This is a genomic window from Methylobacillus draconifructus (assembly GCF_045984355.1).
Taxonomy (GTDB): Bacteria; Pseudomonadota; Gammaproteobacteria; order Burkholderiales; family Methylophilaceae; genus Methylobacillus; species Methylobacillus flagellatus_A.
Genome location: NZ_JBJQII010000001.1, coordinates 341,848 through 457,190, shown reverse-complemented (window position 1 = coordinate 457,190; position 115,343 = coordinate 341,848). Strand labels below are relative to the sequence as shown.

Genomic DNA, 115,343 nt, shown 5'->3' with positions numbered 1-115,343 from the left:
TTCTTGATCAATTCCGCAGTAGGTTCGGAAATCTGCATGCCGTAATTGCGGCGGATGTAGTCGATGATGGCCTGGTCGAACTTGTCGCCGCCGACGCGCTCGGATTTCGCATAGACAATGCCGCCCAGCGAGATCACGCCGACCTCGGTGGTGCCGCCGCCGATGTCCACCACCATGGAGCCTGTGGCTTCCGCGACTGGCATGTTGGCGCCGATCGCCGCGGCCATCGGTTCCTCGATCAGGTAAACCTGGCGCGCGCCGGCCATCTCGGCGGATTCCTTGATCGCGCGGCGCTCCACCTGGGTGGAGCCGACGGGAACACAGATAATGATGCGGGGATTGGGGCTGAACAGGCGGGATTCGTGAATCTTGCGGATAAAGTACTTGAGCATCTGCTCGGTGATGGTGAAATCGGCAATCACGCCATCCTTCATCGGGCGGATCGCCGTGATGTTGGCCGGCGCGCGGCCCAGCATGCGCTTGGCTTCCAGGCCGACCGCCAGCAAGGTTTTCTTGCCGGTGGGGCCGCCTTCCTGGCGAATCGCCACCACGGATGGCTCGTCGAGGACGATACCCTTGCCACGTACGTAAATCAGGGTGTTTGCTGTGCCAAGGTCAATGGCGAGATCGTTAGAAAAGTAACTGTTTAAAAGACCGAACATTATTTGTATCCTGACGAGCTGCCGCAGGCTGTGTGGGCCTTATGTCGCGGCTGAAGATGTGCGTAAAATCAAGGTATAATACCTGATATCTCCTAGAAATTTAAGATTTGGATTGGATAAATGTCACTCAACACACATGACGTCAAAAGGATCGCGCACCTGGCGCGGATCGCCGTCAGCGAGGAAGAGGCCGAAGCGACCCTGGTCAAGCTTTCCGGAATTCTTGGCCTGATCGAGGAAATGCAGGCGGTGGATACCAGCGGGATCGCCCCCATGTCCCACTCCCAGGACGTGACCCAGCGCCTGCGCGAGGACGTGGTCACCGAAAGCGACCAGCGAGAATTGCTGCAATCCATCGCGCCTGCCGTCGAGAACGGCCTCTACCTCGTTCCCAAAGTCATCGAATAAGTCCTGTCATGATCAATCATAGTTTGAAGCACCTGGCCGGCATGCTGGCCAGCAGGGAGATTTCCAGTGTCGAGCTGACGCAGGAATACCTCAACCGCATCGCGCGTCTCAACCCCGAGATCAATGCCTATATCACAGTCAATCCCGAGTTGAGCCTGGCCCAGGCCAAGGCGGCCGACCAGCGTATCGCCCATGGCGACGCGGGTCCGTTGACCGGCATCCCGGTCGCGCAGAAAGACATTTTCTGTGCCAAGGGCTGGAAAACCACCTGCGGCTCCAAGATGCTGGAAACCTTTATTGCCCCTTACGACGCAGGCGTCGTCGAGCGCTTCAATGCCGCCGGCGCCGTCAACCTGGGCAAGACCAATATGGACGAGTTCGCGATGGGCTCCTCCAACGAGACTTCCTATTTCGGCAAGGTGCAGAACCCGTGGGACAGGACGCGGGTCCCGGGCGGCAGCTCGGGCGGCAGCGCAGCCGCAGTGGCGGCGCGCCTCTGCGCTGCGGCGACGGGTACGGATACCGGCGGCTCGATTCGCCAGCCCGCGTCATTGTGCGGCCTTTCGGGCCTTAAGCCCACCTACGGCCTGGCTTCCCGCTACGGCATGATCGCGTTTGCCTCCAGCCTGGACCAGGCCGGCCCCATGGCGCATTCGTCCGAGGACATGGCGCTGATGATGAATGTGATGACCGGTTTCGACGAGCGGGATTCCACCAGCCTGCAGCGCGAGAAGGAAGACTATACCCGCGAGCTGGGCAAGTCGCTGGCAGGCCTCAGGATAGGCTTGCCCAAGGAATATTTCGCCGAAGGCCTGGACGCCGGCGTGGCGAAGGTGATCGAGGCGGCGGTGGACGAATACCGCAAGCTGGGCGCGGAGATCGTCGAGGTCAGCCTGCCCAATACCATGCTGTCCATCCCTGTCTATTACGTGCTCGCACCGGCCGAGGCCTCCAGCAACCTGTCGCGCTATGACGGCGTGCGTTTCGGCCACCGTGCCGCCGAGTACGACGACCTCATGGACATGTACTGCAAGAGCCGCGCGGAAGGCTTTGGCGCGGAGGTGAAGCGCCGCATCCTGATCGGCACTTATGTGCTGAGCGCGGGCTACTACGATGCCTACTACCTCAAGGCGCAGCAGATCCGCCGGCTGATCGCCGAGGATTTTGCGCGCGCATTCGAGCAATGCGACCTGATCCTGGGCCCGACGGCGCCTTCCACCGCGTTCAAGTCCGGCGAGAAGGCGGATGATCCGGTCGCGATGTACCTGCAGGATATCTACACCATTGCCGTCAACCTCGCCGGGTTGCCGGGCATGAGCATCCCTGCCGGTTTTGCGCCTGCTGCAGACGGCAAGGAGCTGCCCGTGGGCCTGCAGATCATCGGCAACTATTTCGACGAAGCGCGCATGCTCAATGCCGGGCATGCCTATCAACAAGTCACAGACTGGCACATCCGCATGCCGGAAGGAATTGCATAATGAGTAGTTGGGAAGTCGTCATCGGGCTGGAGACGCACGTCCAGCTCAATACCAAGTCCAAGATATTCTCCGGCAGCAGCACTGCGTTCGGCGCAGAGCCCAATACCCAGGCCAACGTGGTCGATATCGCCCTGCCGGGCGTATTGCCGGTGTTGAACAAGGAAGCCGTGCAATGCGCGATCCGCTTCGGCCTTGCGGTGAATGCCGAGATTGCGCCGCGCTCGGTGTTTGCGCGCAAGAACTACTTCTACCCCGACCTGCCCAAGGGCTACCAGATCAGCCAGTATGAACTGCCGGTGGTCGGCAAGGGTTCGCTGACGGTCCAGGTCGGCGATAGCGAGAAAACCGTCAACATCACGCGTGCCCATCTTGAGGAAGACGCAGGCAAGTCCGTGCATGGCGCCAGCCCGGGCCAATCCGGTATCGACCTCAACCGTGCGGGGACGCCCTTGCTGGAAATTGTCACCGAACCGGACATGCGTTCCGCCGCCGAGGCCGTAGCCTACGCGCGCAAGCTGCACGAGCTGGTGCAGTGGATCAATATCTGCGACGGCAACATGCAGGAAGGCAGTTTCCGCTGCGACGTCAACGTTTCCGTGCGCCGCAGGGGCGAGGAAAAGCTCGGCACGCGCCGCGAGATCAAGAACCTCAATTCCTTCCGCTTCATGCAGCAGGCGATCGAATACGAAACCCGCTGGCAGATCGAAACGCTGGAAGATGGCGGCAAGATCGAGCAGGCAACGGTGCTTTTCAACCCCGATACCGGCGAGACCCGCGCCATGCGCAGCAAGGAAGAAGCCAACGACTACCGCTATTTTCCCGATCCCGACCTGTTGCCATTGGCGATCTCGGCGGAAGACATCGACGCCATCCGCGGTACCTTGCCCGAATTGCCATCCGCCATGAAGGCGCGCTTCGAGCGCGACCACGGCTTGTCGGCCTACGATGCCTCTGCACTGACCGCCTCGCGCGGCGTGGCGGATTACTTCACTGCGGCATTGGTTGAGTTCGGCGGCGAAGCCAAGCTGGTGGCCAACTGGGTGATGGGCGGCGTGAGCGCCAAGCTGAACGAAGAAGGCCGCGAGATTGCCGATGCGCCCGTATCGCCGGTCCTGCTTGCAGGCTTGCTGAAGCGGATTGCCGATAACACCATCTCCAGCAAGATCGCCAAGGATGTATTCGAGGCGATGTGGGCAGGCGAAGGCGACGCGGACGCCATCATCGAGCGCAAGGGCCTGAAGCAGGTGACCGATAGCGGCGCCATCGAGGCCATCGTGGACGAGGTGCTGGCCGCCAATGCCGCCATGGTGGAAGAATTCCGCGCCGGCAAGGAAAAGGCGTTCAACGCCTTGGTGGGCCAAACCATGAAGGCTTCCAAGGGCAAGGCGAACCCTGCCCAGGTCAATGAAATTCTCAAGCGCAAGCTCGCAGGCTAACGCAATCTAGGTTTAGTGTGCCGGGCTGGCGCCCTCGCCAGCCGGCACGCCTGTCTTCAATTCAATGAAACGCTTCTTGTCGTTGTCGAAGCGCAAGCGCATGGTCTCCATATGGTGTTTGCGCTCTGCGATTTGCTCATCTATCTTGTCGATGTCGAGCAGGGCGGCCTTGAAATCCTTTTTGAAATCTTTCGGCAGCGGCTGGCCGCGCTTGATGTAGCCGGCTTCTAGATTCTTGAGTTCCTGCAGGCGCGCCGTGACGCTGAGCTTGCGCTGTTCCAGTCCTTCCAGCATGGCCTGGTCCATTTGCAGATTGCGGTCTCGCGCGAGGTCGATTTCGTGTTCCGAGCTGTAGACCGCTTGCAAGGTCCTGTCTCGCCTTGTCTGTTCGCTCTCTTTGCCCGGGGTTTCCGATGCTGTGCTGTTTGCCGTGTCGGTTTGCGGCATGCCGCGCGGGCTGATATTGCTTTCCTTGCCCGAATATTGCGGTGGCAGGGTATCTCCATAATGGGTAGTGCCTTGCTCGTCCACCCACTTCATGATCTTGCCGCTGGGCTGCTTGGATTCCGTAGCTGCCCATACTGTGCTGGCGTTCAGCGTCAATAGCAGGTATGCCATGACATTCGCAGGCAGATGCAATCTGCGTATCATGCCTTTCCTCCCTTGTGGAATGATCGTGATTATTTTTTGCTAACTATCGCATGATTTTGCGCCGGATTATACCCTTTGCCAAAACATGGGAATTCTTCAGTCGGAGATCACGGCAGTGATCTGCTGCCACTGCGCAAGCTTGTGTTCCTTCTTGATCGAGGCATTGGCAGGGCTGGTGGAAGGCAGCCTGTGGTAATGCAGGTGGGCCGGAATTATTTGCCGCTTGAGCACATGGCGGCGAAACGCCTGCTCGGCCTTGCTGCCGTTGAAAAAAATGTGGCGGATGTGGGGAAATTGCGCGAACAGGGCGCTGAAATCATTGGCGACGATGGAGGCTTCCTCGATGTCGCCGTCCAGGCTGCTGATGCGTATGCACTCCTTGAGCACATCCCATATGCCGATATGCTGCTGGTTCAGCAGCCGCAGCCTTTCCTGGTATGCGGTCTCGGCTGGAATGTTGAAAATGTGGTTGATGAACGGCCAGAACAGGTTCTGCGGATGGGCGTAGTAAGCCTGCATTTCCAGTGACCGCTTGCCGGGCATGGAGCCCAGTATCAATACCTGGCAAGGTGGGGTGACGGCTGGAGGGAAGCTATGAACCAGCATGTGCCGCCGAGGCTTTACTTAGAGCGGTTAACAAACCCAGCGCAGCGGTCCTGGCTAGGCGCGCTGCCGCAGGCAGTACAAGTCGTACGGCAAGGCAGCGCAACAATGCCAGGAGAGTTTTGTTAGCTGCGCTTAATCTATTCAACACCATATGCGCTGCGGTATGCGGCAATGGCAGGGCGGTATGCTGCCAACTCGCTGCTTTGGTCCAGGTACTCGATCAGGTCACGCAGGTTGGCGATGCTGATCACGGGCAATTGGTGCTGCTGCTCGACTTCCTGCACGGCGGATAGCGCGCCCAGGCCGCGCTCCTGGCGGTCGAGCGCAATCGCGACGCCGCACGGCGTGGCGCCGCTGGCGGTGATGATATTGACCGATTCGCGCACCGAGGTGCCGGCCGAGATCACGTCGTCCACAATCAGCACCCTGCCTTGCAGGGAAGCGCCTACAATGGTGCCGCCTTCGCCATGATCCTTGGCTTCCTTGCGGTTGAAGGCATAAGGCATGTTGCGGCCTTGCCTTGCCAGGGCGATCACGATGCTGGCGGCCAGGGTGATGCCCTTGTAGGCCGGCCCGAACAGCATGTCGAACTGCACGCCGGAGCGCACGATGGCGGCGGCGTAGAACTCGCCCAGGCGCATCAGGCTTTCGCCGTCGTTGAACAGGCCCGCATTGAAGAAGTAGGGGCTGAGACGTCCGGCCTTGGTGGTGAACTCGCCGAAACGTAATACCTGCTTTTGGATGGCGAATTGGATAAAATCTTGCGTTGAATCTGACATGATGAGTGAAGAAAGGTTGTAGTGTTGCGTATTATATCCCTGAATCTCAATGGCATCCGTTCCGCTGCCAGCAAAGGCTTTTATCCGTGGATGCAGCAACAGCAGGCCGATATCGTCTGCTTGCAGGAGCTGAAGGCGCAGGAAGCCGACATGACGGCGGAAATGCTGCAACCCGAAGGTTATTACGGCTATTTCCATTACGCCGACAAGAAAGGATACAGCGGTGTGGGCATTTACTCGCGGCAGAAGGCCGATGCGGTGATCGTGGGCCTGGGCATTGCCGATATCGATAGCGAAGGCCGCTACCTGGAGGCGCGCTACGGCAAATTGAGCGTAGTGTCGCTTTACCTGCCTTCCGGTTCCAGCGGGGAAGAGCGGCAGGCATTCAAGTTCAGCGTCATGGAGCGATTCATGCCGCACCTCGAGTCATTGATCCGCGATGGCCGCGACGTCGTCATCTGCGGCGATTGGAATATCGCCCACCAGGAAGCCGACCTCAAGAATTGGCGCGGCAACCGCAAGAACTCTGGCTTCCTGCCGGAAGAGCGCGCCTGGCTCACGGATTTGTTCGGCCGCATCGGCTGGGTGGACGTTTACCGCTTGCTGCATCCGGATACTACCGATGCCTGCTATACATGGTGGAGCAACCGCGGGCAGGCGTGGGCGAAGAATGTCGGTTGGCGCATCGATTACCAGGTGGCGACGCCGGCATTGGCGGCCCGGGCGGTAGGCGCCTCGATATACAAGGATGCGCGCTTCAGCGACCATGCGCCGCTTACCGTCGATTACCAATAGTGTTTGGTAGGTCAGTCATTTGACAAGTCAGGATACACAATGATCAAGCAAGGCTGGGGGGCTGCCCTCAAGGCCGTGGTAAGCGGGCGCATGCTGGTGGCGCTGATGATGGGGTTCGCGTCGGGATTGCCCCTGCTCCTGACCGGTTCCACCATGCAGGCCTGGCTCAAGGAGTCAGGCGTCGATCTCGCCATGATAGGCGCTGCGGCGATGATAGGCCTGCCGTATACGCTCAAGTTCCTATGGGCGCCGCTGTTCGACCGTTACACCATCCCGCTGTTCGGGCGGCGGCGCGGCTGGCTGGCCCTGAGTCAATTGGCGTTGGTGCTCGCCTTGCTGGCCTTGAGTATGAGCGACCCGGCCAGCAGCTTGTGGGGCGTGGCGCTTGCTGCATTGCTGGTGACCTTTTTCTCGGCGTCGCAGGATATCGTCATCGATGCCTATCGCCGTGAAAGCCTGTCGGACCAGGAGCTGGGCCTGGGTTCCGCCATGTTCGTCAACGGCTACCGCGTCGGCATGCTGCTCGCGGGCGGCGGCGGCCTGATCCTCGCCGACCTGCTGACTTTCTCCAAGATGTACCAGCTGATGGCCCTGTTCATGGGCTTGTGCATCCTGGTGACGCTGTTCTCCCCCGAGCCCAGGGAAGCCGCAGGCAGCCCACGCACCTTGCGCGAAGCCGTGGTGGAGCCGTTCCTGGAATTCTTCAAGCGGCCAGAGGCCGTTACCATCCTGGCCTTCATCCTGCTCTACAAGCTGGGCGATACCCTGGCTTCTGCCATCAATGTGCCGTTCTATCTCGACCTGGGTTTCAGCAAGAGCGAGATCGGCGCTATCGCCAAACTGTTCGGCTTCTGGGCTACGCTGATAGGCGGCACCCTGGGCGGCATCTGGATATTGCGCATCGGCCTGTATCGTTCCCTCTGGCTGTTCGGCTTCCTGCAAATGGCATCGACTTTCGGCTTTGTGCTGCTGGCGCAGGTGGGATACAACCTGCCCATGCTGACCGGCGTCATCGCGGTGGAAAACTTTACCGGCGGCCTGGGCACCGCTGCTTTCGTCGGCTTCATGGGCGCCATGACCGACAGGCGATTCACGGCAACCCAGTATGCCTTGCTGTCCAGCCTCATGGGTGTGCCGCGCGTGATTCTCTCCACGCCGACGGGATGGATGGCGGGGGAAATGGGGTGGACCATGTTCTTCCTCTTGTGCACCGTGCTTGCCATACCCGGTTTGCTCATGATCCGGCGCTTCAGGGGCTGGGAGCCGCATGCCTGAACTCAGCCTCTTCGCTGCCTTGCTGGTTGGCCTGTTGGGCGGCGGGCATTGCGCGGGCATGTGCGGCGGTATCGTGGGTGCGGTAAGTATGAGCATGCCGGGCAGCCGCCCGCAATGGCGCTTGCTGCTGGCCTATAACCTCGGGCGCATCGGCAGCTACGGCGTCGCCGGGGCGATTGCCGGGGCCGTAGGGGCCAGCAGTTTCTTTTTGCAACACCTCCTGCCGGTCGGCAAGGTGCTGTATGCACTGGCGAATATCATATTGATTCTGCTGGGCCTGTACCTTGCCAATCTCTGGCATGGCGTGATTGCCTTGGAGCGTATCGGCGCGGTGTTGTGGAAGCGGCTGCAGCCGTTCAGCAAGCGTTGGCTGCCGGTACGCAATATTGCCCAGGCGGGCATGCTGGGCGCGATCTGGGGCTGGCTGCCTTGCGGACTCGTCTATAGCGTGCTGATTGCCGCTCTGGCGACAGGCAGTCCGGTGCAAGGCGGATTGCTGATGCTGGCTTTCGGAGTGGGAACATTGCCCACCCTGCTGGCGATGGGCATGGCTGCAGTGCGCCTAAAGGCGTGGTTGCAGCAGCTATGGATCCGGCGTATCAGTGGCCTGACCGTGTTGTTTTTTGGCGTGCTTGGCTTGGTGCGTCTCTGGTTTTGAATCTGTAACTCAGGATTGGGATTCAATAACTAATCGGCCAGCCAGCCTGTTCAAAACGGTAGATGGCCAGGCTGCCCAGCAGGTTGGGCATGAAGCTGACGGTATCGCCTTCGTTGATGACGATGCGGTCGGTGATGCGGATATTCATCTTGGCGCACAACGCCTCGAAGTCGTCGATGGTGCACAGGTGGAGGTTGGGCGTGTTGTACCATTGGTGCGGGATGTTGTCCGACACCGGCATATGTCCCGCCATGAGCTGGATGCGGTGGCGCCAGTAGCCGAAATTGGGGAAGGTGATGATGCCCTGCTTGCCCACGCGCAGCATTTCGCGCAGCACGCCCTCGGTGTTGACCATGGCCTGCAGGGTCTGGGATAGGATGACGTAGTCGAACGACAGGGAGTCAAAGCCCGCCAGTCCGGCTTCAAGGTCCATCTGGATCACATTCACGCCATGCCCGATGCAGGCGAGCACGTTATTGTCGTCCTTGTCCACGCCGTAGCCCTTGACTTCAAGCTTCTCGCGCAGGAAGGACAATAGGGAGCCGTTGCCGCAACCCAGGTCCAGTACCTTGGACTGGGGCTGTATCCATTTTGCGATTAACGCAAAGTCATGGCGGTTTTCTGCTTCTCTCACAATTTCCGTTGTACTCATGAGCTGGCTCCTGTATCGATTTTGGCGAGATAGGCGCGCAGAATCTGGTGGTAATGCGGGTCGGGCATCAGGAATGCATCGTGTCCGTGCGCGGCGGTGACTTCCGCATAGCTGACGCTCAATTCGTTGTCCAGCAGGGCCTTGACGATCTCGCGCGAACGGGCAGGCGAGAAGCGCCAGTCACTGGTGAACGACACGACCAGGAAGTCCGCCTTGGCCTTGGCGAGCGCCAGGCTGAGGTCGCCGCCATGCGCAAAGGCCGGGTCGAAGTAATCGAGCGCCTTGGTCATGCGAAGGTAGCTGTTGGCGTCGAACGCGGTGGCAAACTTGTCACCCTGGTAGCGCAGGTAGGATTCCATTTCGAACTCCACCTCGAAGTTGTACTTCAGGCTGCCATTGCGTAGCTTGCGGCCGAATTTCGCGCCCATGGCATCATCGGAAAGATAGGTGATGTGGCCGAGCATGCGTGCAATGCGCAGGCCGCGATTGGGCACCGCGTTGTGTTCGTAATAATCGCCGTTATGGAATTCCGGATCGGTCATGATGGCCTGGCGCGCGACCTCGTTGAAAGCCACGTTCTGCGCCGTGAGGTTGGGGGCGGAGGCGATTACCAGCGCATGGCGTACGCGCTCGGGGAAATCCAGCGTCCATTGCATGGCTTGCATCCCGCCCAGGCTGCCGCCGACGACGGCGGCCAGCTGCGTAATGCCGAGCTGGTCGAGCAGCAGGGCTTGCGACTTGACCCAGTCCTCTACCGTCAGCATGGGAAATTTCGAGCCCCATGGCTTGCCGGTGGCCGGGTTGATGCTGGCCGGGCCGGTGCTGCCGTGGCATCCGCCCAGGTTGTTGAGCGCAATGACGAAGAACTTGTTGGTATCCAGCGGCCGGCCGGGGCCGATGAGGTTATCCCACCAGCCGGGGTGCTTGTCGTCTTCCTTGTGCTTGCCTGCTGCATGATGGTTGCCTGACAGCGCGTGGCAGATCAGCACGGCATTGGATTTGCTGCTGTTCAGTGTGCCGTAGGTTTCGTAGACGATGTCGAATGCGGGTAGCGCTTCGCCGCTTTTCAGGGTGAGCGGTTGCTGGAAATGGGCGGTTTGCGGGGCGACGATGCCGACGGATGAAGAATCTTGCATGGATGGGATTATACTATGGCTTATGTCAGCCTATCATACCCCGCAAGCGGGTTCTGTGCTTGCCGCTTATCAGGGCATCTCGCCGCAAATCGGGAGGGAAGTTTACATCCATCCTTCTGCCGTGATCATTGGGGATGTGGCGTTGGGCGACCATGCCTCGGTATGGCCGGGCACCGTGGTTCGCGGCGACGTCAACCATATCCGCATCGGCGAGGGCAGCAATATCCAGGACGGCTCCATCCTGCATGTCAGCCATAAATCCAGCTGGGAGCCGGAGGGCTGCCCCTTGGTCGTGGGTTCCAATGTGACGGTGGGGCACAAGGTGATCCTGCATGGTTGCACGCTGGAGGACGAATGCCTGATCGGCATGGGCAGCATCGTCATGGACAAGGTTGTCGTACAGAAGCACGTATTGCTCGGCGCAGGCAGCTTGGTGCCGGAAGGCAAGGTGCTGGAAAGCGGATTCCTCTACCTGGGCAGCCCGGCGAAAAAGATCAGGCCGCTGACGGAAAAGGAAATCGCCCATTTCATGTATTCGGCCCAGCATTACATGCGCCTGAAGCAGCATTACCTGATGGCTGCCGGCAATGCGCTGTAGACAGCAGCTCTGCCGTCGCCTAAAGTAGCAAGCATCATGAATGCCTTCAATCTTCTGCTGATTCTGCGACTGTGGCGGCTGCCTGCCATTGCCCGGCGCGTCGGATCATTACATTGAGTTGTTGATCTTCAGATGGCGATGCGGGCCTTGTCCCGTTGTTGCTGTCTTTCCGTGATAAGGCCTGTGTTTTTAGATGATTGGTACAGGTTCTTCTGGTTTTCCTTATGCATCCGTTTCTTGCAAAATTCTTTTCCTCGCGGCAGCAGGCGTTGGGCGTGTTGTTTGCGCTGGTGTCGGCGATTGGCTTTTCCGCCAAGGCGATTTTCGTCAAGCTAGCCTATGTCGAGCCTGTCGATGCGGTGACGCTGCTGGCCTTGCGCATGGCATTTTCGGTGCCGTTCTTCATCGTTGCCATGTTTTACGGACAGGAAAAAGCAGCGGAGATGCAGCGGCGCGATTGGCTTGCGGTGCTGGTCCTGGGCTTCGTCGGATATTATCTTGCCAGCTTCCTGGACTTTCTCGGCCTGCAATACATCAGCGCCGGGCTGGAGCGCCTGATCCTGTTCCTCTACCCGACCATGGTGGTGCTCATCAGCGCGCTGGTGTTCCGCGAGCGTATCGGCAGGACGGTGATGGTTGCGCTCTTGCTGAGCTATGCCGGCATTGTGCTGGTGTTCGTGCATGATTTCAGCCTGAATGGCGATGGCCTGTTCCTGGGCGGCAGCCTGGTGTTTGCCAGCGCGTTCGCCTATGCGGTCTACCTGGTCGGAGCCGGGCATACCATTGCCCGCATCGGGGCCATGCGTTTCACGGCCTATGCAATGACGGTGGCTTGCCTGGCCTGCATAGTCCAGTTCCTGCTGACGCATCCATTGGATGCGTTGCGACAATCAGGCCGGGTTTACGTCTTGACGGTCAATATGGCGCTTTTTTCCACCGTGTTGCCGGCATTTGCCTTGGCGGCCGCCATGAAGCGGATAGGCTCGATGCAGACATCGATGATAGGCGCGCTTGGGCCGGTGGCGACGATTTACCTGGCATATGTCTTCCTCGGCGAGCAATTGTCGCTGATCCAGTTGTTGGGGTCGGCGCTGGTGCTGGTCGGGGTGATGATGATCAGCCTGCGCAAGCGCAAGGCTTGAAAAAGAGTTGTCAGGTTAGCTGGCCAAGCGTCACGCGGTCATGCCCGGCAAGGTCCTGCACGGTGTGTACATTGGCAAAATGGTGCCCGCTGAAAATCGATCGTACGGCTTCGCCTTGGTTGTAACCGTGCTCGATGATGAGCCAGCCTGAAGATTTCAAGTGCATAGGCGCATGGGCAATAATCCTGCGGATGTCGTCCAGGCCATCCATGCCCGATGCCAGTGCCGTGATGGGTTCGAAGCGCAGGTCGCCTTGCTGCAGGTGCGGATCGTCTGCTTCGACATAGGGCGGATTGCTGACGATGAGGTCGAAGCGCTGGCCTTGCACGGCGCTGAACCAGTCGCTGTGCAGCGCTGCGACATTGTGAGCGGATAATTGTCGGGCGTTCTCCCTGGCAATCGCGAGGGCGGCTTCCGAATAATCCAGTATTGTGACCTTGTCGTGCGGCCGTTCGAGCGCCAGCGTAATGCCGATCGCCCCCGTGCCGGTGCCCATGTCGAGAATCTCGCATGCCTGGTCAGGCGGGATGCGGTCAAGGGCGGTTTCCACCAAGATTTCGGTATCGGGCCGCGGGATCAGGGTGTCTGGCGTTACCGCGAAATCGCGGCCGTAGAATTCGCGCCGGCCCAGGATGTGGGCAACGGGCTCGCCCTGGATGCGCCGGGCAAGCAGGGATTCAAACCGGACGCGAAGCGCGTCTGTCACCGTGTCGTCGCCATGCGCAATCAGCCAGGCATGGTTTACACCGCCCAGGCTGTGCTGCATGAGGGCGCGGATTTCAATGCGCGCCTCAGTCTGGTCCAGGCCGCTGGCTTGCTGCAGGCGGTTGGCGGCGCAGGAGATGAGGCTCTTGAGCTTGGCCATGGCTGGGCTGGCTAGCGATGATGGCGCCAGAGAATGGCCACGATCACTATATTGGCGGCAAACACTCCGAACCCAAGCCAGCTGAAATGCGCGAGCAATTCCAGTATCTCGAAGGGCAGGTAAAGGCCTGCGCTTGCCATGCCGAGGATAACGGCCCAGTGCCGGCCCAGCCATAAGCCGTAGGCTTCCAGCAGGCGGACGGCGGCATAGAATATGGCGCCGAATGCCAAGGCCATCAGCCTGGGCTCGGTGATATTGCCGGCCCAGTGCAACAGGATGCGCGGGTAATGGTTGGCAGGGTTGAGGTGCAAGTGGCGAACCAGGGTTTCCGCATACGCCTGCCAGTCCGTGTTGATGAAGCGGAACAAGGCGAGCGATGCACCCAATACCAATACCCCCTTGCTGGCCTCAAACAGGGCAATAGTACGTAGACTGGCGGCCATGAAATCAGGCGTCCTCGCCCAGGGTGGCGAGCAGGTCGGCCTGGTGTTCTGCCGCCAGGGCATTGATCAGTTCGTCCATGTCGCCTTCGGTGATGGCGTCGATCTTGTACAGCGTCAGGTTGATGCGGTGGTCGGTGATGCGGCCTTGCGGATAGTTGTAGGTACGTATGCGCTCACTGCGGTCGCCGGAACCGATCAGGCTGCGGCGCTCGCTCGCGATCTTGCTTTGCTGTTCGTCCACTTGCTTGGCCTTGATGCGCGCGGCAAGCACTTGCATCGCCTGGGCCTTGTTGGAGTGCTGGCTGCGGCCGTCCTGGCATTCCACTACGATGCCGGTGGGGAAGTGGGTGATGCGGACTGCGGAATCGGTCTTGTTGATGTGCTGTCCGCCCGCGCCCGAGGCGCGGAAAGTGTCGATACGGATGTCCGCCGGGTTGATGGTGACGTCGCTGACCTCGTCCACTTCCGGCAATACCGCCACGGTACAGGCTGAGGTGTGGATGCGGCCCTGGGTCTCGGTTTCCGGTACACGTTGCACGCGGTGGCCGCCCGACTCGAACTTGAGCCTGGAGTATGCGCCGAGCCCCTCGATCTTGGCGATGATTTCCTTGTAGCCGCCCACTTCGGACTCGCTGGCGGATACGATCTCGACTTTCCAGCGCTGGCGTTCCGCGTAGCGTGAATACATGCGGAACAGGTCGCCCGCGAACAGGGCGGATTCATCGCCGCCGGTGCCGGCGCGGATTTCCAGGAAGATGTTGCGTTCGTCGTTGGGGTCCTTGGGCAGCAGGAGTTTTTGCAGCTCCTCGGCAATATCCTCAAGCCTCTGCTTGCCGGCTTCGAGCTCTTCCTGGGCGAACTCCTTCATCTCCGGGTCGGAGAGCATGGCTTGGGCTTCCTTGATGTCGTTGCCGGCTTGCTCGTAGGCGCGGAACTGCTCGACGATAGGCGTGATCTCGGCATGCTCGCGCGTGATCTTGCGGTAGTTGTCGATGTCGTTGGTCGCATCCTCGCTCGACAGCAGGCGGTTCAGTTCGTCCAGGCGCTCGCTCAAGGTGGCGAGCTTTTTAATCATTGAAGGTTTCATTGCTGGGAAAATTGGAACACTAAAGGTTGAATGTCAGGGTTGGATTAATGGTGAATCTGGTACAGCTGGCGCAGCATGGCTTCAAGTTGGTCGCGGTCTTCGCCGCTGACATTGTTGAGCGCGTGGCTGGGCCCGTGCAGCAGCTTGTTGGTAAGCGCGTTGCTCAATGCGTCCAGCACCTGCGCCGGGTCGTCCCCGCGGGCCAGCAGTTTGCGCGCTTTTTCCAGCTCGCTCAGGCGGTGGCGCTCTGCCTGCTCGCGCAATGCGCGGATGGTCGGCACCGCGCTGCGGGTTTTCAGCCACTGCATGAAATTGTCCACGCGCATGTCGATGATGGCCTCGGCTTCTGCGGCGGCTTCCTGCCTGTTCTCCAGGCCTTCCTGCACCACTTGCGCGAGGTCGTCCACGGTGTAAAGGAACACGTCGTCGAGTTCGCCCGCTTCCGGTTCGATATCGCGCGGGACCGCCAGGTCCACCATGAACATGGGCTTGTGCTTGCGGTTGCGGATCGCGCGTTCCACCATGCCCAGGCCCACGATGGGCAATTGGCTGGCGGTGGAAGTGATGACGATGTCGAATTCCGCCAGGCGGTCTGGCAGGTCGGCCAGCAGCATGCTGTTGCCGCCGATGCTGGCAGCGAGCTCCTGGCCGCGCTCCAGCGTGCGGTTGGCCACCGTCAGCGATAAAGGCCTATGGGCGGCAAAGTGCTCGGCGCAGAGCTCTATCATCTCGCCTGCGCCAATGAACAGCACGTGCTGGTTGTTGAGCGCGCCGAAAATGCGCTGCGCAAGACGGGTGCTGGCGGCGGCCAGCGAAACCGAATTGGCGCCGATATTGGTGTTAGTACGCACTTCCTTGGCAACCGAGAAGGTGCGCTGGAACAGCTTGTGCAGCAGGGTGCCCAGCGTGCCGGCGTTTTCTGCAATGCGGACTGCCTGCTTCATCTGGCCCAGGATCTGGGCTTCGCCCAGCACCATGGAGTCGAGTCCTGAGGCCACGCGGAAGGCGTGCTTGACGGCGTCTTCCTGGGGCAGGGTATACATGTAGGGAGCAATGGCCTGCGGTTGCAGCTGATGGTAACCCGCCAGCCATTCCAGGGCTTTTTGCGGGTTGTCGGTGTTGCAATAGAGTTCGGTGCGGTTGCAGGTAGACAGGATGGCGGCTTCGCGGATGCCGTAAGAGTTCAGGTCGCGCAGCGCGCCGCCGAGATGCTCGTTCTGGAAAGCGACGTTCTCACGTATGGAAACTGGTGCGGTCGTGTGATTAACGCCGACTGTAAATAAATGCATCCTGCAATTTTCCTGTATCGCGGCAACTTGAGCAACAATTTCAAGCAATTAAGCTGATGCATTGCATGCCCGGCAGGCCGCTATCATACTCTCATTTGACGGCATTGAATGAAGCTGTTCATTAGCGGGCGAAATATTGGTGCCCGAATTTTCCTGTCGCCATGGTGCTGAAGCGCCTCGTATCCTAAGTATAAACCTGATTCCAGTATGGATTTTGCAATAAGCGTTGCTGAGGCCGGGTGCGTTGACACATTTTCAGTTAAAATAAGCATTTTTTACGCTATACAACCTCAATATCATGGCCAAACCATTCAGAATTGCCCCTAGTATCCTTTCCGCCAACTTCGCCAAGCTGGGCCAGGAAATCACCGACGTGATCACTTCCGGCGCGGATATTGTCCACTTTGACGTGATGGACAACCATTATGTTCCCAACCTGACCATCGGCCCATTGGTCTGCGAGGCGATTCGCCCGGTGACCGACGCCATCATCGACGTGCACCTGATGGTGAAGCCGGTTGACCGCATCATCCCCGATTTCGCCAAGGCGGGCGCCAACATCATCACCTTCCACCCGGAAGCTTCCGACCATATCGACCGCAGCCTGTCCCTGATCCGCGACCAGGGCTGTAAGTCCGGCCTGGTGTTCAATCCGGCAACCCCGCTGTCCTACCTGGACTACGTCATGGATAAGGTCGACATGGTGTTGCTGATGTCCGTGAACCCCGGCTTCGGCGGCCAGAAGTTCATTCCCGGCACGCTGGACAAGCTGCGCGAAGCGAGGGCGCGTATCGATGCCTACACTGAGAAGACCGGCCGTGAAATCTGGCTGGAAATCGACGGCGGCGTGAACCCTGCCAATATTGCCGATATCGCCCGCGCTGGTGCCGATACGTTCGTGGCAGGCTCTGCCGTGTTCGGCGCAGGCAAGGATACCGATCCCAACCGTTACGACACTGTCATCAGCGCATTGCGCGCCGAGCTGGCCAAAGTATAGGCGGCATGCAGATGAACACCCGAATCCTGAGCTATCGCAGCAGCTGGCGATGGTGGCGCTGAAGTAGCTACCGCTACCCATGAAGATGCATAGGTGCCACTCAATTAGAAAATCATCAGGATTCGGGAGTTTTTATGCTGCAAACCATCAGTCAACAGGAGTTTGATGCCCTGGCGAGCCAGGGTTATAACCGTATTCCCCTGGTCATCGAGACATTCGCCGATCTCGATACTCCGCTTTCACTTTACCTGAAACTCGCTAACCAGCCCTATTCCTACCTGCTTGAGTCGGTGCAGGGCGGAGAACGCTTCGGCCGCTACTCCATCATCGGCCTGCCTGCCCATGTGCGCATAGAGGCGCGCGGCCAGGCGGTCAAGGTGCTGGACCGCGACACGGTGATCGAAGAGGCGCAGGATGTGAATCCGCTGGATTTCATCCAGGCCTACCAGGCCAGGTTCCGCATCCCTCCCTATCAGGGACTGCCGCGCTTTACCGGCGGCCTGGCGGGATACTTCGGCTACGACACCATCCGCTATATCGAGCGCCGCCTGGCGGGCAACGCCAAACAGGATGCGCTCGGCGTGCCGGATATTCTGCTCATGGTATCGGAAGAGATTGCGGTGGTGGACAACCTTTCCGGCAAGCTGTATTTCATCGTGTATGCCGACCCGGCAATTGCAGAAGCTTACTCCAAGGGCATACAGCGCCTCAATGCATTGGTGCAGCGCTTGCGCCAGCCGGTGGCTATTCCCCATGCCGCCGCCATGCCGGCCACCGAGGCGCATTCGGAGTTCGGCGAGGCGAGCTTCAAGGAGGCGGTGGCCAAGTCCAAGCAGTACATTTTTGATGGCGACATCATGCAGGTGGTGCTGTCTCAGCGCATGGCCAAGCCTTTCACGGCGCCGCCCTTGTCGCTCTACCGTGCCTTGCGCAGTCTCAATCCCTCGCCCTACATGTTCTATTACGACATGGGAGACCACCATGTCGTCGGCGCTTCCCCGGAAATCCTGGTGCGCCTGGAGGAAGACACGGTGACCTCGCGGCCGATTGCCGGCACGCGCCCTCGCGGCAAGACCCGCGAGGAAGATGTCGCGCTGGCGGAAGAGTTGCTGGCTGATCCCAAGGAAATTGCCGAGCACGTACAGCTGATGGACCTGGGGCGCAACGATGTCGGCCGTGTGGCGCAAGTGGGCAGCGTGGCGGTGACGGACAAGATGGTGATCGAGCGTTATTCGCACGTCATGCATATCGTCTCGAATGTCGAAGGCAGACTGAAGCCTGGCTTGCATGCCATCGACGTGCTCAAGGCGACTTTTCCCGCCGGCACGCTGAGCGGCGCGCCCAAGGTGCGCGCCATGGAAATCATCGATGAGTTGGAACCGAGCAAGCGTGGTATTTATGGCGGCGCCGTCGGCTACCTCGGCTTCAATGGCGACATGGACCTCGCCATTGCCATCCGCACCGGCGTGATCAAGGATGGCATGTTGTATTCCCAGGCCGGCGCCGGCATCGTCGCCGATTCCGTACCGGAAAACGAGTGGGTGGAAACCCAGAACAAGGCGCGTGCGGTATTGCGCGCAGCGGAGATCGTACAGGCAGGGCTCGATAACAAGGAGTAGGCATGGCGGCAGCAAACAGCCGGATTTTGCTCCGGCTTATCATTCTGGCACTCGGGTGTTTTGCTGTTGGCATGCTGGGCAAAGTGCTGCCGTTCTCCGTCTTGCAAGCTAACCTTGTCTGGTTGTCCGGAGGTGTGGCGGTAGCTGCCTTGCTCCGCTGGGGAATGGCGTATTGGCCTGCCATTCTGGGGGCGCAACTGGCACTGGCTCTCACGACTTACGACCCTGTTTCCGCCAATGCGCTCCTGATTGCCGCGCTGTCAATAGCCAGCACCATGACCTATGCCTTCGCCGCATGGATATTGCGGCTCAGCGGGTTCCATCACGCACTGGACCGGATTCGCGACATTCCCATCATGATCCTGGGCGTTGCCGTGGGGATGCTGGTATGTACCGTGGTTAACGTGGCCATCCTGCGCCAGGCACAATTGGTAAGTCTGGAAAGCGTGCTGCCGGCCTTGCTGTTTGGCTGGATCGTCAACGTGCTTGGTGTGTTGCTGCTGCTGCCTTTGTTGTTGAACGTCACCTGGGCGGAGATACAGAGTTTCTGGCAGCGGCGCGCGCGTTTCAGCTTGCTGGCTGTGGTCGCGGTGGCGGTGGAGTGGGCGATCTTCCAGTTGGCACCGGATTATGCAGATCAATACATGTGGTTTGCTTTCCTGGTCTTGCCGCTGGTGGTACTGGTCTCTATGCGCATGGGCATCACCGGCGCTTCCGTCGTTGTGCTGGCCTTGTCCATAGTGGCGATGGCATCGGCTCGGGTTGATTATCAGGTAGGACTGGAGCATCCTGGATACCAGCCGGTATGGGCGCTATGGGTGTTGATGAGTACGCTTTCCATCGTCGGCATGCTGATTGCCGCACTGCAATCCTCGCGCGAGGTGACCGAAAAGGCATTGCGCAACAGCGAGACCAAGTTCAGGGCGGTGATCGAGAATGCCCAGGACGGGATTGTCAGCATTGACGAACAAGGCAGGCTGGTGGAATTCAATCATGCGGCAGAGGTCATGTTCGGCTACCGCCGCGAAGACGTGCTGGGCAAGATGCTGGCGGATACCTTGATTCCGCCCGCGATGCGCGAGGCGCACAGGCAGGGCCACCAGCGCTACCTGACTTCTGGCGTCAGCAAGATGCTTGACCGCAGGCTGGAGTTGAGCGCCTTGCGTGCTGACGGCACCGAGTTCCCGGTCGAGCTGACCATCACCTCGCTCAAGGAGCAGGGCGTGCCGCTCTTGACGGGGTTCTTCCGCGATCTGACTGAGCGACGCAAGGTCGAGTCCGAGATCCGCAACCTGGCTTTCTACGACGCGCTGACCACTTTGCCGAACCGCCGCCTGCTGCTGGACAGGTTGCAACAGGCGATTGCGGCAAGCGTCAGGCATGGCAAGCATGGCGCGGTGTTGTTTATCGACCTGGATAATTTCAAGGCGCTCAATGATTCGCGCGGACATGATGTCGGCGACCTGTTGCTGGTGGAAGTGGCGCGCCGCCTGCGTCAGTGCGTCCGCAATGAGGATACGGTAGCCCGTCTCGGCGGCGACGAATTCGTGATCGTGCTGGAGGACCTGAGCCTCAACCTGGAGCAGGCTATCGCGCAAACCAGGCAGGTCGCGCAAAAGGTCTTGGAAATCATCAATCATCCGTACGAGTTGGGAGAGATCGAGCACCACAATTCATCCAGCATCGGCATTGTCCTGTTCAATGGCAATTTCGTTACCATGGAGGAACTGCTCAAACGGTCCGATACCGCCATGTACGAAGCCAAGGCGGCTGGACGCAATACCCTGCGTTTCTTCGATCCCGCCATGCAGGCGGCCCTGGAGAGACGGGTAGATATGGAGTTGCAGCTGCGCCTGGCGATCGTACAGAAGCAGCTCAGGCTGTTTTGCCAGGTGCAGGTGGATACCGAGCGCAAGGTCTTTAGTGCAGAAATCTTGTTGCGATGGCAACATCCGGAGCATGGGCTGCTTTCGCCCAAGGAGTTCGTCGGCATTGCCGAGGATAGCGGGCTGATCGTGTCGATAGGCCATTGGGTGCTATACAACGCCTGCCTGCAGCTCAAGGCCTGGGAGGGCCGTCCGGGGTTCGATGGCTTGCAGCTGGCGGTGAATGTGAGCGCGCGTCAGTTCCGCCAGGTTGATTTCGTCGATGAAGTCAGGAAAATCCTGCAAAGCACAGGGGCTGACCCAAGCCTGCTCAAGCTGGAGCTGACAGAGAGCGTGGTGCTGGACAATATAGCGGATGCGGTTGCCAAAATGAACGCCTTGCGGGAGCTCGGGGTGCGTTTCTCCATGGATGATTTTGGCACGGGATATTCTTCTTTGGCCTACTTAAAGCGCTTGCCGCTTAGCCAAGTCAAGATTGACCGGTCATTCGTGCGTGACATTGCCGAGGATGCCAGCGATGCGGCGATTGTGCAGGCGATACTTGCGATGAGCAATTCGCTTGGACTGAAGGTGATTGCAGAAGGCGTAGAGACCGAGGTGCAGTTTGAATTGCTGCAAAGCTATGGTTGCCAGTTCTTCCAGGGATATCTGTTTGCCAGGCCCATGCTGATCCAGGATTTTGAGCAACTGGCGCAGGAGAAGGACTTTTTTTTATGATGAATTGCGCCCACAATAACAGGTTCGCCCGGGTGCAAGATGAAGGATGCACATTATGCTGTTGATGCTCGATAACTATGATTCATTTACCTACAACCTCGTACAGTATCTTGGCGAGCTTGGACAGGATGTGCAGGTGTACCGCAACGATGAGATTGACTTGGCTGGCGTGGCTGCGCTCAACCCCAGGCATATCGTCATTTCGCCAGGCCCCTGCACGCCTAACGAGGCTGGCATTTCCGTGCCGCTGATCCACGAGTTCGCAGGCAAGATTCCCATACTGGGCGTTTGCCTGGGCCACCAGAGCATAGGCCAGGCATTCGGCGGCAAGATCGTTCACGCCAAGCAGCTCATGCACGGCAAGACTTCTGAAATCCACCATGCCGACCTTGGCGTGTTCAAGGGCTTGCCCAATCCCTACACGGCGACGCGCTATCACTCGCTGGTGATCGAGCGCGAGTCGATGCCGGATTGCCTGGAAATTACCGCCTGGACCGAAGACGGCGAGATCATGGGCGTGCGTCATAAGACATTGCCGATCGAGGGCGTGCAATTCCACCCCGAATCCATTCTTACCCAGTACGGACACGAGCTGCTGAACAATTTCCTGAAAGCGTATTGATGAGCATTACCCCCAAGATTGCCTTGCAAAGGCTGATCGACCATGCCGATTTCACGCATGAGGAAATGCTGGACGTGATGCAGCAGATCATGGGCGGCGCCTTCACCCCGATACAGATTGCCGGCTTCCTTGCCGGCTTGCGCGTCAAGGGCGAGACCGTCACGGAGATCGCGGCAGCGGCGCAAGTGATGCGCGAGCTTTCCAGCAAGGTGCAGGTAGAAGACGGCAGCCACTTGATCGATACCTGCGGTACCGGCGGCGCGCCCAACAAGGCGTTCAACGTCTCCACGGCGTCGGCCTTCGTGGCTGCCGGGGCGGGTGCGCGTATCGCCAAGCACGGCGGGCGCGCGGCTTCCTCCAAGAGCGGCTCCGCTGATGTGCTGGAGGCGCTCGGCGTCAATATCAGCCTGACGCCCGAGCAGGTGGCACGTTGCGTGAACGAGGCAGGGATAGGCTTCATGTTCGCTCCCAACCACCATGCGGCGATGAAATATGCAGCGCCGGTACGGCGCGAGCTCGGCGTGCGCACCATGTTCAATCTGCTGGGGCCGATGACCAATCCGGCAGGGGCCAAGCGCCAGGTGATGGGGGTGTTCCACCGCGACTTGGTCAGCCTGTTGGCGCATACGTTACAGAAGCTCGGCAGCGAGCATGTGATGGTGGTGCACAGCGCGGACGAGATGGATGAAATTTCCTTTTCCGCGGATACCTACGTTGCCGAGCTCAAGCATGGCGAGGTGAATGAATATACGCTCAATCCTGCCCAGTTCGGCATGCCTTTGCACGACATCGACAGCATCCATGTGGAAAACGCCCAGCAGTCCAGCGAGATTATCCTGGGCGTGCTGTCAGGTGTGCATGGCCCGGCGCGCGACATCGTCCTGTTGAACGCGGGCGCCGCCATTTACGTGTCGGGCATTGCAGGCGACTTGCAGGACGGCATAGCGCGGGCTGCCGATTCGCTGGATTCCGGTGCGGCATTGAACAAGCTGCAGCAGCTCAAGGCGCTGAGCCAGGCGGCATGAGAGCCTGTTCATGCCCTTCGGGTTGTCCCGGCAGCGCAGCCGCTGCCGCGTTGCAAATCCTCGCCGGGCAATCAGCACGGCTTCGGTTTGCGCCTTGCATCGACTACACCGCCGGGGCAACGCGCCCTATGAAAAGATCGTGAACAGGCTCTTATGGCTGGTGGCTGCCATTGCAGTCGCCTATACCTTTTTCCATTTCACGCAGCCTGGACCGCATGCTGTTCCCGCTGCCGAGGTGCAGGCGATACCGGCAGCATCCCATGCTGCGGCAAACCGGCGCATAGCGCAGGCGTTCAGCCAGCGTGAGCATGCCGTGGCAATACAATCCGCTGGCGTCGTGAGCAAGGTGATGCCGGACGATAATGACGGATCGCGTCACCAGCGCTTTATCCTTGAGCTGGATAACGGCATGACGGTGCTGGTGGCGCATAATATCGATCTTGCCCCCAGACTGGATGGCCTCCGGGCTGGCGATGCCGTGGAATTCAACGGTGTTTATGAATGGAATGCCAAGGGCGGTGTCGTACATTGGACCCATCATGACCCTCGCGGCCAGCATGCGGGCGGATGGCTGCGCTATCAAGGCAGGCTGTATCAATAGATTAGAGTGAACGAAAGCGATTGCAAGGCAATGTCAGACATACTCAATAAAATTCTGGAAGTGAAGCGGGCGGAAATCGATGCCGCGCAACAACGCAAGCCACTAGCCGAGATCGAGGCGGAAGCCCTGGCCCAGCCTGCGCCGCGCTCATTCCTCAGCGCAATTCAGGACAAGATCGCGGCAGGCAAGGCGGCCGTGATTGCGGAAATCAAGAAGGCCAGCCCCTCCAAGGGCGTGATCCGGGAAGATTTCCGGCCCGCCGAGATTGCCGCCAGTTATGCCAGCCATGGCGCGGCCTGTCTTTCCGTATTGACTGACGAGCAGTTCTTCCAGGGCAGTGCCGAATATCTCGAGGCGGCGCGCGCCGCCTGCGATATTCCCGTATTGCGCAAGGACTTCATGATAGACCCCTACCAGGTGTTCGAGGCACGCGCGATGGGCGCAGATTGCATCCTGCTGATCGCGGCAGCGCTTGACCTGTCCCAGATGCGTGAGCTGGAAAACATCGCCCACCGGCTCGGCATGAGCGTGCTGGTGGAAGTGCACAACGGCGAGGAGCTGGAGCAGGCCTTGCAACTGGAGACGCCGTTGCTGGGCATCAACAACCGCAACCTGCGCACGTTCGAGGTGACGCTGGACACGACATTGTCGCTGCTGCCCCGTATCCCCGCAGGCAAGACCGTCGTCACCGAGTCGGGCATCTTCACTGCCGAGGACGTTGCCTTGATGCGCCGCCATGAGGTGCATACCTTCCTCGTCGGCGAGGCGTTCATGCGCCAGCCTGATCCCGGTCTGGCGTTGGCCAAGGTATTCGCATAAGGAATCGTATGACCTCATCATCACGCCAGTTTCTTGCCATTCGCCCACGCCGCATGCGGCGGGACGATTTCTCGCGCCGGTTGATGCGTGAGCATGTGCTCACTGCCAACGACCTGATCTACCCTGTATTCGTGCTGGAAGGGGAAAACCGCATTGAAGAGGTTGCTTCCATGCCCGGCGTGCAACGCCAAAGCATAGACCGCCTGCTGGATACTGCCGGGCAATGCGTGGCGCTGGGCATTCCCGCGCTGGCGCTGTTTCCCGTTGTAGACCAGCAATACAAGAGCCTGACCGCGGATGAGGCATGGAATCCCGACGGGTTGGTGCCGCGCACCGTGCGTGCGCTCAAGGCGGCATACCCGCAACTGGGCGTCATCACCGATGTCGCGCTCGACCCTTACACCACGCATGGGCAGGACGGCGTCATCGACGATACCGGCTATGTGCTTAACGACGAGACCGTGGCGATCCTGGTGAAGCAGGCGCTTTGCCATGCGCAGGCAGGCGCGGACGTGGTGGCGCCCTCGGATATGATGGACGGCCGTATCGGCGCGATCCGCGATGCGTTGGAAGAAGCCGGGCACATCCATACCCGTATCTTGGCATACTCGGCCAAATACGCCTCCGCCTTCTATGGTCCTTTCCGAGACGCGGTGGGTTCATCCGCCAACCTGGGCAAGGGCAATAAATACAATTACCAGATGGATCCCGGCAATTCGGACGAAGCGTTGCGCGAAGTGGCGCTCGACCTCGAGGAGGGCGCGGATATGGTCATGGTCAAGCCCGGCATGCCATACCTCGACATCGTGCGCCGCGTAAAGCAGGAATTCGGCGTGCCGACCTATGCCTATCACGTGAGCGGCGAATACGCCATGCTCAAGGCCGCCGTGCAGAATGGCTGGCTGGATGAGAAAGCGGTAGTGCTGGAGGCTATGCTGGGCTTCAAGCGCGCGGGGGCGGACGGCATCCTGACCTATTACGCCATGGATATTGCCCGCTGGCTGCGCGAGGCTTAGCGCCGCTAACAAAACCCTTCTGTCGTCGTTGCTCTGCCTTGCCGTAATAGTTTGTACTGTCTGCGACAGAGCGCCTAGCCAGAATCGCTGCGCCGGCTTTTGTTAGCGGTTCTTGATCAGGAATACATAGCGACTAGGCGCTTTTAATACCGCTTAAATCTCAGGATAAGGACTCGCTCTGCTGTATCAGGCTGGCGAGCGCTTCGATATTGGCCCGGCTGGCGTTGCTGCCATTGACCGGGCTTTTTGTCGGCATGCGCATGTCATCGACCTCGAACACGCTGAGCCTGATCAGCCCGTGCGGGCCTTCCAGGGTGAACACCGGCACCTTCTTGCGCTCCATGCTGCGGCGTTCGCTGATGCGGTAGGATTTCTCATCCGTGGCATAGGGGATTTGCTGGTTGAGCAGGAATATCTCGACTTCCTTCAAGCTATCCGCAAACAGGTGGATATGCGTTTCTGCGTATTTTCCTGCCGTGCCGTCCAGCACCGCGCCGGTCAGGTGCGGGTTGAAGCGTTCCAGCAGTTGCATGACCAGCAATGCGTCCTTGCGTAGTTGCAGCAATGCTTCGGGCTGGTCGTCGCTATTGTAGATTTCGTGATAAACGCGGATTTCTTCTTCAATCTCGCTATTGGTCGGCATGCATTGCGAGTCGGTGACGCCAAGCTGGCGGCCTGCCTTGCGCTTGGCGTGGGCGTAATCGGAGATGCCCTCTTCCGCCATCATGCGGGCAGCCAGCTGCGCAATCAGCTGGCGCAACTGGGATTGGCGATTGCTGCTGTCTTTTGCCATGGTGCAAACGCCCTTCTGAAAATTAAGCTGGCCGCCCGCTCGAGAAAATACGAACGGGCAGGCTCCTAAAACAGTTGATCCGGCCTCGGCGGGGTATTGTCCTGCTTCTCCGTAGGCGGGGGCGAGCCATGCCCGGGAATAGGGAAGCCGGGAATGATGGAGAAGATGGATTCCTCGGGTTCGGGCGGCGGAAATTCATGATAGAAATATTCCACGACGCCTTCGCCATCCCCCTTCGCCTGCATGCCCGTTGCCGGGTCGATGCGGATGGCGCTGACGCCGGCCGGCAATTCCGGCACGACTTCCGGCACGCCCTTGAGGGCGGAGCTCATATAGTCGATCCAGATCGGCAGCGCCGCCTTGCCGCCGGTTTCCAGACTGCCCAGCGATTTGGGCTTGTCATACCCCATCCAGGAGATTGCGACATGTTTCGGGCTGTAGCCTGCGAACCAGGCGTCGATCTGGTTGTTGGTGGTGCCGGTTTTACCCGCCAGGTCGGAGCGGCCCAGGCTGCGCGCGCGTGTGGCGGTTCCCAGGCGTACCACGTCCTGCAGCATGGAGTTCATGATAAAGGCGTTGCGGCCGTCAATCACGCGCGCGGCGCCCTTGCCGGCCAGCAACGGCTTGGATTGCTCCAGCACCTTGCCGCGGCTGTCGACGACCTTGTCGATGATATACGGCTTGACGCGATATCCCCCGTTGGCGAACACCGAGTAGGCCCCGGCCATCTGCCATGCGGTCACCGAGCCGGCGCCCAGCGCCATCGCCAGGTAAGGCGGATGGTCCTTGGGCGAGAAGCCGAAGCGGGTAATGTAGTCCTGCGCATAGTTGACGCCTATGCCTTCCAGGATGCGGATGGATACCATGTTCTTGGACTTGGTCAAAGCCGTGCGCATGCGCATCGGGCCTTCGTACTTGCGGTCGTAGTTCTTGGGCTCCCAAGCCGAGCCGCTGCCGGTTTCCCGCGCCGAGACCGAGATGGGCTCGTCTTCTATCATGCTGGCCGGGGTAAAGCCCTTCTCCAGCGATGCGGAATAGATGAAGGGCTTGAAGCTGGAGCCGGGCTGGCGCCATGCCTGCGTCACGTGGTTGAACTTGTTGCGGTTGAAGTCGAAGCCGCCGACCAGGGCCTTGACCGCGCCAGTCTCTGGGTCCATCGCCACCAAGGCCGCTTCTGCCTGGGGCAGTTGCACGATGTGCCAATTGTCGCCCTGGCGCATGATGCGGATGACGGCGCCTGGCTTGATGGTGCGTTTGGCCGCATCTTTCTCGGCAAGCTGCTTCTGCACGAATGCCAATCCGTCGCCGCTGATCTCGATATTGTTGCCGTCTTTGGCATAGACGCTCACCACTTTAGGCGTGACCTTGGTCACGACGGCAGGCATCATGCCCTGGAAGCTTTCCAGGTCGTCCATGGCGTTATCCAGCCAGTTGCCGCTGCCCGCCTCGTTGGCGCCGGGCGTGACGGTCTTTTCCGGGCCTCGGTAGCCGTGGCGGCGGTCATAGTCGATGATGCCCTGCAGGATGGCGCGATTGGCGGCTTCCTGGTTGCTCTTGCGGATCGTGGTGTAGATCTTGAGGCCGCTGCTGTAGATGTCATCCTTGTAGCGCTCGTACATCGCCTGGCGCACGATTTCCGCGACATAGTCCGCAGAGAGGTCGCGCATCTTGCGCGACTTGCGGAAGCGGTGCGGCTCCTGCAGCGCTGCTTCGTATTGTTTCTGGTCGATGAAGTGCAAATCCTTCATGCGGCGCAGCACGTAGCGCTGGCGCGCTTCTGCGCGCTTGGGGTTGGCGAAGGGATTGTAGCGTGAAGGGGCCTTGGGCAGGCCGGCCAGGATGGCCACTTCCGCAATGCTGAGCTGGTCCAGCGGCTTGCCATAGTAGACCTGCGAGGCGGCTGCGAAGCCATACGAGCGATGTCCCAGGTAGATCTGGTTGATGTAAAGCTCCAGGATCTGGTCCTTGCTCAGGTTGTGCTCTATCTTGATCGAGAGCAATGCCTCGCTGAGCTTGCGGGTGGCGGTCTTTTCGCTGGAAAGGAAGAAGTTGCGGGCCACCTGCATGGTGATGGTGCTGGCGCCTTCCTTGAAGCTGCCGGAAGTCACGTTGGAGATGGCGGCGCGCAGGATGCCTAGCGTATCGATGCCGCCATGCTGGTAGAAGCGCTCGTCTTCGGCGGCGAGAATGGCTTGTTTCAATGCCTTCGGCGTCTCGTTGATGCCGATGAAGGCGCGGCGCTCCTCGCCGAATTCGCCTATCAGGTGTCCATCCTCGGAATAGACGCGCATGGGGACCTTGGGCTTGTAGTCGGTCAAGGCTTCAAGGGAGGGGAGTTCGGGATAGATCAATGTGGCAGCCAGTGCCACCAGCGCAGTTGTCACCAATCCCAGGATAATGCCGGTGAGGATCAGGAACTGCCACCATTTTTTCGGGAGCATTGATTAGGGTTCAGTATTGGTAACAGACGCCGTTATTATAAGTGTCATTACCGTGATTTTAAAATCAATTAATCTGCTTTGACTTCACAGATGCTTGTTGCTAGCATCTAAAGTAAATTATTAGAAATAATTGTAAATAACCGTATTGGAAAGGGAATTTCGTTTGAAATTCGACTTTTTCTCAGAGCGCACACCGCCTCTGATAGGCGTGGACATCAGTTCCAGTTCGGTCAAGATGGTCGAGCTGACACAGGGGAACAAGGGAGCTTATCACCTGCAGGGCTATGCCATTGCCTCCATGGCAAGGGATGCGGTCGTGGATGGCAATATCGTCGGCCTCGACCTGGTGGCGGATGCGGTCAAGCGCGCCTGGAAGCTGCTGGCTTCCCGCGAAAAACGCGTCGCCCTCGCTTTGCCGGCCACTGCCGTGATTACCAAGAAAGTCATCATGCAGGGCGGCATGCGCGAGGAGGATATGGAGTTCCAGGTCGAGGCCGAGGCCAACCAATACATCCCTTTCCCGCTTGATGAAGTCAACATTGATTTCCAGGTGCTGGGCCCGGCACCCAGCAGCGCCGACGAAGTCGAAGTGTTGATTGCCGCCTCGCGCAAGGAGAAGATCGAAGATAGGGTCGCTGCGGCAGAAGGGGCGGGACTCAAGGTGCTGGTTGTCGATGTCGAGTCCTACGCGACCGAGGCGGCCTATGCGCTTGCGGCCACCGAATTGCCGAAATCCGGCAAGGGACAAACCGTCATGGTGGTGGACGTAGGAAGCGCCATGACCCATGTGCACGTCTTCCATGACGGACAACTCGTGCATAGCCGCGAACAAGCCTTCGGCGGCAACCAGCTGACGCTGGAAATCCAGCGCCGCTTCGGCGTTTCCAGCGAGGAAGCCGAGATTGCCAAACGTAACGGCGGATTGCCGGAGAGCTACGAGAGCGAGGTGCTGCAGCCCTTCGTGCAGTCGTTGGCGCAGGAGGTGGTGCGCAGCCTGCAATTGTTCACCAACTCGACCCAGTACAATAAAGTGGACCATATCCTGCTCGCAGGAGGGTGTGCCGCGATTCCAGGCCTGGCAGCGCTGATCCAGGAAAAAACCCAGGCTAATACCCTGATCGCCAATCCGTTCAACCATATGTCCGTCAATCCGCGCCTCAAACAATTGCAAGTGATTGCGGATGCGCCGGCGTTGATGATCGCCTGCGGCCTGGCATTGCGGAGGTTCGACTAATGGTCAGAATCAACCTCCTCCCCCACCGCCAGATCCGCCGCGCCGAACGGCAGCGCGAATTCAACCTCATGCTGGCATTCGCTGCGGCTGCCGGCGTTGCCATCGTGTTCCTCGGCAGCACCATCCTGGGCAGCAAGCTGGATGAGCAGGTGAATCGCAATGCGCGGCTTGAAACGGCCAGCGCCAACCTCGACAAGCAGATCGAGGAAATCAAGGAACTCAAGTCCCAGATCCGCAACGTACTGGACCGCAAGCAGATCGTGGAAAACCTGCAAGTCAACCGCAGCCAGTCCGTCATGATGCTGGACGAAATCAGCCGTCAGATGCCGGAGGGCATGTACCTCAAGGCCTTGAAGCAACAAGGCCGCCTGGTGACGCTGGAGGGCGTGGCGGATACCAATGCCCGGGTCGCTACTCTGGTGCGCAACCTCTCGGGTTCCGAGTGGCTGCAATCCCCCAACCTGGTGGAAATCAAGTCCGCGACGGTGAATGGCATCAGGCAGAATAACTTTACGGTTAATGCGCAGCTCAAGGCGCCGCCATCACCCGAGGATGAGGTGGCAGGCGCACAGAAGGGCGGTGCACTGTGAACCTGCAGGATTTCAACAATATCGACTTGAAGAATGCCGGCAGCCTGCCTTGGCCTGTCAAAGGGGTCTTGCTGGGCTTGCTGCTGGTGGTGATTGTGATTGCTGGGTATTGGTTTTTCTGGAGCCCTGCGATGGAAGAACTGGAGCAGGCGCGGGCGAAGGAAAACGAGTTGCGCGAAACCTTCCTCGCCAAGAAGCGCCAGGCGATCAACCTCGAAGCCTATAAGCAGCAAATGGTGGAAATCGAGCGCACGTTCGGCGCGCTGGTCAAGCAGTTGCCCGACCGCTCGCAGATGGATGGGCTGCTTACCGATATTAACCAGGCTGGCCTTGAGCGCGGGCTGGAGTTTGAGTTGTTCAAGCCCGGCCAGGAAGTCATTGCCGATTTCTACGCCGAAATGCCGATTTCCATCAAGGTGACTGGTTCCTATCACGACCTTGGCGAGTTCGCAGGCGATATCGCGAGGCTGCCTCGCATCGTCACCTTGAACGACATCGTGATCAATACGGCAGGCAAGGACAGCAAGGACGGTCGGCTGGTCATCGAGGCGGTGGCCCGCACCTACCGTTACCTGGATGCCAGCGAGATTGCCAGCAAGAAGCAGGCGGAAAAGAAAGAGGTGCGCAAATGAGCATGAATATTTGGCGTGAGCGCGGACAATATGCCTCTACTCTTATGCTCGGCCTGTGCCTATTGCTGAGCGCATGCGGCGACGGGCAAGGCGATGACCTTGACCGCTTTATCCGCGAAGCGGGCAACGACATGCATGCGCGGGTAGAGCCGTTGCCTGAGGTCAAGCCGTATACCGCGGCGACCTATAATGCCGACGGCATGCTGAACGACCCGTTCAAGGCGCGCAAGATCGTCAGTTCGCGCAGCAGCCTGCAACCCAACATGAACCGGCCGCGCGAGCCGCTCGAGGCTTTTCCGCTGGAAAGCCTAAAGTTTGTTGGCTCCTTGTCGAAGGAGAAATTGAAGTACGCCCTGATCCTGACCCCGGATAACCTGGTTCAGCAAATCAAGGTGGGCGGATACATGGGGCAGAATTTTGGCATGGTGACCGAGATCAGCGAAGGCGGCGTGACGATCAAGGAAATCATACAGGATGAGTTAAGCGGCGACTGGATAGAGCGTGTCTCCAGTATTGAGTTGCAGGATTGAGGGTGAACACATGAATATTATAAAGTGGGCCGCTGGGCTGGTTTTTCTGCTGCTGGTGCCGCTGGCGCAGGCGGCCGAGGAGCAGGCTGAGTTTGCCAACAAGATCGAGAAGATAGACTTCGTCGCCATGTCGGGAGGCAGGGTGGCGATACAGGTGCAGACAACCACCCCGTTGGCAAATCCGCCGGCCGGTTTTACTCTCAATAACCCTTCGCGCATCGCACTGGATTTTCCTGCGGTAGGCAACGGGCTCGGCAAGAATAGCGTGCAGGCGGGGCAGGGCGTGCTCAAGGGCGTGAACCTTGCGCAGGCCAGGGACCGTACCCGCGTCGTGCTGAACCTTGCCAAGATGGTGGCATACAACGCCACCACCCAGGGGCGTGAAACCACGATCATCCTGCAGGCGAATGAAGCGAGTGCGGCCAATAGCAATACCGTTGCCCGTTTTGCCGAAGCCAAGGCCGGGGAGAAATTCCACACCTTGAACAATATTGATTTCATGCGTGGCAAAAATGGCGAAGGCCGCATTGTGGTCGATCTTTCCGATGCCTCTGCCGGGATCGATATCCGCCAGCAGGGCAAGACCGTGGTCGTGGATTTTCACAATACCGAGTTGCCGCAAAATCTGCAGCGCCGGCTCAATGTCATCAACTTCAATACCCCGGTCTTGTATGTCGATGCCATCAAGCAGGGGAATAACACCCGCCTGGTCATCGAGCCCAAGGGGCTGTGGGAACAGTCGGCCTACCAGGCGGACAAGCGTTTCATCATCGATATCCGCCCTGTCGTGGAAGACCCGAACAAGCTGGTGCAGGGTTCCAAGCCAGGCTATGCGGGCGAGAAGCTTTCGCTGAATTTCCAGAATATCGACGTGCGTTCGGTATTGCAGGTAATCGCCGACTTCACCGGCCTCAATATCGTCACCAGCGATACCGTGACGGGCAACCTGACCTTGCGCCTCAAGGACGTACCCTGGGATCAGGCGCTGGACATCATCATGTCCAGCAAAGGACTGACCCAGCGCAAGACAGGCAATGTGATCTGGGTGGCGCCTTCTGACGAAGTGGCCGCCAAGGAAAAGCTCTTGCTGGAAGCCAGCCAGCAGATTGAAGAGCTGGAGCCGATGCGTACCGAAGTCTTCACCTTGCGCTATCAAAAGGCCGAGAACTTCAAGAATATCATCAGCGACAGCAAACAAAAGATCCTGTCCAAGCGCGGCAGCGCCGTGGTGGATGCACGGACCAATACGGTATTCGTGCAGGATACGGTCAAGCACCTGGAGGAAATCCAGAGCATCATCAACAAGATCGATATCCCGGTGAAGCAGGTGATGATCGAGTCGCGCCTGGTTATTGCGGATGAGAAGTTCGGCCGCAGCCTGGGCGCGCGTTTCGGCGTGCAGAAACAGCAGGCGAGCGGGGATACCCGTTACGGCTCCAGCGGTACATTGGGCAATACCATCACCCAGCGCACCATAGACCCGACGACGGGCGTCATTACTGAAACCATCGCCAACCGGGTAGGCTCCTCCACCTTGGCTACCACTTCCATTCCCGGCACGGTCGGCGTGGGTGTCAGCGCCGATGGCGCGCAGGACTTGAACGTCAACCTTCCGGTTGCGAATGCTTTCGGTAACTTTGCCTTCAGCTTGTTCCGCCTGCCCGCAGGATTCCTGCTTAACCTCGAACTGTCCGCGCTGGAAACGGACCAGCGCGGCAAGATCGTTTCCAGTCCGCGTGTGACAACGGCCAACCAGCAAAAAGCCATCATCGAGCAGGGTACGCAGATCCCGTACCAGCAATCAACCAGCAGCGGCGCTACTGCGGTGCAGTTCAAGAACGCCTCCCTGAGCCTGGAGGTCACGCCGCAAATTACGCCGGACGAGAAGATCATCATGGACCTGGAGGTGAAGAAAGATAGAGTCGGTACAGTCTTCAATACGGTGCCCTCCATCGATACCCAGCGTGTGCAGACCCAGGTGCTGGTGGCAAACGGCGAAACGGCCGTGCTTGGCGGTATCTATGAACAGACCGAGCGTAACGACGTGGACAAGGTGCCGTTCTTCGGCGACCTGCCGTTTGTTGGCAACGTCTTCAAGCGCCGCATCAAGCAAAGCGACAAGACCGAGTTGCTGATCTTCATCACTCCCAAAGTCATGGACGAAAGCCTGTCATTGCGTTAGCCATATCTGACAGTTAAGCCAGATTCCCTTAAAATGCTCGCTTGCGTATGGCGGGCATTTTTTATGGCAGCAAATATTTTCTTTGTCGGGTTGATGGGGGCGGGCAAGACCACCATAGGCCGTATTATTGCCAAGCATCTCAACAAGACCTTTTACGATAGCGATCATGAGATCGAGCGCCGCACGGGCGTCAGCATCCCTGTCATCTTCGAATTGGAGAAGGAGGACGGTTTCCGCAAGCGCGAAGCCGCGGTGATAGAAGAATTGAGCCGCATGCAGGATATCGTCCTGGCGACGGGCGGCGGGGCGGTTTTATTGCCCCAGAACCGCAAGCAGCTCATGGAAAATGGTACAGTGATTTATTTGCGCGCCAACGTGCAGGAACTCTGGCAACGCACCCGCAACGACAAGAACCGCCCGCTGCTGCAAAACGACAACCCGCGAAAAAAACTGGAACAATTGTTTGCCCAGCGTGATCCCTTGTACCGCGAAGTGGCCTCCATTATTGTAGATACCGGCGGGCAGCCGGTGAATGCCATCGTCCACCAGATCGAACAGAAACTTTTATCTTTATAACCATGCAAACTTTACACGTAGACTTGGGCGAGCGCTCTTATCCTATCCATATCGGCCGCGGCCTGCTGACTCAGCCAGAGCTGATTTTGCAGCACCTCAAGCGCAAGCAGGTGGCGATTGTCACCAATACCACAGTGGCCCCCTTGTATCTGGAAAAGCTGGCCCAGTCTTTGCGGGATGCCGGCGTCAAGGTCATTCCCATCGTGCTGCCGGATGGCGAGGCCTATAAAAATGCCGCTACGCTCAACCTGATTTATGATGCCTTGCTAGAAAACCGCTGCGAGCGCAGCACCACCGTCATTGCCTTGGGCGGCGGGGTGATTGGCGACTTGGCCGGCTATGCTGCAGCGACGTATTTGCGCGGCGTGCCTTTCATCCAAGTACCGACAACCCTTTTATCGCAGGTGGATTCCTCTGTCGGCGGCAAGACCGGCATCAACCACCCGCTTGGCAAGAACATGATCGGCGCGTTTTACCAACCGCAAGTGGTGCTGGCCGATATCGATACCTTATCTACATTGCCCGAGCGTGAGCTATCAGCTGGCCTTGCCGAGGTGATCAAATATGGCCTGATCCGCGACGAGCCATTCTTCGCATGGCAGGAAGCCAATATGCAGAAGCTCCTTGCGCTGGAGACGGAAGCCATGAGCTATGCCATCTACCGCTCATGCGAGAACAAGGCGGAAGTGGTGGCGGCCGACGAGCGCGAGTCTGGCGAGCGGGCCTTGCTCAACCTGGGCCATACCTTTGGCCATGCCATCGAAAATGCCATGGGCTATGGCGTTTGGCTGCATGGCGAAGCCGTGGCGGCAGGCACCATCTTGGCTGCCGATCTGTCGCATCGCCTGGGCTGGCTCAATGACGGGGACATCGACCGCATTAAAGCTATCTTCAAGGAAGCCAGGCTGCCGATAGAGGCGCCGGCGCTGGGCGTGGATCGCTACCTCGACCTGATGGGGCTGGACAAGAAAGTCGTTGACGGCCAGATTCGCCTGGTTCTGCAGCAAGGCATCGGCAAATCGCTGGTGACCAGCGACTACGATGCCAACCTGCTGAAAGAAACCTTGGCGATCGCTGCATGATAGCACTGGCGCCTTATGCCGCCGACCCGGCCCTGACCAAAGGGCGGGTCCATGAAGAGCCGGCGCCGGCAACGCGCAACCATTTCCAGCGCGACCGGGACCGCATCATCCATTCCGGCGCTTTCCGCCGGCTGGAATACAAAACCCAGGTATTCATCAACCATGAAGGCGACCTGTTCCGCACCCGGCTGACGCACAGTCTGGAAGTGGCGCAGATAGGCCGCGCGATTGCACGCAACCTCAACCTGCATGAAGACCTGATCGAGGCGGTGGCGCTTGCGCACGACCTGGGGCACACGCCGTTCGGCCATGCCGGGCAGGATCAGCTCAATGAATGCATGCGCGAATACGGCGGGTTTGAGCATAACCTGCAGTCATTACGCGTCGTAGACCATCTGGAATTGCGCTATGCCGAGTTCGACGGCCTTAACCTGACGTTCGAGGTGCGCGAAGGCATACTCAAGCATTGCTCCCTACCCAATGCAAGACTGCTCGGCGAAATAGGGGAGCGCTTCATCAACAAGCAGCAGCCCTCACTCGAGGCGCAAGTGGCGAACCTGGCCGACGAGATCGCCTATAACAACCATGATGTCGACGACGGCTTGCGCTCCGGCTTGATCACGATGCAGCAGCTTGCCGAGGTGCGGCTGTTTGCCGAGCAGTTTTCCCTGGTGCAGCGACAATATCCCGCGTTGGCCGGCCGCCGCCTGATTCATGAAACCGTCAGGCGCATGATCCATATCCTTGTGACGGATTTATGCGAGCAAAGCCGCAGGAATATCGCAGACCATGCTCCCAAGACACTGGACGATGTTCGGGCGCTTCCGCCGTTGATCGGCTTCAGTCCGGCCATCGACGAGCAGCAGCTTGAGTTGAAGCGCTTCCTCAGGGCCAACCTCTACCGGCATTACCGCGTCAACCGCATGACTTCCAAGGCCAGGCGCATCATTGCGGAGTTATTCAACGCCTTTCTATCAGATCCCACCCTGCTACCTGATGAGTACCAGGTTGCAGATGGCGAGGCACAGCCGCGGGTGATTGCAGACTACATTGCGGGCATGACGGACCGTTATGCCATCCGTGAGCATCAGCGGCTGTTCTCCATTTCTGAATAAAAGCTTTAGCATTCTTTTCTAACTGTTTAGCAGAGAAGAAGTTTTCCCGGGAAGTATTGGCTATAGCATTAATGTGTTGCGTAATTGCAACACAATCCCCAGCTCAGCATAAAAAAACCACAAGATTGCTTGCAGCCTCTGAATCGCCTTTGGCATACTGCCCATAACTTCTTTAACAAGAAGTAGGCGAAATACTCTCGAAGCGGTGGTTACAAACTGCACGAGAGCAAACTAAAACGCATTAGGAGATATACATGAACAAGAAACTAGGCTTGGCAGTTGCCGGCGCCGTCATGGCGTTTGGCGCTTCCGCTGCAAACGCAGGTATCATCATCCCAGCAGGCGACTGGACCATCGATATTGGTGGTAACGTCAACGCTTACTACACTAACACCCGTTATAGCGGTAGTCTTTTTAATGGTTCTGCTGGTCCTGGTACAGATTTGGCTCGTAGCAACCAAGTTCAAACAGGTCTGTTGCCATCCGCTATCGGTATCGGCGGTAAGACTCGTCAGAATGATCTGGATATCGCATTCCAGTTCACATTCTTCACTGGTACTAACTCTAGCGATGGTGTTCGTGAAAGTCGTGCTGGTGACTATAACAGCATCAACGTTCGTCAATCTTACTTGACTTTTGGTGACGCTAGCTGGGGTACTATCAAGGCTGGTCGTGACCTCGGCCTGTTCGGTTCCGACGCTATCCTTTCCGACATGACTCTGTTGGGCGTTGGTGTAGGTGCTGGTAACCCAGGCAACTCCACACTGGGCCGTATCGGTTCCGGTTATGTCTACGCTGACTGGATCGGTCAAATTCAATACGCATCCCCTAACTGGAATGGTTTCAGCTTTGCTGTAGCTGCTCGCGAAGGTCTGCGTAACGGTACTCTGGCAACTAGCCCAGTAACTGGTGAAGATAAGACTGAGCTCGGCTACGATGGTAAATTGAGCTATGAGTGGGCTGGGGATTTTTCCGGTAAGGTTTGGGCTGGTTTCATTACTCAACAGCACAAGAATGATACAGTAGCTGCGGGTAACTATCGTTCACGTGGTTATGAACTGGGCGGTAAAATTAACGTAGCAGACTTCGGTTTGGTTGGTTATTACTACGATGGTAAGGGTCTGGACGGTCAGACTGGTGGTCAATTGGGTGGCTTGCAATTCTTGAGCAATAGCAAGACTGATGACAAGGGTGGCTACGTACAAGCTACTTACAAGTTGCCTACAGTTGGTACCAAGCTAGGTGTATCCTACGGTATTTCGAAGTCTGATGACGTAGTCTTGGCGACTGGTGCTACTGATATTGAGAACAAGTCCTGGATTGTTGGTGCTTACCACCCTCTGACTAAGAGCCTGAATCTGGTCGCTGAATATGCACAACAAAAGATTGATGCAAATGGCCAGGCAGTAGGTGCTTTGGATGGTAATGGCAAGGCTCGTACTATCAGCTTGGGCGCGATCCTGTTCTTCTAGGATTTAAATCGCAAGATTTAGCTTAGAAAGCAATCGTAAAAACGGCACCTTCGGGTGCCGTTTTTTATTGCGCGAAAGATGTGGAAGGGGTTGCTGGAGGGGATGTCCAAGACTTGCATTGAAAGAGTTTATATTTCTGGTGCTGATCTGAAGATTTCCTTGGCTATATCAATTTCGTATTGATTAACGCAGTGGAGCATGAATGCATAAATCTCTTCCATTTTGATATCAAGTTGAATGGAATTGAATCCCTCGTCATCTGCATCAATCGGCGCTGCACCCAATAGAACATCTTTGGCAAACTCTATACTGTAGGAAGCATCTGCTGCAAGTCCTGCATCAAAGATATCTCTTACTGTTTTGCCGTAATCCCGTAACAGTATCATTAAGTCGTAAAGGTCTCTGGAGCGTATGCGTTTTGAAATGAGCCATGCCTTCATTTCAAAAATGGCGTTGATATCCATGATCTGGAAATTTGTATCCGGGGTTTGATGACGGCCTAATGTTGCAAAATGCTGATAGGGGGCATCATTTCTTGCAAAAAAGGTAACCTTGACTCCATTGATAGAGTAATCCCGGGATAGTGAGAGAAGGTCTTGATTGTTGATTCTGGCTTGGGTAATTCTCCAGGCCGGTGTAGCTAACTGGATATGATGGCCATTGCTTTTTAAATCTTCGACGATGGCATCAATGCGTGTACTCGACATCTGTTCTGCTGGGAGCCAGAAATCTAGGTCTTCACTTAGGCGGTGACCGATTTGCAAGGATAGCGCCGTGCCGCCGATTAGGTTGAAGCCGGACATCAGTGGTTGTCTGGCCAATGCTTGAAAGACTTCAGCAGTTCTAGGAGGTGCAAACTCCAAATTAAGCATGGCTCAAGGCTGCCTGCAAATTCTCAAGCATACGGTTGATATTGGCTGCAGCATGAGGGATATTGCTGATGACGGTTTTTGCCCTGGCTGATATTGCCTGTATTCCGTAGGCTGCGGTTATACGGGCAATATCTTCATAAATGCCTCTTTCCAACACACGATCAATCAATAATTCATCTGGCAGACTGGGATTGCTCCAATCGTAGGGGAAGGATAAACCCAGTTTTTCAGATTTTCTTTTTGATGCTTGCAGGCTCATTCCCTTTGTCTTGGGTTGGAGGGCATTTGCAGTGCGAATAATCGCTGAAAGCCGATTGACGCCTATTTCTTTGATAGTGCCTTTCTCAAGCGCATTAATGGTTGCCCGCGATACGCCGGAGCGAGCCGCAAGTTCGGCTTGGCTTAACCCGCTTTTAATGCGACGGTGCCTGATGCTGGACCCTATTTCCAAGATATTGATCATGAATGATATTTTACATAGCTTGAACTTTATATCAAATATATTCTACATTTTGATTTTATTCGTCTATCCCCAGTTCCTGAATCTTGCGTGTCAGCGTATTGCGGCCCATCCCCAGTTGCGTAGCGGCTTCGATACGGCGTCCTCCGGTATGTTGTAGTGCCTTGGTGATCAGGATGCGCTCGAATTGCTGGGTACGGCTATCGAGGATATCGTGTTCGCCGCGGTTGAGGGCATCCGTGACCTCGGAAGCGAGGGCATTCTGCCAAGAGGTGGCGCTGGCGGGTTTGGCGGCATCTTCCTTGAGTTCAGGCGGCAGGTCGGCGATGTCGATGTTCTGGCCCGGCGCCATGACGGTGAGCCAGTGGCATACGTTCTCCAGTTGGCGCACGTTGCCGCTCCAGCTCAGCGTGCCGAGATAACGCAGGGCCGCAGTGGATGGCTGCTTGGCTTCGACGCCCAGCTCGCGGGCGCTATGTTGCAGAAAATGCTTGACCAGCAACGGGATGTCTTCGCGGCGTTCGCGCAGCGGCGGCAGGCGCAGGCGGATGACGTTGAGGCGGTGGAACAAATCCTCGCGGAACAGCCCGAGCTTGACCCTTTCCTCCAAATCCTGGTGGGTGGCGGCAATGATGCGCACATTGACCTTGACTGGCTGGTGGCCGCCCACGCGGTAGAACTGGCCGTCGCATAGCACGCGCAACAAGCGCGTTTGCAGGTCGGAAGGCATGTCGCCGATTTCGTCGAGGAACAAGGTGCCGCCGTCGGCTTGTTCGAAGCGCCCGCGCCTGGCGGCTTGCGCGCCGGTAAATGCGCCACGTTCATGGCCGAACAATTCGGACTCGAGCAGATCCTTGGGGATGGCTGCGGTATTGATGGCGATGAATGGCTTGTCGAAACGCGGGCTGTGGCGGTGCAGCGCGCTTGCCACCAATTCCTTGCCGGTGCCGGATTCGCCGTTGATCAATACGGTGGAGTGCGAGCGGCTCAGGCGGCCGATGGCGCGAAAGACCTCCTGCATGGCAGGCGCCTGGCCGATGATTTCCGGCGTCTCTTCTTGAATCACGACTTCCGTGGCCTGACGCATGCTCTCATCGACGGCACGGCGGATGATTTCAATCGCCTGGTCTACGTCGAAAGGCTTGGCTAGGTACTCAAATGCCCCTCCTTGAAAGGCGGCAACCGCACTTTCCAAATCGGAGTAGGCTGTCATGATGATGACGGGGATATCTGGATGTCTTTGCTTTACTTCGTGGAGGAAATCCAGGCCGGAACCATTGGGCATGCGGATGTCGCTGACAATGACTTGCGGTTCTTCCCTGTTGAGGGCATTCAAGGCTTCTGGTACGGATGCGAAGGTCTTGAAATCCATATCGGTGCGTGCCAGGGCCTTTTCAAATACCCAGCGTATGGATTTGTCGTCGTCTATGATCCAGATTGGTTTCATGATGGTTACCTGTGTAGTCTGTCTTTTATTAGAAGTAATTGTTCTTGTGCACGCGTTATTGTCGTGCAATGTAAGACTTCATCGCCGTGCTTTCAATGGGCAGCAATATGGTGAAGCTGGTGTGGCCTGGCTCGCTCTCACACTCGATCATGCCGTGGTGCTGGGTAATGAAGGTCTGGGCCAGGGTCAGGCCGAGCCCGGTGCCGCCATCGTGGCCTGACACCAGAGGGTAGAAAATACGCTCACGGATATCAGGCGGGATGCCGGGGCCGTTATCGATGATCTGCAGCTTGATGGCGACCCGGTAGCGTTTTTTTGCCAGTGTGACTTGGCGGGCGGCACGGGTGCGCAGGATGATCTCCGGCGTTTCTGCTCCAGGGTTGTTCTGCATGGCCTGCACCGCATTACGGGCAATGTTCAATACGGCCTGGATGAGTTTCTCGCGATCTCCGATCAACTCGGGCAGGCTGGTGTCGTAATCCCTGCGGATGTGTATGCCGCGCGGAGATTCGGCCAGCAACAGGCTGCGCACGCGCTCCAGTACTTCGTGGATATTGGTAGGTTCGTACTTCGGTACGCGGTGCGGCACCAACAGCCTGTCCATCAGCAATTGCAGCCGGTCGGCTTCCTTGATGATGACCTGGGTGTATTCGCGCAGGCCGACTTGCGGCAATTCATGTTCCAGCAATTGCGCCGCGCCGCGCAACCCGCCTAGCGGATTGCGGATTTCATGGGCCAGGTTGCGCAATAGCTCGGCATTGGCTTGTTGCTGGATGAGCATGCGCTCTTCGCGCGCAATGCGCAGCTGTTGGTCCATATGCTGGAATTCCAGGACCAGGCAGGCGGGAGCCAGTTCCACCGGCGTCACGGTACAGGTGACGGCGAAAGATTGCTGACGCAGCGTGGTGATCGGGAACTCGTGCTCGCGGAACGGGCTGTGGTGCTTGATCGCATGTTCCATGGCGGAGTCGAGAATGTCGCAGCCGGGAAATACCTGTGAGACGGGCAAGCCTGCGATCTGCTTGGCGCTGATGGCAAATAATACCTCGGCACCGGGATTGGCATATACGACGCGACGTTGCTTATCGAGCAGGATGACCGCAGTGGATAGATGTTCCAATCCTGCGAATGAGGGGGGGATTTTATGTTCCATGGCTTCTCTTAAGCAAAAGCCAGGCCAGTTACTTCAGCAGAGCAGAAGCCTTTTATTTAAAAGCTTCCAGCTCTTTTTGCAGAAGCTGCACATTGCGCTCGTGTGCATCGACGTCGGCCTGCAATCGCTGCATTTTTTCCTCGAATTTTGCGACGTTGCGATAGGTTTTTCCGTTGGCGCCACGGTATACCTCAGGCTTGGACTCGCCTTCGGCATAGGCTTTCTTGGCTTCTTCCAGAGCCGCTTTTTCTGCTTCCAGTTCCTCAAGCAGGATTTTCTTGCGCTGGTCGTCGCGCTTTTTCTGCGTCTGGCTGTCTACCCGCGGGAAATTGCTGGGCGTAGCCTGGGTCTTGGGTTTGGGGGCTGCCGTTGTCGCTGGAGGCGGTGGGTCTATCTCCAGCTTGATCGCTCCTTTGCTGGGGACGTTGGAGTAAGTGACATGGCCGTTCTCGTCGACGCTTTTATAGATTTCGGCATGGGCGCTGCCACAGGTGAATGCATATGCAAGCCAAGTAAAAAGGGACAGGCGAATTCTTTTCATGAGATTCAGTGTAGAGCAGAAGTCTGGTGCAGGCAATTGCCGCCGAGGCGGATTCCAGGCATAAAAAAAGCGGGTTTCCCCGCTTTTTTTATGCAATGCGCTGATTAAACGCTGTAGTACAGGCTGAACTCGACCGGGTGCGGAGTCTGGCGCAACTTCGTCACTTCTTCCATCTTCAGGTCGATGTAGGCATTGATCCAGTCGTCGGAGAACACGCCGCCGCGGGTCAGGAACTCGCGATCCTTGTCCAGGGCTTCCAGCGCTTGCTCCAGGGAAGAAGCGACAGTTGGGATCGCTGCATCTTCTTCTGGCGGCAAGTGGTAGAGATCCTTGGTGGCAGGCTCGCCGGGGTGGATCTTGTTCTGCACGCCATCCAGGCCCGCCATCAGCAATGCGCTGAATGCCAGGTATGGGTTGGCGGTTGGGTCAGGGAAACGTGCCTCGATACGGCGCGCCTTGTCGGATTGCACGAAAGGAACGCGGATGGACGCGGAGCGGTTCTTCGCGGAGTAAGCCAGCTTCACGGGGGCTTCGAAGCCAGGAACCAGGCGCTTGTAGGAGTTGGTGCCTGGGTTGGTGATGGCGTTCAGCGCGCGCGCGTGCTTGATGATGCCGCCGATATAGTAGAGCGCGAATTCGCTCAGGCCGGCGTAGCCGTTGCCTGCGAACAGGTTCTTGCCGTCTTTCCATACGGATTGGTGCACGTGCATGCCGGAACCGTTGTCGCCGAAGATAGGCTTGGGCATGAAGGTGGCTGTCTTGCCGTATGCATGTGCCGTGTTCAATACGACGTACTTGAGGATCTGGGTCCAGTCGGCGCGTTGAACCAGGGTGCTGAACTTGGTGCCGATCTCACATTGGCCGGCGGTCGCCACTTCATGGTGGTGAACTTCTACAGGCACGCCCAGCTCTTCCAGGGCTACTACCATGGCGGAGCGGATATCGTGCAGGGAGTCGATTGGAGGCACAGGGAAGTAGCCGCCCTTGACGCCTGGACGGTGGCCGGTGTTGCCGCCTTCGAACTTCTCGTTGGAAGCCCATGCGGCCTCTTCGGAGTTGATCTTCACGGAGCTGCCGCTCATGTCCACGGACCAGTTGATGGAGTCGAAAATGAAGAATTCCGGCTCTGGGCCGAAGAAGGCCGCATCACCGATGCCGCTGGACTTCAGATAAGCTTCAGCGCGCTTGGCGATGCTGCGCGGGCAGCGGTCATAACCCTTGCCGTCGGTAGGGTCCACGACGTCACAGGTGAGGAACAGGGTGGGCTCGTCCATGAAAGGGTCGATGTTGGCAGTCTCCGGATCGGGGATCAGCAGCATGTCGGATGCCTGGATGCCCTTCCAGCCTGCAATGGAAGACCCGTCGAAAGCGTGGCCTTCAGTAAACTTGTCTTCGTCGAATGCGGAAATCGGCACGGTTACGTGCTGTTCCTTGCCCTTGGTGTCAGTAAAGCGAAAATCGACAAACTTGATGTCGTTTTCCTTCACAAGCTTTAATACGTCGGCCACCGCCATTTGATTCTCCTAGCTCTTTTTGGATTAAGAAGTTAATTAAGCACTATGCTTGACACTAAGGTGAAGCAGGAACTGTGCCATTGAATTCGCGCAAATTCCCATTTTCACACATAAGGTTATAAAAGAGAAACGCTATGTGTGCACCAAAATATTGCGTTCACTCGGTTTTGTGCACCATTAATGTGCATTGAAGATTGTGGCAAAATTTAACGCTATACTCCGCATTTCTGAGGGGTAAAGGAGAGAGCAATGGAAACGTTGAATGCCATTTTGCTGAATGCAAAACAGCGTGCCGAGCAGCACGGGCTTCCCTATGCCGGAGCATTGACGCCACGGGAGGCGCAGAAGGTCCTGGAACTGGCCCCTTCGGCCAAGCTGGTGGATGTGCGCACCAAAGCGGAGCTTGAACTGGTGGGCCGCGTGCCCAATGCGACGCACATCGAATGGGCGTTTTATCCCGGCATGGTGGCTAATCCGGATTTCCTGTCCCAATTGGACAAGCAGGTCGACCACGAGGCGTTGGTGATGTTCCTCTGCCGTACCGGCGGGCGTTCCCATAACGCAGCCGTCTTGGCCGCCCAGGCCGGATATGCTGAGGCCTACAACGTGCTCGAAGGTTTTGAAGGCGAGTCCACGCCGGACACCAAGCAGCGCGGCAGGATCAACGGCTGGAAGGCTGCCGGCCTGCCCTGGACCAACGCCTGAGGATTTGCATGGATCGTTATGCCGTGATCGGCCACCCGGTGGAGCACAGTAAGTCCCCTTTGATCCATGTTGCATTTGCTCAACAGACGGGACAGCAGATCGAATACGGCAAGGTGCAGGCGCCCCTGGACGGGTTTGTTGCCACTGTGGCCGGTTTGCAGGCGCAGGGCTATTGCGGGGCCAATGTCACCGTGCCTTTCAAGTTCGAGGCCTATTCATTGGCAACCGAATTGAGCGAACGAGCGCGTGATGCAGGCGCGGTGAATACGCTGAGCTTCAAGAATGGCGGCATCCATGGTGACAATACGGATGGTGCCGGGCTGGTGCGCGACATCCTGCAAAACCTGGAGTTCTCCCTGGCAGGCAAGCGTGTATTGCTGTTGGGAGCGGGAGGCGCCGCGGAAGGCGTGTTGGGGCCGTTGCTGCAAGCATCTCCTGCATTGCTGTGCATTGCCAACCGCAGCGTGGAAAAGGCCGAGGCGATGGCAGCGCGTGCCAGGCCTGTTGATGCCGAGCTGGATGCATGCAGTTTCGACGCCTTGGCCGGCAAGGCGTTCGATGTCGTGATCAATGCGACTTCCAGCGGCTTGAGCAACGAGCGGCTGCCGTTGCCGTCAGGACTGTTTGCCGCTGATGCCTTGGCGTACGACATGATGTATGGGCGCGAAACGCCTTTCATGCAGTATGCGCGTGAAGAAGGCGTGCAGAAAATTGCCGACGGGCTGGGCATGCTGGTGGAGCAGGCGGCAGAAGCTTTTTATGTCTGGCGTCAAATACGGCCGGACACTGCATCCGTGATTGCCGCATTGCGGACATCATGATCAAGCGGTTGTTGTGGCGCGGGTTGCTGCTGGCCCTGGTGCTGGTGGTGCTGTACCAGCTTTGGATATTCATGCATATCCTCTGGTGGGTGGAGCATAACCCCTCAAGCAGTGCTTTCATGCGCACCAGCTTGGCGACGTTGCGGCAAGACAACCCCGAGGCGACGCTCAAGCACCAGTGGGTGGAGTACCAGAAGATTTCCCGCAACCTCAAGCGCGCGGTGATTGCGTCCGAGGACGCCAAGTTCGTCGGCCATGAGGGATTCGATTGGGACGGCATCCAGAAGGCATATGAAAAGAACTGGCAAAAAGGCAAGATCGTCGCGGGCGGCTCCACCATCAGCCAGCAGCTTGCCAAGAACCTGTTCCTTTCCACCGGGCGCACGCCCTGGCGCAAGTTGGAAGAGGCCGCGATCACCTGGATGCTCGAGCGCATGATGAGCAAGCGCAGGATTTTCGAGATTTACCTCAATGTGATCGAGTGGGGCAATGGCGTGTTCGGCGCCGAGGCTGCCGCGCGGCATTACTACAAGACCAGCGCTGCCAGCCTGAGCGCCGCCCAGGCCGCCAAGCTGGCGGCGATGATCCCGAATCCGCGCTATTACGACAAGCATCGTGAAGCGCGAGGCCTGATCCGCAAGGCAGGCATCATCGAATCGCGCATGCGCTACGCGGAAGTGCCCTGACGGCATTGCCGAAGCCGAGATAGCCTTGTGTTAAAATAATCTCTTTGCATCCAAACAATATGCGCTTCTGCTTCCTGATCCTGATTGCAAGCCTAGCCCTTGCCGCATGCGGCACCAAGGGCGACCTTTATATCCCGGAAAAACAGTATCCGCAGGAACCGCAGCCGCAACAACAACCTTCCCGATGAGTTGTCCGTGAATCCATTTCAATTGAAGAATGGCATCCTGCATGCCGAAAACGTGCCGTTGACCCGTATTGCCGAAGAGTTCGGCACGCCGAGCTACGTCTATTCCCGCGCCGCCCTGGAAAACGCCTATACCCGTTTTGCAGCGGGGTTTGCAGGCACGGACCATCTTGTCTGCTTCGCGGTGAAGTCCAACCCCAGCCTGGCGGTGCTCAACCTGTTCGCCCGCCTGGGCGCCGGCTTTGACATTGTCTCCGGCGGCGAACTGGCGCGGGTGCTGGCTGCGGGCGGCGACCCTGCGAAGGTGGTGTTCTCCGGCGTGGGCAAGACCGAAGCGGAAATGCAGGCGGCATTGGATGCGGGGATTTTCTGCTTCAATGTGGAATCCGCCAGCGAGCTGGACCGGCTCAATGACGTTGCTGCCCGCTTGGGCAAGACGGCGCCGGTTTCATTGCGCGTCAACCCGAACGTGGACGCCAGGACGCACCCCTACATTTCCACCGGGCTCAAGAACAACAAGTTCGGAGTTGCGTATGAGGATGCCTTCAGCCTGTACAAGCATGCAGCCAGCTTGCCTAACATTGCCGTACATGGCGTGGATTGCCATATCGGCTCGCAATTGACCGAGCTGTCGCCGTTCCTGGATGCGTTCGACCGGGTATTGGCGCTGGTGGACCAGCTGGAAGCCGAAGGCATCAGGGTTGAGCATATCGATCTCGGCGGCGGTATCGGCATATGCTATGCCGACGAGACGCCGCCTGATTTTGCAGCGTACGCCGCCGCCATGCTGCAAAAGCTGGGCGACCGCAAGGTCAAGCTGGTGTTCGAGCCTGGGCGTGCCTTGGTGGGGAATGCCGGTGCGTTGATTACCAAGGTGGAATACCTCAAGCATACCGAAGCCAAGAACTTTGCCATTGTGGATGCAGCCATGAACGACCTCATGCGCCCGGCGCTCTACGATGCCTATCATGAGATCGCGGCGGTCGAGCCTGCTGAAGACCAAACTGCCGCCCAGGTTTACGAGATTGTCGGCCCGGTTTGCGAAAGCGGCGATTTTCTCGGCCATGACCGCAGGCTGGCATTGCAGCAAGGCGACTTGCTTGCGGTGTTGTCCGCCGGTGCCTACGGCATGAGCATGAGTTCCAACTACAACACCCGCCCCCGCGCTGCCGAAATCATGGTGGATGGCGACAAAGTTCACCTGATCCGCGAGCGCGAGACCATCGCGCAACTGTTCGCCCTGGAAAAGATTCTGGGCTAAACTGTTGCAACAAGTTTAAAAGACAAAGAGGAGATTGAAATGCGCCTGATTCTTGCCATTTTCCTGCCTTGGTTGCAGTTCTTCACGATTGGCCGTCCGATTGCAGGCATCATCTGCCTGATCCTGCAAATCACCATCATCGGCTGGCTGCCAGCGGCGATCTGGTCCGTGTATGCGCTGAGCGAATATAAAACCGACCAGAAAATCCAGCGGGCATTGCAAAAGTAGGAAACACCCAAAATAAAAAAGCCAGCAATCGCTGGCTTTTTTATTGCCGTTTGATTGATCAAGCGGAACGCAGCAGTCTTTCTTTCGGCCCGTCGGCTGCGATTTTGCCGCCGTCCAGGGCAATGATGCGCTGAACCGCCGTCATCATGGCGGCACTGTGACTGATCATGATCAGGTTGCCGTTGCCCACCACCTGCGGCAGGCGTTGCGCCAGAAGCTGTTCGCCTTCCGGGTCCAGCCCCAGGCTGGGTTCGTCGAGCAGCAGGATGTTGCTGCTCTGGGCGAAAGCACGCGCGAGGGCAACCTTTTGGCGTTGCCCGCCGGAAAGGTTGCTGCCGCGGTCGGCAATCGCCATGGTGAGGGTGAGGCGGCCTTGCTTGAGTTCTTCCTCCAGGCCGGAGGCCCATAGCGCGCGTTCCATGCGTTCGCTGTTCGGTTTGCTGCCCGCCAATAGCAAGTTGGCTTCCAGCGTGCCTGCAAACAGCACGGGCTCCTGCGGCTTGTAAGCCAGCCAGCGCGCACGGTCTGCGGGGGAAATGGCATGCAGTTCGTAGCCGTCGATCAACACTTCGCCTTCATCCGCAATGCTCAGGCCGGCGATCAGCTTGAGCAAGGTGCTCTTGCCTGCGCCCGGACGTCCCAGGAGGCCGATTTTCTCGCCTGCGGCGATATTGAGCGTGACGTTGTCCAGCGCGGCAGGGCGGTCGGGATAGCGCTTGCTTAAGCGCAGCAGTGTGATGTCGCCCCTCGCCTCCGGCTTGCTGACCTTGAATGAAGCATGCGGGGCGGATTGTTCGATGTCATGGCTGACCCCGTGCGCGGCCTTGCCGGATTCCAGCAAGGCATCCATGCGTTTGGCGGAGCGGGCGAAGTCTTCCCATTTGCCCAACACCAAGTACAGCGACGTGACCAGCATCATGGCGCGCGCAGCCAGCAATGAGCAGGCGATGAGGCCGCCCACGGACAGCATGCGCGCCTCGATCAGGTAGGCGCCAAGCGTCAACACGGCGACGGTGGTGAACGTCATCATGCCGGCGGAAAGCGTGTTGCTGTGGCTGGCGGAAAGCCTGCGTGCCGCTTCCAGGTCGCTGACCTTTTCGGATTGCGTGCGCCAGCCGTGCAGCAACCCTGTGACGCCCGGAACGGTGCGCACCACCTCCATCCCTTGCAAGACTTCGCCGATATAGGCCATGCGCTGGGTGGAGGTTTGCTCGGCATCGCGGTTGAGGCGCAATGTCTGGCGTTGCACGAGATAACCGATGCCGGCGTAAACCAAGGTCAGCACGCCGACCAGGATCATGATCGGCCAGGCAATGAAGCCGATCACCAGCATATAGAGCAGGTAGAACGGCAGGTCGGCAATCGCGAGTAAATAAGTGGAGGAAACAAAATTGAGTGCATTGGTCAGGTCGCGGTAATGCGCCAGGAACGTCGCGACGCCGCCCGCCGGCATGTCGCGGTCCGCGAGCAGCTTGTGCCACAGCCCTTCATCCGTCTTGCGCGCCATATCCGCCGCCACCCGCTCCACCGTCCAGTTTCGGGTGACGCGCATGCCCACGTCCAGCGCGATGAAGATCAGCATGCCGATCACCAGCGCCCATAACGTCTCGAATACGCCATTGCTGACGATCTTGTCGTACACCAGCATGGAGAACAGCGGCAGCAGGATCTGGCCGCTGTTGATCAATAGGCTGGAGAGTCCGACTTCAAGCCATTGTTGGCGTAAAAGCGCCCACAAACTGGATAACGGGGAAAATACCTTCGATTGTTCCTTACTCACACTAGGCCACTACTGTCCAGTTCACTTGTGCGACGATGTTGTTGCTTGCGTCATGAATCGCATAGATGCCGGCATTGGTCAAATCAATGGCTGACCCTAGCTGTACCCCGCCAAACCAGACGGTTTCGCCTGTCCCCAGGCTGAAGCTCAGCTTGTCCGTATTATCGCCAGTGATATTGATGAGAGGGCTGTTGCTATTGATACCTGTACTTCCCATCAATCCCTGGATGCTTTGGCTGCTGACTGTCATATTGGTTGAGCTTGCCTGCAGGCCGTAGGCCTGCTGGGAAATATCGATGGTCTCGATATTGCGCACCAGGCCTACCAGCGTCGCCAGTTCATAGGCTGCGCCATTGATAAAACCTTCCAGCGCCAGCGTGTCGTTGCCGGCTTGCCCATCAACCAGGGCGAACCGGTCGCTCCAGTTGTTGGCAACATTGCCGGTAATGGCATCGACTGATGCAACAACCGTATCATCACCCGCACCTCCATATACCGTATCCTTACCGCCATTGTTGATGAAAATCAGGTCATTGCCATTACCTGCATCGATATAGTTGCTACCGGAGGAACCTCTGATTGTATCGGCAAATCCGGAACCAATAACATGCTGAATGTTAAGCAAAGTATCAGTACCTACGGAGTTCCCTGAGCCAGTAATCGTGGCCGAACCGGTACTCAAGTTAACATTCACTCCAGTACCGCCAGTCGTATATTGGTACGTGACAAAATTCGATCCGCCGCCGCCATCAAGGGTGTCATTACCGCCCATACCGGCCAAGGTGTCGTTCCCGGAGCCGCCTTTGATGTAATTGTCTTGCGCGTCGCCAATTAATCGGTTGTTGCCAGTGGTGGCTTCAAGGTTTCGGATATTGATAAATACGTCCCCTGCGGCATCCCCACTTGCTGTAATCAATCCGGGAGTCAACGATACATTGACCTGGGTCGTATAAAGCGCGGTATTAACGCCTCCACCGCCATCCAAAGTATCGGCACCAGCGCCGCCTTGCAGGGTATCATTCAAATTACCACCTACCAGTAGATTGGCATTGCCATTACCAGTGATCGTGTTGGAATGGTTTACTGCTCCGATGACGGTATCGAAATTGCTGAGGCTGTCGCGCTCATATCCAGCAATCTGGCCATAACTCTGAGCCAAGTTGACTGTCACATTGCCTTCCGCATGCGCATAACTCACGGTATTGGAGCCAGTACCTCCATCTAGAGTATCGCCGCCGTTACCGATTGTGTTGCCTATGCCCTCAATTGTGTCGTTCCCGTCGCCACCAAAAATATGGTTGGCATTCCTGTCTCCGATCAAATGGTCAGCATATTGCGAACCTACTAGGTTTTCTATGCTGTCAAACTGGTCCCCAGCCGCATTGCCGCTTTGCGCAACATTCAGGATATTGGTGATGTTGTTGACTTGGTTATCCAGCAAATTGACAACCACGCCGCTTCCTGCATTTTCATACGTCACGGTATCCTTGCCAGTGTCGCCAAAAAATTTGTTGGCACCAGAGCCGCCTTGCAGCGTATCGTTCCCGGCTCCGCCATAAAGCTCGTTATTACCGTTACCTGAGGTGATGAGGTCATTACCGGCACCACCATGGACGATGTTGTCGCCTTCACCTGCATGGATGTCATACCCAATACCTCGCGCAGGCAATATCAACCAGGGCTTTCCGTCGACGATGACGTTGAAGTCATTAGCTTCTGTGGCGTCGCGATAACTAAAATTGAGGTCCTTGGATACTTGGAAGGCGAAAGGCCCTACTTGGCCGTGAATAATTGCTTGCAAAACAAAATCAACAGGTGTGACAGCGACACCGTCTGCTGTTAAGTCATATACCAGCTCAAGATCAACGCCATATGAACCATCTGCCTGAAGTTGCAATGCATCAGCGGAAATAACCCAATTACCATTACTATCTTTACCAATTGTGCCGGTACTGGCAGGGTTAAGTTTCAGATCAAAGCCAGCGGGTAAGTTTCCGTTCGCCATGATGACGAATGAATCAATGGAATTAAATCCATTGGTACTGATATAGAGATTTTTGGACCATTCGCCGGTTGCAGCGAAGTTAGAATTCAAATTGATGTTGTCATTACCTGCGGTACCAGTAATCACTTCGCGATGGGCTTGGGCAGCAGGAGTTGCAGGGTTATGCGATGGATTGCTTGAGTCGACGGCACCGCGTGCACCCAGTGGCAAGTCATTTCTGAAATCCGCCCCGGTTTTTAATTCAGGGCTGACATATAACTGTCCATCGATAACTGGTAAACCAAGATTCTGTATATCGCGCAAGGTTTCTGCAGACTCAACCCGGTTTCCCAAGCGATAAGTCGACGGCTGGTCCACCCGAGGTGGCACGATCGCGTCCATGAATTCGCCGCTATTGTTGCCGCGGCCGTTGATGCTGCCGCGCTGTACTTGCGCGGCTTGAGGCAAGGTGGGCGCTTGCGGCAATGGGGCAGCAGGCGCTGTAGGTGCCGATGTATGGTTGTTCAGCGCCATGAACAGGGAGGCGTAGTCGATTTCGTCCGGCTGCAGTTCGGTGAGGCGGGTATCGATGTTCTCGCTGATGATGCGCAGGTTGCCGGCATCTGCGGCATCGACGGTGCCGACCTGTTGGAACAGCTCGGTCAGGCTGGTGTTGAATTTGTCGCCGTCGAACTCGACCTTGGGAGCATCGACTTCCAGCGCGTCGAGCGCGCCGTTGGGGATGATGATGTAGCTGCCATTGGCAAAGCCCAGCACCAGGTCGACGTCGGCAACGTCTACCGATTTGAGGGCGCCATGGCTTTCCGTCAGGCGGATGATGCCGTCCGCGTCCGCATGCACGCGCGTGACGTTGGTCACGTGGTTCTGCTTGGTGCTCGGGCCGTTGCGCTGTTCGGTGACTGCGGGTTGGGTGATTGCCATGGTAGTGCTCCTTCTTTAATTTGCTGCCCGGCCATTGCCGGGACACTCAAAGCTTAAGACCGGGCCGTCGTCATCAACGGCGTTGTTTTCCTGCCTCTTCCAGCAGTGTGGCTAACAATGCGCGTTGCTCGGCAGGCGAGAATCTGTCCATCATGTTGGTGATGTTGGTGCGCAGTTCCATCGAGTCGTCCGTCATACGCGTCATCATGTCGCTCATGCGCGAGAGATCGGTTCCCTGCCGTGCGGTGGTCTGGATCAACTCGGAGAAGTGGTCGTTGAGCTGGGAGAGCATATCGGCGTTGCCGCGCTCCATCATGCTCAAGATGGTGCCGAGCTGGCGGCCCACGCGTTGCAATTCGCCGCGGAATTGCGAGACGGATTCGTTGTGGTCCGCCATGGCGCGCATCATCTCGCTGCGTTGCTTGTTGAAGTTGTCCAGCTCGGCCTGCAAGGCACGGTCCTGCAGGCGCGAGGACTCGCTCAGGCGTTCTTCTATGCGGCGCAGCACGCGGATTTCCTCGGTGGCCACTTCACGGCGGAACTTGAGTTCCGCAGGGTCCATGTTGGCAAGATAGCCAGCGCCGCCGGCAGTGCCGGACTCGACGACCACTGTTTCGCCTTCTGTTGCCGTTGCGACATTGCCAGCCTGGCCGTTGTTGGCAAGGCGTGCAATTGCTTGTTCGATGTGCTGAGCCACTTCGGAGCCGAGGATGGAGAGGACTTCCTGGGTACAGCGGCGCACGGCCACCATCATGAAACCCAATATGATGGAGCCGAGCAGGCCGAACAGGGAGGCTGAGAAGGCGATGCCCATGGAGCGCATCGGGGCGCGCATGCGCGATACCATGTCGCGGAAGACTTCGACTGGGCTGTCTACCCCGACGTTGATGGTGGCGAAGCTGGAAATCAGCACCGCAATGTCGTCCAGGGTCGCCAGCAAGCCGATGAACGTGCCCAGCAGGCCGAGGCCGACTAGCAGGCTGGTGAGGAACTGCGGCAGGGCGTTGCGGTTGGTCAGGCGGCGGCCGGCGCTATTGAGTTCGGCATCGATGGCGACCTGTTCCTGGTGGGCGATGCCGCGGCCGCTGGAGGAGGCCATCATGCGCAGCACGTAGGCGATGTCGCCATCGTAGGCTTGTGCCCTATCCTGCAGTTGCGCCGGGCTCTCGCCGGATTGCACGGCGCCGGTATAGTCCTCCAGCTTGCTTGCTTCCTTCAGCAGGCGGCGCACGTTGAACAGGATCAGGATGCCGCCGAGGATGGTGATAAAGAAGATGGCGTAATTGATCTGCGGATGCGGGTTCTCGACCAGCGTCTTGAGGATGGCCTCGTGATAGACGGCAGCCCCCAGCAAAAGCAGCACAAATGGCAAAGCCGCGTAAAAGTAATAAATTCTTAGTCGCTTCAGCATGTGGAACTTACCTTTAACAAAAAATCTTTATCTCGGATCGCGGAATACGCGATCCCCAAAACGCATCATCGGCGACAGCAGGTAGGAAAGCACGGTGCGCTTCCCCACGACAATATCCGCCGTCACTGACATCCCCGGCGAGATCGGGCCGGCGGTTTTTGCCAGCTTGATTTCGCTGATGCTCCCTACATCTACCCTCACCCGGTAGTAATAGCCTTCACGCTCGTCGAACAGCGTATCCGCGCTCACTTCGGTGACCTTGCCGGGCAAGGCGCCGTAAGTGGCATAGTCGAATGCGCCGATGCGCACCCGCGCCGGCAAGCCGTTGCGCAGGTTGGCGCGGTCGTCCGGCCTGGAGCGTGTTTCCACCACGATGTGCTCGTCTTCCGGGGTGATTTCCAGCAACGGCTCTCCCGGCCTGATCACGCCCCCCACCGTCGACAGCATCATGCGGTTGACGAATCCTGCCATCGGCGCGCGTACGATGTTGCGGTCCAGGCGGTCCACATTGGTCTCGAATTCCAGCGTGGACCTTTGCAGTTCTGCCCGCACATCCGTCAGTTGGGCCGTGGCATCCGCACGGAAGCGCGCCCAAAGCTCGCCTATCTTGGACTCGATCTCCGCTTGCGCCGCCTTCAGGCGGGGCAACGCCGCTTCTGCTTCGCGCAGTTGCGACTCCATGCGTTGCAAGCGGCTTTCCGCATCCAGCAACTCCATCTTCGAAGCTGCGCCGTTCTTGTTCAGGCCTTCGATCAGCCTGTGCTGCTGGCGCGCCAGCTCTATCTCCGAAACCAGGTTCCTGCGCCGGGTCTCGATCTCGGCAATCTCACCGCGGCGCTGGGCGCTTTGGTCGCGCAACACGCGGGATTCTTCATTCACGCTGGAAACCCGCGCCTGCAGCGCCGCGGCTTCCACTTGCTTCACTTCTGCGTCATGCAGGTCGGCAGGGAATTCGATGCTGCTCTTGCCGCGTGCTTCTGCCAGCAACCGCGCCTCGCGGCCTCGCAGGGCGTCGCGCTTGGTGCGCTCCTGGCCGAGGTCGGAGCGTGCCTTGATGTCGGAAAGCTCGATCAACGGCTGGCCTGCCTTGACGACTTCGCCTTCCTGCACCAGGATGGTCCTGACAATCCCGCCTTCGAGGTGCTGCACGATCTGCGCCTTGCCTGCAGGCACTACGCGGCCCACCGTGCGCACTATCAGGTCAACCCGCGCCAGGGCTGCCCAGGCGATCAGCGCCACGACTGCGAGGACACTGACCAGGACGAAGGCTCGGGAAGGCGTCATGGCATTCCATTGTTTGCATAGCCAGCTCATGCCGCTCAACGACCCGCTTAAGGCGTGTTGCCAGCCGGTACGACCGATACCAGCGAGCTGTCCGACCTGGCGTTGCCATCTACGATGGAAACGCGGATCCGGTCTGCGGGCAGCTTCATTTCGATCAACAGGTTGCGTACCGCCATCGCGCGATAGAACGCCAGGCGCCGCGCTTCAGTGAAGCCCGGAGGCACGCTGACTTCCAGGGTCGCGCCGCCGCTTTCCACGATGGCCTGCAATGGACCGCGCAATTCGTCGGCCTCGTTGGTGGAGATCGTGATGGCGTCATCGACAAAATCGACGACCAGGCCGCCTTGAGAGCCGGTGATGGTCATATCGGGCTCTTCGGCGCGGATGGTGGCGGAAACCACGCGGCGCGGACTGTCGCGGCCGGCAGACTTCTCGTGTTGCAATGCGGCCAGCTCCTCCTTGAGGCGGCGGGCTTCATCGTCCTTGCCCTTGAGCGCTGCAAGTTGCTTTTGCAGTGCGTCGACCTGCAGGCGCAGGCGGGCGGCATCGTCATCGGATTGATGCGAGGTGGATTCCACCGCCTCCATATCGGAAGGCGTCAGCTGGGAGACCAGTTGCTGTTCCTCGGCCGGAGGGGCCACCGGCGTTTCGGCGCTGATATGGCGGCGTCCCAGTTCCATGGCGAAGATGAACACGGCAATGGTGAGGATCACCACGACAAACAGCAGGTTCAGCACCAGGTTGCTGACTGCATCGACGTAGCCGGGCCAGAAAATGCCTGAGTCTTCCTGTTCGTTATCAAGCTGCATGGCGTTCTCTCACTATTCCTTGGGCAGCGGCGTGGCCGTGCCTTCTTCCTGCGGGTTCAACGGCATTGTCACGGCGTCGTCCGTGCTATTGCTGGCCGGGCCGAAGCCAGGCGTCTTGCTGGCGGCGACCACGGTCATGGGCTGCGATTGGCCGAGCAGGCGGTTGATCTGCGACAAGGCGTCGATTTCCTGCGCATGCAGCGTCACCAGGCGGGTACGCGCCTGGTACTGGCGGTCGTAGACATCCAGCAGGTCCAGCAGGGATTGGTTGCCCGCGAACATCTTCTCCGACATGGCGTTGGCGGCCGACGTGATGGCGTTCAGTTCGCGATACCCTGCCACCAGTTGCTCGCGGGAGGATTCGAGGATGGCGTATTGCGAGATCATGGCCTGGCTGATACGGCGCTGCAGGTCGTCGAGGCGGTAGCGCACTTCCTCGATGCGCGAGAGCTTTTCCTTGGTCATGTAGTAATCGCTGCCGCCGTTGAGCAGGTTCCAGTTCAATACCACCATGAAGCGCTTGTCGTCCTGTTCGCCTACGGGGCCGCCGGCGTTATCGGTGGTCCACCTAGAAAGCTCGAGGTCCAGGCGCGGCGCATAACGGGAACGCGCGACGTTCTGGTCGATCTGGGAAGCGCGCAGCTCTTCGCGTATCGAGGCGATGTCCGGGTTGTTGTTCATCGCGATCTTGATGGCATCGGCAGCCGTGGACGGGATGACGCCCATGTCCTCGCGCTCAGGCAGGCGGATGTTTTGCGGCGCGACGTTGGTCAGGCGCAGGAATTCAATGCTGGCGGCCGAGTGGGCGGCTTCCTGCTGGGTGCGTGCCGAACGGGCGGACAGGCTGCGCGCACGCACGCGCTCGCGGTCGGCATCGCTGGAAGCGCCCGCGGTGGCGCGCTTGTCCACGTAGGTGAACAGCTCGTTGAGCTGGTTCTCGTAACCCAGCGACAGGTCGGCGATTAGCCGGCTGGTGGTCAGGCCGAGGTAGGCGTTGACGGTGGAAAGCCAGGCATCGCCCTGGCTGCCGCGGCGGCTTTCCTCGCGCGAGTTGATGACGGCCTGGCGGCGCTTCCAGTCATAGATGCTGGGCAGGTCCATCAACGGCTGGCGCAGTGTGATCACGCGGTCGGTGCGGGTATGGTGCGACTCTTCCATGCGGGAGCCGGTGCGTGCGTCGATGGCGGAGGAGGGCGACGATATTTCGCGTCCCTTGCCGTAGCGCACGGAAAGATTGGGCAGCAGCAGGCCGCGTGCCTGCTTGGATTGCGCTTCTGCCTGGTTCACGCGTTCGTCGGCGATATGCACGTCGCGGCTGAAGTCCACCGCGGCATCGGTGGCCGCGCGGATATCCATGGTGTCGGTGACGGTAGCCGGCAATTGCGCGGAGTGGACTTGCTCCGCGTATTCGCTGCTCAGGTATTCATTGTGGATTTCATTGGCAACCGCCACGGGAATGGTGCTGATGCCGAACAGGCGCGATAAGTGCAGTTCATCGACTGCGGTCGCTGACTGGGCTTGGGTCGGCAGGTCCAGGTTGAGCGATTGCAGGCCAATCGGAGCGACAGGGGCCTGGGCGGCTGCCTGTTGTTGCTGGATTGTGCTGCCAACAGGCGCGGGCGCTGCGGCAGCAGGAGGCGCGGCCAGTTGTTCGGGTGTTGTCGGCGCGACTACCAGCTGCGGCTGTTTCAGGCCCTGCTCGGTCGCCTTGACCGCTTCGCTGGCTGCATTAGCCGCCGCGGTAGCGGCACTGGCTGCGGCCGTCGCGGCTGCGGCAGCTGCATTGGCGGCTTCAACCGCCGCATGTGCGGCGCTCGAAGCAGTCTGCAATGCGCTGGCAGGTGCATTAGTGATTTCCCCTTGCGGTTCGGCAGCCCAGGCTGCTGTCACCACTAACATAGGCCATGTACATTTAAACATGAAGTGTTTGCGGTTGTTTGACACGTTCAACCCTTAATGATTTTTATAGATACCGGGTTGGAATTTTTTCCACCCTTGTTTCAATCTAGCTCAAAACACATTTCTTGAATGTCAACCATTGTGAATTGCATTTAGTTTTTGGCATTCCATATGGATAACAATCGGTTCATCACCAGCATTTATTGCGCCACTGTGGTGAACCGCGGGCTAGTCTAATGATGTGCTAATTAAATGTCATTGTTTTTATGGGGTTTTTAGTCCTATCGGACTATAGCTGCCGTGTTGAAGGCGACGCGGAAGAGGGAGGGAGGCAGTAAAATTCAGCGACGGGAATGTCGATGTCCCGTCACTATTGTCGGTTTCTTGGCAGTTCTGTCGATCAATCGAAAATGACGGTTTTGTTCGCGTAGAGCAGGATGCGGTTTTCGATGTGCCAGCGCACGGCACGGGATAATACGACGCGCTCAAGGTCGCGACCTTTCTGGATCAGGTCTTCGACCTGGTCGCGGTGGGAAATGCGGGCGATATCCTGCTCGATGATGGGGCCTTCGTCCAGGACTTCCGTGACATAGTGGCTGGTGGCGCCGATCAGCTTGACCCCGCGCTCGAAAGCGCGGTGATAGGGACGGGCGCCGATGAATGCTGGAAGGAATGAGTGGTGGATGTTGATGACGCGGTGCGGGTAGCGTTTGACGAAATCCGGCGAGAGAATCTGCATGTAGCGCGCCAGTACAATGAGGTCGACCTGGTATTCGTCGAATAAGGTGAATTGCCGCGCTTCTGCCTCGGCCTTGTTTTCCTTGGAGACTTCGATATGGAAGAAAGGAATGCCGTAGAACTTGGCGAGGTTTTCAGTATCGCGATGGTTGCTGATGATGAGCGGGATGTCGCAATCCAGTTCGCCGCTTTGGTGGCGGTGCAGCAGGTCGACCAGGCAGTGGTCGTATTGCGAGACCATGATGGCCATGCGCGCGCGGCGCTGGGAGCCCTTGAGTTCCCAATCCATGCTGAACTGGCCGGCAATCGGCGAAAAATGTTCGTTGAAGTTGTCGAGGTCGACTTTTGCGCCGTCCAGGTCGAATTCGACGCGCATCAGGAACAGGCTGTTCTCGGCATCCTGGTGCTGGTCCGCATGCAGGATGTTGGCATCGTGGCGGTAGAGAAAATCGGCAATCGATGCGACGATGCCCTTGCGGTCGGGACATGTCACAAGTAGGGTTGCGGTGTTTTTCATCGTGGCTCTGGCGGCATTAAACGCAAAAGCCGCCATTATACTGGGATTTGATGCGCATTGTCCGGCGGCGATTTGTCGCTTGCCTCTCTGGCGAAAATATCGTGAACAGCCTCTCATGCAGGCAATCCGGCCTGCCTGCGGAGGATTGAAAGTTATGATGAAGACAAGCTGTGTCTGTGGTATCGTTTGCCAGTAACAATAACAGTAGCCTCAGCCTGTTGTTCAGGCCCGCAAGGCGCGTTGCGGACAATTGTCTGATGGTGTGGTCAAGACCGTGAAAAAACAATTACCTTATTTCCTGCTGGTATTCCTGATTCCTGTGACCCTGGTGCTGTGGTGGTGGGGTTTGTTTTCATCTGCCGATGTCGAGATCGCCGAGCGCGGCAATTACCGTTACGCCTACCTGGAAGCCGAAGGGCCGTATTCCAAGCTTTCCAGCAAGCAGGAAGAAGTGCTGCACGAACTGGTGGAGCAGAATATAAAGCCCGGCCCGGAAATCACCCTGATCTTCAGCGATCCGCGCACCACGCCTTACAAGGAGCTGCATGCGCGCGCAGGGTTCATCATTGACGCCGACGCCAAGCCGGCCGCACCGATCCAGGTGGATACCGTGCCTGTGCGCAAGGTGTTTGTCGCGAGCATCAAGGCACATCCCTTGCTTGCTTACGGCAAGACGTATTCCAAAGTGCTGGATTTCGTCAAAGCCAAGGATACGACCTTGAACCTGCCCACAGTGGAGATTGTGGATGATAGCGTGCTGAGTGTCGAAATGCCGTTGGAGCCGGTCGAGGAAGCGGAACAGAATACGGAACGCAATGCGGGAGAATCGCCTTGAACTTCATTGCACTGATTGGCGCGCTGGCGTTGACTTACTACCGGCCGCATCGCAAGCTGGACTGGTTGCAGGAAATCGTCGCGCCCTTGGTCCAGCTGCTCGAGCGTAACTTCAACGGCGGCAACCGCCTGCAGGGCATGACGGCCTGGGCGCTGGTCGTGCTGTTGCCCAGCCTGCTGGTCGGCGCGGTCTATTACGTGCTGCTGCAGGTGAACGCGATTCTCGGCATCGTATTCGGCGTGGCGCTGCTTTACTTCACCTTGCGCTTGAGCCAGTTCGGCCCGCGTGCAGAGGAGATCATTGCCGCATTGCGCACCGGCAATATCGACGAGGCCCGCCTCTTGCTGGGGCAGTGGGAGAAAATCGACAGCGACAGCTTCACGCTGACCCAGGTAGCGCAGGTGAGCGTGGAGACGGTCTTGTCGCGCTCCCATTACGGCCTGTTTGCGCCGATTTTCTGGTTTGTCATCCTCGGCCCTGCTGGCGCGTTGTTCTACCGGTTATCCCATATCGTTACCATGGAGTGGCAACCGAATGAGGCGACGCCCTTCAATGACTGGGCGCGCAAGGTGTTCGGCTGGCTCAATTGGCCGCCTGCATTCGTGACCGCGGGCAGTTTTGCGATCGTGGGGGATTTCGAGGACGCGATCTATTGCTGGCGCTCCCAGGCCGAGACCTGGCCGGACAAGGCGATGGGCATGATCCTCGCGAGCGGCGCAGGCGCATTGGGCGTGAGGATAGGCGAGCCGTTGCCGATGAACGGCATTCTGGTGTTCCGCCCTGAAATCGGCTTGGGCGATGCCGCCGATGCGGACTACCTGCGCAGCGCGGTGGGCCTCGTCTGGCGCGTGCTGGTATTGCTGATCGGATTATTGCTGCTGCTGACGTTTGCCCACTGGCTGGGCCAGTGACAAGCGTTGCAGCGAGCGACATTGTAGAGAGACTATGGATATTGTATTAGCCAACCCGCGCGGGTTCTGTGCAGGCGTAGACCGCGCGATCATTATCGTCGAACAGGCGCTGGAGAAATTCGGCGCGCCTATCTATGTGCGCCACGAAGTGGTGCACAACAAGTTCGTGGTGGATGACCTCAAGAAAAAAGGCGCGATCTTCGTCGAGGAACTGGACGAGGTGCCCGCCGGCAATACCGTGATCTTCAGCGCGCACGGGGTTTCCAAGGACGTGCGTGCCGAGGCGGAAGCCCGCGGCCTGCAGGTGTTCGACGCCACTTGCCCGTTGGTGACCAAGGTGCATATCGAGGTGGCCAAGATGCGCGCCTCCGGCAAGGAAATCATCATGATCGGCCATAAGGGGCATCCCGAGGTGGAAGGCACCATGGGCCAATCCGAGGGCGGCATGTACCTGGTGGAGTCGCCGGAGGATGTGGCGACGCTGCAGGTGAAAGACCCGGCGCAATTGGCCTATGTGACGCAGACGACCTTGTCGATCGACGATGCCGCATCGATCGTGAGCGCGCTCAAGGCCAGGTTCCCCGAGATCACCCCGCCGCGCAGCGATTCCATCTGCTACGCGACGCAGAACCGCCAGGATGCTGTCAAGGTCATGGCGCGGGATTGCGATCTCGTGATCGTGGTGGGCTCGCCCAACAGCTCCAATTCCAACCGTTTGCGCGAAGTGGCGCAGAACCAGGGGATCGAGTCCTACATGATCGATAACGCCTCTTTCCTCGATCCTGCCTGGATCGCCGGCAAGAAGCGCGTAGGCGTATCTGCGGGCGCTTCCGCACCCGAGGTATTGGTGCAGGAAGTGATCAACAAGCTCAGGGAGCTGGGGGCTGCCGAGGTGCAGGAACTCAACGGCGTGGTGGAAAACGTGGTGTTCAAGATACCGCGCAACTTGGCCGAGGCTTGAATATCGAAATTAAAAATAAAAAAGGGCGGTCAAACCGCCCTTTTTTGTGTGCATGAGCTGCCGTCAGGATTGTTTGCGCAGGTTGTCCAGGCTGAATGCCGTCGGCGCGTGCAAGGCCAGGGTGATATAGCCTCCGGCCAGGGCAAGGTACTGCATCAGGCCGATCAAGCCGCTGCCGGGGGTAGGGTCGGGCAGCTTGAGGAAGATGGCGACGAAGATCGCATAGATTGCCAGCACATAGGCGGACAGCTTGGTCTTGAAGCCCAGCAATAGGCTCAGGCCAAAAATCAACTGCACCAGGATCATCAAGGGCGCGAAAACGCCCGGCAAGCCGAAGTGGCCGAGATACATCTGATATTGCTCGTAGCCGCTGGGGTTTTGAAAGATGATCGCCAGCTGGAACAGGATGGCGACCAGGAAAATTTGCGCCAATAGAATACGTCCAAGGAAACCTAAAAACTTCGTCATCGTCTTACCTTCTCGTCCAAGTACACAAACATGTGTCTACGTTAATTTTTATATCGATTTCATCAATCGAGGCGAGCATAGATGATGCCTGTAAGCGCCATGCACCGCAATACTTGTGATCGCTGCATGGCTGGGCCGGCATGAATTTCCCTCACAAGAAAAGAAAGAACACTGACATGAGCTTTTATGTAAGGCAGGCTGACTGGGAAAGCGATCAAACGCAGATATCGGCGATTCGCCAGCAAGTTTTCATTGACGAGCAGCATGTGCCGGCCGAGCTGGAGTGGGACGGCTTGGACGAGACGGCCCTGCATTTGCTTGCCGTCGCAGAGGACGGCAAGTCGATCGGTTGTGCGCGTATCCTCAGCGACGGCAGCATTGGCCGCATGGCCGTCTTGCAGGCCTGGCGGAGGCAAGGCGTCGGCCAAGCGCTATTGCAGGCAGCCATCGAGTCGTGCCGGCAAAACGGCTGGTTCGATATCCACGTCTCCGCCCAAACCCATGCGCTGGCTTTTTATGAGCAGGCCGGATTCCACGGCGTCGGCGAAGAGTACATGGATGCGGGCATCCCGCATCAAGCCATGAAGCTGCACATCAGCAACTAATTATCTTTTCTTATCAAGTTGCTATTCGACCGCATTGCGTCGGCGAATGTGGCACATTTTCTTTCTTCATTTTAAAGGCAAATAGTCTCTCGAGCCTGTTTTCAAGACTAGGTGAAGGACTATGCATGTCTTCATCCTGTTGTCTTTCGCCGTCTGCAATATTCCCTCCGCTTGATCACTATCAACAATATTTGCATCACCATTTTTAGGGGAATTTCAAATGATTGCGCGTACTCTAGTGCTCCTTGCCGGGCTTTCCATGTCTGCCCTGGCATTTGCCCAACCTTCTCTCAACCTTTCCGACTATACCCTGGGTTACAGATTCAACCTGCCCGGCCAGATAGGCATGGTAGGCGAAGCCTCGGCCATTACCTACAACTGGGATACCGGCACCTTGTTCGTCGTCGGCGATGAGGCCGAAGCCATCGTCGAAGTGACCAAGACCGGCGAAGTCGTCGGTCATATGACACTGAATTTTGGCTCTAATTTCGACGCCGAATCCTTGACTTATATCGGCAACGGCCAGTTCGCATTGGGCGAAGAGCGTACCCAGAGCGTGTACAAGATTGATTACCAGGCTGGCACGACGCTGAGCCTTTCCTCAGTTACACCTGCCTACTCTTTCGGTAGCTACAGCAATAACGAGGGCCTGGAGGGCTTGAGCTGGGATCCGCGTACTAACTCCTTGATTGCCGTGAAGGAAAAGAATCCTCAGGCAATTTACGAGGCTGAAGTTGATTTCGATGCCCGCACAGGCAGCCAGAGCATTTTGTTCAATGCCGCGCTGCTTGGCTTGCAGGACCTTTCCGATGTGCAAGTGCTTGCTACCGTGCCTTCATTCCTCGGAACCGGCCTGGACGACAACCTGCTGATCATCAGCCAGGAGTCACGCCTGCTGCTGGAAGTGACTCGTACCGGCGAAATACTGGGCTCCATCGATCTCCGCCGTCTGAGTGGCACTGCCGAAGGCGTGACGATTGATGAACTGGGCAATATTTATATTTCTGATGAACAGCCTCGCGTGTTTGTATTCCTGCGTCCGACGCCTGCCGTGCCTGAACCTGATACCTATGCACTGCTGCTGGCCGGCCTGGGTCTGCTTGGTCTCGCTGCGCGTCGCCGCCGTGTTGCATAAAGCGTTTTCTGTAGTGCCTGTGTTGTTGTTCCTTAAATAATATTTCAAATCAGAGAGGTTAATCATGAATGTCATCAATAAATTGATTGCTGCCGGTGTTCTCGCTGCCAGCGCTTTTACCGCCGTTCCTGCTTTCGCGGCTAACGCCTACAACGTCTATATCACCGAGTGGAACTACCAGAGCCGCGTTGCGGATGAAAAGGGCGAGTACATCGAGCTTACCAACCTTGGCCAATTCGATGTCGATTTCACTTACTGGAGCTACGACGACGACAGCCGTCAAAGCTTTACTTTCGACCTGTCCGATTTTGGTATCGTCAAGGCCGGCGAGTCCGTCATCCTGACCGAAATCAGCGCTGACTTGTTCCGTACCCGCTGGGGCCTGGATGACTCCGTCAAGATCATCGGCGACTTTAACCCCAATCTGGGCCGCGCTGATGAAATCAACATCTACGATGCCGATGAAAACCTGGTGGACCGCCTGACCTATGGCGACAATACCATTGGTGGTATTCGCGCCCGCTACAACAGCGGTATTCCTGGCAGCGTGGACGTGCTGGGTGAAAACAACGTACACGGTTGGGTGTTGTCGCAAGTGGGCGATTCCGAAGGCTCCTGGCGTTCCACAGTGGGCGATATCGGCAGCCCTGGCCAGACCAACCTGACGATTGCGGCTGTGCCGGAACCAGAAACTTATGCCTTGCTGCTGGCCGGCCTTGGCTTGGTAGGTTTTGCAGCACGCCGCCGTAAGGCAGCTTGAGCAGTAAAGCTAAAAGTACTATCTAAATGAAAACGGCTCTCCATAAGGAAGGCCGTTTTTTTTTTATTAGGGCGAGCGCAGCGAAGCCAAGTGCGGGTTTGACGTTGCTTTCCCCGTCTGGCTGCGCCGAGTAGCGCAGCTTTTAATGGATTAAGGACTGGCGTCTGTCTGAGCGTTAGCGAGTTCAGCCAGTCCCCATTAAAAGCGAGCAACGCAGGTTGCCCGGAACAACGTTCCGGGTCGCAGACAATCGGGTCGCCTTTTCTTTCGTATCTTTCTTTTGGCGAAACAAAAGAAAGATACTCGCCCGGCGGGGCGAAACCCATCCTCCCGCCAATTGCAGTATTGATGAAGACGGAAAATCGTTGAGCTTGATGGGATTGGGATGTTGAAGGATCAATGGTCTTGACCACTGTTGCAGACCATTGGCCCGTTGCCTTTCGCTTGTCAGCGAGTTACTTTCATTTGCTTCGCCAAATAAAAGTAACCAAAGCAAAGGCGACCCCGGAGTCTGCGCCGGGAGCAAGCTCCCGGTTCCCTGCGTTGCTCAATCTGTCTGGGAGCTTGCTGAACTCGCTTCGCTCAGACAGACGCAAGCTCTTTTTCCAGACAGATTTCCGCTACTCGGCGCAGCCAGACGGGGAAACCAAACCCAAGGTCAAAAGCAACAGCGACTTGGCTTCGCTGCGCTCGCCCTTTCGGAGATGGTATGCCGTTTCAGCGCTTGAGCATCGGCTTCAGGTACTTGCCTGTATAGCTGGCCTTGGTATCAGCAACTTCTTCCGGCGTGCCGCAGGCAATCATGGTGCCGCCGCCATCGCCGCCTTCCGGGCCCATGTCGATGATCCAGTCCGCGGTCTTGATGACGTCCAGGTTGTGCTCGATGATGACGATGGTGTTGCCGTGGTCGCGCAGACGGTGCAATACGTCGAGCAGCAATTGGATGTCGGCAAAATGCAGGCCAGTGGTGGGTTCGTCGAGGATATAGAGGGTCCTGCCGGTATCGCGCTTGGATAGTTCCAGCGCCAGCTTTACGCGCTGCGCCTCGCCGCCCGACAGCGTGGTCGCGGACTGGCCCAGCGTGATGTAGCCGAGGCCGACATCGAGCAGCGTCTGCAGTTTGCGGGCGACCACGGGCACGGCATCGAAGAATTCACGCGCCTGTTCCACGGTCATTTCCAGCACTTCGTGGATGTTCTTGCCCTTGTAATGGATTTCCAGTGTTTCCCGGTTGTAGCGGTGGCCCTTGCAGACGTCGCAAGGCACGTAGACATCCGGCAGGAAATGCATCTCGACGCGGATCACGCCATCGCCCTGGCAGGCTTCGCAACGTCCGCCCTTGACGTTGAAGGAATAGCGGCCGGGGCCGTAGCCGCGGGCGCGGCTTTCCGGCACGCCGGCAAACAGGTCGCGGATCGGCGTGAATACGCCGGTATAGGTGGCCGGGTTGGAGCGCGGTGTACGGCCGATCGGGCTTTGGTCGACATCCACCACCTTGTCGAAGAATTCCAGGCCGGAGATTTCCTCGAAAGGCGCTGGCTCGGTCGAGCTGCCGTAAAGATGCCGTGCGACCACGCGGTACAAGGTATCGTTGATGAGCGTGGACTTGCCCGAGCCTGATACGCCGGTGACGCAAGTGAGCAGGCCGACCGGCAACGCGAGGTCCACGTTCTTGAGGTTGTTGCCGCTGGCCTGCGTCAGCTTGAGCCAGCGCTTGGGATCAGGGACGTGGCGCTTCTTGGGGACGGCAATTTCCTTGGCGCCGCTGAGATATTGCCCGGTAAGCGATTGTGGGTTGTTCTGGATTTCGGCCGGGGTGCCTGCGGCCACGATGTTGCCGCCATGCTCGCCTGCCCCGGGGCCGATATCCACTACATAATCCGCTTCCATGATGGCATCCTGGTCGTGCTCGACGACGATGACGCTGTTGCCGATGTCGCGCAGGCGCACCAAGGTCTGCAGCAGGCGGTCGTTGTCGCGCTGGTGCAGGCCGATGGAAGGTTCGTCAAGCACATACATGACGCCGGTAAGGCCGGAGCCGATCTGCGAGGCCAGGCGGATGCGCTGCGCCTCGCCGCCCGAAAGGGTTTCGGCGGAACGGGACAGGGAGAGGTATTCCAGCCCGACATTGGTGAGGAATTTCAGCCGGCTGCCGATTTCCTGCACGATCTTGTCCGCAATGGCGAGCTTTTGCCCTGTCAGCTCGATATGCTCGAAGAAATGCAGTGCCTGGCGCAGCGGGGCTTCGCACACCTCATGGATGTTCTTGCCGCCTACCTTGACGTGGCGCGCCTCGCGGCGCAAGCGCGTGCCGCCGCAATCCGGGCAGGCTTGCGAGTTGAGGTATTTGGACAGCTCCTCGCGCACCGTGATGGAATCGGTTTCATGATAACGCCGTTGCAAGTTGTTGAGGATGCCCTCGAAGGTATGGGATTTTTCATAGAGCTTGCCGCGCTCGTTGAGGTACTGGAAAGTGATCGCTTCCTTGCCGCTGCCGTTGAGCAGCACCTGCTGCACTTCATCGGGCAATGCCTCGAAAGCCGTCTCCAGGTCGAATCCGTAATGCTGAGCCAGGCTTTGCAGCATCTGGAAATAGAACTGGTTGCGCTTGTCCCAGCCCTTGATCGCGCCGCTGGCAAGCGAGAGGTGCGGAAAGGCGACCACGCGCTTGGGATCGAAGAAGCTGATCTGGCCCAGGCCGTCGCACTTGGGGCAGGCGCCCATCGGGTTGTTGAAGGAGAACAGGCGCGGCTCCAGCTCCGCAAGTGAGTAGTCGCACACCGGGCAGGAGAACTTGGCGGAGAACAGGTGTTCCTTGCCGCTGTCCATTTCCAGCGCCACGGCCTTGCCGTCGGCAAGGCGCAGCGCGGTTTCGAAGGATTCCGCAATGCGCTGCTTGACGTCCGCGCGCACCTTGAGGCGGTCCACGACGACGTCGACGTTATGCTTCACGGTCTTGGCCAGCTTGGGCACGCTGTCGAGCTCGTGAATCTCGCCATCGACGCGCACGCGCACGAAGCCCTGCGCCTTGAGCTCCTCGAATAGGTCCAGCTGCTCGCCCTTGCGGTTGCTCACTACCGGCGCGAGGATCATGAGCCTGGTGTCCTCCGGCAGCAGCAGGACGCTGTCCACCATCTGCGAGACGGTTTGCGCCTCCAGCTTGATGCCGTGGTCCGGGCATTCCGGATCGCCCGCGCGCGCATAGAGCAGGCGCAGGTAGTCGTGGATTTCCGTGACCGTGCCCACAGTTGAGCGTGGGTTGTGCGAGGTGGATTTCTGCTCGATGGAAATGGCGGGCGACAGGCCTTCGATCAGGTCGACATCGGGCTTGTCCATGCGCGCGAGGAACTGGCGGGCGTAGGCGGAGAGGGATTCCACATAGCGGCGCTGCCCTTCGGCATACAGGGTGTCGAACGCCAGCGAGGATTTGCCGGAGCCGGACAGGCCGGTAATCACGATCAGCTTGTTGCGGGGCAAGTCCAGCGAAACATTTTTCAGGTTGTGCGTGCGTGCGCCGCGTATACGTATGTAGTCCATGGGGGTAGGGGCTGTTTACCTTGAGTTTGGTTAACGTCTGATGGGGCAACCTGTTAATATACGCAACTTCGCGTGTTGAATTCAATGATTTTTAATGTCACAGCCTGAACGCATGTCCCCGGTTGAACTACGGTCCACCCTGAGCCTGGCCTCGATCTACGGCCTGCGCATGCTGGGCATGTTCCTGATCCTGCCGATCTTCGCCATCTATGCGGAAACCCTGCCGTCCGGGCATGACCATTTTTATATCGGCCTGGCGCTGGGCGCCTATGGGTTGACGCAGGCCTTGTTCCAGCTGCCGTTCGGCATGGCGTCCGACCGTTTCGGCCGCAAGACCATGATTTACATCGGCCTGCTGATCTTTGCAGTCGGCAGCTTCGTCGCCGGCACGGCGGACGACATCCACACCATCATCATCGGCCGCGCTATCCAGGGCGCGGGCGCGGTATCCGCCGCGGTGACGGCATTGGTGGCCGACCTCACGCGCGAGGAGCACCGCACCAAGGCGATGGCGATGATAGGCGGCAGCATCGGCATCACCTTTGCGCTGTCGCTGATCCTCGGGCCTACCCTCAACCAGTGGATCGGGGTTTCCGGCATTTTCGTGCTCACCGGCATTCTGGCCTTGCTGGCGATGCTGGATATTAAATACCTGGTGCCCAATCCCGAAGTCAGCCGGTTCCATTCCGATACCCAGGCCGCGCCGGCCAAGCTGGGGCCTGTATTGCAGGACACGCAGCTGTTGCGGCTCAATTTCGGCATTTTTGCATTGCATGCCTCGCATATGGCGATGTTCGTCGTGGTGCCGTTCGCGATCAAGCAGACCAGCGGACTGAGCGAGAACGACCATTGGATGATCTACCTGCCGATCATGGTGATCTCCCTTGTCCTCATGGTGCCTGCCATCATCGTCGGCGAGAAAAAGGCCAAGCTCAAGCAGGTGTTCGTCATCAGTGTCGCCGTGATGCTGCTGGCAGAACTCGCATTCGGCCTCATGATCGACAGTTTCTGGGGCATCATGGCGGCGCTGACCACCTTCTTCATCGCCTTCAACGTGCTGGAAGCGATCATGCCTTCCACTATTTCCAAGCAGGCGCCTGCCGCAGCCAAGGGCACGGCGATCGGGGTGTTCAACACGGCGCAGTCATTGGGCATATTCGTCGGCGGCGTGTCGGGCGGCTGGCTGTCCAGCCAATACGGATATACGGCGGTGTTCGCCTTCTGCGGCGCGCTCATGGTGCTATGGCTGGTCAGCGTGACGACAATGCGCGCACCTGCGGCGGTACGTAGTAGAATGTACCACCTGCCGGAAGGGCACGCGTATGATGCGGCGCAATTGTCGCGGCATCTGGCGGCGTTGCCCGGCGTGAAGGAGTCGGTTGTCTTGCCCGCAGAGGGCATGGTGATATTGAAAGTGGATATGCAGGCGGACTGGGATGATTCCGCAGCGCTGCAATTGATAAGGGGTTAAGGATGGCATCGGTCAATAAAGTAATCTTGGTAGGCAACCTGGGCCGCGACCCGGAAGTGCGCTATATGCCCAACGGTGAAGCGGTGGCCAATTTCAGCATTGCCACCACCGACAACTGGAAAGACAAGAACGGCCAGCGCCAGGAGCGCACCGAGTGGCACAATATCGTCATGTATCGCCGGCTCGCGGAAATTGCGGGCGAGTACCTGAAGAAGGGACGCCCGGTCTACATCGAGGGCCGCCTGCAAACCCGCAAGTGGCAGACCAAGGAAGGTCAGGACCGCTATACCACCGAGATCATTGCCGACCAGATGCAGATGCTGGGCGGTCGCGACGGTGGAGGCAGCGGCGGAGCGAGCTATGACGGCGGCGGCGATGACTTCAACCAGGACTACGGCCAGTCTGCTCCAAGGCAGCAAGCTGCACCTGCCCAGCGTCCAGCGCCCGCTCCGGCTTCCAAGCCCGCTGGCGGTGGCAACTTCGATGATTTCGAGGACGACATTCCGTTCTGATGTAAGGCAATGCTGAAATTCCAAGGCCCCGTTTCTACGGGGCTTTTTATTTGGAGTGCAGTGAAGCGAAGCATTTGCCTATAAAATAATATTGAGAATCATTATTGATAAAATATATAATGATTCTCAATAATGATTTTCGGAATTGCATCATGCATTCACTGCACAAATCCCTGAAAGCAGCCTTGTTCGCCGGTCTTGCCTTGGTCTCAAGCTCGGCCCATGCGCTCGATATCATTTTTGATTACCGGTTTGATCGCAACGGTTGGTTCAGCACCGATAGCGATGCGGGTTTGATGCGGCGCGGCGTGTTGCAGCAGGTGGCCTCGGTATTCAGCGGATTGGCCGACAACCTGTCGGCGATCCAGCCTGGCGCAGGCGATGGCTGGAGCGTGAGGTTCCAGCATCCCAGCTGGAACAGCTGGATCGAGAATGTCACGGTGACGGACTTGCTTGTACCGGAAAACAGCCTGGTGATTTTCGTGGGCGCATCCTCCTTCAACGGCTCTGTGCTTGGCGCTGCCGGTTCCGGCACTGTACGTGCCCAGGGCAGCCAGGATTTCCTGGATACCGTGGCGGTGCGCGGCCAGGAAGGCGCGCTGGATGAAATTGCCACGGATTTCGGTCCATGGGGTGGTTCCATCTGGTTCAATAGTCATCATGACTGGTATCTTGGGTTGGACGACGACGGCTTGTCCGCAGGGCAACCGGATTTTTTGACGACGGCAACGCATGAGTTGGCGCACTTGCTGGGATTCGGCGCCTCTCCTGCCTGGCGGGCCCTATTGCAGCAAGGTGACGGTGGATGGGTCTTTACTGGTGGGCACGCGGTTGCGGTATACGGCGACGCCGTACCCGTGGATGGCGCAGGCGCCCACTGGGCCTATGGCGTGTATGGAACCATGGATGGTGTTCCTGTTGCCAACCTGATGGATCCCGGAACTGCACCGGGAAATCGGGAATATATGAGCGATCTTGATTATGCGGCGCTGGCCGACATCGGTTGGCAGGTGAGCGCGGTGCCCGAGCCTTCGACTTTCTGGATGCTGCTGCTGGGGCTGGTCGGGGTGTTCGGCCGCTGGCATCGCAAGCAGCCGCGCGCCATCGTCAAGAAGTAAACCCGCCTATATATTCGCCAGCGAATGCTGGCTGGCCTGGTATTTGTATTCCGTCACCCAGCGCGTGAATTTTTCTGCCGGCAGCGGCTGGGAAAAGCGGTAGCCCTGTACGAATGTGCAACCGCTGCTTTCCGCCCAATGCAGCTCCACGTCCGTCTCCACGCCTTCGGCCACCAGTTCCAGCGACATGCTGCGCGCCAATGCCGCGATCGTCTTGACGATTTCCACATTGATCGGCTCGTGTTCTATGCCCTTGATGAAGGACTGGTCGACCTTGAGGCGGTCGATCGGGAATTTGCGCAGGTAGCTGAGGTTGGAGTAGCCGGTGCCGAAATCGTCAATCGCCAGTTTGATGCCGAGCCCGTGCAGCTTGCGCAACGTGCGCACCACGGCATCCGCATCCTGCATGAACATGCTCTCGGTCAGTTCGAACTCAAGATAGGCTGGGTCGATCCCCGTTTCGGTGACGATGTTTTCCACCATCTCGCAGAAGTCGCTCTGGTAGAACTGCATCGCGGAAATATTGACGGAGATACGCATGGGCTGGAACCCGGCCTGCAGCCAAGCTTGGTGCTGACGGCAGGCTTCGCTGATCACCCATTGGCCGATCGCCACGATCAGGCCGGTTTCCTCGGCAATCTCGATGAAGTGGATTGGCGTGAGCAGCCCGCGTTGCGGATGGTGCCAACGGATCAGGGCTTCCTTGCCGACCACCCTGCCGCTGTCGAGCGCAATTTGCGGCTGGTAATACAGTTCGAACTCGTTGCGCTCGATGGCCAGGCGCAGGTCGGTTTCCAGCGACATGCGGTCTAGCGAGTACAGCTGCATGCCCGCGGCATAATGGCGATAAGTGTTGCGCCCACTGCGCTTGGCTTCGTACATGGCCGCATCTGCCTTGACCAGCAGGTTGTTGGCGTCTTCGTCGTCGAGCGGGTAGATGGCGGTGCCGATGCTGGCGGAGATGAAGACTTCGCGCCCCATGATCTGCTGCGGCAGCTTCAAGGTGTCGAGGATGCGCCAGCATAAGCTGTCCAAATCCTTCTGGCTACTGATGTTGTCCACGATGATAGTGAACTCGTCCCCCGAGAGGCGGGCCACGGTGTCCATCTCGCGCGAGCATCGGGTCAGGATGCCTGCCAGCGCGATCAGCAATTGGTCTCCAAAGGCGTGCCCCATGGAATCGTTGAAGTGCTTGAACTTGTCGAGGTCGATGAACAGCAGGCCGACTTGCGTATTGGTGCGGCAGGCTTCCGCCAGCGTCATCGACAGCCGGTCCATGAACAACACCCGGTTGGGCAATTTGGTGAGCTGGTCGAAATGGGCCAGGTAGAACAAATTGGCCTGCTTGCGTTGCGTGATTTCATCGAGCAGGTCGTGACCGTTGGCGATGCCGGCGTATCTGCCCTGCTCCGTGACAATGAAGCCGCTCACCATATGCTGCATGCCCGCATCGATGATGATGCGAGAGATGTCGTCAATCGAGGTGTGACTGCTGACGATCAGCGGTTTCTGGTTCATGAATTCGGCAACCGGCTTCTTGCCGTAGATCTCATGGGTATATGGCTTGATGAAGATTTCCATGAAGGCGTGCCGTTCCACTATTCCTACGGGCTGGTGCTGCGCGTTGACCACGGGCAGGGCAAAAATATGCTGGTTTTCCTGGAAGATGGCCAGTACCTGCAGGCAGGGCATGTCGTCCGGTACGGGCGCCACCGTCCGCAACAGGCGTTTGACGGTGGGATTGTCGTCACTGTGGCTGAATCTGAAATGGGTTGCAGTGTTCATGAGGCAGGGTGCCGGGCCTTCGTATGGGCAAATCAAAGCGACCAAGTGATCACGATGTGCCGCCCAGATTATGCACGTTAAGGTTGCAGAATTATGACAGCCGGCTGCAACGGAAGGCTTGATTGGCGCCAGCAACTGCCTGGGTTGGGTTTAATGAAAACGTCATAAATCGTGGCTATGCTGGGCATCAAATCTTATGTATGAACGCCGGGTGGAACCTGGCAATGCCGCTATGAAGAACCCCTATTCAATGAATCAGCGCCAGGCAGGGTTTACCTTGCTGGAGTTGCTGGTGGTACTGGTCATCCTGGGTTTGCTGGTCGGTTACGTGGCGCCCAAGTATTTTGCCCAGCTCGGCAAATCCGAGGTCAAGACGGCGCGCGCGCAGATCGGCGCGCTGGAAAAGGCGCTGGATCAATACCGCCTCGATGTCGGGCATTATCCCACCACCGAGCAAGGCCTGCTTGCCTTGAACACCGCGCCTGCGGGCGAAAGCAAATGGGCAGGGCCCTACCTGCAGAAGAGCGTGCCGAACGACCCTTGGGGGCGGCCTTATCAGTTCAAGTCGCCCGGAGAGCATGGGGATTTCGACCTCTATTCCCTGGGCAAGGACGGCCAGCCCGGCGGTAGCGATGACAACGTCGATATCGTGAACTGGTAATATGCGCTATCAGGTACGGGCGATAAGCGCGGGCCGCCTGGTGTCGCTGGAGTTCGAAGCCCAGCATGCGGAAGAGGCGGCGGCCAAGGCGCGCAGCCAGGGATATGAAGTCCTGGCGACCACGTCGGGCGCGCAAGGCTTGGTCCGGGGTAAGCGCACACGTTTCCCCTTGCTGCTGTTCAGCCGGGAGTTATTGTCGCTGCTCAAGGCGGGCCTGGGGCTGGTAGAGTCCCTTGAGGGCATTGCCGAGAAGGAGCAGCGCCCGGAAATCGCCCAGGTGCTCAAGGGCGTGCTGGACGCGTTATACCGCGGGCAGACCTTCTCGGCTGCGCTCGCGGCTTACCCGTCCGCATTCCCCGGCCTGTATGCCTCCATGGTCAAGGCCAGCGAGCGCACCGGGGATTTGCCCGAGGCCTTGTTGCGCTATATCGGTTACGAGCAACAGGTGGAAGTGCTGCGCAAGAAACTGATCGCTTCCTCCATTTATCCCTTCCTCCTCATCACCGTGGGCGGCCTGGTCGTCCTGTTCCTGCTCGGCTACGTGGTGCCGCGCTTTTCCCAGATCTATGCCGATGCCGGCGAGAACCAGGCCTGGATGCTCAGGCTGGTATTGGGCTGGGCCGACATCATGGAGGTCCATGGGCAGAGCCTGTTGCTCGGGGGCGTGGTTTTTCTTGGATTGACGGTGGCGGCGCTCATGCGCCCAGGCGTACGCGGGCGCATCATGACCATGCTATGGCGCTTGCCGGCGATAGGCGAGCAAATGCGCGTGTTCCAGCTGGCGCGTTTCTACCGCACGCTAGGCATGCTGTTGGAGGGCGGCATCACCATCAAACAGGCATTGGAAATGGCGCGCGGCCTGTTGACGGCCTCCATGCACCAGAGCCTGGACAAGGCGGCGGCATTGATCCGCGAGGGGAGGGCGATTTCAGAGGCGATGGAAGCCGCCGGGCTGGTGACGCCGGTATCGCTGCGCATGCTGCGCGTCGGCGAGAAAAGCGGCGAGATGGGCAAGATGATGGAGCATATCGCCACGCTGCACGACGAGGAAATCGCGCGCTGGCTGGAGTGGTTCACCCGCCTGTTCGAGCCGCTGCTCATGATCTTCATCGGGCTCATCATCGGCGCCGTCGTGGTCATGCTCTACATGCCGATCTTCGAGCTTGCCGGGAGCCTGCAATGAGCGCGGCGAACGCCATGTTCAGCCAGGCGCGCATGGCCGAGGCCCGCAGCCTGGCGATGAGCAACAACCGCAGCATGATGGACATGCTGCAGGGCTTGTCCGCCCTGGATGACCAGGCATATGCGGAAGCCCTGGCCGGGGCCGTGCAATTGCGGCTTTTCAGCATGGAAGCCCTGCATGCCATGCAGCCCGCATTCGAGGTCATGAGCTTTACCATGGCCAGCCGCCTGCAGTGCCTGCCCTTGCGTGAGAACGGCACGCTCTGGCTCGTGCTTTCCGACCCATTCGACCAGGCCGTGCTGGACTGGGCCGCGGAATGGATAGCGGAGAACTTCAACACCGGGCTGGCGCATTTCCGCGATATCCAGGCTTACCTGAGCCGGCATGAGGAAGACCTGCGCGCCATGGATGGCAACCTGGTCGCCGTGGGCGAGGTCAATGAGGCGAACAGGGAGGATGTGGAGCACCTGAGCCTGCAGAGCATCAATGCCGACAGCAGCCCGGTGATCCGCATGGTGAATTCCACGTTGTACGACGCCTTGAAGGCCGGGGTGAGCGATATCCATATGGAAAGCGTGGCGGCCGGCCTGGTGATCAAGTACCGCATCGACGGCGTCCTGTCCCATGTCGGCAGCATGCAGGGCGCGGACATGGCCGAGCAGGCCGTGTCGCGCGTGAAGATTCTTGCCGAGCTCGACATCGCCGAGCGCCGCGTGCCGCAGGACGGCCGCTTCAAGGTGATGATGCAGGGGCGCGACGTGGATTTCCGCGTGTCCATCATGCCGAGCATTTATGGCGAGGATGCCGTGCTGCGGGTGCTGGATAGGAAATCCCTCTCCGACCAGGCCAAGGGGCTGTCGCTCAAGCAACTGGGCTTTGACGACTACATCATCGAGGATTTCCGCCGGCTGGTGCGCGAGCCTTACGGCATGGTGCTGGTGACCGGGCCGACCGGCTCCGGCAAGACCACTTCGCTGTATGCGGCCATCAGCGAGGTCAACCACGGGCACGACAAGATCATCACGATCGAAGACCCGGTGGAATACCAGTTGCCCGGCGTATTGCAGATTCCCGTCAACGAGAAGAAGGGGCTCACCTTCGCGCGCGGCTTGCGCTCCATCCTGCGCCATGACCCGGACAAGATCATGGTGGGCGAGATCCGCGACCCTGAGACGGCGCAGATCGCGGTGCAGTCGGCACTGACCGGGCATTTGGTGTTCACCACCCTGCATGCGAACAATGTCTTCGACGTCATCAGCCGTTTCCTGCATATGAACGTCGAGGCCTACAGCCTGGTGGCGGCGCTGAACGGCGTGATGGCGCAACGCCTGGTGCGCCTGGTGTGCCCGCATTGTGCCGAAACGGTGGAGGCCAGCGATGAGCTGCTGTTGCAATCCAGGATCACGCGCGAGCAGATAGCCCATTACCAATTGCGCCAGGGCAAGGGCTGCGGGCACTGCCGGGGCAGCGGCTACAAGGGGCGCAAGGCGGTTGCCGAATTGCTGGCGCTGGACGACGAGCTGCGCGAGATGATCATTGCGCGCGAACCGCTGCGCAAGCTCAAGGAGGCCGGCCGTGCGCGTGGCATGAAGAGCCTGCGCGCGGCGGCGCTGGAAGCCGTCGCGCGCGGCGAGACCACACTGGAGGAGATCAACCGTGTCACTTTCGTGGCGTGAGTTCCTGTTGCCAGGCTGGTGGCGGCCCAGAGTGGTCATTCACATTCAGCCTCGGCATATTGCCTGGTCCCGCCACCGCGGCGGGCTAAAACCCAAAATGCTGGATCAAGGAGTGATGCATGTTGAACACCATGGCAAGGATTTGCAGCCATTGCTCGCGGCATTGCCGCAAGTGATGCGTGAGACCCGCGCCGCAGGGGCAAGGGTCGAACTGGTGCTGTCGAATGCCTTCATGCGCTACGCCATCGTCCCCAACCCGGACGGGGCAGCCAATGGGGAAGAGCTGGCGCTATTGTGCCGCCATGCTTTCCAGCGGGTGCATGGGGATGTCGTCGCGCAATGGAGTATCCAGCTCAGCCTGGCCGCGCTGGGCGGCAACGGGCTTGCCAGCGCGGTGGATCAGGATTGGCTGGATGCCCTGGCGCAGCATGTCAAAGCGGAAAAGGGGCAAATGACCAGCGTGCAACCTGTGTTGGCGCATGCCTTCAACCGTTTTGCCAAGGCCGGGCAAGACGGTATTTTCGTGCTGCGCGAACCCGGGCGGCTGTGCCTGCTGGCCTGGCAAAACCGCAGCTGGTCTGCCGTGCAGCTGCAACCCGTGCTTGCCGACTGGCAGGCAACGCTGGACGCAGGCTTGCGCAGGCTGCGCCTGCAGCTGGCGTTGCCGGAAAGCACGCCGGTGCAATTATGCGAGCTTGTACAAGGGGATGTGCAGCTCAGCATGACGCCCTGGCGGGCGGATTGGTCCATGGCCGGAGGCATCGCATGAGGCTGGAGCTCAACCATGTGGCTCCAGCGGGCCAGGGCTCCCGTTACCAGGCGGGCCTGACCGTTGCTGCGGTTGTGGCCTTGCTATGTGGCTGGCAGCTGATGAACATGCGCGCCGAGCGCATGGATATCGAGCAGAAGCTGCAGCAAATACAGGAGGCACGCAAGCCGGTGCAGGTAGCTGCAATCCAGCCGCAGGCATTGTCGGCCGTGCAAAAAGCAGAAATCAAGGAAGCCAACGGCATACTGGACGAGCTGGGCAGGCCATGGCCTGCCTTGCTGAACCGGCTGGAGCAGGTGGCCCAGCCGGAAATCGCCTTGCTGGCGATACGTCCTGACGCTGCCAAGGGCAAGCTGCGCCTCAAGGGGGAAGCCAAGGATATCGCCTCCCTGCTCGCTTATCTGCAACGGCTGGAAGGCGTGCCGGAAATGCATGACGTCGTGCTCGACGAGCATGAAATGATGGAAAGGCCGGAAGGCGGCGGCATGGCGCATTTTATCCGTTTCGGCATCACGGCCAGGTGGGGGGCTGTGTGATGCAGCTTGGGATGGCCGCGTCTGTGGACTTCAAGTGGCTGCAATGGGCCATGCGCCGCGTGCAGTACCGGTTGGGGTGGCCCGGGATGGTCTTGGCCGCGCTGCTGGCGGCGACGGTTTGCCTGGTGGCGGTGTGGCTGGTGCCATTGCAAGCCGAAGTTGCGCAACTCCAGCAGCAATTGCAAGCGCAGGAGGCGGCGTTGCGCTTGCATCCCCAGCCGCAGCGCCAGCCCGTGAGTTCGCCGGAACAGGCATTGGCTCACGAGCTGGCCGAGTTTGACGCGCGCTTTTCCGGCATCCAGCAATTGCCGGACGAGCTGGGCGTGTTGTTCCGCCTTGCGGAAGGCCATGGCCTGCAAGTGGTCAAGGGCGATTATTCACTTTCGGAGAAAAAGCAAGGCAGCGTGCGGCGCTTCGAGGCCAACGTGCCGGTGCATGGCAGCTACCAGTCGGTGAAGGCGCTGGTGCTCGACATATTGGACGCCTTGCCGAACGTGGCATTGGCCGAGCTTGGTTTCGAGCGCGGCGAGGCGATGGAGAATGAGGTCAAGACGCGCCTGCGCCTGGTGTTCTTCATCAGGAAGCGCGCCGCATGAAGCTGCAATTCAAGCGGCATGGATTGCTGGCGCTGGGCTTGCTGGCGACCCTGGCCTTGGTGTTCAGCATGGAGGGCGAAGAGGATGCCGGATTGTTGCCAACCGCCCGGCCCGCGCGCTCCCAGGCTGCGCCATCAGCGCAGTCTCCTGTCAGCCGACATATCGAAACCCGGCAGCATTACCTTGACTGGGGCTTGCTGCAAGGCCGTTCCGTCGCGGCGGGAGCCGGACAGGCGCGGGCGGATTTGTTCAGGCCCCAGCGCTGGTATGTTCCGCCGCCCAAGACGGCAGCCGAGCTGGCTCCGCCACCGCCAACGGCGCCTCAGCCAGGGTTTGCCTATATAGGAAAATTGGAGGACGGGCCGCAAGGCACCGTCATTCTGCTGGCGAGCGCCAGCCAGCTCTATTCCGTCAGCGTCGGCGGGAATGTGGACCGTGCCTGGCGCCTGGACAAGGAGGACGACCAGAACCTCTACCTGACCTATTTGCCGCTCAACCTGCCCAAGACGCTGCTCAAGAAGAGCAAACTGGCGCCGGCTGTCAATCCTGCCAGCCATTTGCCGGGCGATCCGGATGATTTACAGGGGAATCTTTAAATGTTGTCGAGTTATGCATGGCGCGTCACTGGCCTTGTCAATGTAGTGCTGGTGTTGTCTTCATGCGCGCTGGCGCCCTGGCCCAAGCCTGGATTCCCGGGAGATACGCCCGAGGAGAAAATCACCAACACGCAGGCGGAACGCGAGAAAAAGCCTGAAGGCGTGAAAGAGCTGCAGCGCGTGCGTGTGGCGACCGAGCAGGGCGTCAACCAACTGCTGACCGAAGCCGAGGCGGCATTGCGCGACAGGCGCATGGCGGATGCGGGGGAATTGTTCCGCCGTGTGTTGGCGATCGAGCCCGACAATCCTAGGGCGCAATCCGGGCAATTGCTCATCGAGAGCACGCGCAAGCATGCGGAGCAGGTGCAGCACGCACGCCAGTTGCTGGAAAAGGGCGAGACAGACGCCGCGCGTGACATCCTGCACCAGGTGCTGCTGGAAGTGCCCCAGCATGAGGATGCCCTGCGTTTGCAGCGGGAGATTCGCCAGCAGCGCGCCCATGTGCGCATGGAGCCGCCCAAGCTGAAGCCTGCCTTCAATAAGCCGGTGAGCCTGGAATTGCGCGATGCCAATATCAAGATGGTGTTCGAGGCGTTGTCGCGTGCCACGGGCATCAATTTTATCCTCGACAAGGACATCAAGCCCGAGACCAAGGCCACGGTCTTCATCAAGAAATCGCCTATTGATGAGGCGATCGAGATGGTGCTGGCGACCAACGGCTTGCAGAAAAAGGTGTTATCCGAGAACACCGCACTGGTGTTCCCCAACACTGCCGCAAAACTCAAGGATTACCAAGACCTGGTGATACGCAACTTCTATCTCACCAACGCCAAGGCCAAGGATGTGTCCGCCATGGTGAAAACCATGCTCAAGACCAAGGACATTCACACCGATGAGCGGCTCAACATGATCGTGATCCGCGATACGCCGGAAGTGGTGCGCATCGCCGAAAAGCTGGTAGCAGCGAACGACCTGGCCGACCCGGAAGTGATGCTGGAGATCGAGGTGATGGAGGTGACGCGCGATAGGCTGCAAGAATTGGGAATTAACTATCCAACTAGACTTACTGCATCTGCAGGAGCACTACCTTCGGGATCTGTATCTATAGATTCACTGAGAAATAATAACTCTAGTACTTTAAATTTCAATACAACACTCTCTGCAGACTTTAAGAAACAAACAGGAGATGTGAATATTCTGGCTAATCCGCGTATTCGAGTACGGAATAATGATAAAGCTCAAATTATGGTGGGAGAGAAAGTACCCGTTATTACAACAGTTGCAACTGCTGGAGTAGGTTCTTCTCAAACAGTACAGTATCTTGATGTTGGGCTTAAATTGGAAGCGGAACCTCGTATTACGTTAGATGATTTTGTCAACATTAAGATAGCGCTCGAAGTTTCCTCTCTAGGATCGGCAACTGAGCTTACAGGGCGAGAGGGGGAGCGTACTGGTGTGGTATACCGTATTGGTACACGCAATGCTAGTACATTGCTACGTCTCAAAGATGGTGAAACGCAAATATTGGCTGGATTAATTAATGACGAAGAGCGCAAGAATACAAATCGCATACCTGGGATAGGGGATATACCACTACTAGGAAGGTTGTTTTCTTTTCAGAAGGATGAACGCAAAAAGACTGAAATTGTACTCGCTATTACGCCTCGTTTAGTCAACAACATCAGCCGTCCTGAATCCGAAGTGATGGAATATTGGTCCGGCACTGAAAATGGCATTACCGACCATCCGCAGATCAATGTCCCGGGTACTGGCCCTGCTGCCAATATGAGTCCACGCGAAATGATGATGCAGCGCTTGCGGCCTGAACCTGTTGCAGCACCTGCCCCAGAACCCGAGCCAACTCCGGCAGTAGTTGAGGAGACTCAGCCGGCGCAGGATAACTTCATGTCCACCCAGCCCAAGCCGGTGGTTCCCCTGGTGACGCCGGAGGTCGTGGTGCCCAAGGCTGCGCCGCAGCAGGCCCAATAGCATGATGCCGCGCCAGGCCGGGTTTACCTTGATCGAGCTGGTGGTGACGCTGACCATTGTCAGTATTCTTGCCAGCGCGTTGATCCCGCTTGGGCAGTGGAGCGTGAAGCGCCAGCAGGAGGCCGAATTGCGGCAGGCATTGCGTGATATCCGCAGCGCGATCGACGCCTACAAGAAAGCAGTGGAAGACGGCAAAATCATCGTCAATGCGGATGCCTCCGGCTATCCGCCCAGCCTGGAAGTGCTTGCCAATGGCGTGCCGGATGCCAGCAGCGAAAAGAAGCGCCTCATCCGCTTCCTGCGCCGCCTGCCGCGCGATCCGATGTTCCCGCAAAAAGACGTGCCCGCGCAGGACACCTGGGGCAAGCGCAGCTATGCCAGTCCACCGGACGCGCCACAGGCGGGCGCAGATGTATTCGATGTATATTCCCTTAGCAGCGGCACTGGCCTCAACGGCATTGCCTACCGGGAGTGGTGATGCCATTTAAGCATAAGCGGGGATTCACTCTGGTCGAGCTGCTGGTGGTGATGGCTATCCTCATGTTGTTGCTGACGGTCGCGGCACCCAAGTATTTCAACGGCATTGAGCGTGCCAAGGAATCCGCGTTGAAGCAGACCCTGGTAGTGGTGCGCGACGCAATCGACAAGTTTCATGCGGATAACGCGCGCTATCCCGATTCGCTGGAGGAACTGGCCGAGCGCAAATATATCCGTGCAATCCCCATCGACCCGATCACAGAAAGCAGTGAAACCTGGCAGCTAGTGGCCCCGGAGGAGGAAATGCCGGGCGAACTGTACGACCTGCATAGCGGCGCGGAAGGACAGGCGTCGGATGGCACCTTCTATGCCGAGTGGTAGCGTACAGCGCGGCTTCACTTATATCGGCCTGCTCATGATGATCGCGGTGATCGGCATCGGCCTCGCAGCCCTCGGAGAAGCCTGGCATACCGCATCGCAGCGCGAGAAGGAAAAGGAGTTGCTGTTCGCCGGCGGGCAGATACAGGCCGCAATCACGCGTTATTACCGAGAGACCCCCAGCCCGGTCAAGCAATATCCGGCAAGGCTTGACGACCTGCTGCTCGACAAGCGCGGTCCCAAGCCGCAACACCATTTGCGCAGGATTTATATCGACCCGATGACTGCCAGCAAGGACTGGGGCCTGGTTAAGGAGCAGGAGCGCATCGTTGGCGTCTACAGCCGCTCCAATGCCCGGCCGTTCAAGCAGGACGGTTTTGACGAGGCGCAGCAGGCCTTCTCTGGGGCGGAGAGTTACCAGGACTGGGAATTCTCCGCCAAGCAGGGGGCCGACAATGGCGGCGGCAATGCCAATGCCCGCAGCCCGGTCAATGCCGAAATGCCATCAGCTTCCGCATCGGCGGCTGCTCCTGCCAGCTCGCCTGTGGCAGCAGGCAATGGCAGTGGCGGGAACCCGGAGAAATATGCCAATTGCGGGGCCGCGCTTGATGCGGCCAACCTGGCCTGCCATAGCGGTTGCGGTTTGCTGACTTCGCCGGCTTGCCAGAGTTGCCTGGGAGCGGCGTTTAATAGTTATCGGCAGTGTTTGCGATAGCAACAAGGGCGAGCGTAGCGAAGCCAAGCCGCTGTTGTTTTTGACCTTGGGTTTGGTTTCCCCGTCTGGCTGCGCCGAGTAGCGCAGATCTGTCTGGATCAAGAGCTTGCGTCTGTCTGAGCGAAGCGAGTTCAGCAAGCTCCCAGACAGATTGAGCAACGCAGGGAACCGGGAGCTTTGCTCCCGGCGCAGACTCCGGGGTCGCCTTTTGTTTGGTTCCTTTATTTTGGCGAAGCAAAATAAAGGGACTCGCTGACAAGCGAAAGGCAACGGGCCAATGGTCTGCAACAGTGGTCAAGACCATTGTTCCTTCAACATCCCCATCCCATCAGGCTCAACGATTTTCCGTCTTCATCAAAACTGCGATTGGCGCGAGGATGGGTTTCGCCCCGCCGGGCGAGTATCTTTCTTTTGTTTCGCCAAAAGAAAGATACGAAAGAAAACGCAGTTTCGGCGGAGCCAAAAGGCGACCCGATTGTCTGCGTCCCGGAACGTTGTTCCGGGCAACCTGCGTTGCTCGCTTTTAATGGGGACTGGCTGAACTCGCTAGCGCTCAGACAGACGCCAGTCCTTAATCCATTAAAAGCTGCGCTACTCGGCGCAGCCAGACGGGGAATTCAAACCCAACGTCAAAAGCAACAGCAACTTGGCTTCGCTGCGCTCGCCCTTGGTTTTGTGTTAATTCATGTTTTTGCTGATGCGCCGGTATGCCTGCAACACCCTGGGCACATAAGCCTGGGTTTCCGCATAAGGCGGAATGACATTGCCATGCCGTTTTACCGTGGCCGGGCCGGCATTGTAGGCGGCAAGCGCCAGGCTGATGTCGCCGTTGAATTCGCGTTGCAATTGACTGAGGTAGCGCGCGCCGGCCATGACGTTCTGTTCAGGATCGTACGTATTGCGCACTCCCAGTCGGCGTGCCGTGGCTGGCATCAGTTGCATGAGCCCGATCGCACCGCGGGAGGAGACTGCCATCGGCCGGTAGCTGGATTCAGCGTTGATGACGGCGTGGAGCAGGGCCGGGTCAAGCTGGGTGGCATGCGCGGCAGCCGCGACCGCGTCGTGGAAAGGCAATGTGCTGGCGTTGGCCGAAGGCGGCGTGGCGGCGGATTCGCTGATGTGCCATGCGCAATCGTGCGATACCCCTGTATTGGAAATATACAGCGCCTCCTCGCTATCGCCATGCAGGCAGATATCGGCACGCGATTCCGGTATCAGGGATAACCAGCTCCAGAAAGCCAGGATGAATATCAAGCCAAGTTTGCTCATGTCTGCCAGGGTGCCGAATCGATATGACATGCCCATGACGTTTGCAGCATGCGGGACTAGTTCTTTGTGACTACGGCGGGCCGATATTTTGTCATGTGTTGTTGCTATAACCCTATGGGTCGATTGAAGGGATATGCCGTAGGCAGCATATCTTTTGACATTGAAATAAGAATGCCACGCCGTTTTCACGGGATTGAAACCTGAGTGCCAGAGAATGCACGCTGGGGAGGACGGTATTTTGCTGCAACTACAATCAATCGGGGTTATGGACAACTATAACAAGGATCTCACGCCGGATCAGGCGAGCGCCTTTCTGGAAGTGGTCGATGCGTCCCTGCGTATTAAGAAGAAGGCGCAATTTTTTTCTTGGCTGCAAGGTCATTTTCAATTCCTGCTGCCGCATGAGGTATTGTTATGCGGCTTTGCCATCGGCGCGGGGCGGGTGTTTTCGCTGGAGACGTTCAGCAGCACGCGCTATGTGACAGATGCGCATGTGACGATTGCCATGCAGGAGGAATCCGGCGTAGTGATGAGGGCCATACGGGCCTGGCAGCAGACATCCCAGCCCGTGTTGGTGGACCCTTACCTCAAGGACGGCCATTTCGGCAGTTTCACCGTACCCAGGATCGACCATGGCAACCTGCAGGAAAGCGAACTGCGCAATATTGCGGCTTACGGATTATCCTCCGCCGATGGCAGTATCTCCTCCTTCTTCTGTTTTTCGCGCGTTTCCGGCGAGCTGAACGCCAACCACGCCTACATGCTGGAGCTGCTGGTGCCTTATCTGCATTCCGTGCTGATGCGCGTCAGCGATAGCGTGGCCAATATCGGCGAGGTGCTGGGGGATGGAGCCACCGCAGGCCTGATTACTGCCCGGGAAAAGGAAATCCTGCAATGGGTGCACACCGGCAAGAGCAATTGGGAAATCGCCACCATTCTTGAAATCAGTCCGTTGACCGTCAAAAACCACATGCAGAACATCCTGCGCAAGCTGGATGTGCAGAACCGCAGCCATGCGGCTGCCAAGGCCTTTCGCCTGGGGCTGATCCGCCACCAGTCCTGATTTCCCTGTGCTGCGCTGTGATCTGCTGCGCGCCATTTCCAGAGCGTTTTTCATCCCGGGTTTTTGCTCAGGCGCTGCCTAGTCCTAAAGAACTAGGTCGGCACCATATCCACTTCACATTCTATTTTTAAGATGCCTCAAGTCGCGAATTTTGAGAAGGCGCAGTTGAGTACGTTCGGTAGTGTGCGGCGTGACGAATGTAGCGGCTCAAAGAGGTTTCGTTCAGTTTTTATGTCAATTTTCGGGAGTTATGACAATGAATATCAAGATGAAGGCTTTGGTTGCTGCCGCTGTTGCAGCAATGAGCGTTTCTGGCGCGGCGAATGCTGCATTGCAAACTAGCGCATCAGGTAATAGTAGTTTGGTTTTGACTGTAATAGATAAAGTGGATGGAAAGTCAGCAACCTTTGATCTGGGTTTTAGTTATTCAGATTTCGCAGTTGGTGCGGCTGGTTCTTCTGCAAGTTTTAGCTGGGATTTGAATTCTGGAAATTATGCTGATGCATGGAATGCATTGGTTGGTGCAAATGATCTGGTTTGGGGTGTTCTTGCCGCGGATAACGTAGGGAGCATCAATGAGGCTGGTTCGATGGGTTTCATTACTACTGTTCGTGATGGTCAAGTTCTGCCAACTAATTTGCGTATGGCTCAGTTCTCTACGCCAATGGCTCAGTTTGATAATTATCTAAATGGAAACAATAGGTTGGGAAATCATGGCACCGTTGAAAATGGTGCGAGTGTTGCTGAGCTTCAAGATGGCAATGCATATGGTGGAAATTACTACAGTCAGGACAAACTTAAAGGCTTTGGTCCCCTTGCTGTAAGTGCTGTGGGTGTTGAGCAAGATGTTGTGCAGTACTTCAGTGCTGTTGGTGCATTAGGCTCTCTGACCTACGTTCAATACGATGCTACTTTCAAGCTCGATGCCAACGGTCTTTTAACATACACCGTAGCTGCCGTACCTGAGCCAGAAACCTATGCCTTGTTATTGGCAGGCCTTGGCCTCGTAGGTGCTGCCGCACGCCGCCGCAAATCTGCTTAATTGCAGTCCCGGCTCCGTCTCAAAAGGGCGGAGCAGCCTTCCGTAGTTTTATTCAATAGATATCAATATTGGGAGATTCAAATGCAAATCAAACAGTTGATCCTGGCCGTTGCGGCCACTTTCGCCGCCGGTTCCGTGCTGGCTGCCCCTGTCACCCCTGCCCAGATCGGCGCTGCCCGCACTGCCGGTACATTGCAGGAAACCTGGATTTCCGGCGCTTCCGCTCCGACTTTCAACATCTACAGCGGCTTTGCGCTGGGTTGCGACGCCGATTCCATTTCCCTGTTCTCCAACTCCAGCTCCGACAGCAACGTGCGTCCTGGTTCCCTGGGTAACTATGCTGCCTATGCCTGTACCCGTGGCGGCGTGGTTTCCGTGGTTTACCACACTGTGGCCGATGGTTCCTGGAACGCTTATGCGCCTCACATTGACGGCACCCAGTTGCAGCGCCTGCGCCGCCTGGACCAGGCCAACTGCCAGGTTGCTACCGGTGCTTTCCCCGGCCATGTCAACTACAAGAGCTGCCAATTGGTCAATCCGGCTGCAACGCCTGATGGCGCAGTAGTCAGGCCTGCCGGCGGTTTCTCAGATGTCGAGGCTTCCCTGTTCGGTTTCGACGTATCTTCCGCAGGTACTGAAGCAGAAGCTTATGTCGGCCAGACTTTTGGCGTGGCCGTCAGCTTGCCGCTCTACCGTGCTTTGCAGGCTGCACAAGGCTTGACTCAGAATGATGATCCAGCCAATGCGCCTAATATCTCTTCTGCTCAATACACTTCCATTGTTGCGCGATTCTCTGGATACCAGACTGATTGGTCTCCAATCCTGGGCGCTGCAGGGGCAGGCAAGGCGATTTACCTGGAGCGTCGTGTATCAACTTCCGGTACACAAGCCAGTTCCAATGCTCATTTCCTGAAGAACCCTTGTTCCAGTGGGTTAAATGCTGATTTGGAACCTGCTGGCGCTGGTGATTCTACAAGTACATTCGTAGTGACTGAACATAGCGGTTCCGGCAATGTTAAAGGTGCCTTGACGACGCGCGGTAACAATGGCGAGTTCGCCATCGGCGTATTGTCCATGGAAAACAACTGGCGTGTGGACAGCCCTGCCAACGAGGGTTATCGCTATGTGAAGCTGGACGGCGTGCATCCTGAGGCTGGCACGTTCAACGGCAACGGCAACGCCCTTGCTGATGGTATCGAGTTTGCCCGTGAAACTGCCATCAACGGCGATTACGCATTCCATATCGAAATGCGCTCCTTCGTTGCCAACACGGCTGATGCTTTCGGCGCGCAGTTGATTCCTGAAATCACTGCCGCGCTGGGTAACCCAGCCAGTTGCTCCGACGTGCCACGCGGCCTGACCCTGAACCCGCTCGGCGGCTCCATCTGCAACAGCGCTGCTGTTGAAGGCGAGCTGCAAGTGGTTGCCAAGGGTACGCGTTTCGGCAACAACTGCGCTCCTCAGCAAATGTTCTTCTAAGTTGGTCATCACCAGGGTGTAAACCCAAGTCGTGCCCGAGCACTTCCCTGCGTAAACAGGGAAGTGCTTTTTACTCTGGATTCCGTCATGGGTGTGTCATATGGGCTTCATATGATAGGCGCGCCCGGCTTGCGCGGATTCAGGTCATGCAAGCCGAGAGCGGCTAATAAAGCAATTGGCGCTGGAACAAAGGCTCCGCCTGTTTTATTAGCCATTTTCCATATGTGAATTTCCAGGAAAGTATCAAGCGTGCGTTTATTTTTGTTATGTATGGCCGGGCTGCTGTACCTTGCGTCGATGTCCGGGCTTGCCGCCGCGGCTGATGGCGGTTTGCCAGGCGAGGAGGCATCCGCGGAAACGGTGGAAGAGCAGGCCGGGGAGGATCAGGCCAGGTTCGACATCATGGAGTTCAGCGTGAGCGGCAATACCGTATTGGCCGCAGGCAGGATAGAAGAGGCGGTGTATCCGTTTCTCGGCGAGGGCAAGACCATCGATGACGTCGAAGGCGCGCGGGCGGCCCTGGAAAAGGCTTTCCACGATGCGGGCTATCTGACTGTATTCGTCAACACGCCGGAGCAGGAGGTCGCCGACAAGACGGTCAAGCTGGAAGTACTCGAAGGCAAGGTGGAAAAGCTGCGGGTGGTGGGGGCTAAGTATTATTCGCTGGGCGTGATCAAGCAACGGGCGCCCGATTTGGCCGAAGGCAAGGTGCCTTATTTCCCCGATGTGCAGCGCCAGCTTGCCCGGTTGAATGCCCAGCCTGACCGGCAGGTGGCGCCTGTGCTGCGGCCGGGTAAGTCGCCCGGCAAGGTGGAAGTCGATCTCAAGGTGGAGGACAAGCTGCCGCTGCATGCCAGCCTGGAGCTGAACAATCGCTATATCGCTAACACCACGCATACGCGGCTCAATGGCTCCATTCGTTATGACAATCTGTGGCAGCTCGACCACAGCCTGAGTTTGAGTTTTCAGGTGACGCCGGAAGATACCAATGAAACGAGGGTGCTGTCCGCGACTTATCTGATTCCGACATTGGCGGGGGATTATTGGGCGTTCTACGGCGTGGTGTCGCGCAGCGACGTCAGCGCTATCGGGGATGTGAACGTGATCGGCAACGGTAATATTTTCGGCCTGCGCTACATTCATCCCTTGCCCGCGCCTGCGCTTTCCGGCTATTTCCACAATGTGACGCTGGGAGTCGATTACAAGGATTTCAAAGAGTCTACGCGCCTGATCGGCGAGGGGTTCAATACGCCCATCAGCTACATGCCTTTTTTTGCGGGATACGACAGTACCTTGCAGACGGCAAAAGGCACGACCCAGATCAACCTGGGCCTGACGTTCGCCGTCCGCGACCTCGGGTCGGATGAAGAGGAGTTCGCCATGAAGCGCTCCAGGGCCCAGGGCAGCTTTGCCTATTTGCGCGCGGACATCAAGCATACGCACACGCTGCCCAGGGAGTGGAAGTTGTTCGGCCGTTTGTCCGGGCAGGCGGCAGGCGCGCCCATTATCGCCAACGAGCAGTTTTTCGTCGGCGGCGCGGATACGGTGCGCGGCTATTACGAGGCCAGCGCGCTGGGCGACAAGGGGCTGTTCGGCACTGCCGAGCTGCGCACGCCCTCGTTGGCGAAATATCTCAACATGGATGGCGAACTGGTGGGTTCGGTGTTCTACAGCGCGGGCCAGGTGCGCATATTGCGGCCCCTGGACGAGCAGCAAAGCGTGTTCAATCTGGCATCCGTCGGCGTGGGCCTGCAGTTGAAGAATTGGCACGGATTGACGGCAGGGTTTGATTTCGCCCGCGCGTTGCGGACGGCGGGAATGGTCGATAAGGGCGATTCCCTGCTGCATTTCAGGCTGGCGTACGACTGGTAAGCAAGGGTTTAGGAGGTTGGCATGAATCGAGGATTATTCCGTTTGGTGTTCAACAAGCGTCTGGGGGCATATGTTCCGGCGCACGAGTTGGCGGTGACGGCCGCCAGCGCAGGCCAGGGACGGCGCGCCCGCAGGCGCACGCTGGCCGCGGCGCTGTCTCTCGTTGCTTCAGGCAGCGCGCTGGCGGCAGATCTGGCACCTTTGCCAGTTTCCGGCCTCGTCATGGGCGGCGGCGCATGGAGTAATGCGCAGATTTCCGGCGCCACGCCCACGGTGACCACGATCCAGCAGCTGGCGCCGCAGGCCATCGCCAACTGGAGCCAGTTCAACCTGGCGAGCGGCCATACGCTCAACATCAACCAGGAGGCGACCTGGTCCATGCTGCACCGCATTCATGACAACAGCCCCAGCGTGATCGCCGGGACGATCAATGCGCCGGGCACCAATTATTTCGTCAATACCAATGGCATTATTTTTGCCCAGGGCGCGCAGGTGAACGTGGGCTCGCTGTGGGCCATGACCTCGGCCGACATGATGACCACGGACGCCTTGTTCACCAACGGGTTGCTCGCCAGCCTCAGCAATACGCCGGTATTCCGCAATACCGGGGGCTTCATCAAGGTGGAGAAGGGCGCCGCGCTCACAGCGGCCAGCGGCGGCCGTATTGCCCTGTTTGCCAAGGATGTGGAGAACAGCGGCATCATCAAGACGCCGGACGGGCAGACGATATTGGCCGCTGGCGAGCAGGTGTACCTGAAGTCCAGCACCGACCCCGCCGGGCTGCTGGTGGAAGTGAATGCGGGCGGGACGGCCGCCAACCTGGGCGAGATTATTGCCGACCGTGGCAATGTGACGCTGGTGGGGCTGGCCGTCAATCAGCAAGGGCGAATTTCCGCCAGCACGTCGGTGCGCGCCAATGGTTCCATCCATTTGCTGGCAAGGGATACCGTCACCGCCGTTAATTCTTCAGGCGGTTATCAGTATGTGCCGCAACGCCATGGCACGGTGACCATAGGCAAGGACAGCGTCACCGAGGTGCGTGTCGAGACGGATGACAAGGAGGAGGTGCTGGCCAGCCAGACCCTGGCGCCATCGCGGATCAATGTCGAGGGCCGCACCATCAATATCGACGGCCTGCTGCGGGCCAAGGGCGGCGAGATCAATATTACGGCGAGCGTTGGCAATGGGGTCGGCCAGACTGCCGAGCAAGACCCTGTGCGGGTGTTCCTGGACGAGCACGCCACCCTGGATGTTTCCGGCGTGGATGCCCGGGCGGCCATGGAAAAGAACCAGCTTTCGGTGGAACTGTATTCCGACCAGTTGAAGGATACGCCGGTCCTGCGCGGCAGCGCGCTGTTCGGCGAAAGGGTTTATATCGACGCGCGCAAGGGCACGGATATGTTCGATATCTCTCCGTTGCTGGCCATGCGTACCCAGACGATTGCCGAAAAAATGAGCAAGGCCGGCACGGTGAATATCGTTTCCGCTGGCGATGTCGTGACCAAGGCCGGGTCGGTGATCGATGTTTCCGGCGGCGTGATCGATTACGACGCCGGGTTTATCCGCGAGAGCCGGTTGTTGTACCAGGGCCGCGCCGTCGCCATCTCGGATGCGAACAGCTACACCGATTACGAGGGGCTGACCGATGTCTACAAGAAAATGGATCCCAAATGGGGCTGGACCGATAGAAAAGAGCTGAACCCGAATGGCAAGGGCACCTGGCAGGCAGCCTATCGCGAAGGCCAGGATGCCGGCACCATCAACATCAGCACTACGCGCCCGGCCTTGCTGAATGGCGACATGCAGGCCAGCACGCGCACCGACGTGACGCAGCGCGGCAATTTTCCTGAGGGTGGTAAATTCAACCTGACCACAAGCGCAGGGGTGACGCGCATACAGGAAGCCTCTGCAGTGGTCCCCGCCGATTTTACTGTCAACGACGCCAATACCAGCACTGAAACCATACTCGGCACCGCGCTGCTGAGCCATGGGTTCAACCATATCGGCGTGGATAGCGGCGGGGCGATCGTGGTGGATGCCGATATCGTGACCGACCCCAATGGATCGGTGAATCTCCAGGGCGGCGGCGTTGATATCCGTCACGATATCGTCACGCCGGGCGGCGATATTACCGTGGCGACCAAGGTTGCCAACCAGTCGGTCACCGTCAGGGACGGCGTGCGCCTGATCACGGCAGGAAATTGGAACAACGATAACCCACAGTTGGCCGGGGCCATGCAGACGCCGGTCGCGTTGGACGGCGGCAGCATCAGCCTGACCGCGAGCCAGGATGTGGTGCTCGGGCAAGGCACGCTGCTTGACGCCAGCGCGGGCGCGTGGCTGAGCAGCACCGGCACGCTGCGGACGGGCGACGGCGGCGATATCAGCCTGCAAGGGCGGGCGGTGGAGATCGGCGGGCAGCTGCAATCCTATGGCTTCAGCCAGGGCGGCGCGTTCTCTGTCTCGACATCGCAGGATGTGCAGATCGGCGGCCAGCCAGCCGGGCCTGCTGATTTCTGGCTGCAGGAAGCCTTTTTCGAGCAAGGCGGGTTTTCCTCCTATACCGTCCGTAATACGGCCAATGGCGGCGAATTCGTGGTCGGCGACGCTTCGGGCGGGGAAACGCTGATCCATCCCAAGATGCAGACACTGCTGCTGAAAGCGGGCTACAGCACTGTGGCCAGCGGCGCAAGCATGAGCCAGGTGGCCGCGCCGGTATTGCTGCCAGAGGGGCAGCGCGCGCCAGCCTCGTTGAGCTTTTCGGCTTACGGCGGCCAGACGTCACTGGCCGACCTGACCATCTTGCCCAATACGGTGATCCGCACCGACGCGCCCAATCTTGCGGCGCAGGTAGGCGCCATCAGCCTTGAGGCGAGCCGCCAGCTCACCATGCTGGGCAGCCTGTTTTCGCCATCCGGCGCTATCAGCCTGCTGCTGCGCGGCGATGCGGACCAGTTGCCCTATGACAACCAGCAGAGCATCTGGATAGGCGGCGATTCGATCATCAGCGCGACCGGCAGCTATGTCACGCCGGCTGGTTCCGCGCGAACGTTGAGCAGCGCCAAGGTGCTGGACGGCGGCAGTATCGCGATCAATGCCGGAAGAGGCTTCGTGGTCGCCGAGGAAGGCAGCCTGCTCGATGTTTCAGGCGCCTCGGGCAAAGTGGATGTGGATACCGGCAGAGGCGTACAGCGCCAGACCTTGCATGGGGCGGCGGGTAGTATCGATATCACGGCGCGGGAAGGCATGATTCTGGATGGCGACTTCCGCGGCGGCGCGAGCGGCAGCGGCGAGGGCGGCACATTGAACATTGCGCTGAGGGGAGATTTGAATGGGGCTACCCAAGTGCCCCCCACGCCGTCCGTCCAGCGCGTACTGACGGTGACCAGCAGCAAACAGGCGCAGGGCGATGGCCTGAATCCGCGCGACAGCCTGGCGGCTTTTGAAGGCAAGGCGCAGATTTCCACGGAGCAGATCAATGCCGGGGAGTTCGATCATGTCAGCCTGGAAAGCACGACGGAAGGCCGTGCGGCCAATGCCGCCCAGCGCGACCGCATCGTGCTGGAGGATGGCGTCCGGCTGAGCGCGCCGGAGACATTGGCCTTGACTTCGGCCTCGTTTGAAGTGGCGGATAACGGGATTGCCGAGGTGCAGTCGTCCCATGTCACCCTGGCAGCTCCGCAGGTCAGCAATACGGTGCAGGCCGGCAGCGGCGCCTTCAGGGTGACGGCCGATTTCATCGACCTGAATGGCACTGTCAACCTGTCTGGCATCAATCAGGCCGAACTGAACAGCCGCCTGGATATCCGCATGCGCGGCCTGACCTTTGACAATGCGGGATCATTGCGCACCAACGGCAACCTGCTCATGACAGCGCGCCAGATTTATCCTGTGAGCAACAGCAGCTTCAATATCGAAGCGCTGGGCGCGGACAGCAATATTACCATCCGCTCCAGCGGCGAGGCCTACCGGCCGGTGTTCAGCGCGGGCGGCAAGCTCGGCTTCAAGGCGGATACCATCAACCAGGAAGGCGTGCTGCTGGCGCCCCTGGGCCAGATATCCCTGGATGCCGAAAGCGATCTGGTGCTGGGTGGAAACAGCCGGACGTCGGTTTCGGCCGAGGGCTTGAGCATTCCTTATGGTACGACCATAGAGGGCGGGACGTCATGGGTGTTGCCCAATGGTTTTGGCAATACCCCGGCGGAAAAACGCATTTCCTATACCGCGAAGGATGTCGATCTGCGGGAAGGGGCCGTGATCGATATTTCGGGAGGCGGCGACACTTTTGCGTATGAATGGATCGACGGCATAGGCGGCTCCACCGATGTGCTGTCGCAGCCGGGCTATTACGCCGTCGCGCCCGGCATGAAAAACGAATATGCGCCTTTCGATTATGACTATGTCAAGGACAATGCGCCGCAGATCGGCGATGCGGTGTATCTCTCCGGCATTCCGGGGCTGGAGCCGGGGTATTACACATTGCTTCCGGCGCATTACGCCCTGCTTGAGGGGGCGTATCTGCTGCAGGCCGGCCCGGGGCAGAATCTCCGCCAGGGAACCAATACCATGCTGCATGACGGCTCCTACCTGGTTTCCGGCTACCAGACCAATATCAACAGGAGCAGCCGCAATGCCGTCTGGGAAACCTTCCGCGTGACCAATGGCAACGTATTCCGCACGCCTGCCGGATCCGTGACGCGCGCGCCTGCCGAATACATGATCAGCGGCGGCAACACCTTCTTTGCCGCACAAGCGGAAGCGGCCGGGCTGACTCCTCCGCGGCTGGCCGGGGATGCCGGGCAACTGGTGCTGTCGGCGACCGATACCCTCCTGCTCAACGCCACCTTGAATACCAGCAGGGCCGCAAACGCCCGTGGCGCGATGGTGGATATCGTTTCCAGCAAGATCAGCGTCGTTGCCGAACTCGGGGCCGATGACGGCACCCTGCAGCTCAAGGCGGGCTCGCTCAATGACATGAATGCGGAAAGCATTCTGCTGGGCGGCCAGCGCAGCCAGGGTGATGAGGCGACGGAAATCACGACCATATCGAGCGAGGTCCGGTTCGCCAATGACGCCAGCCATGCGCTCAAGGTGAACCAGCTGATTGCCACGGCCTCGGATACCTTGACTGTGCAAAGCGGCGCGGTGATCGAAACCACGGCTTCGCCTGACCGGGGCAGCGCCAGTTTGAGGGTCAATGGCGACGGCGCCTTGCTGGCGGTATCCGGCGACAGCGATCTGGCGTTCGACCGCGTCGGGACATCCGGCAGCCCCACGCGCGGCGTGCTGGATATCCAGGCTGGCAGCCAGATCAAGGCCGCGCGCTCCCTGGTGCTGGATGCGACGCGGCAATCCACCCTGGACGGCACGGTCAACGTCGATGACGGCGGCTCCGTCACACTCGGCGCGCAGAGCATCGTGCTGGGCAACCCTGCGGCTTCCGTGGCAGGCATGCAGGTGGATAACGCCTTGCTGGCAAGCCTGGGCAACCTCGGGCAGGTGACCTTGAACAGCCATGGCAACCTCGACCTGTATGGCGAGGTGGATTTCGGCAGCAGGAACCTGGATGTCACCCTCAATGCCGCTGGCATTGTCGGCCATGAGACGAGCGCGGATGGCGCTGCCAGCCTGCAGGCCAACCACCTGGTGCTCAGGAACTCGGCGGGCGCGGCGTTGACGCCGGCGGCTTCCGGCAGCGGCAAGCTGCTGATAGAGGCCAACAGCATTCGCGTCGAAGGCAGGAATGAGGCCGCCAGCGGCAATGCCGCGAATGCGGGCAACTTTGCCGTCAGCGGATATGAGAATGTGGATATCGCCAGCGCGCGGGACGTGACGTTCAGCGGCAGCGGCAGCCTCAACCTCGACGCGGCGCAAGCCCATATCAGCAGCGCATTGGTCACGGCGGATACCGGCGCCGAATACAGCCTGAACGCGGCAGGCAACCTCATCACCGTGGCCAATGGCGCCAGCCTGCAACAGTCCGCAGACGGGCTCGGCGGCAAGCTGAGCATCGTGGCGCAGCAGATGACCCTGGGCGGCAATATCGAGCTGGCGTCTGGACAGTTCGCCGCGCGCACGACGCAGGGCGATCTCAATGTCACTGCCGATATCGACACCTCGTCGCGCGCGGTGCGTTTTGACCGGTTTACGCGTTATACCCCGGGCGGCACCGTCATCCTGCAGTCCGAGCAGGGTGATCTCAATGTGGCGAGCGGCGCTTCGATCGACGTGAGCGGCGGCGAAGGCGGCAACGCGGGAACCGTGAAGGCGCTGGCGGCAGGGACGGTCGATATCGCCGCGGGCGCACTGCGCGGTGAGGCCGCGGCGGGCAATACCGGCGGCAGTTTCGTGCTGGACAGCGGCAGCCTGGGCAATTTCTCCGTCCTGAACGAGGCATTGAACCAGGGCGGCTTCGACGCGTCGCGCGAGCTGCGCATCCGCAATGGCGATGTCACGATTGCGGGCAACGATGTCGTTAGGGCGGACCGTTTCGTACTGAGTGCGGATGGCGGCGGTATCGAAATAGCGGGAACCGTGGATGCCAGCGGCGGCAATGGCGGCGATATCAAGATATATTCGCGTGACGACTTGACGCTGCGGGCTGGCGGACAATTGCTCGCCAGGGGCGAGGCTGACGGCAAGGGCGGCGACATTCTGCTGGCCAGCGAGCGCGGCAGCGTGAAGGCTGAAGTGTTCGAGGCCGACGGCAACACCCGCCTGGCGGATGCCGCCTTGATCGACGTGGGCGGCGGCGAGCGCGGCCAGGTGAATATGCGCGCAGGGCGCGAGGGCGCGTCCGGCCTCAAGGTGGACGAGGCTGCGACGGCTGCCGTAGCCGGGGCCGGCAAGATATTGCTCGAATCGGTCAGTGTCATGGATATGGGCGGCGGCAGCACGCTGAACAATGCGACGTTGGCCGCCATCAAGGCGGATACCGACGCCTTCTATGCAGGCGCGGAAAGCGCGGCGGCGGCCTACAAGGCCAGCAGCGACGGCGTGAGCGCGATTGTGGCGCCGCATACGGAAGTGCGCGTCGATGGCAATACAACCTTGTCCAATGATTGGAATCTGAATACCCTGTCGCAGGGGCGCGATGGCGCGCTGACGATTCGCAGCGCAGGCAACCTGCAGTTGAACGGCAGTATTAGCGAGGGCTTCAATGGTGTTGCGACGACGTCGGCATTGGCCGCTGGCGATTCGTGGTCGATCAATCTGATATCCGGCGCCGATATGGCTGCAGTCAATACCTTATCGACCATCAAGAATGATGCCTCTGGCAACCTGACGTTGGCGAATGCCAAGCTGGTGCGTACCGGGACCGGGGATATCAACATCGCCACCGGCGGCAACCTGACGCTGGGTAATGCGGCGTCTGTCATTTATACCGCAGGCAATGCCGCCGCACCTCTGGATGGGTTTGTCGCGCCAACTACAGGCGACGGTTTTGGCAATAATGGCGCGCAGTACCTGACCAATGGCGGCGATCTGAACATTGCTTCGCAAGGCGATATTACCGGGGCCTTGGTGAATGCGAGTGGTACGCAGCAGGTCGTGAACAATTGGCTGTTCCGCCAGGCTGGGGGTACAGGAAACAAGCATCCGACCTGGTGGTTGCGTACCGATTTGTTCCAGCAGGGTGTCGCGGCATTTGGCGGCGGCGACGTACAGATCAGCGCTGGCGGCAATATTACTAATTTCTCGGCGTCAGTCCCGACGACTGCCCGCTATGCGCCTGATGCGGCAGTGGTGGATGGCGGCGGCAATCTCAGCATATCATCGGGCGGCGATATCCTGAATGGCATGTATTTCGTCGGCAAGGGCGAGATGGAGGTGTACGCTGGCGGCGAGATCGGACGCACTTTCAATGCGCAGGGCAATGCCGTGACCTTGGGCACAACCCTGGCGTTGCAAGATGCGACAGCCAGTGTATCGGCTCTGGGCAATGTTTATATTGAATCCGTATTCAACCCCACGCTGTTTGCCCAGACAACGACCAATGCCCAGAGCGTCTTGAACGCGACTGGACGCAGCGCCTTTTTCAATACCTATTCCGATCAGGCGGCGATTGATGTGGCTTCACTGGGCGGCAACGTAACCTTCGGCGTTAAAGCGACCAGCGCTTCCAGTCTCACTGGCAAATTCACCGGCCTGGCGACGCCTGCCAACTCCGTCATGAGCCTGACTTACTATCCCGGGACAGTGAGCGCCACGTCTTTTGGCGGCGATATCGTGGTCGGCGACATGAAATTGATGCCCAATTCTGATGGGAACCTGAGCCTGCTCGCCGCGGGCAGCATCCTGGCTGACCAGGTTGTCGTGTCGGATGCCGATCCTGGCCTGATACCCAGTCCCAGGTCTCCGCTGCAGAATCCGCAAAATGTGCTGGAAGCGCGTATCGTGGACACCCATGCCGCCATCCCGCTCCATCTCAATAACGCGACGCCTATTGCGATCGTGGCGCGGGAGGGCTCGCTGACGAGCTGGACGGCCTCCGTGGTCAACCTCACATTGCCCAAGCAGTCGGTCGTGGTCGCGGGGCAGGATATCCGTGACCTCAATGCCAACCTGCAGAACATCCGCGCTGGCGACCTGAGCGTCATCCGGGCAGGCCGCGACATCGACTATACCGGCACGGCGGGCGGCATCAATATCGGCGGGCCGGGCAACCTGCTGGTGGAAGCCGGCCGCAACCTTGACCTTGGTTCCAGCCAGGGCATCAACAGCCTGGCGAACACGGCCAACCAGTATCTGCCGGACCAGGGCGGCTCGGTCACGGTGCTGGCCGGTGTGGGAGAAGGGGCGAACCTGGAGGATTACATCGATCGCTACATCCAGCCCGACGGCAGCGGCCCCTCGGTACTGCAAGACAATGCTTCCGGGCTGGCTGAGTACCGTGCCGACACCGCAAAGGCATTGACGGATTACATGCGCGGACTGACCGGCGACGAGACGCTTTCCGAAGCGGATGCCTTGACCGCCTACCTGGCGCTGGAGCAGGACCAGCAGGCGGTGTTCGTCTATCGGCATTTCTCGTCTGAATTGCTGGCGTCCGGCAAGGCATATGCGACGACGCAAAATCACGAGCGCGGCGATGCGGCGATTGCTTCGCTTTGGCAGGCCGACAGCTATCAGGGGGATATGAGCCTGTTCAAGAGCCGTATCCGCACCGTACGCGACGGCAGCATAGACTTGCTGGCGCCGGGCGGCATGATCAATGTCGGCGTCCCAGGCGGGGATGGTTCCGGCGACATCGGGGTGGTGACCGAAAGCGGCGGCGATATCCGCGCCTTTGCGGAAACCGGCTTCCAGGTCAACCAGTCGCGTGTGATCACTCAGTACGGCAGCGATATCACCGTATGGGTGAATCATGGCGACATCGATGCTGGACGCGGTTCCAAGACGGCATTATCCATTCCCGAGATTGAAGTCAGCACGGACAGCTACGGCCGTACCACCCGCAGGGTCAAGGGCGCGGCTGCAGGCAGCGGCATCCAGGCGCAGACATATGACGCGGACGGCCCCGACGGCCCCATGCAGGCGCCCAGGCTTGGGACAGTCTCGCTGATGGCGCCGCGCGGCGTGCTCAATGCCAGTGAGGCCGGTATTGTGGCAGGCGACTTCCTCGCGGTGGCGCCCGTGATGCTGGGAACCAACAATATCAGCGTCAGCGGCCAATCCACAGGATTGAGCATGGCCAGCACTGTGTCGTTGGCGAGTTCCGTGGTCGGCGCTTCTGGCGCGGCATCGTCGGCGACCAGCACGATGGCGGACTTCGGCAAATTGCCTGTGAGCCAGGATTTCAATCCAAGAAGCATGCTGCCGTCGTTCGTGTCGGTCGAAGTGCTGGGCCTGGGCAATATCGTCAAGTAAGGCGGGTTTGCGCATGGGTTGGGAACGGCACGGGATGCCGGGTCAAGCCCGGCATGACAGGCGTGAGGCGCGCAGATGGCTGGCAAGGGGGACTAGTCAAGACTAGTCCCTTTTACATTTTTATGACTCGACAATTTCACATATGGGTCACTGATGTGTCACATGTGACATCTATATTACGCGCTTTGTCCTGGAGCGCGGTTCGATGTTGAGAAAGTGTGGTTTTCTGCTGTTGCTGTTCATGCTGCCTAGCCTGGCGCATGCAGTCTGGAACGAGGCATGGGACAGCCGCGCTAAGGTATCGGTGAATGCTGCTGGCATTCCGGCTGCGGAAACCAACGTGCCGGTGTTGTTGCGTTTGCATTCCGGCAATTTCGATTTCTCTTCCGCCAGCCTAGATGGCTCCGATCTGCGCGTCATTGCCTCGGACGACAAGACCGAACTCAAGTTCCACATCGAGAAGTTCGATTCAATTAATGAGCTTGCCGTGATCTGGGTATTGCTGCCCAAGGTTGATCCGGCAGACAAGAATGCGCATTTCTGGCTTTACTCCGGCAATGAATCTGCAACGTCCGCTTCCGATAGCCAGGGCAGTTTTGACGATGCCACGGCGGCAGTGTTCCACTTTGCCGAGCAGTCCTTGTTGCAAGACAGCAAGCGCGGCCTGGTGGCAAGTGGCAATGCCACGGTGCAGAAGGCTGCGTTGATCGGCGAGGCGGCTGTGTTGACGGGTGAGCCATTGGCATTGGCGGCGGATTCGACCCTTGCGCTCAGCGATGCGCGTGGTTTCAGTTTCAGCGCCTGGGTGAAACCTGCGACGCTGGATGGCATGCTCTATCAGCAAGGCAATGCGGCACTGGAAATTGCAGGCGGCAGACTGAAGTTCCGCAGTGCCGGTGCGAGCATTGCAGGCGGTGAGGTCAAGGCAGGCAGTTGGCAGCATGTGGCGGTGACGGCAGGTGCTGGCAAGGCGGCTATTTACCTAGATGGCGTGGAAGTTGCGAGCGGTGATGTTGCCCTGGCTGATGTGCAGGATACGGTGCAAGTAGGCGCTGGCTATCAGGGCGAGCTGGATGAAGTCGTGCTTGCGAGTGCAGCGCGTAGCGCTGCCTGGGTCAAGATGGCAGCTGCTGGTCAAAGCATGGATGGGCAGTTGATCAAGGTGCATGCTGCCGATGAGGGTGACGGGGAAGAGGGCAGCAGTTCGCACTTCATGGTGTTGTTCCACAGCCTGACCGTGGACGCATGGGTGGTCATCATCATCCTGACCGTCATGTTTGCCATCAGCGTTGCCGTGATGGCGGCCAAGGCAAGGCAGGTCGCCCGCAACGACAAGGCCAACCGCGAGTTCCTGCAACGTTTCAACGATGCCAGCAATGCGCAGTTGCTGCAGCTCGACCAAGGCGCCAATACCACGGACTCCACATTAGCCAGGCTGTATATGGCCGGCTTGCGTGAAATCCGCAAGCGTTATGCCGAGGACGGCTCGCTGGCGCTCAGCGGCGCTTCCATGGATGCGATCAAGGCGGCGATCGATGCCGATTTGATCCGCGAGAACAAGAGCCTGAATGCCAATATCGTGCTGCTGACGATCGCGATTTCCGGCGGCCCGTTCCTCGGTCTGCTGGGGACCGTGATCGGCGTCATGATCACCTTTGCCGAAATTGCGGCGGCGGGCGACGTGAACGTCAACGCGATTGCGCCGGGCATCGCCGCCGCCCTGATGGCGACCGTGGCGGGCCTTGCCGTCGCGATTCCCGCCTTGTTCGGCTACAACTACCTCTCCAGCCGCATCAAGAACATCAACACCGACATGCAGATATTCGTCGATGAGTACGTCACCCGCGTCGCTGAACTCTACGGGAAGTAGGCATGGCGGACATCAAGGAAGACAACCAGCCGTATGACGAGATCAACATCACGCCGATGCTCGACCTCGCCTATGTGCTGCTGGTGATCTTCATCATCATGACCACGGCATCGGTACAGGGCGTCAAGGTGGACATCCCACTCACGAGCGAGACCGGCAACCTTGCCAAGCCGGATATCCGCGGCATCACCATTACCAGTGAGGGTGATGTTTACCTGGATGCTTATCCGGTCGATTTGGCATCGTTGGAGCAGCGACTCGGCGAATACAAGGCCAACAATCCCGACTTGCCCGTGGTGCTGAAGGGCGATGCCGCCGCGCACTATGAAAAAGTGTCTGCCGTGCTGGAAATATGCAAGAAGCTGGGCATTACCGAGGTGGGCCTGGTAACGAAGAAAGCAGGAGGATAAGCCATGCAAGTGCAAGACGACAGCAAGCCTTATGACTCCATCAATATCACGCCGATGCTCGACCTCGCCTATGTGCTGCTGGTGATTTTCATCCTCATGACCACTGCCTCGGTGCAGGGCCTCACCATGAATTTACCCAAGCCTTCCAACAAGCCGAGCACGGAGCAGCACGAAGTCAAGATCGTGCAGGTGCAAGAGGGCGGCGCCATGCTCATGAATGGCATGGGTATCAGTATTGCCGAGTTGGAAAGCCAGCTCAAATCGGCCAAGGCGCGCGACCCGAAATTCTCCGTGATGATCAAGGGCGATGCGCGTGCGCCTTATGCCGGGATCATTGCCGTGGTGGACTTGGTGACGAGGCTGGAGATTGAAAACGTCGGCTTGGTGACTTCAAGGATAGGCACCTGAATGGCGGTAGAGCAAATGCAGCAAGAACAAACTGTTCCGGCGTGGAAACGGTTTGGCGGCGCCGGGTTGGTGATCATGCTGTTGGCAGTGCTTGGTTATGGCATCTACAGCCTGATCTCAAGCAAGCCCGGCCCGAAAAAGCCGCCGGTGACGACGATCAAGATCATGCCGGATACGCCACCGCCTCCGCCGCCACCTCCCAAGGAGCCACCGAAAGAGCAGCCCAAGGAAGAACCGAAGGAAATCAAGGTGGAGCAGCCCAAGCCGGTTGAAGCGCCGCCCGAGCCGCAGAACCTCAAGATGGAGGGGGACGCGGGCGATGCGCCCAGCGCGTTCGGTGCAGGCAAGGTCACCAACGAGTATAGCGGCGGCGACGTGGGCGTGAAAATCGGTGGCAACAAGAGCCTGGCGGCCTATGCCTGGTACACCGGCAAGATCAAGGCCAGCATCGAGGCGGCGATCGCGGAGCAAAAGGAGTTGGCGAAGGAGCAATACAAGATCGTGGTCGAGTTATGGCTGGCCAAGGATGGGCAGGTGGAAAGAGTCGAGCTGGTGAACGGCAGCGGAGACCAGAAGAAGGACGAATTGCTGCGGCAGGCGTTGCGCTCGGTAAAACGCATTCCCGAACCGCCGCCGGAAGATATGCCGCAGCCGGTGAAATTGCGGATCACCGCCAAGAGCATGGGCGGCTGAGCGTCCTGAATGCGGCGAAAGATGTTGTTGGCGGCGATTGGCCGGTTTGGATATGCATGGGCCTGATAGACGGGCCGGATGAAGACTAGAGAACGGATGATGAATAAACCAAGAATGATGAAACCCGCGATACTGGCGCTGGCGATGGCAGGCGTGTTCGCATCGTCTGCCGGGGCGGGCGAGCGCGAGTCGCTGGAGCAGTTGCGTAGCACCACGGTCGGCTTGATCGAGGCGTTGGTGCAGGAAGGCATACTCTCCAAGGAAAAGGCGGATGCTTTGATCAGGAAGGCGGAAGAAGCCAGGCAGGCGCCCGTTTCGACTGCCGGAGCCGAGGAAACGCAGGCCACCCCAGCTGCGGCGCAAGGCGACAGCAATGTCGTCCGCGTCCAGTACGTGCCGGAATTCGTCAAGCAGCAATTGCGGGCCGACATCGAGAAAGATGTGATGGCCAAGCTCAACTACCATGTGGAAGAAGAACGGCTGAAATTGCCAGGCTGGTTGGACCGCCTATCGTTCGAAGGTGATGTGCGCCTGCGCTACGAACCTGCCAGGTTCTCTGACGGCAATGCGCAGGAGTTCTGGTTTGCCGGCGATGTGTCCCGTCAGGCGCTGATACCCAACACTACTGAAGACCAGAACCGTTACCGGGTCAGGGCGCGGTTCGGCGTCAATGCCAGGATCAGCGATTCCATCACGGCAGGCATCCGCATGACGACTGGACATATGGATAATCCGCTTTCGCCGAATCAGTCCATAGAAATCAGGCAGGCCAAGCTGGATTGGGGGCTGGATCGGGTCTTCGTGACGGCAAAGCCTTACGAGTGGCTCACGGTAAGCGCAGGGCGTTTTGCCAACCCTTTCTTCTCCACGGATATGGTGTGGGACCGCTCGCTGGCGTTCGACGGCGTGGCGGCGACCTTCATGCCGAAGTTCGGGGATAGCGTGAGAGGCTTCGGCACCATAGGCGCCTTCCCGATCGACCAGGTGCAGAAAGGCGATGTCAACAAGGCCAAGGATAAATGGATCGCGGGCGCCCAGGCCGGTATCGAATGGATCAGCCCCAACAAGTCGTCTGCCAAGATCGGGCTGGCGTTTTATGATTTCAAGAATGTGCATGGCATCCCGAATAACCAGGACGGTTTTGACCGGCGTTATGACGGAACGGTGATGCCTTACCGGCAGAAGGGCAACAATACCTTTGAAATCTACAAGGGTGGCGCGGGGTCTTATGATGGCGCAGGTAATTTGACATTATTCAATACCTGCGGCGAAGTGTCGCCATCCACTGGTCTATATACCGACGCAGGTTGCGGCCTGGCCTCCAAGTTTCGTGTGGTCAACCTGACGGCCCAGCTCGATCTGGCAACCTTCGATCCCGTGCATGTCATCCTGCAGGGCGATTACGCCGTGAATATTGGTTTCGACCAGCGCGAAATCCTGCGTCGCACCCATGTGCTGTATGAAAAGGAAAACCAGGCTTACCAACTCAAGCTGACCGTTGGCATGCCTGAAATGCAGAAACGCCACGATTGGCAGGTGTTCGGGGCCTACAAGAAGCTGGAGGCCGATTCCGTGATGGATGCCTTCACCGATTCCGACTTCCACCTCGGGGGAACCAATGCCAAGGGCTTTATTCTCGGCGGGCTGTACGGCCTGGACAAAAATACCTGGCTGACAGCGCGTTGGCTGAGCACGCAGGAAGTGAGCGGGGTATTGCCGTTGCGGATCGACCTGTTCCAGCTTGACCTCACTGCCAGGTTCTGATGATGAAGCCAGCGAGAATATTGGCAGTATGGCTGATAGCGGCAATCCTGGCGGCAGCCGCGCCGCTGGCATGGCCAGCGGCTGACAAGGACAAAGCCGCCAAGCAGCAAGAGCGCCGCATGCGCCAGATGATGCAACAGGTGCAGGCGGAAAAAGAGCAATTGCAGAGCCAGTTCGAGCAGGAAAAGGCCAAGCTCAAACAGGAGGCGGAGGCTGAGCAGGCCAAGAGCAATGAGTTGAAGAGCAGCGTTGCCAGCGTCAGCCGCCGCAACGCCGTTTTGAATGCCGAGATCGAGGCGTTGCGCAAGGAAAAGGCGGATACCCAGGCGAGCAACCAGGCCTTGCAGGCCAAGCTCGAGGAAGTTCAGCAGCAGCTTGCCAATGCGCAGGATGCCATACGCAAGGGAGAGGCCGAGCGCGGCAATATGCAGGCCGTGATCGTGAAAAAGCAGCAGCAGTTGAATGCCAGCAGGGAGAAGAACGACAGGCTCTATGACTTCGGCCTGCAGTTGATCAAGATTTATGAAAAGCCCAGCCTGTACCAGAAAGTCATGCGCGACGAGCCCTTTACCCAGCTAAAGCGCGTCGAGCTGGAGAATATCCTGCAGGACTACAAGGATAAGATAGACGAAGCCCGGCTGGGCGCGGGCGATATCGCGCCCTAGTTTTGCCCGGTGATTGAGCTAAGCGCATTGCCCCGGCCTGAGGCCGGGATTTTTTTGTCCGGTGTTTTTGACAGTATTGATATCGGCACTATTTTGTTTATTGTCCGATTGGCCTATGGCGGCACATCGAATTGTCATATTGCGCTCCTAGAATACTTGGCAATGGGAGCTGCTTAGCAGCGTGTGACTCAAGCCGATGACAGGGAATCAAAAATGAAAAAAAGCATGATATCTGCCGCCATTGCGCTGGCATTGTTGCCAGTTGCCGTCAACGCAGCCAGTCCATTGAATGCGCTGGAAAAGCTCTGGACCTACGACCATGCAAGCACCGGCGTCGCTGGTCAATCTTCCGAAATCGTTGCTTTCGACTCACTGACCAACTCGCTGTGGGTTGCTGGCGTCTCAGGCGTGGATGTGCTCGATGCGGGCAGCGGCAGCCTGATCCAGCACATCAACACCAGCATATACGGCAGTATCAATAGTGTGGCGATTCACAACGGCATTGCGGCCTTTGCTATCGAAAACACCACCGACCGTACCCAGTCAGGCGTCGTTAAGTTATTTGATACCACGACACGCACATTGAGTACTGGCGTCAATTCCATCGCAGTCGGCGCTTTGCCCGATATGCTGACATTCAGCCCGGACGGCAACCGGCTCCTGGTTGCAAACGAAGGTACTCCCACCGACTATGCAGGCTATGACCCCGTCGGCAGCGTCAGCATCATTGATATGGGGTCACGTACGGTCGCGGCAACCGTCAACTTCAACAATGCGCCGGTATCGGGCAGTGACTTGCGTCCCCAATCCATTGCCGGCATGGATTATGAGCCGGAGTATATTGCGGTGAGCCGTGATGGCACCAAGGCATTTGTTTCACTGCAGGAGGCCAATGGCTTGGGCGTGATCAACCTCAATACCAATCAGGCCGAGCAGGTCATTGGTCTGGGTGCCAAGGATTTCAGTGCGCCGGGCAACTATATCGATCCATCCGACCGTGATGGGCGTATCGAGCTGCGTCCAGTCAATGCGCGTGGCCTATACCAGCCTGACGGCATCGCAGCTTACGAGGCCAACGGGCAGACTTTCATCGTGCTGGCCAACGAGGGGGATACCCGTGAAGACGAGGCGGATAAACAGCGCCTGGGAGGAAATGGCGATGCCAACCGTCTGAATATTTCCGTTCCAGATACGACGTCGGATGATGTCGTCACATTCGGTGCGCGTTCCTTTTCCATTCGCGACCAGTACGGCAACCTGGTTTTCGATAGCGGCAACCAACTGGATGCCAAGGCAATCGAGCTGGGCATTTACGATGATGGCCGCAGCGATGACAAAGGTGTCGAGCCTGAAGGCGTCGAACTGCTTGAAATCAACGGCCGCACCATTGCGTTCATCGGGCTGGAGCGTACGCTCCAATCAGCCGTTGCGGTATATGACATCACCGACCCCCTCAACGTCAGCTATATCGACATGATCGTCACCGATGGCGATGTGGCGCCTGAAGGCATGAAGGGTTACTTCCACGATGGCCAATACTACCTTTCGATTGCAAATGAAGGGACCGCAACCACGTCGCTCTATCGCCTCGCTATTGCCGCCGTCCCGGAGCCGTCAACATATGCCATGCTGCTGGCCGGCTTCATATTGATGGGCTTTGTCAGCTACCGCCGCCGCCGTGAAAAATTCAAGCTGTAATGATAATCAGTATGGATTAGTCCTAACGGACTAATCCAAAAGCACTGAAACCCAGTGCTTGCCAGCATGGGCTCATTTATAATGAACCTAGTTCCAAAGTAATAAATAGCGGTTGTCTTTCATTTCCATTTTTAGGGGATTTTCCATGAAGTTCATCAAGACTTTCCTGGCTTCCGTAGCGCTCATAGCTATGGCTTCCAGTGCAAATGCAGCATCGTACGATTGGGGCGTGTTGAGCGTAGACGACGCCGATCCTTATCAGGTATATACCGTTGCTGCGGGCAATTTCACCGACACCATTACTTTCACAATCAGCGAAGATGTCGTGGCTGATTTCGGCGCTGGCGTATTGAACGTCGTCGTCGGCAAGAAGCAGTTCGAATTCATCGACAGCTTGGCATTCTCTCTTCTCGATATTGAAAATAATGTGATTGATTCCGGCCTCAATTTCACAGTTCCATCGCTTTCTGCAGGCACATATGTATTGCAAATCAGTGGTTTCGCATCCGGTATCAATGAAGATGCTGGCCGCTATGGCGTAGGCGTTTCCATCGCTGCTGTGCCAGAACCAAGCAGCGTCGCCCTGTTGCTGGTCGGTTTTGCCGCTCTTGGCGCTGTAGCACGTCGTCGCAAGAGCCTGTAATTCATCATTCGATGAATGCTGAGAACGGCACCGTAAGGTGCCGTTTTTATTTTTTTATATCCTTTAATTTGTATAAGCTTATTCCAAGAAATTTCCCGGATTAGTCCGTTCGGACTCAAGACAAAAAAAACTGGCTTGTTATAATTTGCCTACGTTGTAGAACAATAAGTTTTCTCTCATAACCATTTATAGGGGATTTACCATGAAGTTCATCAAGGCTTTTCTGGCTTCCGTAGCGCTCATAGTTGCGGCTTCCAGTGCTAATGCTGCTCCTGAAGTAAAGGGCGATTTTGGTCTGATTACTGACCTCACATTCACAGAGCTTCCAGTAACTGTTGGTTCTGGTGCTACTTTTGATCATATCTTCAAGTTTGAGTTGGATTCGACAGCTGCTGATTTCTCTGTTAGCAAGTTGGTTCTTACTCATGGTCCTGCAACAATTTGGGATTTCTCTTCGATTACATTCAATGTTTTTTCTGGTGAATTTTCATCGGATATTACAGATGGAGTATTGCTGAGGGTGACTCCAATCGTAACTGCAGATACTGTTGAGTTTACTCTTAACGGTTTGAGCGCTGGTGATTACTTCATTCAAGTCGCTGGTGATGCAAGTGGTATCGCTGGTGGTGCTTATACCTTCGCCATCACTCCAGTACCAGAACCAAGCAGCGTTGCCATGTTGCTGATCGGTTTTGCTGCGCTGGGTGCTGTTGCTCGCCGTCGCAAGACTCTGTAATTTCTGTATCAGATTTTTTAATAAATCTGAAAAATAAAAACGGCGCCGATGGCGCCGTTTTTATTTTATAAATCAGCTATATCGCTTATATGGGAATAACTATAAATTCTTTGAAATTTGAGTTCTTGATGTATAATTCGCAGTGGGGGGAATATCATCGACATTAATCAGAAAAAGGAGTTTGTATGAATATTCTCAAAAGCGTACTGGTTCCTGCAGCGTTCTTAGTTGCAGCCTCTAGTTCTTATGCTGATGTAGTAGATCTTGGCGAACTCAATGCGGGTATCAATACGTATACCGGTACTGTGGCTGCTGATACTACTTTCAGCACTAACTACACTTTCAGTCTTGCTGATGTTAGCAGCGGCATTTTCTCTTTGAGCCAATTGCCATTATCTAACGGTGGCGTCAGTGTGCTGGATTTCAGCAACCTGACTTTCAATCTGTATAGTTCTACTGACGCTTGGTTGGCTGGTGCCGTTGCTGGTGGCGAGTTCACATTCAGCAGCCTGGCTGCTGGCGACTACTACATCACAGTTGCTGGTACTAGCAGCGGTGTATCTGGCGGCATCTACAGCGGCGCGATCAATATTGCTGCCGTGCCAGAACCAAGCAGCGTTGCCATGCTGATGATCGGTTTTGCTGCGCTGGGTGCAGTGGCTCGTCGTCGCAATACCAAGCTGTAATTTGGTTTTATACTGAAGTACAAACGGCGCTCGGTGAGCGCCGTTTTTTTATGTGCTCGAGGCAGCCAGCTTTTCACTCAGGATGGCGTGGCAAGGTAAGGCGGAAACAGGTGCCTTGGCCAAGTTCGCTACGCACAATTAATTGTCCGCCATGGTTTTCTGCAATCCTTCTTGCAACATGCAGGCCCAGGCCGGTGCCGTGTATGGTCATGTTGCCTTCGATTCTGACGTATTTTTCAAAAATACTTTCTTGCCGTTCTGGTGCGATGCCAGGTCCAAAATCCTGGATTTCGACATGGCAAAAATGCTGTCCATGAAATACACGGGCGATGATGTCGGTGCCTGCCGGCGAGTATTTCAACGCATTATCAATGAGGTTAGAAATGACCAGGTTGATCAAGTACTGGTCGCCTGAGATGTCGGCCGGCGTGGCGCCCGATTCCATAATGATGTTGCGATCGCTGAAGTCCCGGTAATGCTCGATTGTTGTCTGTACCACTTGACATAAATCGAGTGGTTTTTGGCTGAAGCTTTGATTGACATGCACGCCTTCAAGCCTGTCCATGCTCAGGAAGTTGTCGATGATACGGCTCATGCGCTGTGTTGCACGCCGGATTTTACGTAATGCCGGAGTAAGCATGGTGCTGGTATCAAGATCGGGGTGGGATTGTAGTAACGACAGCCTTTGCGAGGTGGTATCAATGATGGCGAGCGGAGTGCGGAATTCGTGGGATGCCATCGCAAAGAACTCCCGCTGGGCTTGCATAAGTTCTTTTTGTTGTTCTAGGGAGTTTTCCAGCTTTACCTGCAGTGTTTGGCGCTCTTTGACTTCCTCGTTTAATTTCGCGTTGGCGAGGGCCAGCTGCGTGGTTCTTTCCTGCACGCGCTGGTCAAGTTGCCTCTCGCTTTCCTGCGATAGCTCCAAGGCAAGTTCTTTCGCTTGCAGTTTCTTTTCGGCTTCTCTTTTTGCTATATTGACCATGCCGAGGGTTACCAGTATGAGCGACAGCAGGGACCAGGCGATGGATATGTCCATGGATGTCGTCGGCGGACCCAGTTCCAGTCCCAGGTTTTGCAGTATGACCAGGATATATGTGCCGGATCCTATCCAGAACGCGGAGATGTAGAGCAAGCGGTCAAAGTGTCGGCGGTATAGCAGCCACAGGCTGCCATAAGCCAGAATGCAAGTGTTGATGAGCGGCAGTATGTTGGTCATGACGCCGCTGAAGGGCAACAGGCGGGTGCTGACGCCGATGAAAATCAACAGCTCCAGAACGATCATGCCTTGTATGAAACGGAAGAGCAAAGGCAGGTGCTGTTTGATCTGGAATAGGGCGGTATAAAAAATCAGTACCGAGGCCATGAACAGGAAATTCATGGATTTTTGCAGGGCATCGGCGGTGACAGGCTCCATTGGCAGTGCTATTTGCGCGGAGCCGGAAAGAAAGGCCTGCGCCGTGCAGGTAATGCACTGGTACAGTGCGTACAGCATGAAGATGCCGTGTCGTAGCCATAGCCAAAAAATGAAGGCAAGGAGCGCCAGGAACAAGCGGACGCCGTAATATGCGCCGGTCAGGCTATCTGGCCTGCTGTGTTCGCTGATGAATATATGCGGTTGCCACAGTGTGGCATGAAAGGTCAGGGAGCTGGTGGATGTTAGCCGTACGTAATAGGTTTGCTCAGGGCTGTCAGCATCAGGGAATATCGGGAAGATGAAGTTGCGGTGCCGGATAAATCTGGCGCTCACCGGATGGTGGTCGCCCATTTGCATGCTGGCATAGCGGTGATCCGGCTGCGGCATGTATAGCGTGACGTCGTCGAGCGTTGCCGGGGATATTTCGAGCCAGTATTTATTGTTGATGGCGTCTGGAAAATCCAGCGTGAATTTCAGCCAGATGGTATCCGTGGTGTATCCCGCATTCCAGCCTGGAGGCAAAGGCGCGAAGGCGCCCGCCTTGTCTTGGGCGATGATGTCCTGCAGCGTCGCATTGCCGGATGCATCGCGCAGGTAGGAGACGGCGCCTATTTTGTCCAGCTCGATGCCTTTTTGCAGCGAATGCGGCACTTGCAGCGCATGCGCATGGAGCGGCAAAAGCAATAGGACGATGGCAAAAAAACGTAATAACCGATTGAGCAAAATAGTAAACTACCGCAGTTATGCAATAAATAATGAACGGATTCTATACGGAATTGAATAACTCTAGTCATTTGCGCGTGATTATCGTGGAGGATGATCAGGACCTCCGCGAAGAGACAGTGTTGGGCTTGCGCTCGCTCGGCATCGAGACGACAGGCGTGGTGGATGCCGCGGCGCTTTACCGCGAACTGATCACGAAGCCCTACGATATCGCGATCCTTGATATCGGCCTGCCGGGCGAGGATGGCTTGTCCGTTCTCAAGCACCTGCGCAGCTCGAACAAAATGGGGATTGTGATGTTGACAGCGCGGGGAGCCTTGGATGACCGCGTGCAGGGGCTGAATGACGGCGCTGATGCGTACATGGTCAAGCCTGTCGACTTGAAGGAGCTGGCTTCCGTGTTGTGCTCGCTGGCGCGGCGCCTGGAGTCGATGCGGGTCGAGCGCAGAAAGCAGCCACAGCCATTGCCCGCCGTGCAAACAGCGCCAAGCTGGAAGCTATGCAAAACCCACTGGACCCTGATCTCGCCCGAAGACATTTCCATTCCGTTGACTCCCAAGGAATATACGTTTTTAAGCCGCCTGGTGGAGAAGTGCGGCCAGCCGGTGCCAAGGGCGCACATCGTCCATGCCTTTGGTGGGAGTGTCGACGATTTCGATTTTCACCGCGTCGAGGTCATGATTTCGCGCCTGCGCCGCAAGGGCAAGGCCATCACGGGCGAGCTGTTGCCGATCAAGGCCCTGCCTGGGTTCGGTTTTTCCTTTACTGCGGACTGCATCCTGACTTAGCGCGACTCACAAAACCCTCATTGCGTCGTTGCCCTGCCTTGCCGTACTGCTTGTACGTCTGCGGCAGCGCCTAGCCAGGATCGCTGCGCTGAGTTTTGTTGGCCGCTCTTAAACACTTCCTTCGCCCTGCTTCCGGCCTTGCCGGAATAGTCCATCCTGGCCAATTGTCTATTGTTGACAATTTATCCTCACATCCTGTCAGTCTTTTCTTGATCTTTTAAATGCCGCATCAGGCATGGATTCCTGCCATTACCAGCTGATTTATTTACTGAAACAGCTCATGAGCTTTTGTGAGTTGTTGTGAGTAAATGTCAATGATCCCTAATTTAATTAGGGATAAATTCTCCCCGCTATAAAAGGCGTCACTCACGGCGTCTGCAAACAACAGATAGTGTCTGGGAGAAATCTGTGCAGAGCAACAACAATCAAAGACGTATAAACAGCACGCCGTATGCCATGACAGTTTGTCGTTGGCTGGGCGGGCTTGTTAGAACAATAGGGGAAGACCGCAAGGCGATTGCACAGCGGGTGCTGTTTGCTGTGTTGGGTATGATGGCATTGCCTGCGCTGGCAAATGTGGATGTCTTGATCCCCACCATGACGAATTCTCCCAATCCGGCGATCCGGGGCGGAGATGTGACGTATTCGATCACGGTCAATAATGATGGTAGCGAGGCTGCAACTGGTGTGCAGGTGCGGATCGATATTCCTGCAGGAACAACCAATCCACGGGCAAGCCTGGGAGGCGATCCTGCGGTTTGTTCTGTCGACGCAGGCGGTGCTTTTGCACTTTGCACGCTGGCCACCCTGGCAGCGCAGAGTAGCGTAACGGCCCAGTTGATCGTGGAAGCAGGCGCGGCAACGCCAGCAACCATCACGATAGGCGCGAGTGTATCTGCCACCAATGAAAGCCCCAATACCGGCGCAAACAATGCGCTATCACGGAATACAACGGTCAATGATGGTGCTGATATTTATCTTAGCAGCGTGACCGGCTCGCCCAATCCTGTTGTAGGCGGGGGAAATATCACCTGGAGCCTTGCGGGCGGGAATAATGGCCCAAGTGATGCGAGCAACCCGCGCATTGTGGTCACCTTGCCTGATTCTCTCCAGTTTGTATCAGGCAGCGGCGGTGATTTTAACTGTAGCGCAAGCGGCCAGGAGGTTACCTGCACCAGGGTGTCGGCAATTCCTGCCAGCGGCAGCTTTGCCGGGTTGGCATTGGTCACGAAGGTGATAGATGTGACTTCCGGCAATGTCATCATTACGCCGCGTATCAGTTCCTCGCTCGATGATCCCGACGTCAATAACAACCAGTTGCCTGCAGCGCCTCCAGTTGCAATCAGCGCAGGTGCGGATCTGCAGATTACCCAGACTTCGCCGATATCAGTCGCGGTCTCCGAACAGGAGGTCACTTTCAACCTGGCGGCCACGAATAACGGGCCAAGCGACGCTACCAATGGCGTCACGGTCACTTATACACTGCCTGCAGGATTTGATTACGTATCTGCCATACCGACCGGCCCCAACTGGCAAGCGTGTACTACGTCAGGTTCTTCTGCAACGGGTATCACCATCACATGCAATAACCCCGATAATTTTGCGGCAGGGCGCAATGACCCGATTGAAATTAGGGTGAGGGCGCCGGAAGCCACGACTCAAATCACCTCTTACGACCTGACGGCTGGAATCGCGCATAACGCAGGTAATCCTGACGATCCTATCCCTGCCAATAATCAGTCCGTATTGCCGTTGCAAGTGGGGCCAGATGGCGCCGGGCTTTCCATCAGCAAGACGCGCAACCCCAATCCGGTGGCCGAGGGACAACTCATCAACAGTGTGCTGCGCGTGACCAACCAGGGACCAACCCCTGTGGCCGCCGCCAATCCGGGTACGGTGCAGGTTACCGATACCATTAACCTGGCCGATGAAGAGTTTGTCAGCTACTCGGGCACTGGTTGGACTTGCGACAATGTGACCAGCGGCAACAACCTGGACTCTGCGGTATCGACGGTCACCTGTACCTATAGCCAGGCGCTGGCGACCAGCGGTAGTGGCGCGACGAGCAATCCCCTGACGATTGTGACGCGATCCAAGGTCAAGGGCGTTGCCTATGATGCGACCAACAATGCGGAAGTGGCATGTAGTGTTGGTGCCAAGTGCTGGTATCCGGTCAAGACCACTAGCTCCACCGCCGCTGTCACCCAGGAATCGAATTCGATAGACCTCTCCATCACCAAGGCGGTAGCGACTCCAGGTGGCGTTAATGAGCGTCTTGAGTCGAACGAATCCACCATGACCTATACCTTGGTGGTGCGCAACAATACGGCGACAGTGGATGCTGAAAATGTGGTGGTCAGGGACCCGCTGCCGCGCTGGCTGTCAGGTACAGTGCTGCCTGCCATGAGCAGCATCCCCAGCGTGAACAATGCTGGCGGGGGAGATGCGACCTTCAGCTGTGCGATCGTCGAAACCTCGGTATTGCAATGTACCCAAGCCGCAGGCACCAAGCTCAGGGCTGGAGATATCGCGACCTTTACCATTCCAGTGGGCCGCCCGCTACAGGCTGGCGCCTATACCAATACGGCAACGGTTTCCTCCTCGAGCCAGGGCGATCTCAACACTGCCAATAATTCCGCCTCGGTCAGCGGCACGATAGACCCGATTGCCGATGTCGAGATGGTGTCCAAGATCCCGACGCCGGCAACGCCGCAAGCTGGCACTGACGTCAGCTATGTATTGACCTTCCGCAACAATGGTCCTTCGCCTGCGCAGAACGTGACAGTAAGCGACAATTTTGTGGTTGGGCCGAACGATCCCGGGTTTACTGTGTTGGCGATCAACCCGGTGAACTGGACAAGCGGCACTCCCAACTGTAGCGGCCTGGTGGTCGGCCAAAGCTATGGGGCAGGTTCGTCCGCAACCTTGACATGTCAGGGCGGGCAGCTCAATAACGGGGAGCAGCGCACGGTCACGGTGTTGGTGAGGCCCAATTGGAAGAGCGGCCAGGGTGCGGGCGACACCTGGAGCATCAGCAATACGGCCAGCATTACCACAACGACCGCCGAGAATGTCGACGGTACGGACGGTGGCAATAACAGCAAGAGCGCTACGGTGACCGTAGCGGCGGCCGATATCGATATGCTGGTCGAGATCAGCGACAACGTCGACCCTCTTGGCTATGACGCCAGCAACAATGGCGACAATCCGCAGAACGACGTGATCTATGCCGTCAGGCTGCATAACAACGGGCCTTCCCTGGCGACTGGCGTCCAGTTCACTTATGAGCTGACGCCGAAAACCGGCAAAACCCTGCGCTTCCTCGGCGACAGTCCGGTAGCCGGCGCTCCCTCAGGCAGTATTTGCAACAATGTCGGCCAAACCGTGACTGGGCCTGCGACCCTGCTGATTACCTGTACGTATGTCGGCG

Annotated in this window: 98 protein-coding genes (2 of these 98 only partly in view); 68 read left to right on the top strand and 30 right to left on the bottom strand. The window is 58.1% G+C overall.

Annotated elements, in window-relative coordinates:
* Positions 1-662, bottom strand: the 5' portion of a protein-coding gene (locus tag ACJSDX_RS02160) for a rod shape-determining protein (RefSeq protein WP_230342680.1). 382 nt of this gene lie to the left of the window's left edge; only the first 662 of its 1,044 coding nucleotides appear in the window; it begins with the start codon at positions 660-662; its stop codon lies off the left edge, out of view.
* Between the two features lie 120 nt (positions 663-782).
* Between ACJSDX_RS02160 and gatC the strand changes: the two genes are divergently transcribed.
* The 3 genes from gatC to gatB are packed head-to-tail and all read left to right on the top strand — an operon-like array spanning position 783 to position 3,984.
* Positions 783-1,070 (top strand): Asp-tRNA(Asn)/Glu-tRNA(Gln) amidotransferase subunit GatC, encoded by a 288-nt coding sequence (gatC, locus tag ACJSDX_RS02155; RefSeq protein WP_309565734.1) that lies wholly within the window; start codon positions 783-785, stop codon positions 1,068-1,070.
* An 8-nt stretch (positions 1,071-1,078) separates the two neighbouring features.
* Positions 1,079-2,548: an Asp-tRNA(Asn)/Glu-tRNA(Gln) amidotransferase subunit GatA gene (gatA, locus tag ACJSDX_RS02150; RefSeq protein WP_407993283.1), complete on the top strand. Its 1,470-nt coding sequence runs from the start codon at positions 1,079-1,081 to the stop codon at positions 2,546-2,548.
* A complete protein-coding gene (gene gatB / locus ACJSDX_RS02145; RefSeq protein WP_407993282.1) occupies positions 2,548-3,984 on the top strand; it encodes an Asp-tRNA(Asn)/Glu-tRNA(Gln) amidotransferase subunit GatB in 1,437 nt (478 codons plus the stop codon). Before gatA ends, gatB begins: the two co-directional genes overlap by 1 nt.
* A 12-nt stretch (positions 3,985-3,996) precedes the next feature.
* Here the strand turns inward: gatB and ACJSDX_RS02140 are convergent, their stop codons facing one another.
* The 3 genes from ACJSDX_RS02140 to pyrE form a co-directional block, all read right to left on the bottom strand.
* The gene (locus ACJSDX_RS02140; RefSeq protein ID WP_407993281.1) at positions 3,997-4,635 is read right to left on the bottom strand and encodes a DUF4124 domain-containing protein; all 639 of its coding nucleotides are present in this window, start codon (positions 4,633-4,635) and stop codon (positions 3,997-3,999) included.
* A gap of 96 nt (positions 4,636-4,731) precedes the next feature.
* The gene (locus ACJSDX_RS02135) at positions 4,732-5,241 is read right to left on the bottom strand and encodes a DNA-deoxyinosine glycosylase (protein ID WP_407993280.1); all 510 of its coding nucleotides are present in this window, start codon (positions 5,239-5,241) and stop codon (positions 4,732-4,734) included.
* A 137-nt stretch (positions 5,242-5,378) separates the two neighbouring features.
* On the bottom strand, positions 5,379-6,020 hold the full coding sequence (gene pyrE / locus ACJSDX_RS02130) for an orotate phosphoribosyltransferase (RefSeq protein WP_407993279.1): 642 nt from the start codon (positions 6,018-6,020) through the stop codon (positions 5,379-5,381).
* 24 nt (positions 6,021-6,044) lie between these two features.
* Here pyrE and ACJSDX_RS02125 point away from each other — a divergent pair, with 24 nt between their 5' ends.
* From ACJSDX_RS02125 to ACJSDX_RS02115, 3 genes are read left to right on the top strand one after another with little or no spacing between them, the layout of a single operon-like run.
* On the top strand, positions 6,045-6,815 hold the full coding sequence (locus ACJSDX_RS02125; RefSeq protein ID WP_407993278.1) for an exodeoxyribonuclease III: 771 nt from the start codon (positions 6,045-6,047) through the stop codon (positions 6,813-6,815).
* Positions 6,816-6,854: 39 nt separating this feature from the next.
* Positions 6,855-8,090, top strand: coding sequence for an AmpG family muropeptide MFS transporter (locus ACJSDX_RS02120; protein WP_407993277.1), 1,236 nt, complete (start codon positions 6,855-6,857; stop codon positions 8,088-8,090).
* On the top strand, positions 8,083-8,748 hold the full coding sequence (locus ACJSDX_RS02115) for a sulfite exporter TauE/SafE family protein (RefSeq protein ID WP_407993276.1): 666 nt from the start codon (positions 8,083-8,085) through the stop codon (positions 8,746-8,748). Before ACJSDX_RS02120 ends, ACJSDX_RS02115 begins: the two co-directional genes overlap by 8 nt.
* 22 nt (positions 8,749-8,770) lie before the next feature.
* On the opposite strand, the gene metW is transcribed toward ACJSDX_RS02115, so the two are convergent.
* Complete coding sequence (metW, locus tag ACJSDX_RS02110) at positions 8,771-9,400, bottom strand: methionine biosynthesis protein MetW (protein ID WP_309565725.1); 630 nt, start codon at positions 9,398-9,400, stop codon at positions 8,771-8,773.
* The gene (gene metX / locus ACJSDX_RS02105; RefSeq protein WP_407993275.1) at positions 9,397-10,536 is read right to left on the bottom strand and encodes a homoserine O-succinyltransferase MetX; all 1,140 of its coding nucleotides are present in this window, start codon (positions 10,534-10,536) and stop codon (positions 9,397-9,399) included. Before metX ends, metW begins: the two co-directional genes overlap by 4 nt.
* 22 nt (positions 10,537-10,558) lie before the next feature.
* Between metX and ACJSDX_RS02100 the strand changes: the two genes are divergently transcribed.
* A complete protein-coding gene (locus tag ACJSDX_RS02100) occupies positions 10,559-11,134 on the top strand; it encodes a gamma carbonic anhydrase family protein (RefSeq protein WP_407993274.1) in 576 nt (191 codons plus the stop codon).
* Positions 11,135-11,358: 224 nt separating this feature from the next.
* Complete coding sequence (locus ACJSDX_RS02095; RefSeq protein WP_407993273.1) at positions 11,359-12,276, top strand: DMT family transporter; 918 nt, start codon at positions 11,359-11,361, stop codon at positions 12,274-12,276.
* A gap of 10 nt (positions 12,277-12,286) precedes the next feature.
* On the opposite strand, the gene prmC is transcribed toward ACJSDX_RS02095, so the two are convergent.
* From prmC to hemA, 4 genes are read right to left on the bottom strand one after another with little or no spacing between them, the layout of a single operon-like run.
* A complete protein-coding gene (gene prmC, locus ACJSDX_RS02090; protein WP_407993272.1) occupies positions 12,287-13,141 on the bottom strand; it encodes a peptide chain release factor N(5)-glutamine methyltransferase in 855 nt (284 codons plus the stop codon).
* A gap of 11 nt (positions 13,142-13,152) precedes the next feature.
* Positions 13,153-13,584, bottom strand: coding sequence for a DUF2127 domain-containing protein (locus ACJSDX_RS02085; RefSeq protein ID WP_407993271.1), 432 nt, complete (start codon positions 13,582-13,584; stop codon positions 13,153-13,155).
* 4 nt (positions 13,585-13,588) lie between these two features.
* Entirely contained in the window at positions 13,589-14,671 is a 1,083-nt protein-coding gene (gene prfA / locus ACJSDX_RS02080) for a peptide chain release factor 1 (protein WP_407993270.1), read from the bottom strand.
* A 44-nt stretch (positions 14,672-14,715) separates the two neighbouring features.
* Positions 14,716-15,960 (bottom strand): glutamyl-tRNA reductase, encoded by a 1,245-nt coding sequence (hemA, locus tag ACJSDX_RS02075; protein WP_407993269.1) that lies wholly within the window; start codon positions 15,958-15,960, stop codon positions 14,716-14,718.
* Positions 15,961-16,258: 298 nt separating this feature from the next.
* Between hemA and rpe the strand changes: the two genes are divergently transcribed.
* The 8 genes from rpe to hemB all read left to right on the top strand — a co-directional run bounded on the left by rpe (position 16,259) and on the right by hemB (position 25,262).
* Positions 16,259-16,957: a ribulose-phosphate 3-epimerase gene (gene rpe, locus ACJSDX_RS02070; RefSeq protein WP_309565717.1), complete on the top strand. Its 699-nt coding sequence runs from the start codon at positions 16,259-16,261 to the stop codon at positions 16,955-16,957.
* A gap of 134 nt (positions 16,958-17,091) precedes the next feature.
* Positions 17,092-18,576, top strand: coding sequence for an anthranilate synthase component I (trpE, locus tag ACJSDX_RS02065; protein ID WP_407993268.1), 1,485 nt, complete (start codon positions 17,092-17,094; stop codon positions 18,574-18,576).
* Between the two features lie 2 nt (positions 18,577-18,578).
* Positions 18,579-21,179 carry a bifunctional diguanylate cyclase/phosphodiesterase gene (locus tag ACJSDX_RS02060; protein ID WP_407993267.1) on the top strand — a complete coding sequence of 867 codons (2,601 nt, stop codon included), beginning with the start codon at positions 18,579-18,581 and terminating at the stop codon, positions 21,177-21,179.
* Between the two features lie 55 nt (positions 21,180-21,234).
* Positions 21,235-21,801 (top strand): aminodeoxychorismate/anthranilate synthase component II, encoded by a 567-nt coding sequence (locus tag ACJSDX_RS02055; protein WP_309565714.1) that lies wholly within the window; start codon positions 21,235-21,237, stop codon positions 21,799-21,801.
* Entirely contained in the window at positions 21,801-22,826 is a 1,026-nt protein-coding gene (gene trpD, locus ACJSDX_RS02050) for an anthranilate phosphoribosyltransferase (RefSeq protein ID WP_407993266.1), read from the top strand. The genes ACJSDX_RS02055 and trpD overlap by 1 nt, the downstream gene beginning before the upstream one ends.
* 139 nt (positions 22,827-22,965) lie before the next feature.
* Positions 22,966-23,427, top strand: coding sequence for a DUF3465 domain-containing protein (locus ACJSDX_RS02045; protein ID WP_407993265.1), 462 nt, complete (start codon positions 22,966-22,968; stop codon positions 23,425-23,427).
* A gap of 30 nt (positions 23,428-23,457) precedes the next feature.
* The gene (trpC, locus tag ACJSDX_RS02040; RefSeq protein WP_407993264.1) at positions 23,458-24,246 is read left to right on the top strand and encodes an indole-3-glycerol phosphate synthase TrpC; all 789 of its coding nucleotides are present in this window, start codon (positions 23,458-23,460) and stop codon (positions 24,244-24,246) included.
* 8 nt (positions 24,247-24,254) lie between these two features.
* Positions 24,255-25,262 (top strand): porphobilinogen synthase, encoded by a 1,008-nt coding sequence (gene hemB, locus ACJSDX_RS02035; protein WP_407993263.1) that lies wholly within the window; start codon positions 24,255-24,257, stop codon positions 25,260-25,262.
* A gap of 160 nt (positions 25,263-25,422) precedes the next feature.
* Here the strand turns inward: hemB and ACJSDX_RS02030 are convergent, their stop codons facing one another.
* Positions 25,423-26,055, bottom strand: a complete 633-nt coding sequence (locus ACJSDX_RS02030; protein ID WP_407993262.1) for a hypothetical protein — start codon at positions 26,053-26,055, stop codon at positions 25,423-25,425.
* Positions 26,056-26,120: 65 nt separating this feature from the next.
* Positions 26,121-28,496 (bottom strand): penicillin-binding protein 1A, encoded by a 2,376-nt coding sequence (locus tag ACJSDX_RS02025; RefSeq protein WP_407993261.1) that lies wholly within the window; start codon positions 28,494-28,496, stop codon positions 26,121-26,123.
* Positions 28,497-28,659: 163 nt separating this feature from the next.
* On the opposite strand from ACJSDX_RS02025, the gene ACJSDX_RS02020 reads away from it, so the two are divergent.
* From ACJSDX_RS02020 to ACJSDX_RS01980, 9 genes are all read left to right on the top strand, one after another.
* Positions 28,660-29,730 (top strand): pilus assembly protein PilM, encoded by a 1,071-nt coding sequence (locus tag ACJSDX_RS02020; protein ID WP_407993260.1) that lies wholly within the window; start codon positions 28,660-28,662, stop codon positions 29,728-29,730.
* Positions 29,730-30,320: a PilN domain-containing protein gene (locus tag ACJSDX_RS02015; protein WP_407993259.1), complete on the top strand. Its 591-nt coding sequence runs from the start codon at positions 29,730-29,732 to the stop codon at positions 30,318-30,320. Before ACJSDX_RS02020 ends, ACJSDX_RS02015 begins: the two co-directional genes overlap by 1 nt.
* Positions 30,317-30,952, top strand: coding sequence for a type IV pilus inner membrane component PilO (locus ACJSDX_RS02010; protein ID WP_407993258.1), 636 nt, complete (start codon positions 30,317-30,319; stop codon positions 30,950-30,952). Before ACJSDX_RS02015 ends, ACJSDX_RS02010 begins: the two co-directional genes overlap by 4 nt.
* The gene (locus ACJSDX_RS02005; RefSeq protein ID WP_405029506.1) at positions 30,949-31,482 is read left to right on the top strand and encodes a pilus assembly protein PilP; all 534 of its coding nucleotides are present in this window, start codon (positions 30,949-30,951) and stop codon (positions 31,480-31,482) included. The genes ACJSDX_RS02010 and ACJSDX_RS02005 overlap by 4 nt, the downstream gene beginning before the upstream one ends.
* Before the next feature lie 10 nt (positions 31,483-31,492).
* Positions 31,493-33,664, top strand: a complete 2,172-nt coding sequence (locus ACJSDX_RS02000) for a type IV pilus secretin PilQ (protein WP_309565704.1) — start codon at positions 31,493-31,495, stop codon at positions 33,662-33,664.
* Positions 33,665-33,727: 63 nt separating this feature from the next.
* Positions 33,728-34,240, top strand: a complete 513-nt coding sequence (gene aroK / locus ACJSDX_RS01995) for a shikimate kinase AroK (protein WP_407993257.1) — start codon at positions 33,728-33,730, stop codon at positions 34,238-34,240.
* A gap of 2 nt (positions 34,241-34,242) precedes the next feature.
* Complete coding sequence (gene aroB / locus ACJSDX_RS01990; RefSeq protein WP_407993256.1) at positions 34,243-35,322, top strand: 3-dehydroquinate synthase; 1,080 nt, start codon at positions 34,243-34,245, stop codon at positions 35,320-35,322.
* Positions 35,319-36,437, top strand: a complete 1,119-nt coding sequence (locus ACJSDX_RS01985) for a deoxyguanosinetriphosphate triphosphohydrolase (protein ID WP_407993255.1) — start codon at positions 35,319-35,321, stop codon at positions 36,435-36,437. Before aroB ends, ACJSDX_RS01985 begins: the two co-directional genes overlap by 4 nt.
* 254 nt (positions 36,438-36,691) lie before the next feature.
* Positions 36,692-37,909 (top strand): porin, encoded by a 1,218-nt coding sequence (locus ACJSDX_RS01980; protein ID WP_407993254.1) that lies wholly within the window; start codon positions 36,692-36,694, stop codon positions 37,907-37,909.
* A 128-nt stretch (positions 37,910-38,037) separates the two neighbouring features.
* Here the strand turns inward: ACJSDX_RS01980 and ACJSDX_RS01975 are convergent, their stop codons facing one another.
* The 6 genes from ACJSDX_RS01975 to glnA form a co-directional block, all read right to left on the bottom strand.
* Positions 38,038-38,781: a nucleotidyl transferase AbiEii/AbiGii toxin family protein gene (locus ACJSDX_RS01975; RefSeq protein WP_309565699.1), complete on the bottom strand. Its 744-nt coding sequence runs from the start codon at positions 38,779-38,781 to the stop codon at positions 38,038-38,040.
* Positions 38,774-39,244 carry a helix-turn-helix domain-containing protein gene (locus ACJSDX_RS01970; protein ID WP_287110048.1) on the bottom strand — a complete coding sequence of 157 codons (471 nt, stop codon included), beginning with the start codon at positions 39,242-39,244 and terminating at the stop codon, positions 38,774-38,776. The genes ACJSDX_RS01975 and ACJSDX_RS01970 overlap by 8 nt, the downstream gene beginning before the upstream one ends.
* Before the next feature lie 55 nt (positions 39,245-39,299).
* Entirely contained in the window at positions 39,300-40,688 is a 1,389-nt protein-coding gene (gene ntrC / locus ACJSDX_RS01965) for a nitrogen regulation protein NR(I) (protein ID WP_407993253.1), read from the bottom strand.
* A 55-nt stretch (positions 40,689-40,743) separates the two neighbouring features.
* On the bottom strand, positions 40,744-41,841 hold the full coding sequence (gene glnL, locus ACJSDX_RS01960; RefSeq protein WP_309565697.1) for a nitrogen regulation protein NR(II): 1,098 nt from the start codon (positions 41,839-41,841) through the stop codon (positions 40,744-40,746).
* Between the two features lie 52 nt (positions 41,842-41,893).
* Complete coding sequence (locus ACJSDX_RS01955; protein WP_407993252.1) at positions 41,894-42,382, bottom strand: DUF4124 domain-containing protein; 489 nt, start codon at positions 42,380-42,382, stop codon at positions 41,894-41,896.
* Between the two features lie 104 nt (positions 42,383-42,486).
* Complete coding sequence (gene glnA / locus ACJSDX_RS01950) at positions 42,487-43,896, bottom strand: type I glutamate--ammonia ligase (protein WP_309565695.1); 1,410 nt, start codon at positions 43,894-43,896, stop codon at positions 42,487-42,489.
* 249 nt (positions 43,897-44,145) lie between these two features.
* On the opposite strand from glnA, the gene ACJSDX_RS01945 reads away from it, so the two are divergent.
* The 6 genes from ACJSDX_RS01945 to ACJSDX_RS01920 are packed head-to-tail and all read left to right on the top strand — an operon-like array spanning position 44,146 to position 47,782.
* Positions 44,146-44,601 carry a rhodanese-like domain-containing protein gene (locus ACJSDX_RS01945; RefSeq protein WP_407993251.1) on the top strand — a complete coding sequence of 152 codons (456 nt, stop codon included), beginning with the start codon at positions 44,146-44,148 and terminating at the stop codon, positions 44,599-44,601.
* An 8-nt stretch (positions 44,602-44,609) separates the two neighbouring features.
* Positions 44,610-45,422, top strand: coding sequence for a shikimate dehydrogenase (gene aroE, locus ACJSDX_RS01940; RefSeq protein WP_407993250.1), 813 nt, complete (start codon positions 44,610-44,612; stop codon positions 45,420-45,422).
* Positions 45,419-46,108 carry a monofunctional biosynthetic peptidoglycan transglycosylase gene (mtgA, locus tag ACJSDX_RS01935; RefSeq protein WP_407993249.1) on the top strand — a complete coding sequence of 230 codons (690 nt, stop codon included), beginning with the start codon at positions 45,419-45,421 and terminating at the stop codon, positions 46,106-46,108. The genes aroE and mtgA overlap by 4 nt, the downstream gene beginning before the upstream one ends.
* Before the next feature lie 59 nt (positions 46,109-46,167).
* Positions 46,168-46,296: an LPS translocon maturation chaperone LptM gene (lptM, locus tag ACJSDX_RS01930; protein ID WP_407993248.1), complete on the top strand. Its 129-nt coding sequence runs from the start codon at positions 46,168-46,170 to the stop codon at positions 46,294-46,296.
* A 7-nt stretch (positions 46,297-46,303) separates the two neighbouring features.
* Positions 46,304-47,554: a diaminopimelate decarboxylase gene (gene lysA, locus ACJSDX_RS01925; protein WP_407993247.1), complete on the top strand. Its 1,251-nt coding sequence runs from the start codon at positions 46,304-46,306 to the stop codon at positions 47,552-47,554.
* Positions 47,555-47,593: 39 nt separating this feature from the next.
* On the top strand, positions 47,594-47,782 hold the full coding sequence (locus tag ACJSDX_RS01920) for a YqaE/Pmp3 family membrane protein (RefSeq protein WP_230348638.1): 189 nt from the start codon (positions 47,594-47,596) through the stop codon (positions 47,780-47,782).
* Positions 47,783-47,840: 58 nt separating this feature from the next.
* On the opposite strand, the gene ACJSDX_RS01915 is transcribed toward ACJSDX_RS01920, so the two are convergent.
* The 7 genes from ACJSDX_RS01915 to purU form a co-directional block, all read right to left on the bottom strand.
* On the bottom strand, positions 47,841-49,562 hold the full coding sequence (locus ACJSDX_RS01915; RefSeq protein WP_407993246.1) for a peptidase domain-containing ABC transporter: 1,722 nt from the start codon (positions 49,560-49,562) through the stop codon (positions 47,841-47,843).
* Position 49,563: 1 nt separating this feature from the next.
* The gene (locus tag ACJSDX_RS01910) at positions 49,564-52,488 is read right to left on the bottom strand and encodes a beta strand repeat-containing protein (protein WP_407993245.1); all 2,925 of its coding nucleotides are present in this window, start codon (positions 52,486-52,488) and stop codon (positions 49,564-49,566) included.
* A 73-nt stretch (positions 52,489-52,561) separates the two neighbouring features.
* Positions 52,562-53,899 carry a hypothetical protein gene (locus ACJSDX_RS01905; RefSeq protein ID WP_407993244.1) on the bottom strand — a complete coding sequence of 446 codons (1,338 nt, stop codon included), beginning with the start codon at positions 53,897-53,899 and terminating at the stop codon, positions 52,562-52,564.
* A 27-nt stretch (positions 53,900-53,926) separates the two neighbouring features.
* The gene (locus ACJSDX_RS01900; protein ID WP_407993243.1) at positions 53,927-55,183 is read right to left on the bottom strand and encodes an HlyD family type I secretion periplasmic adaptor subunit; all 1,257 of its coding nucleotides are present in this window, start codon (positions 55,181-55,183) and stop codon (positions 53,927-53,929) included.
* 47 nt (positions 55,184-55,230) lie between these two features.
* Positions 55,231-55,992, bottom strand: a complete 762-nt coding sequence (locus ACJSDX_RS01895) for a hypothetical protein (RefSeq protein ID WP_407993242.1) — start codon at positions 55,990-55,992, stop codon at positions 55,231-55,233.
* A 12-nt stretch (positions 55,993-56,004) separates the two neighbouring features.
* Positions 56,005-57,891 carry a TolC family protein gene (locus ACJSDX_RS01890; RefSeq protein WP_407993241.1) on the bottom strand — a complete coding sequence of 629 codons (1,887 nt, stop codon included), beginning with the start codon at positions 57,889-57,891 and terminating at the stop codon, positions 56,005-56,007.
* A gap of 400 nt (positions 57,892-58,291) precedes the next feature.
* Positions 58,292-59,146 (bottom strand): formyltetrahydrofolate deformylase, encoded by an 855-nt coding sequence (gene purU / locus ACJSDX_RS01885; RefSeq protein WP_407993240.1) that lies wholly within the window; start codon positions 59,144-59,146, stop codon positions 58,292-58,294.
* A gap of 274 nt (positions 59,147-59,420) precedes the next feature.
* On the opposite strand from purU, the gene ACJSDX_RS01880 reads away from it, so the two are divergent.
* From ACJSDX_RS01880 to ispH, 3 genes are read left to right on the top strand one after another with little or no spacing between them, the layout of a single operon-like run.
* The gene (locus tag ACJSDX_RS01880; RefSeq protein WP_407993239.1) at positions 59,421-59,981 is read left to right on the top strand and encodes a GyrI-like domain-containing protein; all 561 of its coding nucleotides are present in this window, start codon (positions 59,421-59,423) and stop codon (positions 59,979-59,981) included.
* Entirely contained in the window at positions 59,978-60,892 is a 915-nt protein-coding gene (locus ACJSDX_RS01875; RefSeq protein ID WP_407993238.1) for a CobD/CbiB family protein, read from the top strand. The genes ACJSDX_RS01880 and ACJSDX_RS01875 overlap by 4 nt, the downstream gene beginning before the upstream one ends.
* A gap of 34 nt (positions 60,893-60,926) precedes the next feature.
* Positions 60,927-61,853 (top strand): 4-hydroxy-3-methylbut-2-enyl diphosphate reductase, encoded by a 927-nt coding sequence (ispH, locus tag ACJSDX_RS01870; RefSeq protein ID WP_407993237.1) that lies wholly within the window; start codon positions 60,927-60,929, stop codon positions 61,851-61,853.
* Positions 61,854-61,916: 63 nt separating this feature from the next.
* Here the strand turns inward: ispH and ACJSDX_RS01865 are convergent, their stop codons facing one another.
* Entirely contained in the window at positions 61,917-62,321 is a 405-nt protein-coding gene (locus ACJSDX_RS01865) for a DoxX family protein (RefSeq protein ID WP_309565678.1), read from the bottom strand.
* A 176-nt stretch (positions 62,322-62,497) separates the two neighbouring features.
* Here ACJSDX_RS01865 and ACJSDX_RS01860 point away from each other — a divergent pair, with 176 nt between their 5' ends.
* From ACJSDX_RS01860 to ACJSDX_RS01850, 3 genes are all read left to right on the top strand, one after another.
* Positions 62,498-62,926, top strand: coding sequence for a GNAT family N-acetyltransferase (locus tag ACJSDX_RS01860; protein WP_309565677.1), 429 nt, complete (start codon positions 62,498-62,500; stop codon positions 62,924-62,926).
* A 220-nt stretch (positions 62,927-63,146) separates the two neighbouring features.
* Positions 63,147-64,061, top strand: coding sequence for an SdiA-regulated domain-containing protein (locus tag ACJSDX_RS01855; protein ID WP_407993236.1), 915 nt, complete (start codon positions 63,147-63,149; stop codon positions 64,059-64,061).
* Between the two features lie 64 nt (positions 64,062-64,125).
* Positions 64,126-64,821: an FxDxF family PEP-CTERM protein gene (locus ACJSDX_RS01850; RefSeq protein WP_407993235.1), complete on the top strand. Its 696-nt coding sequence runs from the start codon at positions 64,126-64,128 to the stop codon at positions 64,819-64,821.
* A 717-nt stretch (positions 64,822-65,538) separates the two neighbouring features.
* Here the strand turns inward: ACJSDX_RS01850 and uvrA are convergent.
* A complete protein-coding gene (gene uvrA, locus ACJSDX_RS01845) occupies positions 65,539-68,358 on the bottom strand; it encodes an excinuclease ABC subunit UvrA (protein WP_309565673.1) in 2,820 nt (939 codons plus the stop codon).
* A gap of 94 nt (positions 68,359-68,452) precedes the next feature.
* Here uvrA and ACJSDX_RS01840 point away from each other — a divergent pair, with 94 nt between their 5' ends.
* From ACJSDX_RS01840 to ACJSDX_RS01830, 3 genes are all read left to right on the top strand, one after another.
* Positions 68,453-69,829, top strand: a complete 1,377-nt coding sequence (locus tag ACJSDX_RS01840; RefSeq protein WP_407993234.1) for an MFS transporter — start codon at positions 68,453-68,455, stop codon at positions 69,827-69,829.
* A 2-nt stretch (positions 69,830-69,831) separates the two neighbouring features.
* On the top strand, positions 69,832-70,341 hold the full coding sequence (ssb, locus tag ACJSDX_RS01835; RefSeq protein WP_407993233.1) for a single-stranded DNA-binding protein: 510 nt from the start codon (positions 69,832-69,834) through the stop codon (positions 70,339-70,341).
* A 152-nt stretch (positions 70,342-70,493) separates the two neighbouring features.
* A complete protein-coding gene (locus ACJSDX_RS01830) occupies positions 70,494-71,459 on the top strand; it encodes a PEP-CTERM sorting domain-containing protein (protein ID WP_407993232.1) in 966 nt (321 codons plus the stop codon).
* A gap of 6 nt (positions 71,460-71,465) precedes the next feature.
* On the opposite strand, the gene ACJSDX_RS01825 is transcribed toward ACJSDX_RS01830, so the two are convergent.
* Complete coding sequence (locus tag ACJSDX_RS01825; RefSeq protein WP_407993231.1) at positions 71,466-73,244, bottom strand: putative bifunctional diguanylate cyclase/phosphodiesterase; 1,779 nt, start codon at positions 73,242-73,244, stop codon at positions 71,466-71,468.
* A gap of 232 nt (positions 73,245-73,476) precedes the next feature.
* Between ACJSDX_RS01825 and gspG the strand changes: the two genes are divergently transcribed.
* The 11 genes from gspG (at position 73,477) to ACJSDX_RS01770 (ending at position 82,820) form a co-directional block, all read left to right on the top strand.
* Positions 73,477-73,905 carry a type II secretion system major pseudopilin GspG gene (gspG, locus tag ACJSDX_RS01820; protein WP_309565668.1) on the top strand — a complete coding sequence of 143 codons (429 nt, stop codon included), beginning with the start codon at positions 73,477-73,479 and terminating at the stop codon, positions 73,903-73,905.
* A gap of 1 nt (position 73,906) precedes the next feature.
* Positions 73,907-75,088 carry a type II secretion system F family protein gene (locus ACJSDX_RS01815; protein ID WP_407993230.1) on the top strand — a complete coding sequence of 394 codons (1,182 nt, stop codon included), beginning with the start codon at positions 73,907-73,909 and terminating at the stop codon, positions 75,086-75,088.
* Positions 75,085-76,764 (top strand): GspE/PulE family protein, encoded by a 1,680-nt coding sequence (locus tag ACJSDX_RS01810; protein ID WP_407993229.1) that lies wholly within the window; start codon positions 75,085-75,087, stop codon positions 76,762-76,764. The genes ACJSDX_RS01815 and ACJSDX_RS01810 overlap by 4 nt, the downstream gene beginning before the upstream one ends.
* 115 nt (positions 76,765-76,879) lie before the next feature.
* Entirely contained in the window at positions 76,880-77,533 is a 654-nt protein-coding gene (locus tag ACJSDX_RS01805; protein ID WP_407993228.1) for a hypothetical protein, read from the top strand.
* A complete protein-coding gene (locus ACJSDX_RS01800; RefSeq protein WP_407993227.1) occupies positions 77,530-78,069 on the top strand; it encodes a PilN domain-containing protein in 540 nt (179 codons plus the stop codon). The genes ACJSDX_RS01805 and ACJSDX_RS01800 overlap by 4 nt, the downstream gene beginning before the upstream one ends.
* Before the next feature lie 11 nt (positions 78,070-78,080).
* Entirely contained in the window at positions 78,081-78,665 is a 585-nt protein-coding gene (locus ACJSDX_RS01795; RefSeq protein ID WP_407993226.1) for a hypothetical protein, read from the top strand.
* Complete coding sequence (locus ACJSDX_RS01790) at positions 78,662-79,261, top strand: hypothetical protein (RefSeq protein WP_407993225.1); 600 nt, start codon at positions 78,662-78,664, stop codon at positions 79,259-79,261. Before ACJSDX_RS01795 ends, ACJSDX_RS01790 begins: the two co-directional genes overlap by 4 nt.
* Positions 79,262-81,250, top strand: a complete 1,989-nt coding sequence (locus ACJSDX_RS01785; protein WP_407993224.1) for a secretin GspD/PilQ domain-containing protein — start codon at positions 79,262-79,264, stop codon at positions 81,248-81,250.
* Positions 81,251-81,254: 4 nt separating this feature from the next.
* Positions 81,255-81,728, top strand: coding sequence for a type II secretion system protein (locus tag ACJSDX_RS01780; protein WP_407993552.1), 474 nt, complete (start codon positions 81,255-81,257; stop codon positions 81,726-81,728).
* On the top strand, positions 81,728-82,108 hold the full coding sequence (locus ACJSDX_RS01775; protein ID WP_407993223.1) for a type II secretion system protein: 381 nt from the start codon (positions 81,728-81,730) through the stop codon (positions 82,106-82,108). Before ACJSDX_RS01780 ends, ACJSDX_RS01775 begins: the two co-directional genes overlap by 1 nt.
* The gene (locus tag ACJSDX_RS01770) at positions 82,095-82,820 is read left to right on the top strand and encodes a type II secretion system protein (RefSeq protein WP_407993222.1); all 726 of its coding nucleotides are present in this window, start codon (positions 82,095-82,097) and stop codon (positions 82,818-82,820) included. The genes ACJSDX_RS01775 and ACJSDX_RS01770 overlap by 14 nt, the downstream gene beginning before the upstream one ends.
* A 678-nt stretch (positions 82,821-83,498) precedes the next feature.
* On the opposite strand, the gene ACJSDX_RS01765 is transcribed toward ACJSDX_RS01770, so the two are convergent.
* Positions 83,499-84,119 carry a lytic transglycosylase domain-containing protein gene (locus ACJSDX_RS01765; RefSeq protein WP_407993221.1) on the bottom strand — a complete coding sequence of 207 codons (621 nt, stop codon included), beginning with the start codon at positions 84,117-84,119 and terminating at the stop codon, positions 83,499-83,501.
* Positions 84,120-84,354: 235 nt separating this feature from the next.
* Between ACJSDX_RS01765 and epsA the strand changes: the two genes are divergently transcribed.
* The 15 genes from epsA to ACJSDX_RS01690 all read left to right on the top strand — a co-directional run bounded on the left by epsA (position 84,355) and on the right by ACJSDX_RS01690 (position 108,988).
* The gene (gene epsA / locus ACJSDX_RS01760; RefSeq protein ID WP_287110106.1) at positions 84,355-85,152 is read left to right on the top strand and encodes an XrtB/PEP-CTERM-associated transcriptional regulator EpsA; all 798 of its coding nucleotides are present in this window, start codon (positions 84,355-84,357) and stop codon (positions 85,150-85,152) included.
* Positions 85,153-85,408: 256 nt separating this feature from the next.
* Entirely contained in the window at positions 85,409-86,194 is a 786-nt protein-coding gene (locus ACJSDX_RS01755; RefSeq protein WP_407993220.1) for a PEPxxWA-CTERM sorting domain-containing protein, read from the top strand.
* A gap of 81 nt (positions 86,195-86,275) precedes the next feature.
* Positions 86,276-87,673 (top strand): hypothetical protein, encoded by a 1,398-nt coding sequence (locus ACJSDX_RS01750; protein WP_407993219.1) that lies wholly within the window; start codon positions 86,276-86,278, stop codon positions 87,671-87,673.
* Positions 87,674-87,922: 249 nt separating this feature from the next.
* Positions 87,923-89,545, top strand: coding sequence for a ShlB/FhaC/HecB family hemolysin secretion/activation protein (locus ACJSDX_RS01745; RefSeq protein WP_407993218.1), 1,623 nt, complete (start codon positions 87,923-87,925; stop codon positions 89,543-89,545).
* Positions 89,546-89,566: 21 nt separating this feature from the next.
* On the top strand, positions 89,567-99,415 hold the full coding sequence (locus tag ACJSDX_RS01740) for a filamentous hemagglutinin family protein (protein ID WP_407993217.1): 9,849 nt from the start codon (positions 89,567-89,569) through the stop codon (positions 99,413-99,415).
* 205 nt (positions 99,416-99,620) lie between these two features.
* The gene (locus tag ACJSDX_RS01735) at positions 99,621-101,285 is read left to right on the top strand and encodes a DUF2341 domain-containing protein (RefSeq protein ID WP_407993216.1); all 1,665 of its coding nucleotides are present in this window, start codon (positions 99,621-99,623) and stop codon (positions 101,283-101,285) included.
* Positions 101,286-101,287: 2 nt separating this feature from the next.
* Positions 101,288-101,695 carry an ExbD/TolR family protein gene (locus tag ACJSDX_RS01730; protein WP_287110113.1) on the top strand — a complete coding sequence of 136 codons (408 nt, stop codon included), beginning with the start codon at positions 101,288-101,290 and terminating at the stop codon, positions 101,693-101,695.
* A gap of 3 nt (positions 101,696-101,698) precedes the next feature.
* Complete coding sequence (locus ACJSDX_RS01725) at positions 101,699-102,103, top strand: ExbD/TolR family protein (RefSeq protein WP_407993215.1); 405 nt, start codon at positions 101,699-101,701, stop codon at positions 102,101-102,103.
* 15 nt (positions 102,104-102,118) lie between these two features.
* Positions 102,119-102,796, top strand: a complete 678-nt coding sequence (locus ACJSDX_RS01720; protein ID WP_407993214.1) for an energy transducer TonB — start codon at positions 102,119-102,121, stop codon at positions 102,794-102,796.
* Between the two features lie 114 nt (positions 102,797-102,910).
* Positions 102,911-104,560, top strand: coding sequence for a putative porin (locus ACJSDX_RS01715; protein WP_407993213.1), 1,650 nt, complete (start codon positions 102,911-102,913; stop codon positions 104,558-104,560).
* The gene (locus ACJSDX_RS01710; protein WP_287110117.1) at positions 104,560-105,225 is read left to right on the top strand and encodes a hypothetical protein; all 666 of its coding nucleotides are present in this window, start codon (positions 104,560-104,562) and stop codon (positions 105,223-105,225) included. The genes ACJSDX_RS01715 and ACJSDX_RS01710 overlap by 1 nt, the downstream gene beginning before the upstream one ends.
* Positions 105,226-105,438: 213 nt before the next feature.
* The gene (locus ACJSDX_RS01705; protein WP_407993212.1) at positions 105,439-106,923 is read left to right on the top strand and encodes a choice-of-anchor I family protein; all 1,485 of its coding nucleotides are present in this window, start codon (positions 105,439-105,441) and stop codon (positions 106,921-106,923) included.
* Between the two features lie 145 nt (positions 106,924-107,068).
* Positions 107,069-107,566 (top strand): FxDxF family PEP-CTERM protein, encoded by a 498-nt coding sequence (locus ACJSDX_RS01700; RefSeq protein ID WP_407993211.1) that lies wholly within the window; start codon positions 107,069-107,071, stop codon positions 107,564-107,566.
* Between the two features lie 202 nt (positions 107,567-107,768).
* A complete protein-coding gene (locus ACJSDX_RS01695; RefSeq protein ID WP_407993210.1) occupies positions 107,769-108,302 on the top strand; it encodes an FxDxF family PEP-CTERM protein in 534 nt (177 codons plus the stop codon).
* Between the two features lie 185 nt (positions 108,303-108,487).
* Positions 108,488-108,988 (top strand): FxDxF family PEP-CTERM protein, encoded by a 501-nt coding sequence (locus ACJSDX_RS01690; RefSeq protein WP_407993209.1) that lies wholly within the window; start codon positions 108,488-108,490, stop codon positions 108,986-108,988.
* 73 nt (positions 108,989-109,061) lie between these two features.
* Here the strand turns inward: ACJSDX_RS01690 and ACJSDX_RS01685 are convergent, their stop codons facing one another.
* Complete coding sequence (locus tag ACJSDX_RS01685) at positions 109,062-111,053, bottom strand: sensor histidine kinase (protein WP_407993551.1); 1,992 nt, start codon at positions 111,051-111,053, stop codon at positions 109,062-109,064.
* Between the two features lie 104 nt (positions 111,054-111,157).
* On the opposite strand from ACJSDX_RS01685, the gene ACJSDX_RS01680 reads away from it, so the two are divergent.
* Together ACJSDX_RS01680 and ACJSDX_RS01675 are read left to right on the top strand one after the other, a co-directional pair.
* Entirely contained in the window at positions 111,158-111,913 is a 756-nt protein-coding gene (locus ACJSDX_RS01680) for a response regulator transcription factor (RefSeq protein WP_407993208.1), read from the top strand.
* Between the two features lie 456 nt (positions 111,914-112,369).
* Positions 112,370-115,343 carry the 5' portion of an SdrD B-like domain-containing protein gene (locus ACJSDX_RS01675; RefSeq protein WP_407993207.1) on the top strand. It continues 2,450 nt past the right edge of the window, so 2,974 of the gene's 5,424 nt are visible here — the first part of the coding sequence; it begins with the start codon at positions 112,370-112,372; the stop codon falls past the right edge of the window.

Bases quoted from the DNA above. Each gene is read 5' to 3' on its own strand.
- ACJSDX_RS02100 (WP_407993274.1), top strand. From the start codon at position 10,559: ATGTCAGCCTATCATACCCCGCAAGCGGGTTCTGTGCTTGCCGCTTAT.
- ACJSDX_RS02025 (WP_407993261.1), bottom strand. From the start codon at position 28,496: ATGCTCCCGAAAAAATGGTGGCAGTTCCTGATCCTCACCGGCATTATC.
- ACJSDX_RS01735 (WP_407993216.1), top strand. From the start codon at position 99,621: ATGTTGAGAAAGTGTGGTTTTCTGCTGTTGCTGTTCATGCTGCCTAGC.
- ACJSDX_RS02000 (WP_309565704.1), top strand. From the start codon at position 31,493: ATGAATATTATAAAGTGGGCCGCTGGGCTGGTTTTTCTGCTGCTGGTG.
- epsA (WP_287110106.1), top strand. From the start codon at position 84,355: ATGGACAACTATAACAAGGATCTCACGCCGGATCAGGCGAGCGCCTTT.
- ACJSDX_RS01970 (WP_287110048.1), bottom strand. From the start codon at position 39,244: ATGATCAATATCTTGGAAATAGGGTCCAGCATCAGGCACCGTCGCATT.
- aroK (WP_407993257.1), top strand. From the start codon at position 33,728: ATGGCAGCAAATATTTTCTTTGTCGGGTTGATGGGGGCGGGCAAGACC.
- ACJSDX_RS01795 (WP_407993226.1), top strand. From the start codon at position 78,081: ATGGCCGCGTCTGTGGACTTCAAGTGGCTGCAATGGGCCATGCGCCGC.
- ACJSDX_RS01800 (WP_407993227.1), top strand. From the start codon at position 77,530: ATGAGGCTGGAGCTCAACCATGTGGCTCCAGCGGGCCAGGGCTCCCGT.
- trpE (WP_407993268.1), top strand. From the start codon at position 17,092: ATGCTGCAAACCATCAGTCAACAGGAGTTTGATGCCCTGGCGAGCCAG.
- pyrE (WP_407993279.1), bottom strand. From the start codon at position 6,020: ATGTCAGATTCAACGCAAGATTTTATCCAATTCGCCATCCAAAAGCAG.
- hemA (WP_407993269.1), bottom strand. From the start codon at position 15,960: ATGCATTTATTTACAGTCGGCGTTAATCACACGACCGCACCAGTTTCC.
- ACJSDX_RS01755 (WP_407993220.1), top strand. From the start codon at position 85,409: ATGAATATCAAGATGAAGGCTTTGGTTGCTGCCGCTGTTGCAGCAATG.
- metX (WP_407993275.1), bottom strand. From the start codon at position 10,536: ATGCAAGATTCTTCATCCGTCGGCATCGTCGCCCCGCAAACCGCCCAT.
- ACJSDX_RS01730 (WP_287110113.1), top strand. From the start codon at position 101,288: ATGGCGGACATCAAGGAAGACAACCAGCCGTATGACGAGATCAACATC.
- ACJSDX_RS01725 (WP_407993215.1), top strand. From the start codon at position 101,699: ATGCAAGTGCAAGACGACAGCAAGCCTTATGACTCCATCAATATCACG.
- glnL (WP_309565697.1), bottom strand. From the start codon at position 41,841: ATGGAACATAAAATCCCCCCCTCATTCGCAGGATTGGAACATCTATCC.
- gatC (WP_309565734.1), top strand. From the start codon at position 783: ATGTCACTCAACACACATGACGTCAAAAGGATCGCGCACCTGGCGCGG.
- ACJSDX_RS01825 (WP_407993231.1), bottom strand. From the start codon at position 73,244: ATGAACACTGCAACCCATTTCAGATTCAGCCACAGTGACGACAATCCC.
- ACJSDX_RS02085 (WP_407993271.1), bottom strand. From the start codon at position 13,584: ATGGCCGCCAGTCTACGTACTATTGCCCTGTTTGAGGCCAGCAAGGGG.
- ACJSDX_RS01710 (WP_287110117.1), top strand. From the start codon at position 104,560: ATGATGAAGCCAGCGAGAATATTGGCAGTATGGCTGATAGCGGCAATC.
- ACJSDX_RS01700 (WP_407993211.1), top strand. From the start codon at position 107,069: ATGAAGTTCATCAAGACTTTCCTGGCTTCCGTAGCGCTCATAGCTATG.
- ACJSDX_RS01855 (WP_407993236.1), top strand. From the start codon at position 63,147: ATGATTGCGCGTACTCTAGTGCTCCTTGCCGGGCTTTCCATGTCTGCC.
- ACJSDX_RS01680 (WP_407993208.1), top strand. From the start codon at position 111,158: ATGAACGGATTCTATACGGAATTGAATAACTCTAGTCATTTGCGCGTG.
- ACJSDX_RS01905 (WP_407993244.1), bottom strand. From the start codon at position 53,899: ATGCTGAAGCGACTAAGAATTTATTACTTTTACGCGGCTTTGCCATTT.
- ACJSDX_RS02015 (WP_407993259.1), top strand. From the start codon at position 29,730: ATGGTCAGAATCAACCTCCTCCCCCACCGCCAGATCCGCCGCGCCGAA.
- ACJSDX_RS02135 (WP_407993280.1), bottom strand. From the start codon at position 5,241: ATGCTGGTTCATAGCTTCCCTCCAGCCGTCACCCCACCTTGCCAGGTA.
- ACJSDX_RS01945 (WP_407993251.1), top strand. From the start codon at position 44,146: ATGGAAACGTTGAATGCCATTTTGCTGAATGCAAAACAGCGTGCCGAG.
- rpe (WP_309565717.1), top strand. From the start codon at position 16,259: ATGGCCAAACCATTCAGAATTGCCCCTAGTATCCTTTCCGCCAACTTC.
- ispH (WP_407993237.1), top strand. From the start codon at position 60,927: ATGGATATTGTATTAGCCAACCCGCGCGGGTTCTGTGCAGGCGTAGAC.
- ACJSDX_RS02030 (WP_407993262.1), bottom strand. From the start codon at position 26,055: ATGGCAAAAGACAGCAGCAATCGCCAATCCCAGTTGCGCCAGCTGATT.
- ACJSDX_RS01860 (WP_309565677.1), top strand. From the start codon at position 62,498: ATGAGCTTTTATGTAAGGCAGGCTGACTGGGAAAGCGATCAAACGCAG.
- ACJSDX_RS01805 (WP_407993228.1), top strand. From the start codon at position 76,880: ATGCATGTTGAACACCATGGCAAGGATTTGCAGCCATTGCTCGCGGCA.
- ACJSDX_RS01765 (WP_407993221.1), bottom strand. From the start codon at position 84,119: ATGTCATATCGATTCGGCACCCTGGCAGACATGAGCAAACTTGGCTTG.
- ACJSDX_RS01775 (WP_407993223.1), top strand. From the start codon at position 81,728: ATGCCATTTAAGCATAAGCGGGGATTCACTCTGGTCGAGCTGCTGGTG.
- ACJSDX_RS02140 (WP_407993281.1), bottom strand. From the start codon at position 4,635: ATGATACGCAGATTGCATCTGCCTGCGAATGTCATGGCATACCTGCTA.
- ACJSDX_RS02095 (WP_407993273.1), top strand. From the start codon at position 11,359: ATGCATCCGTTTCTTGCAAAATTCTTTTCCTCGCGGCAGCAGGCGTTG.
- ACJSDX_RS01975 (WP_309565699.1), bottom strand. From the start codon at position 38,781: ATGCTTAATTTGGAGTTTGCACCTCCTAGAACTGCTGAAGTCTTTCAA.
- ACJSDX_RS01695 (WP_407993210.1), top strand. From the start codon at position 107,769: ATGAAGTTCATCAAGGCTTTTCTGGCTTCCGTAGCGCTCATAGTTGCG.
- hemB (WP_407993263.1), top strand. From the start codon at position 24,255: ATGACCTCATCATCACGCCAGTTTCTTGCCATTCGCCCACGCCGCATG.
- ssb (WP_407993233.1), top strand. From the start codon at position 69,832: ATGGCATCGGTCAATAAAGTAATCTTGGTAGGCAACCTGGGCCGCGAC.
- trpC (WP_407993264.1), top strand. From the start codon at position 23,458: ATGTCAGACATACTCAATAAAATTCTGGAAGTGAAGCGGGCGGAAATC.
- uvrA (WP_309565673.1), bottom strand. From the start codon at position 68,358: ATGGACTACATACGTATACGCGGCGCACGCACGCACAACCTGAAAAAT.
- lptM (WP_407993248.1), top strand. From the start codon at position 46,168: ATGCGCTTCTGCTTCCTGATCCTGATTGCAAGCCTAGCCCTTGCCGCA.
- ACJSDX_RS01980 (WP_407993254.1), top strand. From the start codon at position 36,692: ATGAACAAGAAACTAGGCTTGGCAGTTGCCGGCGCCGTCATGGCGTTT.
- purU (WP_407993240.1), bottom strand. From the start codon at position 59,146: ATGAAAAACACCGCAACCCTACTTGTGACATGTCCCGACCGCAAGGGC.
- aroB (WP_407993256.1), top strand. From the start codon at position 34,243: ATGCAAACTTTACACGTAGACTTGGGCGAGCGCTCTTATCCTATCCAT.
- ACJSDX_RS02120 (WP_407993277.1), top strand. From the start codon at position 6,855: ATGATCAAGCAAGGCTGGGGGGCTGCCCTCAAGGCCGTGGTAAGCGGG.
- ACJSDX_RS01785 (WP_407993224.1), top strand. From the start codon at position 79,262: ATGTTGTCGAGTTATGCATGGCGCGTCACTGGCCTTGTCAATGTAGTG.
- prmC (WP_407993272.1), bottom strand. From the start codon at position 13,141: ATGGCCAAGCTCAAGAGCCTCATCTCCTGCGCCGCCAACCGCCTGCAG.
- ACJSDX_RS01815 (WP_407993230.1), top strand. From the start codon at position 73,907: ATGCGCTATCAGGTACGGGCGATAAGCGCGGGCCGCCTGGTGTCGCTG.
- ACJSDX_RS01955 (WP_407993252.1), bottom strand. From the start codon at position 42,382: ATGAAAAGAATTCGCCTGTCCCTTTTTACTTGGCTTGCATATGCATTC.
- trpD (WP_407993266.1), top strand. From the start codon at position 21,801: ATGAGCATTACCCCCAAGATTGCCTTGCAAAGGCTGATCGACCATGCC.
- ACJSDX_RS01890 (WP_407993241.1), bottom strand. From the start codon at position 57,891: ATGTTAGTGGTGACAGCAGCCTGGGCTGCCGAACCGCAAGGGGAAATC.
- ACJSDX_RS01705 (WP_407993212.1), top strand. From the start codon at position 105,439: ATGAAAAAAAGCATGATATCTGCCGCCATTGCGCTGGCATTGTTGCCA.
- ACJSDX_RS02055 (WP_309565714.1), top strand. From the start codon at position 21,235: ATGCTGTTGATGCTCGATAACTATGATTCATTTACCTACAACCTCGTA.
- ACJSDX_RS01715 (WP_407993213.1), top strand. From the start codon at position 102,911: ATGATGAAACCCGCGATACTGGCGCTGGCGATGGCAGGCGTGTTCGCA.
- ACJSDX_RS01790 (WP_407993225.1), top strand. From the start codon at position 78,662: ATGAAGCTGCAATTCAAGCGGCATGGATTGCTGGCGCTGGGCTTGCTG.
- prfA (WP_407993270.1), bottom strand. From the start codon at position 14,671: ATGAAACCTTCAATGATTAAAAAGCTCGCCACCTTGAGCGAGCGCCTG.
- ACJSDX_RS01720 (WP_407993214.1), top strand. From the start codon at position 102,119: ATGCAGCAAGAACAAACTGTTCCGGCGTGGAAACGGTTTGGCGGCGCC.
- ACJSDX_RS01810 (WP_407993229.1), top strand. From the start codon at position 75,085: ATGAGCGCGGCGAACGCCATGTTCAGCCAGGCGCGCATGGCCGAGGCC.
- ACJSDX_RS01690 (WP_407993209.1), top strand. From the start codon at position 108,488: ATGAATATTCTCAAAAGCGTACTGGTTCCTGCAGCGTTCTTAGTTGCA.
- ACJSDX_RS01840 (WP_407993234.1), top strand. From the start codon at position 68,453: ATGTCACAGCCTGAACGCATGTCCCCGGTTGAACTACGGTCCACCCTG.
- glnA (WP_309565695.1), bottom strand. From the start codon at position 43,896: ATGGCGGTGGCCGACGTATTAAAGCTTGTGAAGGAAAACGACATCAAG.
- ACJSDX_RS01850 (WP_407993235.1), top strand. From the start codon at position 64,126: ATGAATGTCATCAATAAATTGATTGCTGCCGGTGTTCTCGCTGCCAGC.
- ACJSDX_RS02005 (WP_405029506.1), top strand. From the start codon at position 30,949: ATGAGCATGAATATTTGGCGTGAGCGCGGACAATATGCCTCTACTCTT.
- metW (WP_309565725.1), bottom strand. From the start codon at position 9,400: ATGAGTACAACGGAAATTGTGAGAGAAGCAGAAAACCGCCATGACTTT.
- ACJSDX_RS01985 (WP_407993255.1), top strand. From the start codon at position 35,319: ATGATAGCACTGGCGCCTTATGCCGCCGACCCGGCCCTGACCAAAGGG.
- gatB (WP_407993282.1), top strand. From the start codon at position 2,548: ATGAGTAGTTGGGAAGTCGTCATCGGGCTGGAGACGCACGTCCAGCTC.
- ACJSDX_RS01900 (WP_407993243.1), bottom strand. From the start codon at position 55,183: ATGACGCCTTCCCGAGCCTTCGTCCTGGTCAGTGTCCTCGCAGTCGTG.
- mtgA (WP_407993249.1), top strand. From the start codon at position 45,419: ATGATCAAGCGGTTGTTGTGGCGCGGGTTGCTGCTGGCCCTGGTGCTG.
- gatA (WP_407993283.1), top strand. From the start codon at position 1,079: ATGATCAATCATAGTTTGAAGCACCTGGCCGGCATGCTGGCCAGCAGG.
- gspG (WP_309565668.1), top strand. From the start codon at position 73,477: ATGAAGAACCCCTATTCAATGAATCAGCGCCAGGCAGGGTTTACCTTG.
- ACJSDX_RS01910 (WP_407993245.1), bottom strand. From the start codon at position 52,488: ATGGCAATCACCCAACCCGCAGTCACCGAACAGCGCAACGGCCCGAGC.
- ACJSDX_RS02115 (WP_407993276.1), top strand. From the start codon at position 8,083: ATGCCTGAACTCAGCCTCTTCGCTGCCTTGCTGGTTGGCCTGTTGGGC.
- ACJSDX_RS01740 (WP_407993217.1), top strand. From the start codon at position 89,567: ATGAATCGAGGATTATTCCGTTTGGTGTTCAACAAGCGTCTGGGGGCA.
- ACJSDX_RS01770 (WP_407993222.1), top strand. From the start codon at position 82,095: ATGCCGAGTGGTAGCGTACAGCGCGGCTTCACTTATATCGGCCTGCTC.
- ACJSDX_RS01895 (WP_407993242.1), bottom strand. From the start codon at position 55,992: ATGCAGCTTGATAACGAACAGGAAGACTCAGGCATTTTCTGGCCCGGC.
- ACJSDX_RS01920 (WP_230348638.1), top strand. From the start codon at position 47,594: ATGCGCCTGATTCTTGCCATTTTCCTGCCTTGGTTGCAGTTCTTCACG.
- ACJSDX_RS01865 (WP_309565678.1), bottom strand. From the start codon at position 62,321: ATGACGAAGTTTTTAGGTTTCCTTGGACGTATTCTATTGGCGCAAATT.
- aroE (WP_407993250.1), top strand. From the start codon at position 44,610: ATGGATCGTTATGCCGTGATCGGCCACCCGGTGGAGCACAGTAAGTCC.
- ACJSDX_RS01780 (WP_407993552.1), top strand. From the start codon at position 81,255: ATGCCGCGCCAGGCCGGGTTTACCTTGATCGAGCTGGTGGTGACGCTG.
- ACJSDX_RS02060 (WP_407993267.1), top strand. From the start codon at position 18,579: ATGGCGGCAGCAAACAGCCGGATTTTGCTCCGGCTTATCATTCTGGCA.
- ntrC (WP_407993253.1), bottom strand. From the start codon at position 40,688: ATGAAACCAATCTGGATCATAGACGACGACAAATCCATACGCTGGGTA.
- ACJSDX_RS01830 (WP_407993232.1), top strand. From the start codon at position 70,494: ATGCATTCACTGCACAAATCCCTGAAAGCAGCCTTGTTCGCCGGTCTT.
- ACJSDX_RS01750 (WP_407993219.1), top strand. From the start codon at position 86,276: ATGCAAATCAAACAGTTGATCCTGGCCGTTGCGGCCACTTTCGCCGCC.